Source organism: Porphyromonas sp. COT-290 OH3588 (genome assembly GCF_000769075.1).
Lineage (GTDB): Bacteria > Bacteroidota > Bacteroidia > Bacteroidales > Porphyromonadaceae > Porphyromonas.
Genome location: NZ_JRFC01000014.1, coordinates 634387 through 735367, shown reverse-complemented (window position 1 = coordinate 735367; position 100981 = coordinate 634387). Strand labels below are relative to the sequence as shown.

Annotated in this window: 87 protein-coding genes, 1 pseudogene and 1 riboswitch (1 of these 89 cut by a window edge); of the genes and pseudogenes, 61 read left to right on the top strand and 27 right to left on the bottom strand. The window is 50.5% G+C overall.

The features are described 5' to 3' along the window. Positions 1–406: 406 nt before the first annotated feature. A complete protein-coding gene (locus HQ48_RS04910; RefSeq protein ID WP_052408966.1) occupies positions 407–1876 on the bottom strand; it encodes a RagB/SusD family nutrient uptake outer membrane protein in 1470 nt (489 codons plus the stop codon). 79 nt (positions 1877–1955) lie between these two features. Continuing rightward, positions 1956–5123 carry a TonB-dependent receptor gene (locus HQ48_RS04905; RefSeq protein WP_044231937.1) on the bottom strand — a complete coding sequence of 1056 codons (3168 nt, stop codon included), beginning with the start codon at positions 5121–5123 and terminating at the stop codon, positions 1956–1958. A gap of 609 nt (positions 5124–5732) precedes the next feature. On the opposite strand from HQ48_RS04905, the gene HQ48_RS04900 reads away from it, so the two are divergent. After that, positions 5733–6185 carry a hypothetical protein gene (locus tag HQ48_RS04900; protein ID WP_044231935.1) on the top strand — a complete coding sequence of 151 codons (453 nt, stop codon included), beginning with the start codon at positions 5733–5735 and terminating at the stop codon, positions 6183–6185. Positions 6186–6273: 88 nt separating this feature from the next. Here HQ48_RS04900 and HQ48_RS04895 read toward each other — a convergent pair whose 3' ends face one another. From HQ48_RS04895 to HQ48_RS04880, 4 genes are read right to left on the bottom strand one after another with little or no spacing between them, the layout of a single operon-like run. Then, positions 6274–7467 (bottom strand): saccharopine dehydrogenase family protein, encoded by a 1194-nt coding sequence (locus HQ48_RS04895; protein WP_044188349.1) that lies wholly within the window; start codon positions 7465–7467, stop codon positions 6274–6276. Between the two features lie 40 nt (positions 7468–7507). Then, a complete protein-coding gene (locus HQ48_RS04890; protein ID WP_044231933.1) occupies positions 7508–7972 on the bottom strand; it encodes a DUF4293 domain-containing protein in 465 nt (154 codons plus the stop codon). 13 nt (positions 7973–7985) lie between these two features. Then, positions 7986–8315 (bottom strand): DNA-directed RNA polymerase subunit omega, encoded by a 330-nt coding sequence (locus tag HQ48_RS04885; protein WP_044188345.1) that lies wholly within the window; start codon positions 8313–8315, stop codon positions 7986–7988. A gap of 18 nt (positions 8316–8333) precedes the next feature. Next, on the bottom strand, positions 8334–9137 hold the full coding sequence (locus HQ48_RS04880; protein WP_044231931.1) for an outer membrane protein assembly factor BamD: 804 nt from the start codon (positions 9135–9137) through the stop codon (positions 8334–8336). 132 nt (positions 9138–9269) lie between these two features. Between HQ48_RS04880 and hemN the strand changes: the two genes are divergently transcribed. After that, positions 9270–10652, top strand: a complete 1383-nt coding sequence (gene hemN, locus HQ48_RS04875) for an oxygen-independent coproporphyrinogen III oxidase (RefSeq protein ID WP_235300194.1) — start codon at positions 9270–9272, stop codon at positions 10650–10652. A 552-nt stretch (positions 10653–11204) separates the two neighbouring features. On the opposite strand, the gene HQ48_RS09295 is transcribed toward hemN, so the two are convergent. Further along, positions 11205–11420 carry a hypothetical protein gene (locus tag HQ48_RS09295; protein ID WP_152568311.1) on the bottom strand — a complete coding sequence of 72 codons (216 nt, stop codon included), beginning with the start codon at positions 11418–11420 and terminating at the stop codon, positions 11205–11207. Positions 11421–11562: 142 nt separating this feature from the next. Here HQ48_RS09295 and HQ48_RS04870 point away from each other — a divergent pair, with 142 nt between their 5' ends. The 7 genes from HQ48_RS04870 (at position 11563) to HQ48_RS04840 (ending at position 21975) form a co-directional block, all read left to right on the top strand. Further along, on the top strand, positions 11563–13557 hold the full coding sequence (locus HQ48_RS04870) for a urocanate hydratase (protein WP_044231929.1): 1995 nt from the start codon (positions 11563–11565) through the stop codon (positions 13555–13557). Positions 13558–13606: 49 nt separating this feature from the next. Next, a complete protein-coding gene (gene ftcD / locus HQ48_RS04865; RefSeq protein ID WP_044231927.1) occupies positions 13607–14512 on the top strand; it encodes a glutamate formimidoyltransferase in 906 nt (301 codons plus the stop codon). Positions 14513–14516: 4 nt separating this feature from the next. Beyond that, on the top strand, positions 14517–15776 hold the full coding sequence (gene hutI / locus HQ48_RS04860; RefSeq protein ID WP_044231925.1) for an imidazolonepropionase: 1260 nt from the start codon (positions 14517–14519) through the stop codon (positions 15774–15776). Between the two features lie 40 nt (positions 15777–15816). Continuing rightward, positions 15817–16443 carry a cyclodeaminase/cyclohydrolase family protein gene (locus HQ48_RS04855; RefSeq protein ID WP_044188330.1) on the top strand — a complete coding sequence of 209 codons (627 nt, stop codon included), beginning with the start codon at positions 15817–15819 and terminating at the stop codon, positions 16441–16443. Between the two features lie 22 nt (positions 16444–16465). After that, entirely contained in the window at positions 16466–17965 is a 1500-nt protein-coding gene (gene hutH / locus HQ48_RS04850; protein ID WP_044231923.1) for a histidine ammonia-lyase, read from the top strand. Between the two features lie 157 nt (positions 17966–18122). Next, complete coding sequence (locus HQ48_RS04845; RefSeq protein WP_044231920.1) at positions 18123–18665, top strand: 30S ribosomal protein S16; 543 nt, start codon at positions 18123–18125, stop codon at positions 18663–18665. A 139-nt stretch (positions 18666–18804) separates the two neighbouring features. Next, the gene (locus tag HQ48_RS04840) at positions 18805–21975 is read left to right on the top strand and encodes a TonB-dependent receptor (protein WP_044231917.1); all 3171 of its coding nucleotides are present in this window, start codon (positions 18805–18807) and stop codon (positions 21973–21975) included. A 96-nt stretch (positions 21976–22071) separates the two neighbouring features. On the opposite strand, the gene HQ48_RS04835 is transcribed toward HQ48_RS04840, so the two are convergent. Next, complete coding sequence (locus tag HQ48_RS04835; protein WP_152568310.1) at positions 22072–22722, bottom strand: hypothetical protein; 651 nt, start codon at positions 22720–22722, stop codon at positions 22072–22074. Between the two features lie 69 nt (positions 22723–22791). Next, positions 22792–24126 (bottom strand): dGTP triphosphohydrolase, encoded by a 1335-nt coding sequence (gene dgt / locus HQ48_RS04830; protein ID WP_044231915.1) that lies wholly within the window; start codon positions 24124–24126, stop codon positions 22792–22794. Positions 24127–24409: 283 nt separating this feature from the next. Here dgt and HQ48_RS04825 point away from each other — a divergent pair, with 283 nt between their 5' ends. Beyond that, the gene (locus tag HQ48_RS04825) at positions 24410–25237 is read left to right on the top strand and encodes a hypothetical protein (protein ID WP_044231913.1); all 828 of its coding nucleotides are present in this window, start codon (positions 24410–24412) and stop codon (positions 25235–25237) included. Positions 25238–25394: 157 nt separating this feature from the next. Here the strand turns inward: HQ48_RS04825 and HQ48_RS04820 are convergent, their stop codons facing one another. After that, positions 25395–26420, bottom strand: a complete 1026-nt coding sequence (locus HQ48_RS04820) for a tetratricopeptide repeat protein (protein ID WP_044231911.1) — start codon at positions 26418–26420, stop codon at positions 25395–25397. A gap of 18 nt (positions 26421–26438) precedes the next feature. Next, positions 26439–27026 carry a hypothetical protein gene (locus tag HQ48_RS04815; protein ID WP_152568309.1) on the bottom strand — a complete coding sequence of 196 codons (588 nt, stop codon included), beginning with the start codon at positions 27024–27026 and terminating at the stop codon, positions 26439–26441. Between the two features lie 986 nt (positions 27027–28012). After that, positions 28013–28213: riboswitch (cobalamin riboswitch) on the top strand. A gap of 249 nt (positions 28214–28462) precedes the next feature. Between HQ48_RS04815 and HQ48_RS04810 the strand changes: the two genes are divergently transcribed. The 8 genes from HQ48_RS04810 (at position 28463) to HQ48_RS04775 (ending at position 37119) form a co-directional block, all read left to right on the top strand. Continuing rightward, positions 28463–29923, top strand: coding sequence for a 4-hydroxyphenylacetate 3-hydroxylase family protein (locus tag HQ48_RS04810; protein WP_044186226.1), 1461 nt, complete (start codon positions 28463–28465; stop codon positions 29921–29923). Between the two features lie 4 nt (positions 29924–29927). Further along, a complete protein-coding gene (locus HQ48_RS04805; RefSeq protein ID WP_044186228.1) occupies positions 29928–30236 on the top strand; it encodes a NifU family protein in 309 nt (102 codons plus the stop codon). 20 nt (positions 30237–30256) lie between these two features. Further along, positions 30257–31552 (top strand): acetyl-CoA hydrolase/transferase family protein, encoded by a 1296-nt coding sequence (locus HQ48_RS04800; RefSeq protein WP_044231906.1) that lies wholly within the window; start codon positions 30257–30259, stop codon positions 31550–31552. A gap of 9 nt (positions 31553–31561) precedes the next feature. Then, positions 31562–32674: a 4-hydroxybutyrate dehydrogenase gene (locus HQ48_RS04795; RefSeq protein WP_044231905.1), complete on the top strand. Its 1113-nt coding sequence runs from the start codon at positions 31562–31564 to the stop codon at positions 32672–32674. A 30-nt stretch (positions 32675–32704) separates the two neighbouring features. Further along, on the top strand, positions 32705–34060 hold the full coding sequence (locus HQ48_RS04790; RefSeq protein ID WP_044231903.1) for an aldehyde dehydrogenase family protein: 1356 nt from the start codon (positions 32705–32707) through the stop codon (positions 34058–34060). A 117-nt stretch (positions 34061–34177) separates the two neighbouring features. After that, positions 34178–35317 (top strand): acyl-CoA dehydrogenase, encoded by a 1140-nt coding sequence (locus tag HQ48_RS04785; RefSeq protein WP_044186240.1) that lies wholly within the window; start codon positions 34178–34180, stop codon positions 35315–35317. 9 nt (positions 35318–35326) lie between these two features. Further along, positions 35327–36112, top strand: a complete 786-nt coding sequence (locus tag HQ48_RS04780) for an electron transfer flavoprotein subunit beta/FixA family protein (RefSeq protein ID WP_044186243.1) — start codon at positions 35327–35329, stop codon at positions 36110–36112. Positions 36113–36126: 14 nt separating this feature from the next. Beyond that, positions 36127–37119 carry an electron transfer flavoprotein subunit alpha/FixB family protein gene (locus tag HQ48_RS04775; protein WP_044231902.1) on the top strand — a complete coding sequence of 331 codons (993 nt, stop codon included), beginning with the start codon at positions 36127–36129 and terminating at the stop codon, positions 37117–37119. A 187-nt stretch (positions 37120–37306) separates the two neighbouring features. On the opposite strand, the gene HQ48_RS04770 is transcribed toward HQ48_RS04775, so the two are convergent. Both HQ48_RS04770 and HQ48_RS04765 read right to left on the bottom strand, forming a co-directional pair. Continuing rightward, positions 37307–38383, bottom strand: coding sequence for an acyltransferase (locus tag HQ48_RS04770; RefSeq protein WP_044231900.1), 1077 nt, complete (start codon positions 38381–38383; stop codon positions 37307–37309). Positions 38384–38443: 60 nt separating this feature from the next. Then, positions 38444–39262 (bottom strand): glycoside hydrolase family 16 protein, encoded by an 819-nt coding sequence (locus HQ48_RS04765; protein WP_044231898.1) that lies wholly within the window; start codon positions 39260–39262, stop codon positions 38444–38446. A gap of 851 nt (positions 39263–40113) precedes the next feature. Here HQ48_RS04765 and HQ48_RS04760 point away from each other — a divergent pair. The 18 genes from HQ48_RS04760 (at position 40114) to rplQ (ending at position 52214) form a co-directional block, all read left to right on the top strand. Beyond that, on the top strand, positions 40114–40689 hold the full coding sequence (locus HQ48_RS04760; RefSeq protein ID WP_044186249.1) for a 50S ribosomal protein L25/general stress protein Ctc: 576 nt from the start codon (positions 40114–40116) through the stop codon (positions 40687–40689). 190 nt (positions 40690–40879) lie between these two features. Then, positions 40880–42175 (top strand): DNA (cytosine-5-)-methyltransferase, encoded by a 1296-nt coding sequence (gene dcm / locus HQ48_RS04755; protein WP_044232015.1) that lies wholly within the window; start codon positions 40880–40882, stop codon positions 42173–42175. Between the two features lie 2 nt (positions 42176–42177). Continuing rightward, positions 42178–43590 carry a Sau3AI family type II restriction endonuclease gene (locus tag HQ48_RS04750; protein ID WP_052408964.1) on the top strand — a complete coding sequence of 471 codons (1413 nt, stop codon included), beginning with the start codon at positions 42178–42180 and terminating at the stop codon, positions 43588–43590. Between the two features lie 457 nt (positions 43591–44047). Next, positions 44048–44443: a 30S ribosomal protein S8 gene (gene rpsH / locus HQ48_RS04745; RefSeq protein ID WP_044186251.1), complete on the top strand. Its 396-nt coding sequence runs from the start codon at positions 44048–44050 to the stop codon at positions 44441–44443. An 18-nt stretch (positions 44444–44461) separates the two neighbouring features. Beyond that, on the top strand, positions 44462–45013 hold the full coding sequence (rplF, locus tag HQ48_RS04740; RefSeq protein ID WP_044186254.1) for a 50S ribosomal protein L6: 552 nt from the start codon (positions 44462–44464) through the stop codon (positions 45011–45013). Between the two features lie 20 nt (positions 45014–45033). Then, positions 45034–45381 carry a 50S ribosomal protein L18 gene (gene rplR / locus HQ48_RS04735; protein ID WP_044186255.1) on the top strand — a complete coding sequence of 116 codons (348 nt, stop codon included), beginning with the start codon at positions 45034–45036 and terminating at the stop codon, positions 45379–45381. 6 nt (positions 45382–45387) lie between these two features. Further along, positions 45388–45906 carry a 30S ribosomal protein S5 gene (gene rpsE / locus HQ48_RS04730; protein WP_044186257.1) on the top strand — a complete coding sequence of 173 codons (519 nt, stop codon included), beginning with the start codon at positions 45388–45390 and terminating at the stop codon, positions 45904–45906. A gap of 28 nt (positions 45907–45934) precedes the next feature. Then, positions 45935–46111 (top strand): 50S ribosomal protein L30, encoded by a 177-nt coding sequence (rpmD, locus tag HQ48_RS04725; protein WP_044186260.1) that lies wholly within the window; start codon positions 45935–45937, stop codon positions 46109–46111. 24 nt (positions 46112–46135) lie between these two features. Continuing rightward, positions 46136–46582, top strand: a complete 447-nt coding sequence (gene rplO, locus HQ48_RS04720; RefSeq protein ID WP_044186262.1) for a 50S ribosomal protein L15 — start codon at positions 46136–46138, stop codon at positions 46580–46582. Between the two features lie 4 nt (positions 46583–46586). Continuing rightward, the gene (secY, locus tag HQ48_RS04715) at positions 46587–47927 is read left to right on the top strand and encodes a preprotein translocase subunit SecY (RefSeq protein WP_044186264.1); all 1341 of its coding nucleotides are present in this window, start codon (positions 46587–46589) and stop codon (positions 47925–47927) included. A gap of 3 nt (positions 47928–47930) precedes the next feature. Then, positions 47931–48716, top strand: coding sequence for a type I methionyl aminopeptidase (gene map / locus HQ48_RS04710; protein WP_044186266.1), 786 nt, complete (start codon positions 47931–47933; stop codon positions 48714–48716). Between the two features lie 5 nt (positions 48717–48721). Then, positions 48722–48940: a translation initiation factor IF-1 gene (infA, locus tag HQ48_RS04705; RefSeq protein ID WP_044186268.1), complete on the top strand. Its 219-nt coding sequence runs from the start codon at positions 48722–48724 to the stop codon at positions 48938–48940. Between the two features lie 16 nt (positions 48941–48956). After that, positions 48957–49073, top strand: coding sequence for a type B 50S ribosomal protein L36 (gene ykgO / locus HQ48_RS04700; RefSeq protein ID WP_044186271.1), 117 nt, complete (start codon positions 48957–48959; stop codon positions 49071–49073). Positions 49074–49105: 32 nt separating this feature from the next. Beyond that, positions 49106–49486, top strand: a complete 381-nt coding sequence (gene rpsM / locus HQ48_RS04695) for a 30S ribosomal protein S13 (RefSeq protein ID WP_044186274.1) — start codon at positions 49106–49108, stop codon at positions 49484–49486. Positions 49487–49497: 11 nt separating this feature from the next. Next, positions 49498–49884, top strand: a complete 387-nt coding sequence (gene rpsK / locus HQ48_RS04690; protein WP_044186277.1) for a 30S ribosomal protein S11 — start codon at positions 49498–49500, stop codon at positions 49882–49884. Positions 49885–50121: 237 nt separating this feature from the next. Then, positions 50122–50727, top strand: a complete 606-nt coding sequence (gene rpsD, locus HQ48_RS04685; protein ID WP_044231897.1) for a 30S ribosomal protein S4 — start codon at positions 50122–50124, stop codon at positions 50725–50727. A gap of 21 nt (positions 50728–50748) precedes the next feature. After that, positions 50749–51741, top strand: a complete 993-nt coding sequence (locus HQ48_RS04680) for a DNA-directed RNA polymerase subunit alpha (RefSeq protein WP_044186281.1) — start codon at positions 50749–50751, stop codon at positions 51739–51741. An 8-nt stretch (positions 51742–51749) separates the two neighbouring features. Next, a complete protein-coding gene (rplQ, locus tag HQ48_RS04675) occupies positions 51750–52214 on the top strand; it encodes a 50S ribosomal protein L17 (protein WP_044231895.1) in 465 nt (154 codons plus the stop codon). 67 nt (positions 52215–52281) lie between these two features. On the opposite strand, the gene HQ48_RS04670 is transcribed toward rplQ, so the two are convergent. The 7 genes from HQ48_RS04670 to mfd all read right to left on the bottom strand — a co-directional run bounded on the left by HQ48_RS04670 (position 52282) and on the right by mfd (position 62436). Beyond that, positions 52282–52590 (bottom strand): hypothetical protein, encoded by a 309-nt coding sequence (locus HQ48_RS04670; protein WP_044231894.1) that lies wholly within the window; start codon positions 52588–52590, stop codon positions 52282–52284. A gap of 808 nt (positions 52591–53398) precedes the next feature. After that, complete coding sequence (locus HQ48_RS04665) at positions 53399–56149, bottom strand: leucine-rich repeat domain-containing protein (protein ID WP_044231893.1); 2751 nt, start codon at positions 56147–56149, stop codon at positions 53399–53401. Positions 56150–56476: 327 nt separating this feature from the next. Continuing rightward, positions 56477–57160 (bottom strand): tRNA (5-methylaminomethyl-2-thiouridine)(34)-methyltransferase MnmD, encoded by a 684-nt coding sequence (gene mnmD / locus HQ48_RS04660; RefSeq protein ID WP_044231891.1) that lies wholly within the window; start codon positions 57158–57160, stop codon positions 56477–56479. Beyond that, positions 57153–57707, bottom strand: a complete 555-nt coding sequence (locus tag HQ48_RS04655; protein ID WP_044186294.1) for an RNA methyltransferase — start codon at positions 57705–57707, stop codon at positions 57153–57155. The genes mnmD and HQ48_RS04655 overlap by 8 nt, the downstream gene beginning before the upstream one ends. 14 nt (positions 57708–57721) lie before the next feature. After that, a complete protein-coding gene (locus HQ48_RS04650) occupies positions 57722–58339 on the bottom strand; it encodes a hypothetical protein (protein WP_044231889.1) in 618 nt (205 codons plus the stop codon). A gap of 47 nt (positions 58340–58386) precedes the next feature. Beyond that, entirely contained in the window at positions 58387–59088 is a 702-nt protein-coding gene (locus tag HQ48_RS04645) for a Sir2 family NAD-dependent protein deacetylase (protein ID WP_044231888.1), read from the bottom strand. Positions 59089–59109: 21 nt separating this feature from the next. After that, positions 59110–62436, bottom strand: coding sequence for a transcription-repair coupling factor (gene mfd / locus HQ48_RS04640; RefSeq protein ID WP_044231886.1), 3327 nt, complete (start codon positions 62434–62436; stop codon positions 59110–59112). A gap of 183 nt (positions 62437–62619) precedes the next feature. On the opposite strand from mfd, the gene HQ48_RS04635 reads away from it, so the two are divergent. Further along, entirely contained in the window at positions 62620–63105 is a 486-nt protein-coding gene (locus HQ48_RS04635; protein WP_044231885.1) for a GAF domain-containing protein, read from the top strand. A 291-nt stretch (positions 63106–63396) separates the two neighbouring features. Here the strand turns inward: HQ48_RS04635 and HQ48_RS04630 are convergent, their stop codons facing one another. Beyond that, positions 63397–64677, bottom strand: coding sequence for a hypothetical protein (locus tag HQ48_RS04630; protein ID WP_160225920.1), 1281 nt, complete (start codon positions 64675–64677; stop codon positions 63397–63399). 1037 nt (positions 64678–65714) lie between these two features. On the opposite strand from HQ48_RS04630, the gene HQ48_RS04625 reads away from it, so the two are divergent. The 9 genes from HQ48_RS04625 to HQ48_RS04585 all read left to right on the top strand — a co-directional run bounded on the left by HQ48_RS04625 (position 65715) and on the right by HQ48_RS04585 (position 78460). Then, complete coding sequence (locus HQ48_RS04625) at positions 65715–66146, top strand: dCMP deaminase family protein (RefSeq protein ID WP_044186309.1); 432 nt, start codon at positions 65715–65717, stop codon at positions 66144–66146. A gap of 20 nt (positions 66147–66166) precedes the next feature. Next, the gene (locus tag HQ48_RS04620; protein WP_044186312.1) at positions 66167–67762 is read left to right on the top strand and encodes a S41 family peptidase; all 1596 of its coding nucleotides are present in this window, start codon (positions 66167–66169) and stop codon (positions 67760–67762) included. 1 nt (position 67763) lies between these two features. Continuing rightward, a complete protein-coding gene (locus HQ48_RS04615; protein WP_044231881.1) occupies positions 67764–68306 on the top strand; it encodes a 5-formyltetrahydrofolate cyclo-ligase in 543 nt (180 codons plus the stop codon). 54 nt (positions 68307–68360) lie between these two features. Continuing rightward, positions 68361–68900 (top strand): DUF4199 domain-containing protein, encoded by a 540-nt coding sequence (locus HQ48_RS04610; protein WP_044231879.1) that lies wholly within the window; start codon positions 68361–68363, stop codon positions 68898–68900. A 3-nt stretch (positions 68901–68903) separates the two neighbouring features. Next, positions 68904–69857, top strand: coding sequence for a glycosyltransferase family 2 protein (locus HQ48_RS04605; RefSeq protein ID WP_044231878.1), 954 nt, complete (start codon positions 68904–68906; stop codon positions 69855–69857). A 4-nt stretch (positions 69858–69861) separates the two neighbouring features. Continuing rightward, the gene (locus HQ48_RS04600) at positions 69862–70908 is read left to right on the top strand and encodes an FAD:protein FMN transferase (protein WP_052405185.1); all 1047 of its coding nucleotides are present in this window, start codon (positions 69862–69864) and stop codon (positions 70906–70908) included. 1214 nt (positions 70909–72122) lie between these two features. Next, positions 72123–75152, top strand: coding sequence for a TonB-dependent receptor (locus HQ48_RS04595; protein ID WP_044231877.1), 3030 nt, complete (start codon positions 72123–72125; stop codon positions 75150–75152). 7 nt (positions 75153–75159) lie between these two features. Then, positions 75160–76908, top strand: coding sequence for a RagB/SusD family nutrient uptake outer membrane protein (locus tag HQ48_RS04590; protein ID WP_044186325.1), 1749 nt, complete (start codon positions 75160–75162; stop codon positions 76906–76908). 244 nt (positions 76909–77152) lie between these two features. Continuing rightward, the gene (locus HQ48_RS04585) at positions 77153–78460 is read left to right on the top strand and encodes an acetyl-CoA hydrolase/transferase family protein (RefSeq protein WP_044231875.1); all 1308 of its coding nucleotides are present in this window, start codon (positions 77153–77155) and stop codon (positions 78458–78460) included. A gap of 116 nt (positions 78461–78576) precedes the next feature. Here the strand turns inward: HQ48_RS04585 and HQ48_RS04580 are convergent, their stop codons facing one another. The 5 genes from HQ48_RS04580 to HQ48_RS04560 form a co-directional block, all read right to left on the bottom strand. Next, on the bottom strand, positions 78577–80316 hold the full coding sequence (locus tag HQ48_RS04580) for a phosphoethanolamine transferase (RefSeq protein ID WP_052408963.1): 1740 nt from the start codon (positions 80314–80316) through the stop codon (positions 78577–78579). Positions 80317–80330: 14 nt separating this feature from the next. Beyond that, positions 80331–80804, bottom strand: a complete 474-nt coding sequence (gene rlmH, locus HQ48_RS04575; RefSeq protein ID WP_044231871.1) for a 23S rRNA (pseudouridine(1915)-N(3))-methyltransferase RlmH — start codon at positions 80802–80804, stop codon at positions 80331–80333. A gap of 115 nt (positions 80805–80919) precedes the next feature. Beyond that, complete coding sequence (locus tag HQ48_RS04570) at positions 80920–81354, bottom strand: DUF3127 domain-containing protein (RefSeq protein WP_044231870.1); 435 nt, start codon at positions 81352–81354, stop codon at positions 80920–80922. A gap of 57 nt (positions 81355–81411) precedes the next feature. Then, on the bottom strand, positions 81412–82404 hold the full coding sequence (gene trpS, locus HQ48_RS04565; RefSeq protein ID WP_044231869.1) for a tryptophan--tRNA ligase: 993 nt from the start codon (positions 82402–82404) through the stop codon (positions 81412–81414). Between the two features lie 257 nt (positions 82405–82661). Beyond that, positions 82662–84020, bottom strand: coding sequence for a leucine-rich repeat domain-containing protein (locus tag HQ48_RS04560; protein ID WP_081969722.1), 1359 nt, complete (start codon positions 84018–84020; stop codon positions 82662–82664). Between the two features lie 1440 nt (positions 84021–85460). Here HQ48_RS04560 and HQ48_RS04550 point away from each other — a divergent pair. Beyond that, on the top strand, positions 85461–86618 hold the full coding sequence (locus HQ48_RS04550) for a T9SS type A sorting domain-containing protein (RefSeq protein WP_160225918.1): 1158 nt from the start codon (positions 85461–85463) through the stop codon (positions 86616–86618). A gap of 49 nt (positions 86619–86667) precedes the next feature. Here the strand turns inward: HQ48_RS04550 and HQ48_RS04545 are convergent. After that, positions 86668–87134, bottom strand: a pseudogene (locus HQ48_RS04545) (IS982 family transposase); the annotation flags it as partial. A gap of 311 nt (positions 87135–87445) precedes the next feature. Here HQ48_RS04545 and ychF point away from each other — a divergent pair. The 14 genes from ychF to HQ48_RS04475 all read left to right on the top strand — a co-directional run. Next, positions 87446–88549: a redox-regulated ATPase YchF gene (gene ychF / locus HQ48_RS04540; RefSeq protein WP_044231863.1), complete on the top strand. Its 1104-nt coding sequence runs from the start codon at positions 87446–87448 to the stop codon at positions 88547–88549. Positions 88550–88750: 201 nt separating this feature from the next. Next, complete coding sequence (locus HQ48_RS04535; protein WP_044186349.1) at positions 88751–89290, top strand: phosphoribosyltransferase; 540 nt, start codon at positions 88751–88753, stop codon at positions 89288–89290. Positions 89291–89314: 24 nt separating this feature from the next. After that, complete coding sequence (locus HQ48_RS04530) at positions 89315–89887, top strand: adenylate kinase (RefSeq protein WP_044186350.1); 573 nt, start codon at positions 89315–89317, stop codon at positions 89885–89887. Positions 89888–89903: 16 nt separating this feature from the next. Next, entirely contained in the window at positions 89904–91064 is a 1161-nt protein-coding gene (gene obgE, locus HQ48_RS04525; protein ID WP_044231861.1) for a GTPase ObgE, read from the top strand. Positions 91065–91182: 118 nt separating this feature from the next. Continuing rightward, the gene (locus tag HQ48_RS04520; protein ID WP_044231860.1) at positions 91183–92448 is read left to right on the top strand and encodes a DUF5723 family protein; all 1266 of its coding nucleotides are present in this window, start codon (positions 91183–91185) and stop codon (positions 92446–92448) included. 36 nt (positions 92449–92484) lie between these two features. After that, a complete protein-coding gene (locus HQ48_RS04515; protein ID WP_044231859.1) occupies positions 92485–93813 on the top strand; it encodes a DUF5723 family protein in 1329 nt (442 codons plus the stop codon). 19 nt (positions 93814–93832) lie between these two features. After that, the gene (locus tag HQ48_RS04510; protein ID WP_235300193.1) at positions 93833–95290 is read left to right on the top strand and encodes a polysaccharide deacetylase family protein; all 1458 of its coding nucleotides are present in this window, start codon (positions 93833–93835) and stop codon (positions 95288–95290) included. A 6-nt stretch (positions 95291–95296) separates the two neighbouring features. Further along, positions 95297–96526: a glycosyltransferase gene (locus tag HQ48_RS04505; RefSeq protein ID WP_044231857.1), complete on the top strand. Its 1230-nt coding sequence runs from the start codon at positions 95297–95299 to the stop codon at positions 96524–96526. Beyond that, positions 96523–97593 (top strand): bifunctional 3-deoxy-7-phosphoheptulonate synthase/chorismate mutase type II, encoded by a 1071-nt coding sequence (locus HQ48_RS04500; protein ID WP_081964693.1) that lies wholly within the window; start codon positions 96523–96525, stop codon positions 97591–97593. The genes HQ48_RS04505 and HQ48_RS04500 overlap by 4 nt, the downstream gene beginning before the upstream one ends. Then, entirely contained in the window at positions 97590–98009 is a 420-nt protein-coding gene (locus HQ48_RS04495) for a 2-amino-4-hydroxy-6-hydroxymethyldihydropteridine diphosphokinase (RefSeq protein WP_044231856.1), read from the top strand. The genes HQ48_RS04500 and HQ48_RS04495 overlap by 4 nt, the downstream gene beginning before the upstream one ends. Before the next feature lie 3 nt (positions 98010–98012). Beyond that, a complete protein-coding gene (porQ, locus tag HQ48_RS04490; RefSeq protein WP_052408961.1) occupies positions 98013–99032 on the top strand; it encodes a type IX secretion system protein PorQ in 1020 nt (339 codons plus the stop codon). A gap of 34 nt (positions 99033–99066) precedes the next feature. Then, complete coding sequence (locus HQ48_RS04485; RefSeq protein ID WP_044231854.1) at positions 99067–99645, top strand: acyltransferase; 579 nt, start codon at positions 99067–99069, stop codon at positions 99643–99645. 13 nt (positions 99646–99658) lie between these two features. After that, complete coding sequence (locus HQ48_RS04480) at positions 99659–100279, top strand: YigZ family protein (RefSeq protein WP_044231853.1); 621 nt, start codon at positions 99659–99661, stop codon at positions 100277–100279. Positions 100280–100456: 177 nt separating this feature from the next. Then, positions 100457–100981, top strand: the start of a protein-coding gene (locus HQ48_RS04475; protein WP_044231852.1) for a leucine-rich repeat domain-containing protein. The gene runs 2079 nt beyond the window's last position; the window shows 525 of its 2604 coding nt (coding positions 1–525); the start codon lies at positions 100457–100459; its stop codon lies off the right edge, out of view.

Here is a 100981-nt window from a genome sequence, read left to right as displayed (position 1 = left end):
GCAGATCATCGACAGGTACCCGGATAGCCCCAAGGCACAAGCTCTACAACAGGCCATCACAGAAGGCCTGAGAAGTGCTGAGCAGGTCTAGCGAGTCTATCGGGAAGCCTTTATGCTAGAAAGCGTTTTGTGTGTCCTCATATACCTTAAACTTAAAAGGGTCTGCGCCAAAATCGAATTTTGACACAGACCCTTGCCTCCAGAGCCTAGGCTCCCACTTGTAGCCTATATATACGTTGCAGTAAAACAAAGAACACGGCAATGTGTCATAATGCACAAACTGCTGTGTCGCTTGCCTCATTCGGCTTGTATTTTACACATCCTTAAAGACCTAAAAGGGGCTGTGGCAAACAAATTTTGCCACAGCCCCGTGTCCTACTTTAGGCTAAACTGGTGTTGCGTTTAGCTATACAATGGTATTCTGCTCAAGTAGTGGATTAGCATCAAGCTCACTCTGTGGCAGTGCATGGAAGAAGCCGGGGGCATCGGTAGCAATATCTACCTTAACCGTATGATTCGTTCCCTCTACGTTGCGATTGATCATGAGCTTCCAGCGCTTCATGTCGAACCAGTTCGTCCCTTCCCCCCAAAGCTCAATGCGGCGTTGAAAGCGAATTTCTTCACGTAGAGCACTCTGCTCTGTAGGCGCCGCAAAGTTTGGATTTCTTTTCGCCACAAACTCGTTAAGTAGGGTGGCTGCCTTGGCGGTTTCACCAGTCTCATTCAGGGCTTCTATCTCCAGTAGGATTGGGTCCTGCACTCTGAGATAGACATAGTCCCCAGTCATGCCAGCGGGTGTACCTGAGTACTTAACTTGGTCGTAGTTTGCCAGTTTAGGACGCAGAGCCGTATATTTCTCGAAGATTTCCTTATTATCCTTATCGTGCAAGAACAGCTTGCGACGGCTATCTGTAGCAGGGATCTTCTGGTAGAGCTTATTGTGAATCGACTTGAAAGCTCCATCCTTCCCCGCATAGCCCAGCTGTAGAGGGTCCATATGAGAGGGATATGAGGCCCATAGGCTTGTATTCACACCCGTGATCTGGTGCCCCCATAGGATGTCAGCTGCCCCAATCTCCCAAGAGCGGCCGGGCTCGGAAACCATATCGGCAGCTCCCTCCTTGGCTACAGCAGCATATTTAGCGACATTGGGCCAATCCTCCATCTGAGCATAGACCTTGGCTAGGTAGGCAGCAGCTACAAACTTGTCAATATCTACTCTATCGCTAGGCGTCTTTGCTCCGTTGTCGGCAGCATAGGTTAGGTCTGCTATGATCTGCTTGTAGACCTCGGATACTTTGGCGCGTGGATATTTCTTCTCCGAGGGCTCAAGCTGTAGAGGCACCCCGAGAAGATCTTCGTGTCCCTTGTAAGTATGCTGATAGAAGTTTACTAAGTGGAAAAAAGAGATGCCTCTTATGGCAAGCGGTACAGACTTGAGAGCCTTGTAGTCTGGATCGTCTTTCTCCTCGCTGTAGTAGTCGTGTAGAATGATATTGGCATCTGAGATTGCCTTATAAAACATCTTCCAAGTCGAGTTCGTACGACGATATTGAGCCTGATTGTTGCCATGTTCGTAGTCGAAAATAAACCAGTTACGCTGCGTCATGAGCATATCCTCGCACATGATATCAGTAGCAAGGTGAAAAGCCTTGAGTCCAAAGTCGTCGTGGCGAGTTCTCTCGGAGCCACCAAAAACGTTGTATGTGGCCACAAGTGCAGCGCTGGAAAACTTCTCTAGGATTTTAGTGTCCTTAGTTTTCTTGTCTCTATCGCTTTTGGTGAGGTACTCTGTCGAATCTGTGGAGAGGAAGTCATTCGCACAAGAAGACAGCAGTAGTGCCCCCAAGGCTAGTGGCAATAATATCTTATTCATATTAGTCTTCAACCTAAATATTTATATTACTTCGTTTTATCCCCAATATGGGTGCTGCAAGTATTTCTTCAATGCACATCTACAGACCCACATTAAGACCAAGTGACAGCGTGCGGATGGCACTATTCACCGAGTAGCTCTGATCTCCCGAAATCATTAGACGGGGGTCAAATCCTTTGAGCTTGCTCCAGAGGGCTACGTTGTCTGCAGCGAAATAGACACGAGCAGACTTGAGGCGCACTTTCTCCAATGCAGACTTAGGTAGGTTGTACCCAAGCGATACACTTCTGAGTGAGAGGTACGAGCCATCTTGCAAGAATCTATCGGACGATACCCCTTGCAGCGTTACATCTAGACGAGGGATCTTACTATTGGTATTCTCTGGAGTCCAGCGATCACGGATATCCACATGCCAATTGGTACCAGCATCCCCAGAGGACATGAGAGAGGAGTAGGCCGAGTTGTAGACATATCCGCCTAGACGATATGCAAACTGGATGGAGAAGTCGAAGTCGTAGACACGTGTATTGGCGTAGAAACCACCAGTGAGCTTAGGGATCGCGGAGCCAGCAAACTTACGGCTCTTTAGGTCGCTTGTATAGCCTTTCTGGTTCTTCTGGACATACTTCTTGGTATCCTTGTCGTAGACGGTGTAGAGCGCATCCCCATTCTTGGGGTCTACGCCTGCGAAGGGCACGAGATAGTAGTCGTAGATGCTGCCGTTCTCCTTGATGATGCGGTTACCCTGTGTAATACCATTTTCCTTGAAGTCCTCGGGTAGGTCAAGCACTGTATTGACGTAGGTCGTACCATTGACACCAAGGGTAACACTAACCTTCTGACTGCGATAGACGTTAGAGTTTAGACTAAACTCCCAACCTGTATTAGTCATGCTACCCACATTGACTGGTTTGGTAGAGAAACCTGTGGTCGAGGGCGTAGGCAGATTGAAGAGCATATCAGAGGTCGTGCGGTTGAAGAAATCAATTTCCCCTGAGAGATAGCCATTGAATAGGGAAAACTCAAGCCCCACGTTTAGGTTGGCATTCTTTTCCCATGTAATATCCCTATTACCCTTGTAAACTCCCTTGAGCGAAGCACTATTGCCATCAGAGGTAAACTCGTAAAGATCTTCGTAGGGCGTGTAGGCACGTACAGGGGGATTCTTGCCTGGTAGGAAGAGGAAGTCGTTACCTTGGAGACCATAGCTAGCACGGAGCTTCAGGTTATTGATTGCTTTAACGCCTTTGAGGAAACTCTCCTCCTTGAGGCGCCACGAACCGCCGACAGACCAGAATGTCCCCCAACGCTTATCAGGAGCGAAGATAGAAGATCCGTCACGGCGTAGACTTGCAGATAGATAGTACTTGTCTGCGTAGTCGGCTGTTACCTGACCGAAGTAACCCTCTAGGCGGTACTTGCGATCCCAGCTAACGAGATCTCTAAATTTATTGGCAGACTTGAAGTGCATGGAGTTAGGGTCGATCAAGTCGGTTTTCTCTGCATGATCGAAGGTGAGCGTCTGCATAAAAGACTCGTGACCGAGGAGCACTTGTAGGCTAAGGTCGTCGAATTTCCTATTCCACGAGAGCACTTGGTTCCAGTTGAGCGACTCGTCACGCTCATGGTAGCGTCCTAGCAATCCGTTGTAGGTAAGGCCGTCGCCAACCTCTGGGTTGTAGTATGCAATTGTCTTATCCCAGATAGAGGAGTAGGTAGCCGTTGTATTGAATGCTAGATCCCATGGCAGATTGACGTCCGCTCTCATGTTTTGGATCAAGGCGGTCTTCTCCACAAGCGTTCTATTACGCTGCTGTTGCTCTACGATGTTTAAGGTAGAGTAGGCACGCTTCCCATTGATTCCAGCACGTACTTCACCACCATCGTACTCAGGCTTGCCATTCTTGTACATGATGCGTCCATCGGCATCGTGCTTGTAGACGGGATAGATGGGTGCGATCATACGAGTCCATGCGAAGGTGTTTGAGAAGTTGTTTTGCTCAGTCATCTGATTTTTCAGCTTCGTGTGAGAGAACTGTGTAGATGCTGCCATCTTGAGCCAAGGATAGAGCTGGGAGTCGTAGGAGATACGAGATGAGATACGCTCAAAGCCAGTACTTAGATTGAATCCTTCATCATTGAGGTAACCTGCTGAAAAGAAGATGTTGTTGTTGCTTACCCCTCTCGTGACACTTAGGTTATACTCTTGACGCATCTGAGGCTTGTAGAGGTGCTTAGCCCAATCGGAGAAGTCCGCTGCATCCTCATACTTAATTGCAGTATTAGATGTGAGCTTGCCATTGACGTCTACGACGGCATTGTCTGCCACACCCTTATAGATGTTGTAGCCGAGCTCTGAGATTAGATTCTCCGAAGCATAAGTCGCAGCTTTCTCAGGTGTCATTCCCTTAGTGCCTGAGTAGAGCTGCCCATTGCGCAGAGCTTCCCACATCAAGGTGTAGTACTCGCCTGGATTGGTGAGCACATCGTACTCTGGGACACCTCGCTGGTTAATCCCGACACGAGCATCGAATGTCACAGCAAGACGACCGTCCTTACCTGATTTAGTAGTGATCAAGATCACCCCGTTGGCTCCACGAGCTCCATAGAGAGCGGCGGAGGCGGCATCTTTGAGGATCGTTAGGCTCTCGATATCCTGAGAGTTAATCGCATTGAGGTCGCCTGTATAGGGAGCTCCGTCTAGGATAATCAGAGGTGCTGAGGAAGCATTGATCGAGCCGATACCACGGATACGTAGCGTCGTCGCTGCACCGGGCTGACCAGTGGAGGACGAAACCTGTAGGCCGGGTACCATACCTTCTAGAGCCTTAGATACGTCGGCTACCTGAGCTTTCTCTAGTTGTTTTTTGTCGATGGCCACTGCCGACCCCGTGAATGAACTCTTTTTGGCTGTACCGTAGGCCACAACCATCACAGCGTCGAGCTCTTTGGAGTCGGGGACCAAAACAATCTTCATGTCTGTCGCCCTGATTGGCACCTCTTGAGTGACGAAGCCAATGTAGGAAACGACCAGAGTCTGGGCACCGTCTGGTACTTTGAAAGTAAAACGACCATCTAGATTGGTCGCTCCACCAATCGTTGGGCTACCCTTGACCACCACAGAGGCTCCAATAACAGGCTGTCCGTCAGCCTTGGAAGTCACTACCCCCTTGACGGTACGCTGCTGAGCCAATAGCATTCCTATACTACAGAATAGGAACGCTAAGAATAAAAATCCCTTTTTCATACATTCAACTTGGTAAAAAACTGCATTCGAAAAAACACATAATGATGATACCATTAAGTAATATCTAGCCGAGCCCCTACATCTGTGACGTAAGACTAAACTAAGTTGAGTACCTTATGAGTACATCTATCTCGACGTACTGGGATCAAGTGCAGAGATCTGGCTGAGATCTAGAGCGAACTCGAAACGAAGATGATGGGCACGAAAAATGTCTGTGCTTGTAGCAAACGGAGAAATCTCCTTCAATATGTGTAATACGTTATGGCAAACTTAACGTATTTAATCTAATAAACCAAACTTTTTGACACGCTTTGGAAATCAAATATTGCTGTTTTGTGTTCTTTTTAATGATATTTAGGCAAATGCGATCGCATTGGAAATATCCTAATAAACCATACGCAGAAAAAGAAATTATCTGCAATAAGTCATCCTATATGGTATGTAAAATTATCAAGCTCGATTACTCCTCGGGCCTCCTCTGCTCATGTCTAGCAAGGTAATACCTCCTGTTGGGTAGGGTGCTATGGCTGAGGCTATTGTATTTCTTCTCTAGAATGTCGAGCTTTGCAGAAGCAAAGAAGTCGTATCACTCAAGTGCTTATTATCATTATGAGATATTATTTCAAATATGGGACGAGTGCCAAAGTCGTTACTGCTATTGGTGTCATCGCTTTTGTGTGCTTCCTCTATGGGATATTCACTATGCCCTATACGTTTCGTTGGCTCATCGTGCTCAATGCCGCTCTGGCACTGGTTTTCATCGTACCTATTTTGCTTAGCCCTGTCTACTACGAAGTAACCCCCGACGGCGTACAGCTACGTTTGGTGGCTTGCTCCATATTTTTCCCTGCTAGTCGATACGAAGTAGCTCCCGAGCCGCCAATCTGGGATCAATTGACGGTCTGGTGGCTAGGTACAGGTGGCTACTTTGGGTATTTGGGTTGGTTCGGACTCAAGGGTGGAGGCTCATGCTGGCTACTACTCACGGAACCCAAGAAGCAAGTCTTGGCTATTCGTGACAAGCAGTCCAAGCGAGTCATCTACATCAATCGGGCAAACTAGCCCTATATACTAAGTGTAATAAATACTGTGGGCGTACTAAGCTAAATTGCTAGTACGCCCACAGTATTTTATATTATTCAGTGATTAATCAGAGCTCTAGGTCGATGTCGAACTTCTCTTCCCAAGGCAATCCCTGTACCATCAGCTCGGCCATGAATGGATCTGGGTCGAACTCTTCGACGTTGTACACGCCGGGCTTGCGCCATAGTCCCTTCATAAACATCATAGCACCAATCGTAGCGGGCACACCAGTGGTGTAGCTCACGCCCTGTGCGCCTGTTTCCTGATAGGCTGCTTGGTGGCTACAGTTGTTCCATACGTAGTAGGTGCGCTCCTTGCCGTCCTTGATGCCACGGATGCGACAGCCGATAGAGGTCTCGCCCGTGTAGTTCTCTCCGAGCTCACCGGGGTTGGGCAGTACGGCTTTGAGGAACTGAATGGGCACAATCTCCATACCATTGTACATGATAGGATCGATACGAGTCATGCCGATATTCTGCATCACACGTAGGTGCGTCAAATATTCCTGTCCAAAAGTCATCCAGAAGCGTGCACGCTTGATCGTGGGGAAGTTCTTTACCAGCGACTCTAGCTCCTCGTGATAGAGTAGATAGCTCTCGCGGGCGCCGATGTTGGGGTAGGTGAGTGGCAGATGAATCTCTTGAGGCTCTGTTTCTACCCACTGGCCATTCTCCCAGTACTTACCCTTTTGAGTAATCTCACGAATGTTGATCTCGGGGTTGAAGTTGGTGGCGAAAGCCTTGTGGTGGTCGCCACCATTGCAGTCTACGATGTCGAGGTAGTGTATCTCGTCGAAGTGGTGCTTGGCTGCGTGAGCGGTGAAGACGCCCGTTACTCCGGGGTCGAAGCCACAGCCGAGGATAGCCGTCAGGCCAGCCTCACGAAACTTATCCTGATAAGCCCACTGCCAGCTGTACTCGAATTTAGCTTCGTCTAGAGGTTCGTAGTTGGCTGTATCGAGATAGTGTACACCTGCCTCTAGGCAAGCGTCCATGATATGGAGGTCTTGGTAGGGTAGGGCCACGTTGATACATAGGTCTGGCTTAAACTCCTTCATCAGAGCTACCAGCTCTGGCACATTGTCGGCATCTACTGCCGCCGTCTTGATCTTGACGTTGGTGATCTCAGAGGCGATCTTGTCGCATTTGCTCTTGGTGCGACTAGCGAGCATAATATCGGTGAAGATATCGCTATTCTGCGCTACCTTCTTGGCTACTACAGTGCCGACACCGCCGGCGCCGATAATGAGCACTCTTCCCATAGGCTTGTATATAATGCTTTAGTTGGTTAATATTCTTGTTCTAGCGTAGTCTATTGGACATACGGACGAGCGTTTCGTCTTTGAGCACGGCACGTACGGCCAGTAGTTGTAGTATGATGCTGATCATAGGCAGAGCTAGCCACGCCTTGATGCCTATCTCGGCAGAGGCGCTGTTGCTATAGCTCCAGACGACGAAAGCGATATAGAGGAGCAGGCCAATCATCAAGAGGACATTGAGCGTCCCTAGACGGATCTGGAAGGTGCGGCTCGTGCTGTCCTTATAGAGGAATATGCTGACCAAGGCTATCAGGGCGTTGAGTATGCCCAGCACACCTATTGGCCAAGCCGAGTAGTAGGTCTTCATGCCCGAGAGGTCGGTAATGCCCCATGCCCCGAGCAGATGTGTCTGGTCGGGGAGGGTAAATAGCGCCAACGGTTGGCTAACGAAGAGTGCCATCAAGATGACTACTGCCACGAGCCAAACCGTTTGTATTCTCTGCCACATAGCATTGGGGCTTTTACTTCTTGATGCGTCCAGCTACGTTGTGGTAGAGCTCGCCGTCCTCATACTCCTTGGCTGCGATGAGGGTGGGCTTGGGTAGACGCTCGTAGTAGCGAGACACCTCGGTCTGCTCACGGTTCTCCTGCACCTCTTGCAGTAAATCCTCGGAGATCGTGGCAAACTCTTGTAGCTTAGCCTCTAGCTCCTGCTTGATCTCCTGAGAGATTTGGTTGGCACGCTTGGCCACGATCATCACGGTCTCGTAGACGTTGCCAGTGTCCTCGCTCATACGTACCATATCACGGCTGATCGTATTGTGCGGGATGTTTGATTTCTTGTAGTCCATTATCCTTTTTATATTGTCTTATTCCTTGATCAATAGTTTGTTCATGCGCTCATAGATGCGCGTGGCAGCCTTGGCGTTCTTCCCCTCGGGGAACTCGTTGAGGTACGCATAGTAGTGGTCTATGGCCTCACGCACTCGCTCCTGCTGCTTGGCGAGCACGCTCTGCTCGGCCTCCTCGCCCTTGGCTTGTAGCACCAGATAGAGCAGCTCCTCACGGTGCTTGGTGTAGGGGAAGTCTTTGAGGGCATTGCGTGCCGTCACTACGGCGGACTGATAGTTGTTGCCGAGGTAGTTGCCTAGGTTGTAGTATAGCCGAGCGGCTAGTAGCTCCTTGTAGGCGAGCTTGTCTTGTAGCTCGAAGAGCATGCTCTGTACCTCTTCTTTGTACTTGCCCTCGGGGTAGAAGTCTAGGTAGCTTTGCAGCTCCTTGATCGCCCCATAGCTATCTGTCTGGTCGAGGCGTGCCTCGGGCGATGCCTTGAAGAGGCAGTAGCCAGACTTGTAGCGAGCCTCCTCTTCCATGGGGCTCTTGGGGTAGCTCGTGTAGTAGGTCTGGAAGTAGCGAGAGGCCTCGGCCTCCTGACCCATATTGAAGTAGCTATCTGCCATTAGGTACGTGCACTGAGGCCCCTCGGAGGTTCGGCTCAGTGAGGGGAGCACGTCCTCCAGCAAGGTCACTACACGAGAGTATTTCTTCTCGTTGTAGCTCTTTTTGGCATAGGAGTATCGCTCCGATACATCTAGCGACTTCTGTACACGATAGTATTCGCCACAGGAGCTCAGCAAGATGATTGCCCAGCAAATGCTCAATAATTTTCTCATACTCAAATAAACACTCCGAGCCTAATGTACTACTCAAAGTAGGGACAAAGGTAATATTTTCCGACCAATTAGTCCTTCAATGATTCTCTAGCTCTCTAAACAAAAACGTACGTAGGGCGTGTTTTGGGGTATATGATGATCAATATTACAGAGGCCCTGCTACACAAATATGATGTTCCCGTGCCTCGATACACCAGCTATCCGCCTGCGACGAGCTTCGCGCCCGACTTTGCCAGTGCAGACTACCTAGAGGCCGTAGAGGCGTCCAACACAGCTCAGCCACAGAACATATCCATATATATACATATCCCCTTTTGCCGACAGCGCTGTCACTTCTGTGGCTGCAATACGGTGCAGTATCCGCTAGAGGATAAGATCGCCGAATATGTACAGTGTGTGCTCTCGGAGATCCGAATGATAGCGCCACACATCAGCCCCGACCGATGTGTCACGCAGGTTAGCTGGGGTGGAGGGACGCCCAACTCTATTCGCTACGAATATATAGAGGCGATCATGTCTACCCTGCGGGAGGTCTTCACCTTCGCCGAGGACGCCGAGATCGCCATAGAGTGTAGCCCCGCCTACCTCGACTATCCGCATGTCGATGAGCTACGTCGCCTAGGCTTCAACCGCATTAGTCTGGGCATTCAAGACTTTCATCTAGATGTCCTCAAAGCGATCAACCGTTTGCCCTCTATGCACCCAGTGCAGGAGCTGCTCCCCTATATTAAGGCCTCGGGCTTCTCAGGCGTCAATATAGATTTGGTTTATGGATTGCCCCTACAAACCCTTGCTAGCTTTGGGGAGAATGTGGAGCAGATCATAGCGTTGCGCCCCGACCGACTGGCTACATTCTCCTACGCACACGTCCCTTGGTTCAATGCCAACCAAAAGCTACTCGAGCGCTACCCGCTACCCACAGGGGCAGACAAGATCGAGATGCTCACCCAAACGGTGCGCCAGATGACCGAGGCTGGCTACAACCTTATCGGTATGGATCACTTTGCCCTACCCGATGACGATCTCTCTCGAGCCCTCGAGGCGGGCGACCTGCATCGCAACTTCCAAGGCTATAATACGAGGCGCACAGCTGGGCAGGTCTATGCTTTCGGTGCTTCGGGGATTAGTCAGCTAGATGGTGCATACGCCCAAAACGTCAAGAGCTCTGTGCTCTATGTCGAGCTCGTTAAGTCTGGGCGCCTGCCCATAGAGCGAGGGTACAAGCTGACCGATAACGAGCGTATGATCCGTGAGGCGATCAACGAGATCATGTGCAATGGGCGCCTAGACTTTGCCGAGCTTGCCGAGCGCTATGGCCTAGGTTTGGAGGATTTCTACCGCATCACACAGTTCGACTCGGGTAAGCTTTCGGCGCAAATGGCTGATGGTTTGCTGACACTCTCGCCTAAGGCGATCGAGGTCAATCCTCTTGGTATGTTGGTGGTTCGCCCTATTGCAGCGGCATTTGACCCTGCCTACACACCAGCCTCGGGGCAATACTCTCGGACGCTCTAGGGCAAACGGAGGTTTCTCTAGGAGGGCGGTGCTGCATCGTGCTCAGATTGTGGAGTCGCTAGAGGCTCGCCGATCTATGCACCATGCTGCACCCCTTTTTTTCGTGTCTACGAATCGGCGTAGCCTGACCCTAGGGTTCGTTTACATGCTTTAACTCCCAATTTATATTTTAGGCCACACTGCTTAGTTTTGATGGGGTAGCATGTATAAGTCGTGGATAACTTGTCCAGACCTCGTATTTGGCCTCTAGCAGGCTCTAGATTGCGTTCGGCCTTATTGAGGCAATTCCCCCTTGCCTGAATGAAAATATCAGCTAAAAACGCACCTTTTATAATATGCTAATATCCAGCTTGATAAAATCATTTTAGGGGCGGTTTTCTGTGCTAGTACCATATTTCTCCTCATTTCTTCCCATCAATTCTTTGAGATCGGTGGACACACCGCAGCGGATTAGCCCATCAATCCGCATCAATCTGCCCATCAATCATCTGTAGCCACCGCATAGATCTTTATAAACTCTTGACTTGTTTTGCTAAATATCTTGCTAAATATTTAACACTCCTTAACTAAAAAGTAGACGAACGGACGTATAAGTTTGCCCATTCTCGACTCTACTTGTGGTACCGCTACACGGCAGGGATATGTGCAGGTAAGTATGATGAGCAAGAGAGCTATAGGGAGATGATGTACTGCGTTGCTGATACTGGGGACGGCTGCTGGGCAAGGCCCAAAGTTGCCTATCGGTATGTGTGGTATGTTTTTTAGCATTTCTTTTTGTTTAGACGACTTATTTTCTTACCTTGCGAAGCGTTTTCGGGGTTCTCGTTCCTACCCTTATAATATCGCTAGAGAACTGATCCCGAGCTTGTGAAGACTGGATACAGAATAGTAATCTACTAAATACACAGTAATGGACGCCAAAATTTTCACACTAGAGTCCAGCCTGCCTCAATATCCGACATTTGAGGAGGGGATTCGCCGTGCCCCCGACAGAGGCTTTCGTCTAACGCCAGCCCAAACAAGGGTGGCGCTACAAAACGCCCTAAGGTATATCCCTGTCGAGCTACACGAAAAGCTAGCCCCAGAGTTTCTAGAAGAGCTCCAAACTAGAGGTAAAATCTATGGCTACCGCTACCGCCCCCAAGGCGACCTCAAGGCCAAGCCCGTAGATCAATACAAGGGGAAGTGTCTAGAGGGTAAAGCCTTCCAAGTGATGATCGACAATAATCTATGCTTCGATGTCGCCCTCTACCCATACGAGCTTGTGACCTATGGCGAGACTGGTCAGGTCTGCCAAAACTGGATGCAGTACTGCCTAATCAAGAAATACCTCGAGGAACTCACCCATGAGCAGACCTTAGTCATCGAAAGCGGACACCCGCTAGGCCTCTTCGCCTCCAAGCCCGATGCCCCTCGTGTCATCATTACCAACTCGATGATGATTGGCCTCTTCGACAACATCAAAGACTGGGAAATAGCAGCCCAAATGGGTGTGGCTAACTATGGACAGATGACCGCTGGTGGCTGGATGTACATCGGGCCACAGGGCATCGTACACGGCACATTCAATACGCTACTCAATGCTGGGCGCCAGCGATTGAATATCCCTTCGGGAGGCAATCTGGCGGGTAAGCTCTTTATCTCTTCTGGTCTGGGCGGTATGAGTGGAGCTCAGCCCAAGGCTGCCGATATCGCAGGGGCGGTGTCGATCACGGCAGAGGTCGATTACTCACGCATCATCACCCGCCACTCGCAGGGCTGGGTCAAGCACATCGCTTGCTCGATCCCCGAGGCCTTCGAGGTAGCCAAGAGAGGGCTAGAGAGCGGTGCCCCCACCTCTATCGCCTACCATGGCAACATTGTGGATCTCCTAGAGTATGCTCTAGAGAGAGGCATACATATAGATCTACTCTCCGACCAAACGAGCTGTCATGCTGTCTACGAGGGGGGCTACTGCCCTGTGGAGCTGAGCTTCGAGGAGCGTACCAAGCTCCTCAAAGAAGATCGCTACGCCTTCGCCTCTGCCGTAGACCGTAGTCTAAGGCGGCACTATGAGGTAATCAAGGGCCTTGTGGCTCGAGGGACATACTTCTTCGACTATGGCAATGCCTTCATGAAGGCGATCTACGATAGCGGAGTCCACGAAATCTCCAAGAATGGCATCGACGACAAAGACGGCTTTATCTGGCCAAGCTACGTCGAGGACATCATGGGGCCAGAGCTATTCGACTATGGTTATGGCCCCTTCCGCTGGGTGTGTCTATCGGGTAAGGACGAGGATCTGCACGCCACCGATCAAGCGGCTATGGCGTGCATAGATCCCAATAGGCGAGAGCAAGACAGGGACAACTATATATGGATACGAGATGCCGAGCAGAATGCCCTAGTCGTGGGGACCAAGGCACGTATCCTCTACCAAGATGCCGTAGGTAGACAGCAGATAGCTCTGCGCTTCAACCAAATGGTGAGAGAGGGCAAGGTTGGCCCTATCATGCTCGGTAGAGATCATCACGACACGGCAGGCACGGACTCGCCTTTCCGTGAAACCTCCAACATCAAGGACGGCTCCAACGTCATGGCCGATATGGCGGTGCAGTGCTTCGCAGGCAACGCAGCCCGAGGTATGAGCCTCGTAGCCCTGCACAATGGCGGCGGCGTAGGCATAGGCAAGAGCATCAACGGCGGCTTCGGCATGGTGCTCGACGGCTCGGAGCGTGTAGACGAGATACTACGTACGGCTATGCTCTGGGACGTGATGGGCGGCGTAGCTCGACGCTCGTGGGCGCGCAACCGCAATGCTATGAGTACCTCCAATGAGTTTAACCAAACGCACGCAGATCAAGGCTACCACATCACTCTGCCCTACCTCGTAGATGATGCCTTGCTGGATAGCCTACTTGGATAATGCAAGCAATCAAATACAAACACAGTATTCATATTTTAATCACACCACGATGGCAACTGTAAAAAGATTAATGGAGTGTGTGCCTAACTTCAGTGAAGGCCGTAACAAAGAAACGATCGAGCTAATCGTACAGCCCTTCCGTGCGGCAGAGGGCGTTAGGCTACTAGACTATAGCAGTGACGAAGACCACAACCGCACGGTGGTAACTGTGGTAGGCGAACCCGAGCCGCTCAAGGCCGCAGTGCTAGAGGCCATAGGTATTGCCCAGAAACACATTGACCTAACCAAGCACGAGGGGCAGCACCCTCGTATGGGGGCGGTAGACGTAGTGCCCTTCATACCGATCAAGAATGTGACTGTGGAGGACGCCATTGCCCTGTCCAAAGAGGTCGGCGCAGAGATTGCGAATCGCTACGACATTCCTGTATTCCTCTATGAGAAGTCAGCTTCGGCAGCCCACAGAGAGAACCTCGCCAATATTCGCAAGGGCGAGTTTGAGGGCATGGAGGAGAAGATCAAGCAAGAGGAGTGGCGACCAGACTTCGGCCCAGCACATCGCCACCCCACTAGTGGTACGGTCGCTGTAGGAGCTCGAATGCCCCTCGTTGCATACAACGTCAATCTAAGCACGTCCAATCTCGACATCGCCTCTGCCATCGCCAAGAAGGTTCGCTTCATCGGTGGGGGGCTGCGCTTCTGCAAGGCTATGGGAGTCGAGCTAACCGACCGAGGCATCACGCAGGTGTCTATGAATCTTACAGACTTCACCAAGACAGCCGTCTATCGAGCTCACGAGATGGTGCGTATGGAGGCTCGCCGCTATGGCGTGGAGGTCGTAGGAGCAGAGATCGTAGGGCTAGTGCCTATGGCTGCTCTGATTGATGTAGCAGAGTATTACCTCGGCCTCGAGCAGTTCTCCATAGACCAAGTACTCGAAAACAAGATTATGGAGTAAGGCGATGAAACCTGTCGGCAATATCTTCATCAAAAACATCGCTCAGCTAGTGACCTGCGAGGGGCGAGGAGCTAAACGAGGAGCCGAGCAGATGAATGCAATAAGCGTCTTCGAGGGGCCTATGGCTGTCATCGCTCGTCAGGGCATCATCACTTACGTGGGTCCGATGTCGGGCGTGCCGGAGCAGGATGTGCGAGGCTGCCACGAGGTAGATGCTACGGGCTGCTGTGTGCTACCGGGCTTTGTCGATAGCCACACTCATCTGGTTTTCGGCGGATATAGAGAAGACGAGTTTCAGTGGCGGCTGCGAGGCGATAGCTATATGAGTATCATGGAGCGAGGTGGTGGGATAGCCAGCACAATGCGTGCCACCCGTAAGGCTACCAAGCAGGAGCTCGTCGCCTCGGCTAGAGATCATCTAGACGCCATGCTCCGCCAAGGAGTAACTACGGTAGAGGCTAAGAGTGGCTATGGTATGGATTTGGCTACCGAGCTGCTACAACTGGAGGCGGCAGCCGAGCTAGAGCAGACGCATCCGCTCTCTATCTACTCCACCTTTATGGGGGCGCACGATACTCCTCCCGAGTACAAGGGGCGGGAGATGGAGTTCATACACTTTTTGCTCCAAGAGGTGATGCCAGAGGTTAAGGCTCGAGGTTTGGCCGAGTGCTGCGACATTTTCACCGAGCGAGGAGTCTTCGACCACGAGCAGACACGCACACTCCTGACGGGAGCCAAGGCGATGGGCTTCGAGGTTAAGATGCACGCCGATGAGATCGTCCCCTTCGGCGGAGCGGAGTTAGCCGCGGAGTTGGGTTGCCTCTCGGCAGACCACTTGCTCCAGATCTCGGAGCAGGGTATCGCTGCTCTGGCCAAGAGCCAGACGGTGGCCACGGTATTGCCCTGTACCGCTTTCTCCCTCAAGGCGGACTATGCCCCAGCACGCAAAATGATTGATGCAGGCTGTGCCGTAGCGATGGCCTCTGACCTCAACCCCGGTAGCTGCTTCTCGTCCTCTGTCCCTCTGATGATCGCTCTGACGACTATCTATATGAATATGACGGTCGAGGAGGCTATCTCGGCTCTGACGATCAATGGTGCTGCCGCTATTGGGCGTGCCGATCGTGTCGGAAGCATCGAGGTGGGCAAAGAGGCGGATATGGCGATCATTCGCTTCCCTTCGTATAAATTCCTCTCCTATCACTTCGGTATGAACTTGGTGCGAGATACCATTAAGAGTGGTGTCCGCTATCCCGTGATTTAACCTCATTACACGCAAATCAACGATTAAAATCTTATAAACAATGCTCAAAGATCTAAACCTACAAGACTTTATCCTCGAGACTGCTGGCTCGGAGCCAGTACCCGGAGGGGGGAGTATCTCAGCCCTTAATGGGGCTATTGCTGGGGCGCTAGCACAGATGGTGGCCAACTTGACTATCGGCAAAAAACGCTATGTCGAGGTTGAGGAGGAGATGCGCCAGCTAGCGAGCAAGGCTGAGGCGCTACGCACGGAGCTAGTGGCGGACATTGACAGAGATAGCGATGCCTATCGCTTGGTCTTCGAGGCCTTCAAGCTACCCAAAGAAACTGACGAAGAGAAGGCCTATCGTACCGCACAAATCCAAGAGCGCACTAAGCTCGCAGCCAACATACCGATGGCAGTGGCTCGGCGTGCGCATGAGTTGCTCTCTTTGGCCGAGGTCGTCGTAGCCAAAGGCAATAGCAATGCGATCACCGACGGCTGTGTGGCCATGATGTGTGCACGCACCGCCGTGTTGGGAGCGCTACTCAACGTACGTATCAACTTGACCTCAATCACAGACGAAGCCTTCGTGCGTGCTCTTGCCGAGGAGGCCGATCGCCTAGAGGCCGATGCGATCGCCAGAGAGCGTGCGGTCTTTGAGCAGACGAAAACATCATTACAATGATCTAGAACTATCCCCTGTCATTATGAAAAACAAGATCGTTGTAGGCGATGCGGCTCTCACCATTGAGCAGCTGGAGGCTTTTGTCCTCCAGCCGCTCAGGGTGGAGCTCGCTCCACAAGCTGTGAAAAACATTGAGCGTTGTAGGCAGTATCTCGACGATAAGGTCACTAGATCTGATCGCCCCCTCTACGGTATTACCACGGGCTTCGGCTCCCTATGTAATAGGAGTATCTCCCTAGAGGATCTGACTACACTACAAGAGAACCTCATTAAGAGTCATGCTTGTAGTACTGGTCGAGAAGTCAAGAGAGAGATCGTGCGCCTGATGCTCCTACTCAAGGCTCACGCACTATCCTTGGGTCATAGTGGCGTACAGCTCCAGTCCGTCGAGTGGATCATCGAGATGCTCAATAAGGACGTTACGCCCGTTGTATTCGACCGTGGCTCTCTGGGCGCTTCTGGCGACCTTGCGCCACTGGCCAATCTCTTCCTCCCAATCATTGGCTTGGGCGAAGTGTACTATCAAGACAAGCGAATGCCTGCTAGCGAGGCACTGGCTCAGGCAGGCATTGAGCCAGTCACCCTCAAGAGCAAGGAGGGACTAGCTCTGCTCAATGGCACTCAGTTTATGTCTGCACACGGTGTCTACGCACTCATACACGCTAGGCGACTGATGACCATGAGCAGTAGCATAGCAGCTCTCTCGCTCGAGGGGTTCAATGGGCTCGACGCTCCATTCACCGAGGAGCTACATACCATACGCAATCACCAAGGGCAGATACAGGTGGCACGGCATATAAGGCATATCCTAGAGGGGAGTGCACACATTCGAGAGTCTAAGCCATACGTGCAAGACCCCTATTCGTTTCGTTGTATCCCACAGGTGCACGGAGCGTCCTATGATGCCATCGCTCATGTGCGACGTGTGGTCGAGGACGAGATCAACGGCGTGACGGACAACCCAACCATCTTCCCCGAGCAAGATATGATCCTATCGGGGGGGAACTTCCACGGACAGCCACTTGCCTTGGTCTATGACTTCCTCGCCTTGGCACTGGCTGAGCTGGGTAATATCTCCGAACGCCGTGTAGCACAGCTCATCTTTGGCCTGCGAGGATTGCCAGACTTCCTTGTGGCTAAGCCCGGCCTCAACTCTGGCTTGATGATCCCACAGTATGCAGCAGCCTCAATGGTTAGCCAGAATAAGATGTATTGCTTCAACGCTTCGTCCGACTCTATTGTCAGCTCAAACAATCAAGAGGATCATGTATCTATGGGTGCCAATGCAGCCACTAAGCTGCTGCCTTTGATTGATAACCTCTACCGTATCTTCGGTATTGAGCTGATGAACGCGGCTCAGGCTTTTGAGTTCCGTCGCCCTGCGACGACCTCACCAGTATTGGAGGATCTGCTCAGCGAGTTCCGCAGGGTTGTCCCCAGAATAGAAGATGATGTAGTGATGTACGAGCAGATCGAGCGTGCCTACGGCTTCGTACAGATCTACCCTTTCTTGCAGATGTAGCTTCTCTAGAAGATATGGGCGGCGGACGATCGGTCATATCTCCGCCTATAACCTTGGGGTTAGGCTCCAGCTAGCTCTTGTGTATGAGGATATAAAGCCGTACCTTTGCACTCGCTAAGCAATAATGCAAGCAAGATTTCTAAATTCAACGTTTTTAATGGCAACTAAAATTAGATTGCAAAGACACGGTCGCAAGGGTTATGCCTTCTATAAGATCGTCGTTGCAGACAGTAGAGCGCCACGAGATGGCAAGTTTATTGAGAAGATTGGTACTTACAACCCAAATACCAATCCTGCCACAGTAGATTTGAACTTCGAGCGCGCACTTTATTGGCTTACTAACGGTGCTCAGCCTACCGACACAGCTCGCAACCTACTCTCTCGTGAGGGTGTACTTCTGATGAAGCACCTACAGGGTGGTATCAAGAAGGGCGCTTTCGACGAGCAGGCTGCTCAGGCTAAGTTTGAGGCTTGGACCAAGAGCCGCGAAGCTGCTCTCGGTACGATCAAGGCTAACCTCCAGCAGGAAAAGCTCAATGCTGCCAAGGCTGCTTTCGAAGCAGAGCAGGCTGCAAACAAGGCTAAGGCTGCTCAGGTAGCAGAGAAGAAAGCTCTAGCCGCTAAGGAAGCTGCAGAAGCAGCCGCCGAGGCTACTGAAGAAACAACTGCAGAGAGCACCGAAGAAACATCAGCCGAATAATCATTCAAACGGTTAAGCCGATGTTTTAGTCATAATAGACGGATGCATGGCACTTCCCACGGGGGAGTAGACTTGCATCCGTCGCTTTTTTTGTTCAGGGCTAATAGTCACAATTACTTATTCTCAATTTTCATTCCTTATGAAGAAACATCTACTTCGCCTTTTGGCCTTCGTACTACTCGGTGTCTGCTACACTGGGCTTGATGCTCAGGTGACGACCTCCGGGATCAATGGTACGATTACCGATGCTGCGACCAAGGAAACCTTGATTGGTGCTTCTGTCGTGGCCAAACATATCCCTACTGGTACGGTGTATGGTGTAGCCACCAACGTAAAAGGGAACTTCAACCTACAAGGACTTCGCCCTGGTGGACCTTATACGATCGAGATCTCGTATATCGGATATCAGACCGTAGTGATGAACAACGTGATGCTATCGCTTGGGGATACCGAGACGATCAACGTTAAGCTCAAGGACGACTCCAAGGCTCTAGAGCAGGTTGTCGTGACTGGCTCCAGAAGTCACAGCCTTAATGCCACACGTACCGGTGCCGCCAGCAGCTTCAACCGCACAGCGATTGACCGTACCCCCTCGGTTAGCCGTAGCGTTATGGATATTGCCAAGCTCACACCTCAGGCCAATGTAACGAGCTCTGGGATTTCTTTTGCGGGCAGTAGCAACAAATACAATAGCTTCCAGATTGATGGTACTGTAAATAACGACGTATTCGGGCTCTCTAGTTCTGGGACCAATGGCGGTCAGTCGGGTGCTAACCCTATCTCTCTCGAGGCGATTGATGCTCTACAGGTGGTGATTGCTCCATTCGACGTGCGCCAAGGTGGCTTCACTGGTGGTGGGATCAACGCTATTACAAAGAGTGGATCCAACACTTGGAAGGGTTCTGCCTACGATTACTTCCACAATCAGGACTTCTACGGGACGACTTCTGGTGCCGATGTGGCCAAGCGTAAGAAGCTGGATAAGCAGTTTGAGAATACAGTCGGCTTCACGCTCGGCGGTCCAATCATCAAGGACAAGTTGTTCTTCTTCGTCAATGGCGAATATGTAGATCGCAATACTCAGACTTCGTTTAACGTCGGTGATGGATCTGCTATCGAAGCCAAGGACATTGACCCAATCATCGAGCATATCAAGAAGATCTCTGGCGGATATGACGGCGGAAGCTACGCCAAGAAGGACATTCCTACGACCAACTACAAGGCTCTAGCCCGTATCGACTGGAACATCAATCAAGCACACCGCCTCAATGTGCGCTATAGTTATGTACAAGGTAGCCGCTTCAACTTCGGTCGTTCGCGCAATCAGCTTCGCCTCAACGACAATGGCTATACGATGAACAACAAGACGCACTCGCTTGTCACTGAGCTCAACTCGACTTTCGGTAGCAACATGAACAACGAGTTCCGCTTCGGCTACACTCGTGTACGTGACTTCCGCACACCAGACGGCAAGCCTTTCCCACACGTTCAGGTGAATATCGACGACAATAGAAGCGTACTTTTTGGCACGGAGCGCTTCTCTATGGCTAACCGCCTCGACCAAGATATCTTCACACTGACCAACAACTTCAACTGGAATATCGGCGACCACGCCCTAACCTTCGGTACGCACAACGAGCTATTCCAGATGCAGAACCTCTTTATCCGTGAGAACTATGGCTCCTATCGCTACGATACACTCGATAAGTTCTTCAAGATTGGGACACCACAGGAGGAAGGCCCCGACCAGTACGATTACTCATTTGCCGACGTCAATGTAACGAAAGACCCACGCTATGCACCCGCTTTCAAGGCAGCTCAGCTTGGCTTCTATGTGCAGGACGACTGGAAGGTAAGCTCTAAACTCCGTTTGACTCTTGGTTTGCGTATGGATCTGCCACTCTTCTTCGAGCAGCCTAGAGCAAATGATAAGTTCAACGGTAGCGATATCGCCAAGCAGTACGGCGTGCAGAACCACACGATGCCACAGGCTACACCTCTCTGGTCGCCACGCTTTGGCTTCCGCTATCAGATCGACGAAGAGCGTCGCTTCTTGCTCCGTGGGGGTGCCGGTATCTTCACTGGCCGTATTCCATTCGTATGGGTGTCTAATAGCTTCAGCAATACAGGGCTTGAGTTCACTCGTCTACGCCTAAGTGGTAAGGGTGCCAAGGATCTACGCTTCAATCCTGATGTCAATAGCCAGTTCGCTCAGACACGTACTTCGGAAATCGACCTCATCACTAAGAACTTCAAGTTCCCACAGGTTGCTCGCTTCAACCTTGCCTTCGAGGCTCTATTGCCCGGTGACGTCAAAGCTGTAGTAGAGGGTATGTATACGCACAACCTCAACAACATTGTGGTGAGGAACCTCAACTATCGAGCTACCGACAAGACCCTCAAGCAGGGATCGCTAGAGCGTCCTCTCTACGAGCAGGTAGATGGCAAGAACTTCAGCGACATCATTCTACTCGACAATACGAACAAGGGGTATACCTATAACGTTACGACGACTCTGAGCAAGGACTTTGCCTTCGGTCTAAGCGCATCTATCGCCTACACCTATGGTCGTGCCATGAGCGTTAATGACGGGGCAAGTAGCCAAGCCAAGAGTACTTGGGAGTACAACCAAGGATTCTATGGCGACAAGGAGCACGAGCTCTACCTAAGTAACTTCGATATGCGTCACCGCATCGTGGGTAACCTTAGCTATCGTGTAGAGTATGCTAAACACTTCGCTACGACGATTGGTCTGATCTATAATGGTCAGAGTGGTAACCGTTTCAGCGTAGTAACTAATGGCGACCTCAATGGCGATGGCGCTCGAGGCAATGACCTCCTCTATGTACCTACCGATGCCGAGATCGATGCCATGCCATTTACTAAGCGTACGACGTTCCTCCCAAGCACGAAGAAAACGATTGTTCTGGCAGAAGCAGATGAGCAGAAGCAGCAGTTTAAGGAGTTCATCAACAACAATCCTGAGATTGCCAAGCACAGAGGCACATTCATTGAGCGTAATGGTTTGGTAACTCCTTTTGTCAATCAGATTGATTTCCACTTTGCTCAGGACTTCTTCCTCAATGTGGGTGGTCGTCGCCATACACTCCAGCTCAATGCCGATGTTATCAACCTAGGTAACCTCTTTAATCGTGCATGGGGTCAGAGTTATTATGTACAGTACGATGCTATCAACCCACTTGGCTTCAGAGGTGGCAAGTACACCTTCACTCCTCTCAAGAATCTTTGGGAGCAGGCCAATATCGACTCTCGCTGGAGAGCACAGATTGGGGTGAAGTATATCTTCTAATGAACCCAAGCGCATTAGCGCTCCCAAACGACTACGGGCTGAGTACTATCTCTAGTACTCAGCCCGTAGTCGTTTGGGGAGGGTTGTGCTCAGCCTCTAGAAGGCATACCCGAGCATCAGATATGGCATCCAGCTCTGTGTAGATGAGTAGAAGTAAGTAAATGGCCCTTGGAGCTGGAGGTAGTTAATCCCAATACCAGCCATCAGACCGCTGCCGTGCGTGTATCTATAACCTGCGCGCAGATAAGCATGAGACGCCCACTTAGAGGGTTTAGCTTGCTCTAAAGTCTTGAGTTTGGGGTGAGTTCCTAGATCCTTGTGTTTGGAGTAATAGTTCATCGCATGGCTGAAGTGATCTACTGCTATACCAGCACCTATCTCGGCGGCGTGCCTACGCCCCCCGAGTAGGATATTGACTTCACCCCCGAATGAAACTTCATTGTGGTCTGGAGCTGAAATAAGAGATCTCTTCTCGAAGCTTTCTTTGTGGTTGATGTAATGCGTCGTGAATGTCCAAGTGCCGCCGGTCGTTTTCTGTATGCCGTAGCCTACAAACCCCTTGAAACCAAGGAGCCTATTGGCAAAGTCGGGGCGATACTCATACGACAGCTCAAATCCTTTGCTCTGAGCTGCTACACTTACTTGCACGGCTCGCTGTGGACGAACTTGTGCCTTAGCTTCGATTGAAGATAATCCCCAAGTCTGTGCTAGAACCACGAGGGCTAGCAAACTGCTTTTTTTTGTCATTTTCTTAAGTGGTATTTTTTCTGTTTGGGTAAATAAATTACTTGTCTATTCATGATCATAGTCGTCTAGCTAGATCCCCGGCAAGTTCATGCCCGTGATCCTGCGATAGAGGTCTAGGGCGTAGATATCGGTCATACCCGAGATATAGTCTAGAGCACACTGGATACGTCCGTAGGTCGTAGTCTGTGCCGTGTCGTACTGAGAGCTGACTCGCCCCAAGAGAGCCTTGCTATACGTATAGTCTGGGTGGTGGAGCGCCTCGAGCAACTTATCCAGCAGAGAGCCGAAGATCTGATGTCCTGCCAACTCGACATCTAGTACCTCCTTGGCGCAGTATATCCGTGCCCAAGCGACCTCGCTACAAGCTCTGTATGCCTCTTTGAGGCGAGGGGAGAGGCGGCCAATCAGGGCGCCGTCGAACTGACCTCTTAGGATCTCCCCTTCGTACTCGAGGAAGATAGCTGCGGCCTCTTCGACCAAGAGGTTAATGACCTTACTACGCAGGTAGCCAATTTGCTCGTTGGGGTCCCCGATTTGGCTGAGGCGTTGGGCAAGTATCTCCAAATCTTCGTCAGAAAAAAAGTCTTGCAGTAGTGTAGAAGCCTCCTCGCGTGATAGGATATGTAGCTTGTATGCGTCCTCAATATCCATCACCTGATAGCAAATATCGTCGGCAGCCTCGACTAGATATACAAGTGGATATCTGGCGTAGGAGAGCGGCTGATCGGAGAGCTTGATGAGTCCTAGCTCGTCAGCGAGCTGACGCATCGTGCCTTCCTCTGTCTGGAAGAACCCAAACTTGCCCTTGGGAGCACTCTGCTCACTGCTGTATGGATATTTGATGATGCTGGCGAGAGTACTGTAGGTTAGAGCAAAGCCGCCGGGCCTTCTTCCCTTGAACTGATGTGTCAGCAGGCGAAAAGCATTGGCATTCCCCTCAAACTGTAAGAAGTCCGTCCAGCGGCCTCCCTCCTTCTCTATCTCCTCACGCCACCGCCTCCCTCGCCCCTCTCGGAAGTATGCGCCGATAGCACGCTCGCCACTATGACCGAAGGGGGGATTGCCCATGTCGTGCGCCAGACAAGCAGCGCTGACGATCGAGCTAATGGCTCGGAAAGGAGTGTCCCTTGCATCAGGATACTTGGCTTCTAGCCCCTCAGCGACAATGTTGCCCAGCGAACGGCCAAGGCAGCTCACTTCGAGGCTGTGCGTTAGTCTATTGTGCACGAATATATTGCCGGGTAGAGGGAAGACTTGTGTTTTGTTTTGTAGACGGCGAAAGGGCGGCGAGAAGACGAGGCGATCGTAGTCACGCTCGAAGTCGCTACGTGTAGAGTCTGGTGCCGCACCTTGTCTGGTTTCGGAGCCAAGCCTACGAGGCGATAGCAACCGACGCCAGCACATACTTTGATCCATATACTGCTATTCTATATATTTCTGCCAAAGGTACAAAAATTTCCATACAGTCATGTCCCGATTCCCTCCGCTCCATGGGCAATATGTCGCTTTAAGGAGGCAGGATATTGCTTCTGTGAATTATATTTTTCCCCTCGATCCACAATTTGTCGGTTTTACAAGCCGTTAAGTGTCTAGTAACAGACGCTCCACGATCCACAAGTGGAGCGATCTCTAGGAGCCAAGGCTGAGGATTATTGATATTTAAGTATAACATAAACCACTAGACAGTATGAAAAGGGTATTAACTATTCTGACGCTCGTCCTCATTGGTATAGGACTGGTTGGTTGCGGAGATTCGAAGCCTAAGTATCCGCGTATCGAAACATCGCTGAAAGGGCAGCATTGGTCGGCAGAGGGAACTCCTCTGACCATCAAGTTTACCTCCGATAAAGAGTTTGAGGTATACTACGATGCTGTTCACACTGGCTTTGCACCTTTTACCGGCTCCAAGGGAACCTACCAGCTTGAGCGCAATACGCTCATCCTACGAGGTCAGTTGGGGCAGAAAGTCGATGATGCAGGTAGGCCAATAGGCCCGCAGCCCATAGCGAGTTACACTGAGCGAGCCAAAATCGATGCGACGAAGTGGACGCTAACCTTTGAAAATAAGAACTTCCTCTTCGGATGGGGTGATGGTAAGCAAGGGGATATCTTCTACCTAACGCCGGGACTGAGAGGTACAGCTTGGCAGACGTTGCCAAGTCCCTCGGGTATTCGTGGCTTTAAGCTCTTCGCCGATCCCAAGAAGAAAGATGATAAGCCGACCGATATCTATAGCGGTAAGTTCAAGATGTACGACAACGACCCCGCTGTTTGGTATGCTCCCTATCGTCAAGCCGAGGGCTCGTACAATACACGTGGCAATAAAATCATCTTTAGCCGTGTACTCACCGACGAGAGCGAGATCAAGGCAAATGGTGGCAATAAGTATTGGACGGAGGAGGCTACATTCTATCCAGAAAATAAGATGATTAAGTTCAAGACTAAGGGCTTCCCTCGTGTAGATGAGCGAGGCGATGGGTCCGAGTCTTTCTATCTACCTCGCCGTATACGCTAGCTAGATTATCTGTTCGATCGCATCAATATGGATAGCCCAAAGGGTCTGTGTCAAAATTCGATTTTGGCGCAGACCCTTTTAAGGTATATGAGGACACACAAAACGCCTTCTAGTATCAAGGCTTGCCGACAGACTCGCTAGACCTGCTCAGCACTTCTCAGGCCTTCTGTGATGGCCTGTTGTAGAGCTTGTGCCTTGGGGCTATCCGGGTACCTGTCGATGATCTGCGGTAGAGTAGGGCTAGGTTGATCAAGAGCATCGCTATGGCGGGGCGATAGGACTCGGGGCGCTGTGTCACGAGCTCTCGGTAGATTCCTATGGCCTCTTCATAGTGAGCTTGGGCGGCAGCAAGTTCATCGGTCTTCATCAGCAAGGCGCCTAGGTTATTGAGCGTGATAGCGATGCTTGGCAGGTACACCAGTGGCTTCTGTAGAGCCAGCTTACGCTTGATTTGTAGCGACTGCTCGTAGTACCCCCTCGCCTGCTGTAGCTGCCCCATCTTCTTGAGTAGTATAGCCAAGTTATTTAGCGTCAGAGCTATGCTCGGCAGATAGGCTTGTGGGTTCTCCTGCGAGAGGTTGCGCTTGATTTCTAGTGCTTCCTCGTAGTAGCGCTTGGCTTCCTCCAGACGGTCCTCTTTCTTGAGCTGTATGGCTACATTGTTGAGTGCACTGGCCAGATGTGGCTGATAGACATGAGGAGCCTGCCTGGCGAGCTGTCGGTACAGTCGCAGCGCCTCAGAATAGTACTGCTTGGTTCGCTTATGATCGTTGACGTCGTTGTATAGATTGCCTAGGTTATTGAGCACCATAGCCACATTGGGCTGATACTCTCTGGGCAAGTATTTGGCCAGCTGTCTGTAAATTTTGAGAGCTCCGCTATAGTATCTCTGAGCTGAATCTATCTTGCCATTTTTCTGAAATATCAGCCCTAGTTGGTTAAGCGTGGCAGCGATATATGGCTTGTAGACTCTCGGGTTGCGTTTGCTGAGTTTGCGGTACAGCTCTAGAGCCTCTTGGTAGTGTCCCATAGCTCTCCCCTCCTCGCCCAAGGAGTGTAGTAGATCTGCGAACTCGTAGTGGTGCATGGCGCTTGGGGCGAGCTTAAGTAGACGCTCATAGAAGGTACATGCCTCATCGAAGGCGAGCTTGACCAGCGCAGACTCGATGAATACCTTGAGCACATCAACCTCCTCCTCTCCTTATCTGACCTTGTACTCCTCGTAGACCTCGGTAAGGCTCGCCGAGCTCTCCTCGGTGATAACCCTCTGTATGGCTTGTAGTGTCCCAGCCAGTAGCCGATTGCCTTGGCTATGCAGTAGGTCAATCTCTTTCTGCATATCCTTGGAGTAGGAGAATAGGTACTTGGTGAAGGACATGAGGAGCTTCTCCACGACGGGTGATATAGCGCCCTGATGCCCGAGTTCTCTGATCGCCTGATTGGTTGCCTCTACACCCGAGCGGAAGGGTAGCGTTTCGAGGCATGAGTCTACCTTGCGTGGGTCTATACCTAGCCCCTCGGTGATGTTGAGCAGCTCGCTGATGCCCATCTGTATCTGCTCTAGCTGCTGTTGGTTCTCCTTGCGGCTGATGTAGTTAAATGCAACTTGCTCTTGGGCAAGGTTCTGATTAAACTGATCCATGAGCTTGCCTTGCTCAGACATTGCTGCGGTGGTACTGTCGGGCGACTGGAGGTACTCGTCGAGCCTCTGGCGCAGCTTGAGCTCCTCTGGCGAATCGGCATCTAGATTGGCCAAAGTCTTGTCTATCGCTTGCCCTAACTGCTTCATGGGGCGATTGGTAAAACCTCTGTGTATCTCACAGCCCACCCAAACGATCATGCTGGAGATAATACTGAGTATGATATTGGTGCAATAGCTTTTGCACTTGGAGAGGGTTACAGTCCTTTTGAGTAAATCCGTGTACTTAGATAAGTTTCTGTGATTAAACCGCTTATTGGTAAATGCTTTCAGGCTTCTAATACAGCGGTATTTGTGTAGACTAGGCATAAATACAACTCTAATGTAAGTGAAAGTATAAGGAAAATCAGATTGCAAATTTAAGCAAAAAAGTCAGATTTTTTGCCATTTAGCCTATTAGCCACAAGATATATAGCTCGCAGATAGGGGATAAACGGGTGTTATTGATCTAAGTTTCTGTTAAGGTATGTAAAGGATTTATGCTCGGATTTTGGGGAATGGGGTAGTAGTTTGTAAAGGGNCAGATAGGGGATAAACGGGTGTTATTGATCTAAGTTTCTGTTAAGGTATGTAAAGGATTTATGCTCGGATTTTGGGGAATGGGGTAGTAGTTTGTAAAGGGCGGCAGAGGGGTTGGGAAAAATTGATGGGAAGATTTATGCGGATTGATGGGTCAATCTGTTGTGATGTGTCCATCAATCTGAAGAAATCAATGGGAAGAAATACTCGGAAATGTGCCACAAGGGAGCAGAACACCGCCAGAAATGCATCTATAACCCTAGTTGATAACAAGTTAAAAGCATCTTCTGTAAGCGACGATCTCCACTTCTCTGGAGCCAAGGAGCCTAAACGCCACTGCGCTCAATCTAGAGCCTCCTAGAGCCCAAATACAAGACCTCCACTCTCGGAGCCTAACCTCCAGCAGATTGCATTCAATACACTATAAATGTAATCAGCAAATGTAAATTTTTGTTGTCCGTATATTTCAGAGTCGTGGAGGTGGGTTAAGGAGAGAATTTATTACAGAAAAATGCTGATTGTGTATTTTATTCCATAATTGTTTCTATCTTTGCCTCTGTCATAGGTGATCAGTCGGTAGTCAATCGATTGGCTTAAAAGGGAACTACGGTGCAAGACCGGGACTGTCCCCCCAGCTGTAACTCCATTAGACACAATAGTTTTACATTCCGATGCCACTGCTTAGGCTTATTACAGACAAGCGGGAAGGCGTAAAACTAGGAGAAGTCAGAAGACCTGCCCATGACAAGCGATGTTTCCCACCTTGGGGTAGAGAGGTGACGAAGCGACCGAAATAAATTCAGACAAGACTAAAACTATTTTAGGCTCGTGCTCCGCTGTGCGTTGAGGGATATTGTACCTCGATGCAATATGCTGTTGTGGATACTTGTGCGTAGACTTTGAGTGCTATGCGAGATGCTGCGTCGGCAGACCTCGGGGCTCGTGCGTGCCAAACTTAACTATCGGAATTATTACTTAAACGTTTCACTGATAATCGTTAGACCGATATGATGACCAGAAAAGAGTACGAAGACAGCCTCAGGAAGATGAACCTGAATGTTTGGTTCATGGGTGAGAAAATCGACAATCCCGTAGACCACCCTATCATTCGCCCCTCTATGAACTCTGTGGGTATGACCTACGAACTGGCGCAGATGCCCGAGTATCAAGAGGTCATGACCGCAGTGTCGAACCTTACAGGCAAGCGTATCAACCGATTTTGTCACCTACACCAGAGCACCGAGGACCTCAAAAACAAGGTTAAGATGCAGCGCCTGCTGGGCCAGAAGACCGCATCGTGCTTCCAGCGCTGTGTAGGTATGGACGCCTTCAACGCCATTTACTCTACTACCTATGAGATGGACGAGGAGCTGGGCACTGAGTACCATAAGCGCTTTGTCGAGTATCTAAAGTATGTGCAGGACAATGACCTCGTGGTCGATGGAGCTATGACCGACCCCAAGGGGGATCGTGGACTCTCACCCTCGCAGCAAGAAGACCCCGATCTCTATCTACATATCGACGAGATACGTGAGGACGGGATTATCGTTTCGGGAGCGAAGGCGCATCAGACGGGTGCCGTCAATTCGCACGAACATCTCATCATGCCCACAATCGCCATGCGTGAGGAGGATGCCGACTATGCCGTGTCGTTTGCTTGCCCTAGCGACGCCGAGGGGATCCTCATGATCTACGGTCGACAGAGCTGCGACACACGCAAGAGTGAGGAGTATCATGACATCGACCCCGGTAATACTGAGTTTGGTGGCCACGAAGCACTTGTTGTTTTCGACCGAGTGTTTATTCCCAATGACCGTGTATTCATGTGCCGTGAGTATCAGTTCGCAGGCCTTATGGTAGAGCGATTCGCTGGTTACCACCGCCAGAGCTACGGAGGCTGTAAGGTCGGTGTGGGTGACGTGCTGATCGGTGCAGCTGCACTTGCTGCCGATTACAATGGCGTACCTAAGGCTACCCACATCAAGGACAAGATCATCGAGATGACGCACCTGAACGAAACCCTATACGCCTGTGGTATCGCCTGCTCGAGCGAGGGTAAGCCCATGAAGGCTGGCAACTACATGGTAGACCTGCTACTGGCTAACGTATGTAAGCAAAACATTACTCGCTTCCCTTACGAGATCGCACGCCTGGCCGAGGATATAGCAGGCGGTATCATGGTGACGATGCCTAGCGAGGCAGACCTACGCCACCCCGAGCTTGGCAAGGTAGTACGTAAGTATATGGTAGGAGCTAAGGGCAAAAACGTAGAGAACCGTATGCGCATACTACGCCTAATAGAGAATATCACGCTGGGTACGGCAGCCGTGGGATACCGTACCGAGAGTATGCACGGAGCTGGCTCGCCTCAAGCACAGCGCATCATGATCGCTCGCCAGAGCGACCTAGAAGGCAAGAAGGAGCTAGCACGCAAGATCGCCAAGATAGACGTATCGCTAGATCAATAGAGATATGAATGCTTTGTCATTCAATACTGAGAACGTGAGTGAAGTGCTTAGCAAGAGGGTTCGCCCCCTCTTGCTTCAGCACGGAGGCGATCTAGAGCTCGTAGAAGTCAAGGGTAAGCTCATTCGGGTACGCTTCCTCGGTTCGTGTAGCTCTTGTCCTTCGCTCAACGACACTATGGAGCGTGTCGTCCAGAGCATCGTCCGTGAGGCTTTCGGCGACGATACCCTGCAAGTAGCCCTGCGGCAGGGCGTCAGCGAAGATTTGCTCCAGCAAGCTAAAGCAATCCTACGTCAGCGCAAACTCCAACCTTAGAACCAACCAAAACCTACGCTATGAACTGGACCGAAACCTACAAAGAGCGGCAGACAACAGCATCCGAGGCCGTTCGGCACATCCGCAGTGGCGAGCGCATCGCTCTAGGTCATGCCGCAGCCGTACCACAGACGCTAGTCAAGGCACTCACGGAGCAGAAAGAAGCCTTCGAGGGTGTTGATATCTATCACATGCTTTGTCTCGGCCCGGGGGAGTATATGCTCCCTGAGATGGCCGGACACTTCCGCCATCGTACAAACTTCGTCGGAGCTAACTCTCGTACCGCAGTCGATGAGGCTCGTGCCGACTATTGCCCGATCTACTTCCACGAAGTGCCCAAGATGATGCGTGAGGGACTGCTACACATCGACGTCTCGATGATTCAGGTCTCCGAGCCCAATGCCGAGGGCTACTGTAGCTTCGGGATTTCCTGCGACTATACTAAGCCTGCCACAGAGCGTGCTCGTCTAGTCATTGCCGAGGTCAATAAGCAGATGCCTTTCGTCGGTGGTGATAACCTCATTCACGTCTCCAGACTAGACCATATCGTCCTCTGCGACTATCCACTCTACACCATTCCCAAGGCTAAGGCAGGCGAGGTGGAGCAAGCCATTGGGCGGCACTGTGCTAGTCTGATCCCCGACGGAGCGACGCTACAGCTGGGGATAGGAGCTATTCCTGATGCTGTATTGCTCTTCTTGGGCGACAAGAAAGATCTAGGCATCCACACCGAGATGTTCTCCGACGGGGTCGTGGAGCTCGTTCGCTCGGGCGTGATTACGGGTAAGAGCAAGAGCTTGCATCCGGGCAAGATGGTCTCTACCTTCCTCATGGGGAGCGAGGAGCTCTATCGCTTCGTGGACAAGAACCCAGACGTTTGGCTCTACCCCGTAGACTACGTCAATAGCCCTGCAGTCATTGCCCAGAACGATCGTATGATCAGTATTAACAGCTGTATCGAAGTCGATCTGATGGGGCAGGTCGTAGCCGAGTCGATGGGAGATAAGCAGTTTAGCGGAGTGGGCGGACAGGTCGATTACGTCCGTGGAGCGTCAATGTCTCGTGGTGGCAAGAGCATCATCGCCATTCCCTCGACGGCTCGTGGGGGTAAGGCCTCGCGCATCGTGCCTCACCTAGCGACGGGTGCAGCCGTCACGACCTCGCGCAACGAAGTGGACTACATCGTCACCGAATATGGTCTAGCGCACCTCAAGGGGCGTAGCCTGCGTGAGCGAGCCGAGGCACTAATTGCCATAGCACATCCCGACTTCAGGGCAGAGCTCCAAGAGTTTTATGATCAGAAGTTCAATAAATAGAGTAAAGTGATGCAACTATTCAAACTGAAAACTACAGTTCACGAGTTTGCCGACTTTAAGGCTTTCGCTGAAGCCTTCGCCCTCGGCGAGCGAGATCTTGTGATTACCAATGAGTTCCTCTACGAGCCTTTCATGAAGGCTTGCGGCCTGCCTTGCCACTTCGTCATGCAGGAGCACTACGGTATGGGAGAGCCTTCGGACGAAATGATGGATAAAATCCTCGGCGACCTCAAGGGCATTAGCTACGACAGAGTCATCGCGATTGGGGGTGGTACGGTCATCGATATTTCTAAGCTATTCGTCTTGGACGGACTGACCTCGGCGCTTGATGCTTTCGAACGCAAGATAGAGCTGAAGAAGGCGAAGAAACTGGTCATCGTACCTACCACTTGTGGTACTGGTAGCGAAGTAACGAATATCTCAATCGCCGAAATCAAGAGCAGACATACCAAAATGGGCTTGGCCGATGATGCAATCGTGGCTGATGATGCGGTCATAATACCCGAATTGCTTCGCGGCCTACCATTTCGCTTCTATGCAGCCGCTTCGATCGACGCACTTATCCACGCTGTCGAGGCCTACGTGTCGCCCCGAGCCAATGCCTATTCGCACATCTTTAGCCTAGAGGCTATGCGCATCATCATAGGTGTCTTCCGCAAGATTGCGGGCAACCCTGAGGCTAGACATGAGTACGCTAGTGAGATGCTCACGGCTGCGAATATGGCAGGTATCGCCTTCGGTAATGTCGGTGTAGGGGCTGTACATGCGCTATCGTACCCTCTAGGAGGGAACTATCACGTGCCACACGGGGAGGCGAACTATCAGTTCTTCACGGCTGTGTTCAAGCTCTATCATCAGAAGAACCCTACTGGCTCCATCGTTGCCCTAGAGCAGAAGCTCGCCGAGCATCTAGAGTGTCAGCCTAGCGAGGTCTACGAGGCACTCGATGCGCTACTCGGTCAGCTCATCGCACGCCGTCCGCTCCGTGAGTATGGTATGCAGGAGGAGGAATGCCGAGGCTTCGCCAAGGCTGTACTTGCCACTCAGCAACGTCTTTTGGCGAATAACTACGTTCCCTTCTCGGAGGACGAAATCGCTCAGATCTATACACAACTCTATTAGGAACCTAAACAACCAAACCAATAACTAGCAATGGAAATCAAGGAAATGATCCGTCTAGCTCGTGAGGCTCAACGTGAGTTTCAAGCCAGACACAACCAAGAGTCGGTCGATCGTATCTGTCACGCAGCGGCCAAAGTGATCTATGACAACGCCGAGGTGCTGGCTCGTGAGTCGGTAGATGAAACTGGTATGGGCGTGTATGAAGACAAAGTAGCCAAGTGTAAGGGTAAGTCTAAGGGCGTTTGGTACAACCTCAAGGGCAAGAAGTCGGTCGGAATCATCAACATCGACGACCGCACGGGTATGATCGAGGTAGCCAAACCTATCGGCGTGGTGGGGAGTATCACCCCAACGACCAACCCAGTCGTAACGCCCATGAGCAATATCATCTTCGCTCTGAAGACCTGCAATGCTATCATCGTGGCTCCTCACCCTCGCAGTAAGCACTGTTCGGCTCACGCCGTACGCCTAATCAAGGAGGCGATCGCCCCATTCGGGGTGCCAGAGGCGATGATTCAGATCATTGAGGAGCCAAGCATCGAGAAGACTCAAGAGCTGATGAAGGCCGTCGATGTGGTGGTTGCTACGGGCGGTATGGATATGGTGCGCTCGGCATACTCCTCGGGTAAGCCTTCGTTCGGGGTTGGTGCAGGCAATGTGCAGGTGATCGTAGACCGTAATATCGACTACCATGAGGCAGCTAAGAAGATCATCGCAGGCAGAACTTTCGACAACGGCATCATTTGCTCGGGCGAACAGAGTGTGATCTACCACCAAGCCGATAAGGACATCGTCTTCGATGCTTTCCGTGCTCATGGTGCTTATTTCTGCTCTGAGGAAGAGGGTGATCGCATCCGTCAGGCAATTTTCTCGGATGGGCACCTCGCCAAGGATATCGTTGGTCAGAGCGTTCATTTCATCGCCAATAAGGCTGGCATCAGTATCCCCGAGGGCACTCGAGTAATCATGGTAGAGGCTCGTGGTGTGGGTGCCGAGGACGTCATCTGCAAGGAGAAGATGTGTCCCGTGATGTGTACACTCGCCTACGAACATTTCGAGCAAGCTGTAGAGATCGCACGCACAAATCTAGCGAACGAAGGCAACGGACACACCGCAGCGATCCACTCAAACAATCAGGCGCATATCATTTTGGCAGGCTCGGAGCTAACGGTTTCGCGTATCGTAGTCAATGCTCCTAGTGCCACGACTGCTGGCGGACATATCCGCAATGGCCTAGCCGTAACCAACACCTTGGGCTGTGGCACTTGGGGGAATAACTCTATCTCAGAGAACTTCACCTACAAACACCTGCTCAATATCTCTCGCATCGCTCCACTCTCCGACAAGATTGTAGAGCCAACGGAGGAGGAAATGTGGCGCGTGTAGGGCTTGCCCTAGGGGAGTCATGCGAGAGTTAGGAGCAGAGAGCCTTAGAGCCTCTCGACTTCCCTAGACCAATAGCCTAAAAGTAGCTTTGAATTAACTATTCAACAACGATAATATATGGACTTTAGCAAGACCAAACAGGAAGAACTTTTCCTGCAAATGATCCGTGCCTTTGCTGAAAAGGAGGTAAAGCCCTTAGCTGCTGAGATCGATGCAGAGGAGCGCTTCCCCATCGAGACTGTACGTAAGATGGCTTCGCTCGGGATGATGGGGATTCCTTTCCCTACCAAGTACGGCGGAGCAGGCGCCAACAACCAGATCTACTCCATGGCGATCGAGGAGCTCGCTCGGGTCTGCGCCACTACGGGCGTGGTGCTCTCGGCACACACATCGCTATGCTGTGCGCCAATCTATCAGTTCGGGACTGAGGAGCAGAAGATGAAGTATCTGCCCAAGCTCTGCTCGGGCGAATGGATCGGCGCCTTCGGATTGACCGAGCCCAACGCAGGAACGGATGCTGCTGCTCAGCAGACTACGGCCGTTCCCGACGGAGATAACTACATCCTAAACGGGAATAAGATCTTCATTACCAATGCCGAATACGCCCATGTGTACATCATCTTTGCCATGACTGACAAGAGCCGTGGCACGAAGGGCATCACCGCTTTCATCGTTGAGAAGGATATGCCGGGCTTCACGGTCGGCAAGAAGGAGCTGAAGATGGGGATTCGTGGCTCGGCTACCTGCGAGCTCATCATGGAGGATTGCATTGTACCCAAGGAGAATATGCTCGGCCTTGAGGGCGGAGGCTTCAAGGTAGCGATGCAGACGCTCGACGGCGGACGTATCGGTATCGCAGCTCAAGCTCTAGGCATTGCTCAGGGAGCACTAGACGAGACGGTCAAGTACACCAAGGAGCGCAAGCAGTTTGGCAAGTCGATCGCTCAGTTCCAGAACACACAGTTCCATCTAGCAGACCTCAAAACCGAGATCGAGGCAGCACGCCTCTTAGTACGTTCGGCTGCTTGGAAGAAAGATAATGGTGTGCCCTACTCGATGGATTCGGCTATGGCTAAGCTCTACGCCGCCGACGTGGCGGTCAAGATGACCAACAAGGCTGTCCAATTCCATGGTGGCTATGGCTACACCCGAGAGTATCCCATCGAGCGCATGATGCGCGATGCCAAGATTACGGAGATTTACGAAGGCACAAGCGAAGTGCAGCGCATCGTGATCGCTTCGCACTTACTTAAATAATGTACCGATATGAAGATAGTAGTTTGCATTAAGCAAGTCCCCGATACGACAGAGATTAAGATCGATCCCGTGAAGGGAACACTGATCCGCGACGGCGTGCCCAGCATCATGAACCCCGACGACAAGGGCGGCTTGGAGCAAGCCCTGCGCTTCAAGGATGAGTTCGGTGCGCACGTTACGGTCATCACGATGGGTCCTCCACAAGCTGAAGCCATACTGCGCGAAGCCTTCGCCATGGGTGTCGACGAAGCCATTCTCCTGAGCGACCGCAAGTTTGGCGGTTCGGATTCGCTCGCCACGTCCTACACGCTCGCCGCTGCGCTACGCAACCTAGAGTTTGACCTCCTGATCACTGGCAGACAAGCAATCGACGGAGATACCGCACAGGTAGGCCCCCAGATCGCCGAGCACCTAGGTCTACCACAAGTAACCTACGTAGCAGATGCTAAGAAGATCGGTGAGCGAACCCTCGAGGTGCGCAAGGAAACGGAGACGGGCTACGAGATTCTTGAGGTTGATATGCCTTGCGTGCTGACGATCCTTGCCTCTGGTTACGAGCCTCGCTACATGAATGTGCGTGGGATTATGGAGACCTTCGACCGCCCCATCACACTCTGGAGCAGCGAAGACATCACCGTCGATGAGCAGTTCATCGGGCTCAAAGGATCGCCCACTCGCGTCGGCAAGTCCTTCACCAAGGGTGCTAAGGCCAAGGGCGTGCTCTACGAAGATCTCACTGCCGAGGAGGCTGCGGACGTGATCCTAGAGAAACTCAAAGAAAAATTCATTATCTAATTCTTAGCTAGCTTATGAATATCCAAGATTATCAAGGCATATTGGTCTTTGCTGAGCAGCGTGAGGGCGTGATCAGCTCCGTCGCTTTCGAGCTACTCTCCAAGGCTCGTGAGCTGGCCGAGCAGAAGCCAATGACTGTAACTGCCCTCCTCATGGGTGAGGGCATCACACCACTGGCGAGCGAACTGCACGCAGCTGGTGCAGATCACGTCATCCTTGTGGACGACCCAGCCCTAAGGCACTACCTAACTGAACCCTATACTCATGCCTTTCATCAGGTAATTATGGCCAAGAAGCCCGAAATCGTGATGCTAGGGGCTACGACAATCGGCCGAGATCTAGGCCCACGCCTCTCGGCTAGGCTGATGACGGGCTTGACTGCCGACTGCACGCAGCTCGATATGTCGCCCGATGGCCATCTGATGATGACTCGCCCTGCTTTCGGTGGTAACCTCTGTGCGACTATCCTGTGTAAGGAGCATCGCCCACAGATCTCTACCGTTCGCCCCGGGGTCATGCGTCGTGCAGCAGCTGATCCTAGCCGCACTGGCACGACAGAGAGCTTCGCCGTAGCATTCTCTACAGAGGCCCCCAAGGTGCGCGTTAAGCAAGTGGTCAAGGCCGAAAAGCATCTTGTGGACATCACCGAGGCGAATATCCTCGTCTCTGGTGGTCGTGGTGTCGGCAGTCACGATGGCTTCGACAAGCTAAGGGCACTAGCGGACTGCATCAAGGCTGAGGTTTCGTCCTCTCGTGCGATGGTCGACGCTGGGCTGATTGGTCACGAACGCCAAGTAGGGCAGACGGGTAAGACGGTTCGCCCTGATGTGTACATCGCTTGTGGTATCTCGGGCGCGATCCAGCACCTAGCAGGTATGGAGGAGTCGGAGTATATCATAGCAATCAATAAGGATAAGTTCGCCCCAATCTTCGGAGTGGCTGATCTCGGCCTTGTGGGCGACCTGCACCAAATCCTACCCGCCCTAACGAAAAAGCTCAGCCGCTAACCCCCGGTCTTTAGGTGTCTCAGAATGCGCAAAATGCAAGGCGCTAAGGCTGAGGCTGAAGGGAGCATACTAAGGTATGTGACCGAAGCCGAATGCCGCAAGCAACACAGCAATTTGTGCATTCTGACACACTGCCTCTTTGTTGAGCTATCGCAGAGGATCTCTATGGCGAGATCGTGCGATGGCTCTATTTGTTTTTCGACGCAGGTAGCCGCCCAAAGCATAGCTTGTATGCGATAGGGAAACGTTTGATCAGCCGAATAACAAGTAGGGAAATGCCTAGGACTACAGCTGTGATAGGAATGGCTATTAGAGAATAGATCTCACTAGGTAGTCTGTAATCTCTAACCCAGTCAGGGATGGTTAGATAATGGTTGGTAAGGAAGAAGTAGTGTAAGAAATATACGGGCAAGCTAATTTTTCCTAATTCGGCGAGCCATGAGCCTATCTTGGGGGCGATGTCGTTCAGTTTAATCGCTCCATACCACAATGCGCATAGTATCGACATCACTGCAGGGTAATACGTCAGGAGGGAGTAAGCGTCCATGTTATACCTATGGGCCATAGGGATTAAATCTGAGAACATATAGAAAATGTAGAATATAGCACAAAACAGCACAGCAGTAGTTGGACGAGGGATGTATTTCTTGGTCAATAAATTGTAATGTCCCAAGAGGTAGCCAGTGACCAAGTATGGGTATAGCCATGTCAAAAGCTCCCACCCGATTGCAGAGTATAACTCCCCCGAAAAGTTGCGCAAGGGCATATTGAGAGCTTTGAGTAAGATAAAAGGAGCAAGAATCCATAGGACTTTTTGCCATTGATGTTTTTGGGGGGTTACTAGCGAGTCTATGTATATTCCCAAAGAGAAAAGAACAAAAAGTAAAAATAGGCTCCATGTAAACCAGAAACCACCATGATACAGCCCAAATAGCATCGTCCAAGGATTAACTGAGAAAATAATTGCATATAGCACAGGAAGGCATAGCAAAGGGAGTAATAGTTGAGAGGCCTTAGTTTGCAAGTATTTCAAGACATCGTCCCAAGAGGAGAATGATAATCTTTGAGATAAGAACCCAGAAACCAAGACAAATAGAGGCATATGAAAACTCGAAATCAAGCGTAAGGTATGGTTTTCATGGTAGTCTAATCCTAGTCCATCGTAGATGTCACGTAGGATGACGTGTCCCATGATGACACAGATGATTGCAAATCCTTTGAGGATGTCTAAATGAGGGTAATGTTTTTTAGGAGTAAAGCTCATGTCTTTTATACTGAAATATCGCTACTTATTGGTGTGCAAAGATATAAAATGTTTTATTTCCTATTTCCGTTGGTAATATCGGACCCAGTCGATGTGCATCTCTACGGGTTTGTCGAGGCCTCTCACTTCGCCGACCCATTGTCCGCCGAGCTGCATATCAATCAGCAGGAAGAAATCTTTGCCGAAAGGGAATTGCCCCTTATTCTCTAGTCCCTTAATTCGAGGATAGCTGAGCGTTAGCTGTCCATTGACGAAGAAGCGTAGCTTGTCGGTGTGGATCTCCACCGCATAGACATTGTAGTCGTCGGGCTTGATAGGAGCCGTCGTCGTAGGTACTGGATCTTTGATTTTGAGATGCCATGTGTAGCTGGTGTGTAGCGTCTGATGCACAAAGCTGTCGAAGTTGAGACGCTCCATGATGTCGATCTCTCCACCCTTGGGCCATTCTCCCTTGTGTGGCATCATCCAGATTGCAGGCCAAGCCCCTTGTGCTGCTTGTAGCTTGCAGCGCACCTCAATGCGCCCTAGGTCGAAGCGTCTTTTGCCTCGTGTGTAGACCCCTCCCGTGAGGTACTGCGAAGGGTCTTCTGGGAGCACATCATTGCGCCGACCCCTCAGGATCATCACGCCGTCTTTGATGCCGAAAAGGCTCTCGTGGTCGCTCATTGTATTGCACCAATCGGGTTTGCCTCGTGGGATTTTCGCCCAGTCGCCGGTTGCGAAAATATCCGAGCGATCAAATTCGTCTGCCCACACCAGTTGCCACCCTTGGGGCTTGGGCACTTCGGGCTCCCTTTTGTGCTTGGACGAACAAGATGCGATGCCGAGTGATACTAGGAGTGTGGCGATGCCTAGCTTGACGCTTTGGTAGAGGTTCATAGGTCTAAGTATGATATTTGGATTGAACTATCTATCACAAAAATAATACAATTGCTGGCTCGGAGTGCCTTTGCGCCTCGTAGCGTAGACAGATCCTTGGGTAAAGCGGTCGAGATTGCCCTCTAGACCGAATATGTATGCTCCCATTAGCCTAGAAAATTGATGTCTGTTTGTCTTCTTTTTAGTTAAGTAATGTTAATGATTTTTGGAGGAATTTGAGAGAATGGCCTAGTAGTTCATAAAGGTCAATGGAGTAGTTGGTGAAAATTGGAGGGCAGATTGATTCGGATTGATGGGCTAATCCGCAGAGGTGTGTCCACTAATCTTAAGAGATCGATGGGAAGAAAATCTCAGAAGTGTGCCACGGATGTATAGAATATCCTAGGGGTTGGTTTTTATATGTTTGTATATTAGTGTTTTATGGTTTGTTTGTTTGAGCGGGTTGTTTTTACTCGGCTGGGTAGAAGTGCCAAAACGAGGCCCAGCTCAATCTAGAGCCCGCTAAGGGCTAAATACGCAGTCTGCTGTTTTGCTTCCCTCTAACCTTGGGAGAACCTCGTTAGGGGCTCAAATGTCTACTGGAGTGTAAATGTTTGATAAAACAATATGAGGGGTTGTTTGTAGAGCTGCCACTACTTTGTCTAGACCTCAAAATCAGACCCGATGCAGCTCATATCCCTGCCTCGTGCAGGTGAGGCTGATTGGAGGCAGATGTTATTAGAGAATAAATCCTTATCTTTGTGGCGTTTTTCGATTGACTCGAAGCATCGGCAGGGCGTGAGCTCTGTGTCGTGTGATGGGAAATTAGGAAAGCTAATTTTGAGTAACACTAATTAAAGTAAAAGACAAGAATGAAGACATTCAAGCTCGAGGGTGCGCTACGCAGCGACCTCGGTAAGAAGGCCTCTAAGGCTCTTCGTGGTAGTGAGAGTATCCCTGCGGTGCTCTATGGTGGTAAGGAAGTAACTCACTTCACTGTAACTCAGGAAGCCGTGCGTAACCTGATCTACTCTCCAGAGATTTTCGCAATAGATCTAGTGATCGATGGTAAGGAAGTTAAGGCCGTCCTCAAGGATATCCAGTTCCACCCAGTTACAGATGCTATTCTTCACCTAGACTTCCTCGAAGTTGATAATGTGAAGCCAGTAGTCATCGAAGTGCCTGTTGTCCTCACTGGTCACGCCGAGGGTGTGAAGGCAGGGGGTAAGCTCAGCCTTGAGATGCGTAAGCTAAAGGTTAAAGCTATCTACACAGAGATCCCAGAGAAGCTATTTATCGATGTAACTAACCTTGGTCTGGGTAAGACTATTCAGGTGGGTGCGCTTAGCTTCGACGGTCTTGAGCTCATGAACGCCAAGAACGCTGTAGTATGTGCTGTGAAGCTGACTCGTGCGGCTCGTGGTGCTATGGCCAAGAGTGGCAAGTAATCGCCTCAGAGGTTAGCATAAACCAAGAAATAAGCTGGGCTATGTCGGAGCAAGTGCTTCGATGTAGCTCAGTTTCGTTCGCTAGTAGTATCTCGTTAAAGGGGGGGGCCTTGTCCTCTCTCGATTGCTTCTAGCCTTTGTGTTTGTATTGCTTTATTACAATGATAAAGAAATTAGATGTATGGTAGCTATGGCTAAAAGCCTATTTAAAGAAGAAGCGGTAGTTTTAAATGGTGGTGATATCCGCATAATTGAACTTTTTGCAGGAGTTGGGGGCTTTCGCATAGGATTTGAAAAAGCCTCTAGTCGATTTAAAACGGTCTGGAATAACCAATGGGAGCCTAGTACAAAGAGGCAGGATGCATCTATTATTTATTGTAATCGTTTTGGTTCCCTAGGACATGTCAATGAAGATATAACGAGTATTCCGAGCGGCGAGATTCCTGAGGCGGATTTGCTTTGTGGAGGCTTCCCTTGCCAAGACTACTCTGTAGCTACTACTCTCTCTAACTCAAAAGGGATAGAGGGTAAGAAGGGTGTGCTTTGGTGGCAAATACAGCGCATTCTTGAAGAAAAGGGAGCGGGCGCACCTAATTATCTCGTTTTGGAAAATGTTGATAGATTGTTGAGCTCTCCTGCACAACAGAGAGGTCGAGATTTTGCTATTATATTAGCCTCTCTTTCAGATTTAGGTTATATAGTGGAATGGAGAGTAGTCAATGCCGCTGAGTATGGTATGCCTCAAAGGCGTAAACGTACCTATATAATTGCTTATCGTGAGGTTAGTCCTACTGCTCAATCATGGGGGCAAGAAGGTGATTCTCCTTATCAATGGATTCTTAATCGTGGAATACTGGCTAGGGCTCTTCCATGTGTTCATCATACGAGGAGGACTAAGCAATCTACCTTTAAAGTGCTTGGTTCTCTTATAAACATCACCCAAGAGTTTAATAAAACTAAAGAGCTGGGAAAGAAAAATTCTACGCCCTTTGGAAATGCTGGGGTAATGAGTAGGCGTCAAGTTTGGACTCTCGATGTAGAGTCATCATACGATGGTAGTTTTACAACCCTAGGAGAATTGCTGGTTGATGAGGTTGAGGTGCCTGAGCCTTTTTTTATTTCGGAAGAAGATTTACCCAAATGGATTTACCTCAAAGGAGGTAAAAATCAAAAACGTGTTACGAAAGATGGTTACGAGTATAATTATTCAGAAGGGAGTATGGTATTCCCTGATGCTTTAGATAAGCCATCTAGAACAATTATAACGGGAGAGGGAGGAGCTTCCCCCTCTCGAGTAAAGCATATTGTAAAGACTCCAAGCGGGCGATATCGGCGTCTGCTTCCTGTAGAGCTGGAAAGGCTTAATATGTTCCCCGATTATCATACGCAAGGGGTTTCAGATATCAGGCGAGCCTTTCTGATGGGTAATGCTTTGGTGACAGGTGTTGTAGAGCGTATCGGACGGGTATTAATTGAAGAGCTGTAATCATGTCTTACAATTCTACATCGCGAAAGGAAATCCTTGAACACGCTCGATTATTGCTTGGAAATAGCCTGCGAGGGCTTTACCAAGAGGTGTTGCAAACGTATAAAGGCAAAGGGGGATTGGGGGTCTGTGTAGAGGAGTTGCACTTCAAATACACCCCCAACTCTAAGTCTAATCCAGATTTTCCAGAAGCTGGAGTTGAGCTTAAATGTACCCCTCTGAAAAAAAATAAAGATGGTAGTTTAGTTTCTAAAGAACGCTTGGTCTTAAACATAATAGACTATACTAAAGAGGCAGATGCGGATTTTGAAACTAGTAGCTTTTGGAAGAAGAATCAGCTCTTATTGTTGCTATTTTATTTGCATGAGTCTGATAAGGATTTTGTGGAATTCGTTTTCAAAATTGTACGTTACTGGAAGTTTCCAGAGGAGGATTTGAAAATTATTAAGGATGACTGGGCGGTAATACATAAAAAAATTGTTTCTGGCGAAGCCCATACATTATCAGAGGGCGATACGTTTTACTTGGGAGCTTGTGTCAAAGGACTAAGAGGAGGTGGAAATAAGCGAAAACAGTATAGGACTGAGATATTGGCAGATCAGCGGGCGTACTCGTTGAAGTCAAAATATTTGAATACAATTATTCTTGATGCTTTATCTCATCCAGAAATGGTTAGTGAAGCTGTTGGTTTAAGTCCTAGGCAGAAGGAGAAGATTAAACAAGAAAAAGCCAAAATTGAGAGTATAGTTCAATCCGTAAAAGACTATATTGATGGTGAGACTTTCGAGCAACTTATAGAGCGTAAGTTTTCCCCTTACTATGGGAGTACAATTTATGAAATAGAGAAAAGCTTAGACCGACAGATAACTTCGAGCCCCAAGGCTATTTCTAATGCTGTAGTTCATGCAATTCTTGGTGTGGAATCTCCTAAAATTAGTGAATTTGAGAAGGCTAATATTCAACAAAAGTCTATTCGCTTGGAGTCCAATGGTCGGTTGAGAGAGGCTATGAGCTTTTCTCGGATTCAGTATGACGACTTAATGTTAGAGGAAGTCTGGGAAGAGTCTGTTTGGTATAGCATTTTAACCATGAGATTTTTGTTTGTTATTTTTCGTAAGAGTGAAGATGGGGATGATAAGGCTGCAGTTCTTGAAAAAGTATTCTTTTGGACTATGCCATATCAAGATTTGGAGAAGGCAAAGCTATTTTGGTTGGACACGCGAAATAAGGTCAGAAAAGGAATTTTTGACCAATTCATGTCTTCCAAATCCAATAACATTTGTCACGTGCGTCCTAAGGCGAGGAATGCTCAAGATTTAATGCAAACAGCCTCATTCGGGTCTCAAAAGAAGAATGCATATTGGTTGAATAGAGGCTATATTTGGAAGATTATTTCCAAGTATCTCGGTGTTTAGGAGAAAGAATATCTGTTTCTCCCTTAGCCCAAACAGGTTTGGGCTAAGGGGTGATTCTACTAAAGGTGATGTGCTGGGGTTTAAGTTTCGGCATATCACCTTTAGTTATCTAATAGTTTTTTTTTCTTTTGGGGAGGCTAGGAGTTGGTGTGTTGGTGTAGGCGTGAAGTTTTTTGAAGAGGGGGGATTTCTCGAGCAGGAGAATAAGGCTTCGTCGCAACTGCTAGTTTTGCTTCGCTTATTGGGGGGGGGCTGTGAGTGCTTCGTAAGGTGTTGGAAACAAAGTTTTTGATGCCAACTCTTGTTAGTCCAGATTTTATTCGTAAATTTGTACGCTTTTTATGCTCCGAGTTGTGCGTTTCACTGTCGCACAGAGCGGGTTATGGGAGGCAAGAGATCATAAATCCAATTTTAAATATTGTACGGGCGTTCCGTATCAATTTAATTTTTTATTCAAATGACAGATCCTATAGCGGATTATCTGACGCGCCTGCGTAACGCAGTGAAGGCTGGCCACAGAGTGGTTGAGATCCCAGCGTCTAATCTAAAGAAAGAGATCACTAAGATCCTTTTCGACAAGGGCTACATTCTGAACTACAAGTTCATCGAAGAAGGTCCACAGGGTAGCATCAAGGTGGCACTCAAGTACGACCGTACTGGCCGCGTGAATGCATTGAAGGCTCTCAAGCGTGTGTCACGTCCGGGTCTTCGTAAGTATGTTGGGTATCGTGATATGCCACGAGTGCTCAATGGTTTGGGTATCGCTATTCTCTCTACTAGCCGTGGAGTGATGACCGACAAGGAGGCTCGTGTGCTCAAGGTTGGTGGCGAAGTACTATGTTACATCTATTAATAGTAGGAGGTACAAGCAATGTCAAGAATTGGTAAGTTGCCTATCAGCATCCCTGCTGGCGTTACTGTGTCTCAGAATGAAGGTGTAGTAACAGTAAAGGGACCAAAGGGTGAGCTCAAGCAGAGCGTAGACCCACGCATCGTAGTAAAGATCGAGGGAGATACAGTAGTGGTAGAGCGTCAGAGCGAGGAGCGTCAGGATCGCTCTATGCATGGTCTGTACCGCGCCCTCATCAATAATATGGTTACTGGTGTATCTCAGGGCTTCACGAAGACTCTTGAGCTAGTAGGTGTGGGTTACCGTGCCTCCAATCAGGGTCAGATCCTCGAGCTATCACTCGGTTTCACGCACAACGTATATCTACAGCTCCCTGCTGAGATCAAGGTAGAAACGAAGAGTGAGCGTAACAAGAACCCTCTTATCATCCTAGAGAGCGCAGACAAGCAGCTTCTCGGTCAGGTTTGCACGAAGATCCGTTCTTTCCGTATGCCTGAGCCATATAAGGGTAAGGGTATCAAGTTCGAGGGTGAGGTTATCCGTCGTAAGTCTGGTAAGTCAGCTGGTAAGTAAGCTCAAAAACTCAAGTAATCATGGTTAAGAAAGAAAATAGAAGACTAAAGATTAAGGCCCGTATCCGCGGTAAGATCAGTGGGACGGCAGAGCGTCCACGCCTAACAGTTTTCCGTAGCAATAAGCAGATCTATGCACAGGTGATCGATGATATCTCTGGTCGCACGCTTGCTAGCGCATCTTCACTCAAGCTGGATGTCGCTGAGAAGACAAAGAAGGAGGTCGCTGCTCTAGTTGGGGCAGAGGTAGCTAAGGCTGCTCTGGCTGCTAACATAGAGTCTGTAGTGTTTGACCGTAACGGATACCTCTACCACGGTCGTGTAAAAGAACTGGCTGAAGCCGCTCGTGCCGCAGGTCTTAAATTTTAATCTCAAATGGCAAGAATGGAAAATCGCGTTAAGTCGACTAACGACTTAGAACTAAAAGATAGATTGGTTGCCATCAACCGTGTAACCAAGGTAACCAAGGGTGGACGTACGTTCACATTCTCGGCTATCGTAGTAGTAGGTAACGAAGATGGTATCGTAGGTTGGGGGCTCGGTAAGGCAGGCGAAGTAACTGCTGCTATTGCCAAGGGCGTAGAGGCTGCCAAGAAGAACCTAGTGCGTGTGCCTGTACACAAGGGTACTATCCCTCACGAGCAGAGTGCTGCCTTCGGTGGAGCTCGTGTGTTCCTCAAGCCAGCTAGTGCGGGTACTGGGGTTAAGGCCGGTGGTGCTATGCGTGCCGTGCTCGAGAGTGTAGGTGTGCATGACGTGCTTGCCAAGAGTAAGGGTTCGTCTAACCCACACAACCTAGTGAAGGCTACGATCGAGGCTCTAAGCGAAATGCGTGATCCTCTGACGGTGGCTCGTCATCGTGGAGTGTCGGTAGAGAAGGTGTTCAAGGGTTAGTAATTAAATTAGGAAAGGAGATCAAACAATGGCAAAGATTAAGATCCAACAGGTTCGCAGCCGCATCAAGTGTCCTAAGGTACAGAAGCTAACGCTAGATGCACTAGGCCTCAAGAAAATGAATCAGGTTGTAGAGCACGAAGCTACTCCTCAGATTCTGGGAATGGTAAGTGCTGTCAAGCACCTCGTTCGCATCGTAGAATAATAAACGCTAAAGAGCTTACAAGATATGAATCTATCAAGTTTGAAGCCTGCAGAAGGCTCTATCAAGACGCGTAAAAGAATTGGCCGTGGACCCGGTAGCGGTCTAGGTGGCACTTCTACCCGTGGTCACAAGGGTGCTAAGAGCCGCTCAGGTTATTCAAAGAAGGTTGGTTTCGAGGGTGGTCAGATGCCTATTCAGCGTCGTCTACCTAAGTTCGGTTTCAAGAACATCAACCGTGTAGAGTACTCACCAATCAACCTATCTACCCTTCAGGCTCTGGCCGAGAGCAAGGGTCTACAGACGATCTGCAAAGAGGAGCTAGCCAAGGCTGGTCTTATCTCTGGCAAGGAGCTCGTCAAGATCTTGGGTAATGGTGAGCTCAAGGCAAAGCTAGAAGTTAAGGCAGATGCTTTCTCCAAGAGCGCCGAGGCTGCTATCATCGCAGCAGGTGGCTCTGTTGTAAAACTCTAGGCTTATGCGGTTCATCGAGACATTAAAAAACATCTGGGCGGTCGAGGAGCTACGTCAGCGTATCCTCGCCACAGTGTTTTTTGTGATCATATATCGTTTGGGTTCATTTATTGTGATCCCCGGTATAGACCCAGCTCAGCTTAGCTCGTTGAAGGAACAGACTTCGACGGGTCTGCTGGCTCTGATGGACATGTTCTCTGGAGGTGCATTCTCCAACGCCTCGATCTTCGCCATGGGTATCATGCCCTACATCTCGGCGTCGATCGTGATGCAACTTGCTGCCATCGTGGTGCCTTCTATGCAGAAGCTCCAGCGCGAGGGAGAGAGTGGTCGTCGTAAGATTGATCAGTGGACACGCTATCTAACCGTGCTGTTGCTTATGGTGCAGGGACCTATGTTCCTGATGAACCTAGACGCTCAGCTACGTGAGGTAGGTAGTGCTGTGCCCGAGGGCTGGTGGTTTACTATATCATCGGTACTCATCATGGCTGCAGGTAGTATGTTTGTGCTTTGGCTCGGTGAGCGTATCACGGATAAGGGGCTTGGCAATGGCGTGTCGATCATCATCATGATCGGTATCATTGCTCGTCTGCCACACGCTTTCTTCGGCGAGTTTATGGCTCGTCTAGGTGCAGCTGCTGGTGGTATGGTTATGTTCCTCTTTGAGATCGTTTTCCTATTGCTCGTGATCGCAGGTGCTATCATGCTTGTACAGGGTGCACGCCGTGTGCCAGTGCAGTATGCCAAGCGTATCGTGGGCAACAAGCAGTATGGTGGCGCACGTCAGTATATCCCTCTCAAGGTAAATGCTGCCAATGTGATGCCTATCATCTTTGCACAGGCTATTATGTTTATCCCTGTGTCTGTCCTCACCTTCATGGGAGTAGGGGAGAATAGTGCGTTTGTTCGCTCGATGTCGGATATGACAGGTGTTTGGTACAACGTAGTCTTCGGGCTACTAATCCTCGTATTTACCTATTTCTATACGGCTATCACGATCAACCCTGCACAGATTGCTGACGACCTAAAACGCAATGGGGGCTTCATTCCCGGCATTAAGCCCGGTAAGCCTACGAAGGAATATCTAGATGCTATTATGGACCGCATCACATTACCCGGTGCGATCTTCTTGGCTGTCGTAGCTATTCTTCCTGCCTTTGCTCAACTTTTGGGCATCAAACAAGATTTTGCTCAGTTCTTCGGCGGCACTTCGCTGCTCATTCTCGTGGGTGTAGTGCTGGATACCCTCCAGCAGATCGAGAGTCATCTCTTGATGCGTCACTACGATGGGCTGCTCAAGAGTGGTCGCATTAAGGGAAGAACAGGTTCGGTAGCGGCTTACTAAAGTATGATTTACTTAAAGACAGACGAAGAAATAGAGCTGATGCGTCGGGCTAACCTACTGGTGGGGCGTACCCTCGCCGAGGTAGCTAAGCTTATCGCTCCCGGTGTAACGACCAAAGATCTAGACAAACGTGCCGAGGAGTTTATTCGTGATAACGGAGCGACTCCTGCCTTTCTTGGCTATCACGGCTTCCCCGGTAGCCTCTGTACCTCGGTTAATGATCATGTGGTACACGGCATTCCCTCCGACAAGGTGGTGCTCCAAGAGGGCGACATCGTTTCGGTGGACTGTGGAACTAAGCTAGACGGATACACGGGTGACTCCGCCTACACCTTCGCAGTGGGTGAGATCTCCGACGAAGTGCGAGCATTGCTCCGCACGACCAAGGAATCACTCTATGTAGGGATTGAACAGGCGGTAGCTGGCAAGCGTGTTGGAGATATTGGCCACGCCGTACAGCAGTACTGCGAGGCCAGAGGTTACCACGTAGTGCGTGAGCTGGTGGGGCATGGCATCGGCCAGAGTATGCACGAGGCTCCCGAGGTGCCCAACTATGGGCGTCGCGGGACAGGACCAGAGCTCCGCTCGGGTATGTGCATCTGCATCGAGCCAATGATCAACATTGGCAGCAAGAATGTGACTTTCGAGCGTGACGGATGGACGGTTCGCACCAAGACCCGTAAGCCATCGGCGCACTTCGAGCACTGTGTCGCCATTCGAGAAGGAAAGGCTGATATACTCTCTTCGTTCGAGTTTATAAGTGAAGTATTAGGAGATCGAGAATTTTAGAAATTATGTCGAAACAAGCTGCAATCGAACAGGATGGAGTCATCCTAGAAGCTTTGTCCAACGCCATGTTTAAGGTGGAGCTAGAGAACGGACATATCATCACAGCCCATATCTCGGGTAAGATGCGTATGCACTACATCAAGATCCTCCCCGGCGATAAGGTAAAAGTAGAGATGTCTCCGTATGACCTAAGCAAGGGCAGAATATCCTTTAGATACAAATAAGTTATATATAGAAGATATGAAAGTAAGAGCATCTTTGAAGAAGCGTACCCCAGACTGCAAGATCGTACGTCGCAAGGGACGCCTGTACGTGATCAACAAGAAAAACCCTAAGTTCAAACAGCGTCAGGGTTAGTAAATCGTCATTACACAAACTAATAAATAAGTATGGCTATAAGAATTGTCGGCGTTGACCTGCCGCAAAACAAACGAGGAGAAATTGCCTTGACCTACATCTTCGGCCTCGGCCGTAGTAGCGCAGCCAAGATTCTTGATGCTGCTGGTGTAGATCGCAACATCAAGGTAAAAGACTGGACTGATGATCAGGCTGCTGCTATCCGTGAGGCTATCGCTGCTGGATATAAGGTAGAGGGTGATCTTCGCAGTGAGATCTCTCTAAACATCAAGCGTCTTATGGACATCGGTTGCTACCGTGGTGTCCGCCACCGTATCGGCTTGCCACTACGTGGTCAGAGCACTAAGAACAACGCTCGCACACGCAAGGGTAAGAAGAAGACAGTTGCAAACAAGAAGAAAGCTACTAAATAATAAAGGTTGATATGGCAAAGAAAACAGTCGCAAAGAAGAAGGTAGTACGCGTAGATGCGGTGGGCCAAGCTCACATCCACTCTTCTTTTAATAACATTATCATATCCCTTGCCAACAGCGATGGTCAAGTGATCAGCTGGTCTAGCGCAGGTAAGATGGGTTTCCGTAGCTCGAAGAAGAACACGCCTTATGCAGCTCAGATGGCAGCTCAGGATTGTGCCAAGGTTGCTTACGACCTAGGTCTTCGCAAGGTTAAGGTTTACGTTAAGGGTCCCGGTAATGGCCGTGAGTCTGCTATCCGTACGATCCACGGAGCAGGTATCGAGGTGCTTGAGATCATCGACGTGACGCCAATGCCTCACAACGGTTGTCGCCCTCCAAAGAGAAGAAAAGTGTAATACACGCTTAGTCGCGAGAAGTAAGTATTATATAATTCAACGATGCCGATGAGATAGATTGAGCTCAAGGTCAAAAGACGGAGGATACATCAGGCTGGAGATTTGGTGAATAGATTGGCTATACTTTCATATTTCTATCCTCTCCTCATAACCGGTCGCGGCTGCACCGCTCTGGCTCTCTCCGCACAAATACTGAGCTCGTCCTCTCTCTCGAGGCGCTAAACAAGAAAGAATAAAATGGCAAGATATACAGGCCCAAAATCAAAAATCGCACGTAAGCTGGGCGCGCCCATCTTCGGTGCTGACAAGGTGCTGACGAAGAAGAACTATCCTCCCGGACAGCACGGAAACAACCGCCGTCGTAAGACGAGCGAATATGGCATTCAGCTCAAGGAGAAGCAGAAGGCTAAGTATACTTACGGTGTACTTGAGAAGCAGTTCCGCAACCTCTTCGACAAGGCTCAGCGCACTAAGGGCGTAACAGGTGAGATCCTACTACAGCTCCTTGAGAGCCGTCTAGACAACGTAGTGTTCCGCCTTGGTATCGCTCGCACTCGTGCAGCTGCTCGTCAGCTTGTTTCACACTGCCACATCGTAGTAGATGGTCAGGTTGTGAACATCCCTTCGTACACCCTCAAGCCCGGTCAGGTAGTAGGTGTGCGTGAGCGCAGCAAGAGCTTGGAGGTAATCGAGAACTCTCTTACAGGCTTCAACCACAGCAAGTATCCTTGGCTCGAATGGGACAACAGCAGCAAGAGCGGTAAGTTCCTTCACACTCCCGAGCGTGCTGATATTCCAGAAGAAATCAAGGAGCAGTTGATCGTAGAATTGTATTCTAAGTAATCATAATCCTATATAGTTCACATGGCAATATTAGCATTTCAGAAGCCCGAAAACGTAATCATGATGGAGGCGACCGGCTCATTCGCTAAGTTTGAGTTCCGCCCTCTCGAGCCGGGCTATGGTATTACGATCGGTAATGCCCTGCGTCGTATACTCCTTTCCTCACTCGAAGGCTACGCCATCTCGTCCATTCGGATCGAGGGCGTAAATCATGAATTTGCTACTATTCCGGGTGTCTTGGAGGATGTTACTAATATCATTCTTAACCTAAAGCAAGTTCGCTTCAAACCCCTAGTTAAGGACGCTACAGAGGAAACGATCTCTCTAGTGATCTCTGGCAAGGATAAGTTTGAGGCTGGCGATATGAACGCTAAGCTCTCTTCGTTTGAGGTGCTGAACCCCGAGCTTGTGATCTGCCAGATCGATCCAGAGTATTCGCTCTCTATCGAGCTGACGATCAATAAGGGTCGTGGCTACGTGCCAGCAGACGAGAAGCATATGCAGGTAGATGAGCTCCAGAGCATCGCTATTGACTCTATCTACACTCCTATCCGCAACGTTAAGTACTTCACCGAAAACTATCGTGTGGAGCAGAAGACTGACTACGAGAAGCTAATCCTAGAGATTACTACCGATGGTAGCATTCATCCACAGGACGCTCTCAAGGAGTCTGCCCGCATCCTGATAGAACACTTCTGCCTATTCTCAGATGAGAAGATCGAGGTAGAGGAGGTTGTTTTCGAGCCAAGTGAAGAGTTCGACTCAGATGCACTACACATGCGTCAGCTCCTCAAGAGCACTCTCGATGAGCTAGACCTATCTGTACGTGCCAAGAACTGTCTGCAGGCTGCTAACGTACTTACCCTTGGCGAACTTGTAGGGTATCAGAGAAATGATCTGATGAAGTTCCGCAATTTCGGTAAGAAGTCCCTCACAGAGCTTGATGAGCTCCTAGAGCGTCTTCACCTAACTTTCGGAATGGATGTTAGTAAGTATAAACTAGATAAAGACTAAGTAAACAGATGAGACATAATAAGAAATTCAATCACTTGGGTCGTAAGAAGGCTCACCGTGAAGCGCTCCTTTCCAACATGGCTACATCGCTGATCCTGCACAAGCGCATCTTCACGACGCTAGCTAAGGCTAAGGCCCTACGTGTTTATGTAGAGCCTATGCTTACTCGTGCCAAGGAGGACAGCACACACGCTCGCCGTGTTGTATTCGCTGAGCTACAGAATAAGTATGCTATCCAAGAGCTTTTCGGTCCAGTAGCTGCTAAGATCGCTGACCGTCCCGGTGGATACACTCGTATCCTCAAGACTGGCAACCGTCTTGGTGACAACGCTGCGATGTGCTTCATCGAGCTTGTAGACTTCAACGAGAACATGCTCAAGAGCGAAGAGAAGAAGGCTGCTAAGACACGTCGCTCACGTCGTGGTTCTGGCAAGGCTAAGGAAGAGGTAGTAGAAGCAACTTCTGCCGAATAACTCTCCGACCTATATAAAGAAATCGGGAGCATCGCCCTAGTGGTGATGCTCCCGATTTCTTTTTGTTCTAGCCTAGGTTCTTGTATCTGTTACTGCATGGCTCTTGTACTGAAGGGGCTGTGGCAAAATTTGTTTTTGCTGCAGCCCCTTCTAAGAGCGTGTCGGCTCTGTCTGTCTCTAGGCTATATCTACCATGAGTATCGCTCAGAGTATGCCGACCTCGATTGGTCCGCACTGTAGCTCCCGATAGCACCTCCCCAGTTTCTCGATCTATGATGCGCCCCTTGAGTTGTTTATTTTGGGCACACAACTCTCCGCTAGACCACGCTAGGGCAGAGGCAAAAAGCCCAGTCAAAATTAGGTAGTTCTTTTTCATCTTTATATTAAACTGAATACATATTTACGCTGCAAATATCCTGCTAAAACCTTTGTGCGACAATCCCTATAAGTAGTGAAAGAAACAATTCCCAAGGCAATAGCCATACCTAAAACCAATTAGGCTTCTGCCCGATACTATTGTGAGGAGAGTGCTTAGTTTCTAGTTGTGCTACTTTTGGGTTAAGGAGTGTTAATGGGTTGGTCAAGAAGTTTGGGGAATAGGACGACAGTTCGTAAGGGAGTGAGAGGTGTCCTCGAGAGATTGATGGGAAGATTTCTGGGGATTGGTGGACTAATTCCTTGCGATGTGTCCTCCCATCTCCCAAAATTGATGGGAAGAAATACCCTAAAATGTGGTATCGGAGCAGGATTTTGGCGTGGAGTTTGTTTTATATATTTGGATATTAGTGTTTTGTGTGTATGCGTTTTGAGCGAGGATATCCATGGCCCCAAGGGGTAGGAGCCCAAATGAGGTTGAGCGCTGTGTAGAGCCTGCTAGGTGGCAAATACGCAGTCCATACCCAATGTCCGAGTCCCTCGAGGATCTACCCATTAATATATCTAGAAGTGGTCTAAAATATAAATTTCGGCCTCTTTTCTTTTGCACAAATATACATAGCCGTTGGTGGGCTAACGTGTAGGTTGAGCCACACCAACGGCTGCGTATCGTATGTTGATCGCCTATGGTGGCGAGTCACTGGGCGCAAAGTGTCGGGTTGTGGAGGCTGTGGCAAAATTCATTTTTGCCACAGCCCCCTGTTTCGCACCCCCTCTTGAGTGGAGGGACGATCGGAAGATTTCGAACGTTAGTCTACCAGCACCTTATTGGTCTGATGGCAGACTTCGAGCAGGTATGCCCCTCTCTGCAGAGCCAGATGATGCTCTAGCTTGCCTGAGCCTCGGTAGATCAGCTTGCCCGATAGGCTGTACAGTTTGATCTCTTCGCCTTGTAGCTCTGCTGCTAGTAGTACGGATAGCCTCTGGTTCTCTACATAGTAATTGTAGCCCTGCCCTCTAGCTATCTCATCAAGTGCTGTGTCCTTGCAGCCCGTACCATCACCGATTGCCGCTACGTTCCAGCCTTTGTCCGTCACGATTGAAGTCGTGCTCGTCGAGGCTTCGTTCTGCTTGTCGCCCTGCCCTCTGTTGTAGAGCGTTACGGGGTCTTGGATGCCGATAGAGCTCTCCGACCAAATAGGCATGGCCTTGTAGATCTTGTCTAGCTGGCAAGCATCTAGACCGCAGTCGGAGATGTCTAGGTAGTTGAGCCCTGTGATGCTGCTGGGGAACTTGAGCCCTTGGAGCTGGCTGTTGCTGCTGAGGTATAGTCGCTCAATGGCAGGCATATTATCCAGTTTAATCTCCTTGACAGGGCTATTGGTCAGCACGAGTAGCTTCAGGTGCTCTAGGGGTGCGCTGGGAGCGAATGCCTCGATTGGGTTGTAGGCGAGTCTTAGATTGACTAGAGCCTTAGTCTTGCCGAGGTCTAGCTGTTTGATGTTATTGCCTTGGGCATTTAGCTCTTCGAGCAGAGGCAGATCTAGAGCGAGCTCCGAGAGTGATAGATTTTTTATATCAACCTCTACGAGAGCTTTGTTGGCACTCAAATCAAGTGCCGTGATATCGCTATTGCCGTAGAGGGTCAGCGATTGCAACGCTGTGTTTTTGCTTACATCAATCTTTTTGAGCTCGTTGATTGCCAAATTTAGGACGCGGAGCTTGCCGAGTAGACCTAGGTCAATCTCTTTGAGCTCGTTGCCGTATAGATCCATCTCCTCTATGTCGGGCGTTCCAGAGAACTTAATGTCTGCAACCCTCTGCTCTGGTGCAGACAGTTTATTCACAGCTCCAGAGATGTGTATTGTGGGGCCGAGTATTTTGCCAGTGATGACGGAGGCGGTGGTTTGGTTGCGGGTTACTTGTACGTCTTCCCACTCGCCATTACCCCAGTCTATCTGTACATAGTCGCTCGTAGCATCGGCACTCTGGCGCAGGGTGAGGGCAACCTCACTGCCGGAGGAGATCCTGCTCTTTAGGCTGATTAGCTTGGTTTCTTTGCGTCGGAAGCTGATGATGAGCTTCGTATCGGCCTCTAGTGTTGTCCCCTCGGGGGATATGAGGTATCCTTCTTCTGCCTCGGCAAGCACGGCTCTCACGCTTGCGAGCTCGTAGCCTTCGTCTGCTTGGGTGGAGATATTGACCGTTGCTCCTTTGGTTACTTGTAGGGGGAATTGCTTAACCTCTTGTCCCGAAATATCAATCGTTGCTTTGCCTCCAGTGCTTACCTCTAGGGCGAGCGTTACCTCGCTACAGGGCTCAGGAGTGCCCAGATCTGTGCTTGCATCTATGTCGTGCTTCCAGCGTTTCTCTTGTAGGATGGAGAAGTCTGCCCCCCTCCAGCTCGTGAAGGAGAGTAGGATATTGGCATAGCCCGTGGGGCGATCTAGTGGAGGGAGTGTGTTGAATAGGTAGGTGAACGCACAAGGTGATAGTCTAGTGCCTCTCAGGTGTACTTGGTCTATGCCTGTACAGTTGGAGAGGTCTAGCCCAGAGAGGTTTGTCGTGTCGGCTTTGAAGGAGCGCAGGTAGCGGTTAGCCGAGAGGTTGATGTGGCTGATTTGTTCATTCTTGTTGATATTTAGGACTTTGAGTCTAGGCTGTTTGCTCACATCTAGTCGTCTGAGGTTGTTGCCTCCGACTTCTATGCTCGTCAGAGCTGTGTTCTGCCCTACATCGAGCTTGGTTAGTCGGTTAGCTCCTAGGTCTATAGCCAGTAGTTCTGGGTTATTCTTTAGGTCGATTTTAGTCAGGTAGTTGCTCTGGGCATAGAGCTTCTCTAGCTTCTTGAGTGTGCCAATGTTGAGCGTTGTAAACCCATTGTGGCTGATGTTCAACTGGCGTAGATCTGGGAGTTTGTTCAGTTCTACTTCGAGGATAGCGTTCTGCTCAATGTCTAGTATGCGTAGGCTTGGCAGCTCGTTGGGTATTCGTAGTGCGGAGAGTTGATTATGGCTGACTTTGATCTCTCGGAGTTTAGGGTGCTGTCCAAGTGTTAGAGAAACTAATTCATTGTCCGTGGCTAAGAAATACACTAGGTCTGGCTGCTGGGAAATGTCTAGGCGCTGGATTTTGTTTTTGCTTACATCTAGATGGGTTAGTTTGGTTAGCGCACTGATGTCTAGTGTCTGTATGCTCCCGCCTTTAGCCTCGATCTTCTCGATAAGTTCTTGGTTGTGAAACTCTAGTGCCGTTAGTAAGTTGGAATCTTTGTAGCCCCCATTGAAGTCGATAGCTTTGGCTTGCCCGTAGATCGTTATCACTTCGCCTTGGGCTTCGGCATTGAAGATGTAGCGTCCCGACCAGTTGGGTGTGACGCTTACCTTGTTGCCGTCGCCCCAGTCGATCATGATTTTCTGATCCTGTACGGGTGTTACATCTAGGTAGAGCTTGCCCTGTTTGCTAGAGCGTAGCTTGATAGTTGCCACTTCGTCGGTCTGCGCCGCCCCCCATGTAATACTGACGAGGGCAAGGAGCCATAAGATGAGTTGTCTTTTCATAGATTACTTGCTTTTTACGTGAGAAAAAATTCTAGATAGTGACAAATTTAACTAATTGATCCAGATGCGTCAAGTTCGGTGGCGGATAAACTTGCAGTCCTAAAGCCAAAATGGCGGTGTGTCCTAATGCACAAACTGCAGTGTTGCTTGCGACATTTGCTCCGCACGGACTCCGTCGTCGGCTTCGGTCACATACCGTAGTATGCTCCCGTTAGCCTCATTCTTAGCGCCTTGCATTTTGTACATTATGAAACATATAAAAAGGGGCTGTGGCAAAATTCTTTTTTGCCACAGCCCCTTTTTATCGTGATGGAGAACCCTTTTGCCCTAGAGGGGGACGACGGCACGCAGGACCTCTCGCTTGCCCGGAGGACCCGCTAGGCGAGAAACGACGAAGCCAGCCCTCTGTAGTCGGCGGCGTACCTCGCCCTTGGCGCAGTAAGTTACCAGTACCGCCCCTGCTGCTGAGTGCTTGCGTAGACGGCAGAAGACTTCTTCCGACCATAGTTCGCTCTGAGCCTCGGGGGAGAAAGCATCAAAATAGATTAAGTCTATCTTGCCCTCGGGGGTATAGGCGAGTAGATCGACGGCCTCTTTGCGCAGGGTGAAGTATTCGCTTAGCACACAGTCCTCACCCCACGCCGCTTCGTGTAGGGCGAGCAGGCTATTATGAGGCATATTGTGTGGCGTTTGGTAGCTCAGTTGGCGGTAAATTTGCTCGGGGACAGGGTAGAGCTCTAGAGTGGTGTAGAGTAGTGGACGCTTGATGCGCTCGGCTTGCTCTAGGCTTAGCAGAGCATTTAGACCCGTACCGAAGCCAATCTCAAGTACCCTAAGCGGCCTACGCTCATCAACCGAAGTGCGAAAGAGAAGCCCTAGATTGATGAAGATGTGCATGCTCTCCTGCATCGCTCCATGTGTGGAGTGATAGTGTTCGCCTAGCTCGGCATTGTAGAGCGTTAGGCTACCGTCCTCGGTCAGGTGGCAAGTGGGAGGGATTGGGTTATTCATCGGACGAGTCTTGTAGTAGAGAGAGTAGAGGGCGGGCGAATTGCCAAATCGCAATCCCTGCTGCCACACTCACATTGAGGGAATGCTTCGTGCCGAACTGTGGGATTTCGATACAGCCCGTACATATATCTACGACACTCTGGCGCACGCCTTTGACCTCGTTGCCCAGTACCAAGGCATACCGATCGCCTGCGATTGGAGCGAATTGCTCAAGCGAGATGCTTCCATGTGCCTGCTCTAGCGCATAAACCTTGTAGCCTTCTCGGAGTAACTCGGCGACAGCATCATCTGCCGATGCGGCATAGCGCCAAGAAACAGAGTCCTCTGCCCCTAAGGCTGTCTTGTGAATATCTGGGTGTGGTGGTCGAGCTGTGATGCCGCAGAGGTACAAGCCCTCTAGACGAAAGGCGTCCGCCGAGCGAAAGACCGAGCCGATGTTGTTCATGCTGCGCACATCATCGAGTACGATGACCAGAGGTAGCTTGCGACTAGCCTTGTAACCCTCGTGATCGAGGCGGGCCATTTCTGTTACTTTGAGCTTCTTCATCGATGTGCATTGCATTAAAGGATATAGCCGATGCCAACTGATATGGCTGGGGCGTAGTACCATTGCGACTGGTAGTAGCGATTGGGGTAGATGTAGCCAGCAGAGAGCCCGATTTGGTAGTGGTACATCAACGAAGAGCCTAGCCTACGGCGTGCTCCCCAAGCCACTAGCGCACTGCTGTAAGCATGGCGATTGTAGCCAGAGGTAGCCACCAGATTGGCCATCGTAATGGGCGAAACCCTTAGGGTGATGTAGTTGGCGGTATTGCCTGCTACGTTGTATCCTGCGGCTTGTCGCCTCAGTAGGTTGTAGTACCATGTGGCGTCCAGCTCGAGGGCAGGAGCGAGGGAGAGGCCGAAGTCGCTACGAGTTGTCCTCCGCTCCGATACTCCATCTCTGATGGTCTGCTGGTCGTAGTTGAAGTGGAAGGAGCTATTTACCCCGATGCTGAAGCCCACGGAGAGGTCTGGAGCAATGTTTTTCTCTAGCGTGTAGCCGATGCGGCCAAGCCCAAGCTCTAGTGCATGATAGGTTGGCAATCTATCGGTTACTTCTTGCCCTCTGAGGCTAGCAGGCCATAGCAGACTGGCGAGCACTAGTAGGCTAAGTATCCTGCAGATATATCGTTTCATTGTCGTATTCTCTTAAGATGATTTGTAGCATATCGTCTTGGGATTGCTTATTTCTCTGCTTCGGCAAGCAAATCTCGTAGCTGACTAAGGCCTTGACTTGCCCCAGCCTCGATCCAATGGATCTGACTGCGGTAGGCAGAAGACACGGGCTTAGGATCAATCAGGTAGACAGGCGTGGAGTGAGGGACGTAGCCAAGCAATCCGGCCGCAGGGTAGACGTTGAGCGAAGTGCCCACGACGACGAAAATATCAGCCTGCTCGGCCAGCTCAATGGCAGGCACCATCATCGGGACGTCCTCGCCAAACCAGACGATGAATGGGCGTAGCTGACTGCCGTCTGGGGCAAGATCTCCGACCTTGAGGGCAAGAGTCTTTGGCGTGACGGGATAAGTCTGTTGGCGGTTCTTGACCGAGCAGTTCTTCGTCAGCTCTCCGTGCAGATGAATGACCTGTGTACTGCCAGCTCGCTCGTGCAGATCGTCCACATTCTGTGTGATTACATACACCTCATAGTCCTGCTCTAGAGCTGTGATAGCCAGATGACCAGCATTGGGGGTAGCTTGCTCTGCCTCACGTCTGCGCATGGCATAGAAGTCAAGTACGAGCTGAGGATTTCGGTAGAAGCCTTCGATCGAGGCGACATCTTCCACACGATGATTCATCCACAGCCCGTCGCTATCTCGGAAGGTCGCCAGACCGCTCTCGGCACTCATACCTGCGCCCGAGAGTATGACCAGTTTCTTTTTCATATTTCGGTTGTTGTTGGGTGATTACTTCGTCATATCCTCGCAGAGTGCTATGGCATCTGCGATGCTTGTGACCTGCTTGATGCGCAGGATGTGTCGGCCGTTGCGCTCTCTAAACTCGCATCGCTTGCTGTGCTGTACCACATAGTTGATCAGCTTGTCGAAAGCAGGCGACTGATAGTAGGGGCTAGCCTCGTTCGCCACGAGGTGCAGGCTCATCATCTCCGAGCGCAGGATTAGCTTCTCGATGCCGAGCGACTTGCCGATGCGCCTGAGTCGAGGCACGAGGACTAGTTCCTCGGCCTGCTGGGGTAGTGCGCCGAAGCGGTCGAGCAGGCGCTCACGGAAGGCTTTGAGCTCCTCATCGCTCGAGAGATTGTCCAGCTCTCGGTAGAGTAGTATGCGCTCGGCATCGCTCGGGACATAGCTCTCGGGGAGCGAGAGTTCTAGGTCGCTCTCGACCGACGTTTCTACAACGAAGTGATCTGCACGCTCCTGTACTTCACTGCGGTAGAGCTCACTGAACTCATCGACTTTGAGTTCGTTTACAGCCTCCTCAAACACTTTCTGATAGGTCTCGTAGCCCATATTGGCGATGAAGCCACTCTGCTCCGTGCCGAGGGCATTACCCGCCCCACGTATGTCTAGGTCTTGTAGAGCTATGCGCACGCCACTACCTAGCTCGCTGAAGTTCTCTAGCGCCCTAAGTCTACGCCTAGACTCCTCGGGTAGAGTAGCCAGAGGCGGACTAAGCAGATAGCAAAAGGCTTTGCGGTCGCTACGCCCCACACGCCCCCGCAGCTGATGTAGCTCGCCTAGGCCATAGCGGTGAGCATCGTTGATGATAATGGTATTGGCGTTCGGTACATCAATCCCGTTCTCAATGATGGTCGTGGCCACGAGGACGTCATACTCGTGGTTGCCGAAGTCGAGTAGTAGCTGCTCTAGCTCGGCCGGCGACATTTGTCCGTGCCCTACGGCGACACGAGCATCGGGAACTTCACGTCTGATCACACCTGCCACCTCGTTGATATTCTGAATGCGGTTGTGTACCAGATAGACCTGTCCATTGCGGCTAAGCTCGAAGTTCACCGCCTCGGCTAGGGTTTCCGCTCCGAAGCGTGTGAGGATTGTATCTACGGGGCGACGGTTCGCAGGCGGCGTGTTGATGTTGGAGAGATCTCTTGCGCCCATCAGAGAGAACTGCAAGGTACGGGGGATTGGCGTTGCACTCATGGTGAGCGTATCGACATTGACTTGTAGCTTGCGCAAGCGTTCCTTGACCGCTACGCCGAACTTCTGCTCTTCGTCTATGATGAGTAGCCCTAGATCCTTGAAGTGTACATCTTTGCTCGTTAGGCGATGCGTCCCGATGACGATGTCTACCTGACCCTCTGCCAGATCTTTGAGTATGTCCTTGGTAGCCTTGGCCGATCGTGCTCGGGATAGATACTCGATGCACACGGGGAAGCCTGCTAGACGCTTGCAGAAAGTGCGGTAGTGCTGATATGCCAGTACGGTCGTGGGGACTAGTACAGCCACTTGTTTGCCGTCGGTGGCGGCTTTGAAGGCTGCTTGTATTGCTACCTCCGTCTTGCCGAAGCCTACATCTCCGCACAGTAGCCTGTCCATCGGGAACGAACGCTCCATATCCGCCTTCACAGCCTCGATCGCCTTAGCTTGGTCGGGCGTGTACTCGTACATAAATGATGCCTCCAGCTCGTGCTGGAGGTAGGAGTCTGGGCTGAAAGCGAAGCCCGGAGTATCTCGCCGTTTGGCATATAGGCGAATGAGGTCACGGGCGATGTCCTTGATTTGCTTCTTCGTTTTCTCTTTGATGCGCTGCCAAGCTCCTGTACCGAGGGTGGAGAGTTGTGTCGCCTCGGCGGCATCTCTCGATCGATAGTGCGAGAGCTTGTGCAGGCTGTGTAGATTGACATAGATGCTGTCGCCCTTGCGGTACTCGATCTTGACGACCTCTTGCGGACGTCCACCTAGATCCATCGTCAGTAGCCCCCCGAAGCGGCCAATGCCGTGCTCGGAGTGCACGACCAAATCTCCGGGACTGAAGGTCATGAGCTCTTTGAGGGATAGATTAACCTTACCCGCTCGTGCCTTGTCGCTGCGCAGGTTGTAGCGGTGATAGCGGCCGAATATCTCATGCTCGGTGAGTAGGACGATGCCCTTGGCTGTATCTACGAATCCTTCGTGTAGCACGCCCTGCTGCCATAGAGGTAGGGCGAGTTTGGGGCGGCGCTCTACGATGATCTCGCTCACACGCTTGTACTGCTCCTCGGTGGCAGCGCTCAGATATACCTCATAGCCCCGCTCTGTCCACTCGGCTAGCCTTAGAGTAAGGGTGTCGTAGTCTTTGCCTAGTGCTGGGTGTGCCTCTATCCCTAGGTCGATGCAGCTCTCTCGGGCTTGGTTGCGCCAGTAGCAGTGGCACATGCGGCTGTCTGCCTCTCGTATCTGCTCGGGGGCAATGAGCAGGCGCTGGAGCTGCTCGAGCGTATCGAAGCCCTCACCGTCGTTGAGCTTGGGGCTGTCCTGCCAGACGTGCCCAACTCGGTCGGCTAGGTAATGGCGATCCGAGGCAAAGACCAGAGTACTAGCCCCGAGTAGAGCTTGTAGAGGGACTAAATCGCCAGTCGCTGAGGCGAGGTCTGGTACTAGGCTGATGTGCTCATGTCTAGTGATGGAGAGCTGACTCTCTACATCGAAGCTGCGCAAACTGTCTATCTCGTCGCCGAAAAAGTCAAGCCTGAGAGGGTGTTCGGAGGCAAAGGCGTAGACGTCGAAGATGCTGCCACGTATGGCGAACTGTCCCGGTTCGTAGACATAGTCCACACGTTCGAAGCCCCACTCGTGTAGTTTATCCGCTACGGCTTGCTGAGAGATCTCCTGCCCTACGCTTATGGCTAGATGCTCTTGGCTGATCTCGCTCTCCTGCATCACCCCCTCGGCCAGTGCCTCTGGGTAGGTGACGATGATCGGTAGGGCACTTCCTAGCTTGCCTCGCTCGGCAGTGGTGGAGAGTACCATAGAGCGCAGAATGGCACTAGCCTCGTCCCGATGACCGTATTTAATAGCACGGCGGTAGGCAGAGGGGAAGAGCAGCACAGCCTCCTGACCAAGTAGCTGCACCAGATCGCTATACAGATAGCCAGCCTCGTCGGCATCGTCCATGATGCATAGCACCGACCTCTCGTCCGAGAGCATAGAGATGAGTAGGGCGATGCTGGAGCCACCTAGCCCACGTAGAGATAGGTCTTGCTTTGTGCTTTTGAGCTTCTGCCCTAGGGAGGTATAGCGCAGGGCAAAAGCCGAGCGTAGTCGTGATAAGTCCATTCAGCTGTAAGTGATTAGTAGCTCCAAAGTTCGTCAATTATCCGCATCTAGACAATTGTGCCGAGGGTGTAGAGATCAGTGGTGGAGAGGCTAAAGTGCGCCGTATGAGGCTCCTTCGTTTGGTGGCTCTGGGAGAAATGCCTAGTTTCGTGAATTATTTAATTAAAGATTATCTCGACGAAAATGGCAGAACATCTCATTTTATCACACACTACTAAGGCAGAGCGGTATGCTGAGCTGCTCCCTCAACTCAAGGCTCTCGTCAGCTACGAACGCAACGCCGTGGCGAATATGGCGAATATCGCCTCTGCTCTGCGCATGGCCTTTGGGTTCTTTTGGGTAGGCTTCTATCTTGTCGAGGGGCAGGAGCTTGTTTTGGGCCCTTTCCAAGGGGACATCGCCTGCACACGTATCCCATGTGGGCGTGGCGTGTGTGGGACGGCATGGGCCAAGGCTGCGACACAGCTTGTCCCCGATGTAGAAGCCTTCCCCGGACATATAGCTTGTAGCTCAAGCAGCCGAAGCGAAATCGTAGTGCCAATCAAAGATGCTCAAGGGCAGGTGCTAGGGGTAATTGATGTAGATAGCGACCAGCTTGATGATTTTGATGAGGTCGATGCCCTGCACCTAGAGGCGATAGCCGAGCTCGTTGCCCAATGCCTACGATAATGCACGAGGGCTAAATCTCTACATCTATTCACAGAAAAGGATGCGGCAACTTGGTCGCATCCTTTTTATCTATACCTCTTTTTGATGATTCGTTCCGCCCAATGGGCGGCGACGCAGCACGCGGCGTCGCTACAAGTTCAGGTTAATTGCCTTTCGATTGGCTCGTCCCATCCCGTAGCAACGCTGTGCGTAGCGTTGAAATCCTCTGCTTTGTAAGGGCTGGAAGCCCGTAGGTAACACAGCCGTTTGCGTACTATGAGGCGCCGCCATCCTTCCCCTGTAGAGCATCTGCTATTGGTTGATGACTTTGTAGGTCTTTCCGTTGATGGATACGACGAAGGCACTACCAGAGGGTAGAGGAATCTCTAGGGTCGAAGAGCTTGCTTGTACTCTAGCTGCCATTACTCCGTCTAACGTAAACACAGTAACTTCTGCTCCATGCGGTAGCTGAGATAGACGCAGGACATTGCCCAAGCAGATGTAATGGATAGGGCTGGCGTCGATAGGTGCCATTCCTGTGCCAACGTTTACACCTACACTCGTTTCCCCTGCAAGTACCCCGTCGGCAACCGCCTTGATGCTCCTCCTTGGGATAACGATCGAGTAACCTTTCCTTGGTGCTAACTCAATGCCTCCAAAATTGGCAAAGAGTAACCAGTTATTACCTTCCTTGCGGACGGCTGCTCTCGGAGAGGCGATGAGCTTGTCTGGCAATTCGTAGAGCTGTAGTGTGGCATTGGGTGCAGCGATAATCTCCTCGTTGTAAACGAAGTAGATCTCGTTGAGCCTGCTGAAGTCTCTCATGTCAAAGAGATTGCACCAAACGAACCTTAGCTCTCTGGCTGGTTCTTTGTAGGCGCCTACGAAGTCCATACGTAGCTCCTCGTTGATGATGTCATCTCTCTGTAGAGCAGAAACACTCCCCTTGGGGAGCACGATGCTGTAGCGTACTCCGTCTTGGAAGTCTGTATCCTCACCGAAATATACCTGTGCCTGCCCCAAATCCCAGTCGTAGACAGCCTTTACGGGTAAGCGACGTGCGGCCTTACCCTCCTTGTAGAGGGTGGCTTCTGGGGTGCCGAGAGCCTTGATTTCCGTTGTGAAAAAGAACGTAATCATACTCTCAGTCGCAATGCTACCATTGGGATATGTCTCTGTGAATTTCAATGTTTCGGGGACGGTAAAACTCTCGCGTAGCTCTAGATTACGCCTCTGAGGATTAGCTTGGGAGTGTATTACCCCTTGAGGAACAACTAGAGTGTACTTGCGTCCTTTGGGTAGCTTGACGTTGTCGAAAGAGATGATGGCCAATCCTTGAGGTCTAAGATTGTAGTTTTCGCTTGAAACTTTTGAGCTTGTAGCGACGATTCGGTCGCCATCGTACACAAAAGCAGTAGCGGCAGGGGCTACTTCAATCTCTTCTCCAAAAGAGAACTGGACTAAATTAAGTGGCTTATAGAGTTCGGAGCTGCCACTTGTGAGGGTACAGTGCTGGGGTTCTAGGGGTAAGCTACCTTGTGCCCAGCATAGCGTTGCCACACTAGCAAGGAGGCAACACAACAAAAATTTCATCGTTTTCATAATCATAGTCATTGTTATGAGTTTTTACTCTGCACAGAGGGCGTCCATTGCTTGCTGTAGTCTTTAGTCCCTCTCTGTGCATTTGTTCATCATGAGTAAGAAGTTGGGCTCAGCCTCAGATCTTGTGCGAGCATACACATCATAGCCTTCTCTTACTCAAGGGGGAGGTTATATCTCAATCTTTTTCTCTTTTCTCCAAAGTTACACATAAAATCTCGGAAAATATTTGTAATCAGTAAAATATTATTGGCCTGTTTATCTCCACACTAGCCTGTAGCATCGCAGCGCGCAACGTTGAAATCAACAGCCTTGTGTTTTCATTCCGGCCGTGAGTCGGCGACGCAGCACGCGGCGTCGCTACAAGCTGAAGACAATCGAAGCAAAACTCGAAGACTGAAGAATCGGTTTTTTTGCTATTTTTTTGTTAAAGTGCGTAAATGGATTACTATCAAATTGGACTTATTTGGTCAATCATTTTGGGGAGCAAGTCCAACTTCGCGGAAAAAACTCTCATAGATTTTTTCGGATTGTAGGACTAATCCGATACGATGTGTCCACTAATCCGAGCAGATTGATGGGAAGAAAATCCGAAAAGCCTACTTCACTTAGGCTAAATTATTCTTGTATTGTTTCTATCTAATTGTTTTATAGATATTTGTGATTGGGCCGTTTTGGGCGGTTATTTTCATTCGGCTGGGGTCAAGTGCCAAAACGAGGTCGGACGCAGCCTAGGGCCTGCTAGAGGCCAAATACGAGGTTTGCCCTTTTGCTCCATGCGCTAGGTTATAAGCCACCTTTATTGCTTCAGAAGTGTGTTAAAATGTAAATGCCGTCGTCCGCCAAGGATAGTGCACACGATGGCTGTTTGGGTTGCTAAATATCTCGACAGTTCGTGCCCTCTCCTCCCTCATTTTTAGCACCTTGGCATAGGACTAGGCAGGGATCATAGAATTGATATAACGATAGATTGACGATTGGGAGAGATTATTTACCTTTGTAATTGATTTATAAGCTCAAGAGTACAAACTATGTCAGAAAATAAACAGCTCATACTCGACAAGCGTTATCTGCGCATGGCTGAGATATGGGCAGAGAACTCGTACTGTGAGCGCCGCAAGGTTGGAGCTCTGATAGTCAAAGACAAAAGAATTATTTCGGACGGGTACAATGGCACCCCTGCTGGGTTTGAGAATATCTGCGAAGATGACGAGGGGCTAACCAAGCAGTATGTGCTTCATGCCGAGGCCAATGCCTTGACCAAAGTTGCCAGTAGTACCAACGATTGCTCTGGCGCTACCATATACATCACCGCATCTCCATGCATCGAGTGTGCCAAGCTCATCATTCAGAGTAAAATACGTAGAGTGGTCTACAGCGAGGAGTATCGCCTCAGAGATGGTGTCAATTTGCTCGAGCGTGCAGGTGTGCAGGTCGATTTTGTCCCCCTTCGTGAGCTTTAGTCTTCTCTAAGAAATCGTATATGTCACGCAAATTGCTATATTTCATAGCTCTAGTAGCCATTTTTGCCTTGGGGATCTTCGCAGGCAGACTTCTAGAGGAGAGGCGATTTATCCAAACCAATAGACTTGGCCACGTGCTGCGACTCATTGAGGAGCAGTATGTCGACTCGGTCAATATGGATAGTATCCAAGAGGGAGCTATCCCACTTATCCTAGGGGAGCTGGATCCTCACTCGACTTACCTCTCGGCAGAGATGAGCCGCAAGGAAAACGAGGGACTCAATGGCTCGTTTGAGGGTATCGGTGTGCTTTTCTATCGCCACACCGATACGATTGTCGTTACCCGTGTTATCGACGGAGGAGCGAGTCAGCGTGCTGGGCTACAAGCTGGCGACCGTATTCTTAGAGCCGATACCACGAGCCTCATCGGGGCTGATCTTACCGACCATGAGGTCATGAGCCACCTCAAGGGGCCGTCCAATAGCGTAGTGAAGCTGCTTATTCGTCGAGATGGGCAGGAGCAGACCATTGCCGTGGTGCGTGGCCCCGTGCCAGTCAGCACGCTCGATGCGGCCTACATGGTTCGTCCCGGCATTCTCTATATCCGAATTAACAAATGGGGGGGACGTACACATCAGGAGGTTCTTACGGCGTATGCCCGTCATCTCAAGCAGGAGGTTAAGGGACTGATCATTGACCTTAGAGATAACTCTGGGGGATATCTGGAGGCTTCACTGTCTTTGGCAGGGGAATTCCTAAAGAAGGGGCAACTAATCCTCTATGCCGAGGGACGTGCATTCCCGAGGGAGAACTACATCAATCCTAAGACAGGGCTACTTGTGGATATGCCTCTAGTCGTACTGGTCAATGAATTTAGTGCTAGTGCTAGTGAGATATTCGCAGGAGTGATGCAGGATCACGATAGGGCTACTATTGTTGGTAGACGTACTTTCGGCAAGGGGCTCGTGCAGCAGCCATTCATTCTCTCGGATAGCTCCGTGGTGCGCCTGACTGTGGCACGCTATTACACCCCCTCTGGCAGGAGCGTGCAGAAGAGCTATGCCGAGGGCAACTTAGACTATGCCCAAGATCTACTCAGACGCCTTGAGCATGGCGAGCTACATAGTGCAGACAGCATCAGCGATGCAGACTCGGCACGCTACTACACCACCTCTGGTCGTGTGGTGCATGCGGCGGGGGGCATTACACCAGATATATTCGTCCCCAGAGATACTACCGGTATCAACCCTTACTACACCCGTCTACTCGACCATGGTATGCTGGCTCGTTTCTCTTTTGACTATGCCGATAAGCATCGCAAGCTACTCTCTAGCTTTGAGAGTACGCAGGCACTGAACGATTACCTCAAATCCCTCGGCAATGGCTTCCTCTTTGAGTTTGCCTACTATGCTCAAGCCAGAGGTGTGGCGATACGAACCACCTACCTCTATCAGTCTGCTAACCTAATCCTCACACGCCTTAGGGCCAATATCGCTGATCAAGTGGCACGAGATACCAATGCGCTCTATGAGATAGCTATGGAGGACTCGCCCGAGCTACTCAGAGGAGTAGACCTCATAGAGGCAGGGGAGTGGAACCCGATCGCAAGCAAGTAGCATGACCAAACAAGACTATCGCCGCACCTACAAATCTCTCGTGCGCTCCGAGCTCTCTGCCCAGCATCGCTCTCGTGTGTCGCTGCTAGTGGCCGAGGCGGTGCAGGCGCTCATTCGTCCAGAGCATAGGCATATAGGGCTATACATGGCCATGCACGATGAGCCCGATCTAGAGCCTCTGCTACTGGATTTGGCTACTAAACACAGGGTTTATCTGCCAAGGGTAGAGGGAGAGCGTGATATGAATTTCTATGCTTTTGAGCAGCTCGACACCCTAGAGCGAGCAGGTAAGTATCAGATTTTGGAGCCAACCACGCTCGATGCTCCCATAGAGCCGAGCCTGCTTGATCTAATTATTGTCCCAGCTATGGCTTTCGATAGCTTGGGGTTTCGCCTTGGGCGTGGTAAGGGATACTACGATCGTTACCTCGCCCAAACTCAGGCCAAGACCATAGGCGTGAGCCTCGGTCTGATGCATATTGATCAACTGCCTCGTGACCCATGGGACTTGCCCATGGACGAGGTCGTGCGGGTCAGACTATAAACCACTTATTATTATACTTACTATATGACACCTATTCAGTTTCCACGTCAATTAATGCCTACTATAGATGCTGCTCGTGCAGGCGTAGTGCTTGGGTTATATTTCGCCGTCAAGTATCTGTGTCTGATGTATGGGCTGTACTTTCCTTTGCTTTACTTGATCTTTTTTATTGCTACGCTAGCAGTGCCTTTCGTTGCCTATCGCATGACTAAGGGCTATGGTGCTCGCCTTGCTCAAGTGGGATATACGATTAACTTCCGTATGGCTTGGGCGCATGGGACGATGCTCTACTTCTTCGCCTCGATCATACTGCTTCTGCCTCAGTATATGTTCTTCACACGTATGTATCCCGAGCAGATACAGATGCTCCAAGAGCTTCTGCAAGCTCGCTATGCCGAGATGCCCGGGCTAGAGGATACACTGCATAGCCTCTATGGCGTTGATCCGATTGAGGTGCTCAGAGAGAGCTTGCAGATCCCAATCTTCAATCGACTCCTTAGCTCTCTAAGCAACAACGTTGTCGTCGGAGCGCTTCTCAGTCTTATCAATGCGGCGATTATCAGTCGCAAGGCCAAACCACAAGATCACGCATAAGGTATGGATATATCATTGGTTATCCCTCTATACAATGAGGTGGAGTCGCTCCCAGAGTTGGAGGCTTGGATCCGCCGTGTGATGCAGGCGCATGGCTTTAGCTACGAGATTATCTTCGTCAATGATGGTAGTACCGACGGATCTTGGGAGGTGATCGAAGAGCTGAGCAAGCACAATCCAGCGGTGCGTGGCGTTAAGTTTAGGCGCAACTATGGCAAGTCGCCCGGGCTCCAGTGTGGCTTCGAGCGTGCTCAGGGCGATGTAGTTATCACGATGGACGCCGATTTGCAAGATTCGCCCGACGAGATTCCAGAGCTCTACCGCATGATCAAGGAAGATGGCTACGATCTCGTTAGTGGCTGGAAGCAGAAGCGATACGACCCAGTCCTATCCAAAAACTTACCTTCTAAGCTGTTTAATGCCACTGCACGCAAGCTCTCGGGGATTAAGAACCTGCATGACTTCAACTGTGGGCTCAAGGCTTACCGCTGTGAGGTCGTCAAGAATATAGAGATCTACAATGATATGCACCGCTACATACCTTACATGGCCAAGAATGCGGGCTTTCATCGTATTGGGGAGAAGGCCGTGCAGCATCAGGCTCGTAAGTATGGCTCGACCAAGTTTGGGCTCAATCGCTTCGTCAATGGCTATCTCGACTTGATGACGCTCTGGTTTACCTCCACTTTTGGGCGCAAGCCAATGCATTTCTTTGGCCTAGGCGGGAGCTTGATGTTTCTCTTGGGCTTCATCGCTCTGGGTTTTATTTTACTCAATAAATTCGTTCATATCTACAATGGTACCCCAGCACCACTCGTGACCGATCGTCCGTATTTCTTTATTGCCCTTACGGCGATGATCATCGGTGTACAGCTCTTTTTGGCTGGTTTCATTGGAGAATTGCTTAGTCGTCAAGACCCAGAACGCAATACATACAAAATAGAAAAAGAAATCTAAGATTATGGACAAGAAAACACGGAACACCATCTCCTATGTACTCCTCGCTTTGGTCGTGTTAGCCATAGGAGCTAAGTATTATTGGGATCATCGTACCGCCACGCAAGAGGATAAATATTCGATGCTCAAGGGGGAGGTCTTTCACACTTTCTACCAGATCAAGTACGACCAATCTGCCGATCATAGTGCTTTGGTCGACTCGGTATTCAGAGCCTTTAGCCATTCGCTCAATCCATTCGACTCCACAAGTCTAATCGCTGCAATCAATTGCAATCAATCTGTCATCGCCGATACGATGCTCAAGCACGTCTGGAGAGCCTCGGAGCAGATCTCTAGGGCTAGTGCAGGGAGCTATGACGTCACTTGTTCGCCCCTGATCAATGCTTGGGGCTTTGGTTTCGATTCCTCTCTCCCCATCACGGAGGCTGTGATTGATAGCTTACGCCAATTCGTTGGCTACACGGGTGTCCGCCTCTCTGGGGATAGCCTTATCAAGAGTGACCCAAGGACTATTTTCGACTTCTCGTCAATCTCCAAGGGTTACTGTGCCGATTTGCTGGGGCAGATGCTCAGCGAGCAAGGATCCGCCAACTATATGGTTGAGCTGGGTGGTGAGATTGCTTTTTGTGGTCTTAACCCTAGTGGCAAGCCATGGCGTGTAGGCATAAACAAACCTATCGAGGACGCTATGGGTATGATGCAAGACTTACAGCTGGTTGTTTCGCTCAATCGACCAGCTGGTGGGCTCGCTACCTCTGGCAACTACCGCAACTTTAGGATCCTCAACGGACGCAAGGTGGCGCATACCATTAATCCTCATACGGGCTATCCCATACAGACCGATGTGCTGAGCGCAACGATCATCGCTCCTTCTTGTATGATGGCCGACGGATTGGCTACGGCTTGTATGACTATGACGTCGGATCAGATCCCCGAGTTCATCGCACAGTTCCCCGGTGTGGACTATTTGCTTATCCTCTCGGGGCAAGACGAAAACTTCCGTACCATCATGAGCGACGGATTTCGTGATCTCGTCGTCGAGGAGCCCTAAGTCTTAGGGCTGATAGCCCTAGGATACAAGGCATCCTACCATAGGCGGTAAACGAAATATTCTGATGCACCTAAAAGGGGCTGTGACAAATCAAATTTTGTCACAGCCCCTTGTCGTATCTCTGCGTATGTAGCCGCTAGATTGATCTAGTCGGGTAATTCTACTCTATCGGCAGCCTCTCTTCAGACGTACTGTATAGCCGTAGTAAGGTAGGCTATTGTCAATGTGGCCCACTTGTATGAAGACGCTCTCGTCTGAGCCATAGTAGCCTGCGTTTGCCGTCCTCTACAGGAGTCTTAGATGCCATATATCGATTAGTACCTTTACAAAATTATCAACTACACAATGTATTTCTACTAACTTGGTCTTATCGATAGGGGGAATACGTTTGTTTATCTGTTTGATTTACAGATGTGATGATGCTAAATGCCTCCCATTCTTGCAATAGATAAACCACTGGAAATTAGAAAATACTGGATCCTTACTCCATTTCTTATACTGAACCCACATTATTTTGTGGTACGATTGTAATAATATGTCGTTAAGAGATGTAAACGATTTGTCCTCCTACTAGGGTAGCTGTGTGGGTAGATGAGGCTACGCATCCTAGTGTGCTGGGAGAAATTGAAGGACTGATTGTGAAGAATTGGAGGACTAATACTTGGCGATGTGTCCACCAATCTTGAGAGATTGATGGGAAGAAAACCAGAAAAGAAGGCGATAGATCTATGAGATTGCTTAGTAAATGTATTTATATATCTGTTTAATAGGGGTTTGTGTTTGGGCTGTTTTAAGGGGGCGTTTCGACCTTTTGGGGTTAAGGTGCCAAAATGAGGTCGGACGCAATCTGGAGCCTCCTAGGGGGCAAATACAGGGGGCTGTTATTTTGAACCCATACTTGCCCTATCTTCTCATCAACATTCTGAAACTTGGTCTAAAATCTAAATCTGGGCTCCTCCGAGGAACTGTTCCTAAGTTCTATGGAGTTAGCTAGAAACTTTTATTGATCAGCCCATGAATTGAGGTTGATTTTTTAATTTATTTTATTTGTGTTGAAATAATATTTGCATGAAAAAATGCTATATTTTTGGACTGGTTAATGGGGTTTATTCGCATAATCCAAAGCGGATATTTGTCAAAAACCTATCGCAAGCACGGTAATACCGAAAATAATTTAAGTAACACGTTCATTTATGTTAAGAAATCTCTACAAAATGAGTGCAGTCCTACTCCTATCGGCTACACCTTGGCTACAAGGCCATGCTCGAGGGAGTGTCGCCACGCATGAGGCTATTGTACTGCAGCAATCTACAGGCTTAGCCAAAGGGATCGTCAAGGACACCACGGGAGAGAGCATCATCGGCGCATCGGTTCGCGTCAAGGGGACCAATCTCGGGGCCTCTACCGATCTTAATGGTAGCTTCACGATCGCCAATGTCAAGGTTGGTAGCACACTGGTTATCTCCTTCGTTGGTTATAAGACGATCGAGGTGGTCTATCAAGGTGCCCCTCTGAGCGTTACCCTCTCGGAGGATAGCATGGGGTTGAGCGAGCTACTCGTCGTGGGCTATACGGCACAGAAAAAAGAGAGCTTAACGGGAGCTCTACAAACCATCAAGAGCGACAAGCTCAAGGATATCACTACCCCCTCGGTCGAGAACATGCTCAATGGTAAGATGCCCGGGGTATATGTCGCTCCCGGCTCTGGTAGGCCCGGCACGAGAGGTGCAGTGGTGATCCGTGGACAAGCCACCCTCAGCGGTACTACCGCTCCGCTCTGGGTAATTGATGGCGTGATCGTGGGGAATGATCCGGGGCAGATTAACCCCGATGATGTCGAGAGCCTCACAGTGCTCAAGGACGCTGCCTCGACGGCCATTTACGGTTCGCAGGGAGCCAATGGCGTCATCGTGATGACGACTAAGACGGGGCGCTCTGGGAAGTTTAGCGTCCATGTATCAGCCAAGATGGGAGGTAGCAAACTCAACAACGGCAATCTAAGGGTGATGAATGGGGCGGAGCTGTACGACTACTACAAGTCGTTCCAGAATGCCAATGAGATCAAGTTCAAACGCTGGACGCCAGAGCTACGTGACTCCAACTACGACTGGTGGAACTCGTCTACACAGACCGGACTCAACCAAGAGTACAACGTATCTATACAAGGCGGTAGCGAAACCCTCCAATCCTTCCTCTCGCTGGGTTACTACCAAGAAACTGGGGCCGTCAAGGGCTACGACTACGATCGCTACAACTTCCGCCTGAAGACGACGTATAAGCCAACCAAGTGGCTAACGATCAAGTCCAATATCAGTGGTTCGCTCAAGGGGGTGGAGAATCGTCAGCACTCTGTGACGGATATGTATGCCAAGCTCCCATGGGACAATCCATATCTGGAGGACGGCAAGCCAGTGCCACACAAATACTCTGGCTGGGTCAATAGTGTGACGACCAATACGCTCTATGACCTGCAGTGGAACTATGCACAGGGGCGTGACTACGAGTTCAACGGAGGGTTGGACTTCGATATACGCATCATGCCTTGGCTCACTTTCGCCTCAGTCAATAACTTCCGCCACATTCAGCTCAGCTCGCATAGCTACACCGATCCCCGTAGCAATGGTGGCCTGAACGTCAAGGGTCGTGTGGACGAATGGCGTGCCGAGCATACTCGTCGCTACACGAGCCAGATGCTTCGCTTCAATCAGAGCTGGGGCGAGCACTCACTCAATGGTGTGGCAGGCTATGAATACAACGACTACGTAGGCCGTACGCTAGATGTCGCTGGTACGGGCCTTGTGCCGGGTTTTGATCAGCTCAATACCACATCCAAGCCCGACAAGGCCAAGGGAGGCATGAGCGAGTGGGCGGTACAGTCCTTCTTGATGAATGCCAATTACTCCTACGACGATCGCTATCTGGCACAAATATCTCTGCGCCGAGATGGGGCGTCCAACTTCGGTGATGCCAATAAATACGGTAACTTCTACTCTGTGAGTGCAGGGTGGAATCTGCACCGTGAGCAGTGGTTTAGAGCAGACTTCGTCGATCAGCTCAAGCTCCGTCTAGCATACGGTACGGTGGGGAATCGCCCTACTTCTCTCTACCCTCAGTACGATCTGTATAGCGTGTCGTCTAGCTACAACGGCGAGCCGGGATCTCTGATCGCACAGATCGGCAATAATGAGCTTACATGGGAGAAGACCCAGACCCTAGGGGCGGGCCTCGATCTGGCGGTACTAGACAATCGCCTTCGCCTCAACCTAGACTACTACATCAAGAATACCGACAATATCCTCTACCAAGTGCCTATCTCTGGCCTCACGGGTGTGACTAGTATCTGGCGCAACATCGGTGTGATGCGCAATACTGGTATTGAGCTCGGCATAGGGGCAGACATCATCTCGACAAAGGACTTCGGCTGGACGATCGAGGCTAACCTAGGGCATAATAAGAACGAGCTGATGGATCTGTTTAAGCAACTAGACGCCAAGGGCAACTACATCATCAAGCCCGTGATCGTGGGCGATGGTAGCAACATCGCAGGTTCGGCTAATCGCTTGCTCGAGGTAGGCTCGCCAGTAGATACCTACTACCTCAAAGAGTGGGCAGGGGTTAATACCAAGAATGGTGCACCTATGTGGTACATCGTGGAGCGTGATGAGGCAGGCAACGAGGTCAAGCGTACCACGACTTCCAACTACGCCGAGGCTACATACGAGAAGGTCGGCTCCGCTGCCCCTTGGCTCTTCGGCGGATTCTCTACCAGTCTGCGCTGGCGTGACCTCGATCTAAGCGCCAACTTTGGCTATGCCATAGGCGGACAGATCTACAACTATTCTCGCCAAGAGTACGACTCCGACGGTACCTACACAGACCGCAACCAGATGGCTCTGCACAAGGGCTGGAAAAGATGGGAAAAGGAGGGAGATGTCGCCACGCACCCAATCGCCAAGTACAACAATCAGGACAAGGGTAATGCATCGTCCTCTCGCTATCTAGAGAAGAGCGACTACTTCAAGCTCCGCTCCCTTACCTTGGGCTATACCTTCCGTCTACCTCAGTATGGCGTCAAGGGAGTACGCCTCTTCCTCACGGGTGAGAACCTACTGACCCTAACCGACTACTCCGGTGTAGACCCCGAGATCCCAACTCTAGACAACGGATCGATCATCGGGACATCAACTCCAAGTGTCTATCCCTCGACACGCAAGCTCGTATTCGGTATTAACTTAACTCTCTAGCCGCCTTATGAAAAAGATATTATCATACGCTGTGCTGGCAGCTGCGCTCTTCTCTTGCAACATCGACCGCACACCTCCAGAGTATATGTCGTCTAAGCAGATTACAGACGACCCCCAAGCCTCGCTCAATGCCCTCATCAATGGTATGTACTCCCAGCTCAAGGATTGGTCCGACCCCATGCATCGCTGTGGTGAGTATGCTGGTGACAATATGATGATCCGAGGTTCGTCTACCGACTCCTTCTATGAGTTCATCTCTTTTTCCCGTACGCCCGTCAATGGCCGTCTAACTCAGTTCTGGGACAGAGGCTACAAAGCGATTGCTCAGGCCTCCAACATCATCAATATGATCGGAGAGGGCAAGAGCAAGGAGATTGACGCCCAGATCGGGCAGTGCTACTATGTGCGAGGTATGATGTACTTCTATTTGTGTCGTGCATACGGCCGCCCATATTATCAGGACCCCGAGAAGAACCTCGGTGTGCCTATCGTCAATGGTACGCCCAAAAATGTGCTGACCGACCTGCACTTGCCCGATAGATCCACGGTTGCTCAGACCTATGAGCAAGCCATCAAGGATCTAGAGAAGGCTATCGAGCTCCTGCCCGAGGGCACTAACCCTATTAGGGCTACTCGAGGTGCTGCCGAGGCTATGCTCTCTCGCATCTACCTCTACATGAGTGGTACCTACGAGGTCCCCAATGTAGAGTATGCTCGCAAGGCTGTCGAGTACGCAACACGTGTCATTGACTCAGGCAAGTATAAGCTCCTAGATCGTGGGGACTTCATGAAGTACAATAGGCTCGCACCAGAGGCCAATAAGGAGTCTATCTTCGTCGTTAAGCGTGTGGCAAGCGAGTTTACTGGCTATGACCACTATTACGGTGTAGGGGGTATGTATGCCAATATCGGAGGTATGGGCTGGGGTGAGATGTATGCGAGCGCCAAGTATATTGACCTGCTTAACGAAACGGGTCGTAACGACTGGCGCCCCGATAGCTACAAGATTGTCGATGCTCGTGCAGCCTTCATCGAGCCTACCTACGCCAAGAATAGCGAAGGTGGCTACACAGAGGTCTTCCGCTTCATCGACCAAGACGGCAAGGGTAGCAATGCTCTACACTACTTCCAACTAGAGGTCAAGAGGCGTGACGGTAAGATCTTCGCCGAGGAGAAGATCAAAAAGGCTGATAAAACCGAGGAAACGAAGACCTATGAGCTGACCGTAGTCAATGAGCAAGACCAAACGTATAGCATTGAGTACCGCCCCGGAGTCAAGCGTACGGGTATGCTCGACTACTACATCACGCTTAATAGGGCTTATCCTCAGTTCTATATTACTAAGTGTTCGCGTGAGGGCGAGGACTCTCACCTGCACTCTCCGGTGATTAGCCGCCTAGGGGAGATTTACCTCAATAGAGCGGAGGCTCAGGCCAAGCTCGGCAACTATGCCGAGGCACTGGCTGACCTGAATAGGATTCGTACTCGCTCGATCCCCGGCAAGGGCTATGCGGCTCTAGATGCTACGACTGCCCCTAAGCTCATCGACAAGGAGCGTCAGCTAGAGCTAGCCTATCAGGCTGAGCGTAGCTACGACGTCTTCCGCAACGGTATGGCTCTTCAGCGCCATTATCCCGGGCCTCACAAACAGATGGAGGATATCCCAGCGACAGACTACCGAGTAGTGTACTACATTCCTCAGAGTGCGATCAACTCCTATGCAGGCACGCTGACTCAGAACCCAACAAAGAACTAGCCCCATAGATTAGGACTTCGCCCAGAGCTTAGCTAGGCTTTGGGCGAAGTTTTTTTTGTAACCTATCAGCCCTCGAGAGGCGATGCTTAGAGGTAGCCCCAGAGATGGGGCTAGATACTTGTGAGTGCTAGAGCTTTGGCCTATATTTGCGTTTGGGTAAGTGCCTGTCTTGACGGGGTTAGCCCTATGGGCGGTGCGCCCATTACCTTCTATAATTATTCTTAATCAAACATCAGGTAATACTATGACTACCGAATGGAAAGATAGCTACGCCAGCAAGTGTGTAACAGCTGTAGAGGCCGTACGCCGTGGTGTCAAACATGGTGATCATATTGTGCTCGGTCACGCAGCGGCAGCCCCAGACAGCATTGTCAAGGCTCTGTACGATCTGCGTGAGGAATTCAAGGACCTCAAGACTTTTCATCTACTCTATCTAGGAGAGCCTTGGCACTTGATGCCGGAGATGAGCTCAACGGTCAAGCCCTACATTAACTTCCTCGACAAGAACTCTCGCATTGCCTACCGAGAGCACCGAGCAGACTTTATCCCTTGTCACTTCCACGAGGTGCCTACGCTCTTCACCTCGGGAGCTTTCCCCGTAGATGTAGCGATGATCCAGATCTCTCGCCCCAATGCCGAGGGCTACTGTTCGTTCGGTATTTCCAATGACTATACCAAGGCGGCTGCCAATCAGGCACGTGTGGTCATCGCAGAGGTCAATCGACAGATGCCTTTCATCGGAGGAGATAACCTGATACATATTGATGAATTGAGCTACATTGTCGAGGTCGATCGTCCGCTCATTGCTCTACCGCCCGCGACAATCGGAGAGGTAGAGCTCAAGATAGCTAGCTACTGCGCCGAGCTCGTCCAAGACGGCGATACCCTACAGCTTGGCATTGGTGCCATACCAGATGCCGTACTTCAGTGCCTCAAAGATCGCAAAGACCTCGGGATACATACCGAGATGTTTACCGATGGTGTGATGCATCTAGCTCGTTCGGGCCAAATCAATGGTGCACGCAAAACGCTTCATCCCGGCAAGATTGTTACGACGTTTGTGATGGGCTCTCAGGAGCTCTACGAGTTTCTCGACAACAATGATACGATCGAGATTTATCCCGTTAACTATACCAACGATCCATACGTCGTTGGGCAGAATGATAGGCTCATCTCGATCAACTCTTGTCTAGAGGTCGATCTGACGGGGCAGGTAGCCTCCGAGGCTATTGGCATCAATCAGTTTAGCGGTACGGGCGGCCAAGTAGATTTCTTGAGAGGTGCTAAGCGAAGTAAGGGCGGTTGCTCGATCCTTGCCTTCCGCTCCACTGCACAGAATGACACGATCTCTCGTATCGTCCCCATGTTTGGCGAAGGCTCTAACGTGACGGCTGGGCGCAACGAAGTAGACTACATCATCACGGAGTACGGTCGTGTTCGTCTGCGTGGTCTATCAATCCGGGAGCGAGCCGAGGCACTGGTGTCTGTTGCACACCCCAAGTTCCGTCCAATGCTAGAGGCTGCCATTCGCCAGAGGCTCTACGGCGAATAGATTTGCTTGGTTACGCACGCTCAGTCGTGCCCGCATAAAGTATTCCCCGACGAGGAGCAGGCCCTGCTCCTCGTCGGGGAATACTTTATGTCCGTGTGTCGAAGCTCGCAGCTTGTCTACTCTCGCCAGAAGGGAGCGAGCCTCATACGCCTCCACATCGTACGATCCTCCTCTTGCAGACCTAGCTCATCGAGCTTGACGCACTCGTAGCGGTCGTTTAGGTAGACACGAGGCCCTACGCTGAGCTCTGGGCGAAGTAGAGAGAGGCTATCGGAGCGATATGATGTGCGCACGCCTGCCATATCTAGCAGAGTATGGAAGGTTACGTTGGAAGACACGGGCTTAAACGCATTACCCCTTGCGCTCTCTACCCGCTCAGGAAAGTGCTGCTTGTACGCCGGGGAAGCCCAGAAGAGCGCAGGGATATGCAGCTGATAGTAGGAGAGGGACGGAGAGGAGTGCAAGATGCGCTCTCGCTCATCGTCGTAGACGTCCTCGCCGTGGTCGCTGATGTAGAAGAGTGCCGTAGAGGCATTAGTCTTAGCCTCTAGCTTTGTCATCAGACTATCGAGCAGCAGATCCGTCAGACGGATTGCGTTGTCGTAGCCATTGATCAGCCGCTTCCGCTCGCCGACTGAGGCTCGCTCGGCTTGGTCATCGAGGAAGTGAGCTTGCATACGTGGGTAGCGATCCTTGTAGCTGAAGTGTGCGCCGTAGCTATGCAGTACGATGAATAGCTTGCGATGCCCTGCCGCAAGGGCCCGATCGACATACGGAAGCATATCTGTATCATAGATCGGCTGACGATCTAGGAGCGAAACACCCTCGTACAGCTCCTGCTTGATGCGGTGGTGCTGATTGGCTTGCATGGCGAAGAAATCCACAAAACTCCTATTCTCTGGCTGATTACTCAGATAGATCGTATAGAACCCAGCCTCTCGCATCGCTGTGAGTAGTCCTTTGACCTTGGGTAGATCCTCTGCGTGGAGGGCGTCGGCAGGCGAGAGTAATATAGGGACACTCTTGTAAGTGGTGTTGGACTGTGTGATGACGTCCGTGAAAACACTCATTTGCTCTCGACGTCGCATGAGTCTTGGGTTCGTAGCCCTTGGGTAGCCGTAGAGCTCCCAACTGTATGCTCTGGAGGTTTCTCCCAGTACGAAGATGTAGATCTCCTCTAGGTCGCCAGAGCGTTCGCTCGTAGCGTTGTAGCTAAAGTCTGCCGATGTTTGCTCGTAGCTAGCCACTTCTTGTAGCTTGCCTAGGGCAATGCGCATATTGTTGAAGACGCTCAGTGGATAAACCTCGTTGCGGAGCTTGTAGCCCTCCAGCTCTGGCGAGCGGCGAAAGGCAAGTATAATCATCACTGTGGCAATGATGAGCCCCGAGGCCGTCAGTACACGCCTAGTTTTGAGCGATAGCTCACTGCGCATCTTGATCGACCTAATGGCCAAAGCAGTGGCAAGACCATAGACCGAGAGCACCCCTGCGATTGGGAGGATAATGCCCGAGAGGAGTTCGCCAGCTTCGTCACTATTGGAAGTAAAGAGGTTGAGGATCATATCCACGGCGATGACACTCCCCGAGAATATGGTCAGTAGGACAAGTTGAAAGGCATTGATCAAGATAAGCGGAATAGTCCACATTAACCCTCGCCCTGGCTTTTTGAAGATAGCGAAGAAGACCATATAGATACCTAGAGGCAGGAAGAGATTGATGATCGACTGTGGATAAGGACTAGAGGAGGTCCAGTAAAGTACTACATTGGGCAGAAGTAGTGCCCAAACGAAGCACACATAGTAGAAACGCTGATCGAGCGTGCGTAAGCGGCGCTTGAGTATTTGGAGCAAGTTCACAGAATATACTTGAGTTAGTCGTGGTGATAGGGCTCACCACGAAGAATAGTCATGGCACGATAGATCTGCTCTACGGCGAAGAGGCGTACCATTTGGTGCGAGAAGGTCATACGGCTTAGGGTAATCTGTTCGTTGGCCCGTGCATAAACGTCGGGGGAGAACCCATAGGGTCCTCCTATGACGAAGACCATACGCCGCTCTACCGAAACCATTCGCTCCTCAAGATGCTGTGCAAAGTCCACACTAGTGTAGGCTTTGCCTCGCTCATCGAGCAGGACAAGGCGGTCGGTTGGCTCAATCTGCTTGAGTAGCTCCCGGCCCTCCTGCTCTTTTTGTAGCTGAGGTGTAGTCTTGGCCGAGCGCTTGACGTCGGGCAAGACCTTTAGGTCGAATGGGAGGTAATGCCCAATCCGACCAACGTAGACTTGGATCAGCTCGTCTAGAGCTCTACTGTCTGTCTTGCCGATGACCAGCAATGTGATGCGCATGAAATGCTATCGTTGAAACAAAAAATAGCTAGGCGGCGTGTCTTAGCATAGCACTTGACGTATGCCGACACACCGCCTAGCCTTTGATCTATCTCGTATCTAAGACGAGCCCAAACTAAAATGGCAGATCGTCTGCGGCGGCTGGTGCTGCTCCGAGGCCAGAGGCTGGCATCGTGGGAGCAGATCCGAGCGGATCGAAGCCCTGTGGCTGTGGTGCTGCGTAGCCGGCAGGTGTGGGGGCTGGTGCTACCTGCTGCTGTGGTGCAGATAGAGATACTAGCCCACGATCTACACGCCAAGCACGCACCTCTGTGTACCAGCGACCGTTAAATTCACGGCTCTCGATGTCGATCTGTACCGTTACGTCCTCGCCGACTTGTAGGCCGATGCGGTCAATGTTGTCGCCCCATAGATTGAAACAAATCTTCTTGGGGTACTGACCATCGAGTGTCTCGAGTACATAGTCCTGCTTCTTCCACTCCTTGCCAGAGGCCTTGCCTACTCCACTCTGCAGAGGCAGTACGTGGATGATCTTACCTTGTATTTCCATAATTTTTTATCCCCTTTGCGTTGGGTTATCTATCGTTATATATTGTATTAAGTCTGATTATTTGCCCGAGCGGAACCCAATGATGCGGCGAACTTCCTCGATCGTCTTGGCGGCATGCTCACGAGCTCGCTCTGCTCCTTGACGAGCGATGCGGCGCAGCTGATCTTGGTCTGCGCTAAACTCAGCGATGCGCTCACGGATAGGCGCAGCGTAGGCGTTAATATCGGCCGCAAGCTGCTTCTTCATATCGCCGTAGCGAATGGAGCAGTTGTTGTATAGCTCATCGAAGTGCTGGTAAACCTCTGGCGTAGACACAATCTCCATGAAAGTAAATAGATTTTGTATCACGTCTGGCTTCTCGCTATTGGGCTCGGTGGGGCCCGAGTCCGTTACGGCTTTCATCACCTTCTTACTGATGGTTTTCTCGTCGTCCATCAAGTAGATGCAGTTGCCGTCGCTCTTGCCCATCTTACCAGAGCCATCTAGCCCCGGTACTTTGACGGCCTTGCCTGCTAGAGAGTAGCTCTGTGGCTCTGCGAAGTAGTCTACCCCATAGATCGTATTGAAGCGTCGAGCGAACTTACGTGCCATCTCCATATTCTGCTCTTGGTCCTTGCCTACTGGTACCTTCACTCCTTTGTGTAGTAGGATATCGGCTGCCATAAGTGCAGGGTAGGTCAATAGTCCCGCATTGACGTTGTCGGGCTGCTGACGAGCCTTCTCTTTGAAGCTCGTCGTGCGCTCTAGCTCGCCCAGATAGGCATTCATATTGAGGTATAGATAGAGCTCCAGCACCTCGGGTACATCACTCTGTATATAGATCGTTGCTTGCTCTGGGTCTAGACCACAGGCCAGATACTCTGCTAGGATTGTATAAGCATTGCGCACGATGTTGTCGGGGTGCGGATGCGTCGTCAAGGAGTGCCAGTCTGCGATGAAGAAACGACAGTCATACTCTCTCTGCATCTGGACGAATGCGCGTACAGCCCCGAAGTAGTTGCCCAAGTGCAAGTTGCCAGTGGGGCGAATACCGCTAACTACTATTTCCATTTAGTCTTGTCTACTCTTGTAATCTCTGTTTATTAGCTTACGAAGATAGTGGTTAATCCTCATTCCTGCAAAATGAAAGTATTGTTTTACAGACGGATAAACGAGGGTGTAACTTCCATCAATCAGCCATATATCAAACTATTGCCCCCTCCCTAGAAGCGGATAGATGTCATAGACAAGGCGGTGCGTCGAGGTTTGTACACCCACGCACCGCCTTGTCTTATATTCATCTTAGGCGTATCTAGCCGAAAGCTAGCTTAGCGGATCGAGAGCTTACTTACGTGCTTGCCTACTTTGAGCAGGTAGATGCCCTTGGCAAGTGTAGATACGTCTACACGAGCATCTGCCGAGAGCTTGCGCTCTAGTACGAGGCGACCAGATAGGTCGAGCAGCTGTACGGTAGCCCCTGCCTCAACACCTGAGAGCTCTACATAGCTCACAGCAGGATTGGGGTGTAGAGTGAAGGCCGTAGCCGCCACATCGCTCACTGAGGTCTTGTGCTTGACTACCACTACGATCTCTGGCTCTTTGGTCACCACGAACTTGTATGGTGCCTTGAGGGCTACGCCATCTACCTTGACCTCAGCCACCTTGTAGTCTGTCGCTGGCTCTACAATCAGCTCTAGCTCTGTGCCGAATAGTACTGCCTTGAGGTTGGGGTTGCCCTTGATCGACAGAGTAGCATGCTCAACCTCTGGGAGCTTGACCTCGAACTTAATCTCTACTCCCTCGTAGGGCTTAGGCTCTGCTCCACCATTCCTGTCGAGCACCTTCCAGCCCTTTGCCTTGGCTTCTGCCACTGTGATAGGGCTGAGGCGTTGGTACTCTCTATTGTTGGTGCCGTCTACAACGACTAGCTTGCCCTCTTTCTCTCTCTGAGCCTCGGAGAGGGTGGGGAGCTGGCTGACCAAATGTGCCATAGCGTGGGGAGATAGTTTGTTCCCAGCGATGTGCAAGCCAAGGAGTTTTTGGTTGTTCGCTATGTCTAGCCAAGTGAGCTTGCTGATGTTCTCGCATACGAGATAGGCTAGCTCGGTGTTTTTGCTCAGATCGAGAGCCGAGAGCGCCGCATTGCCAGATATACGTAGCTCCTTGAGCTTGGTGTTTGCACTTAGGTCAATGCTTGTGAGCTTGTTGAAGTTCAGGTCTAGGCTCTCCAAGTTTTTGAGCTGGCTGACGTCCAGCTTAGTAAACATATTGCCCGGTGCTACAAGAAAGCGTAGGTTGGGGCTCTTGGAGAAGTCGATCGTTTCGAGGGCGTTGTCTTGGCAGCCTAGGTACTCTAAGTTGAGAGTCTGAGTAGAGATCTCGAGTGAGGTTACATCATTCTCCGAGCAGTCTAGCTCGTCTACTCGACCCACAATCTTGATTTCTTTACCTGTAAGCGTGTAAGTCTTGCGGTCGTGCCAGCCTCTACCGCTCTCGAAAGGCTCTTTGACACCCTCGATCTTCACATCGGGCGCCCCTTTGATGCCTAGCGAAATCGTTTCGCCAGATTCTTTATCCACAACTATCTTGATGACAGGCTGGTCTTGTGCTAGGGCAGCAAGGGGGAAAATCAATCCTAATAGGAGGCAAAGCATGGCAGCTCTGCTCATAAATTTTAGATGTTTCATCGTTAAGTTTATTAATGATACACTTTGCGAATAGATGATTCGCACACTACATTCGGCAAAGTTGCGGATTTTATGTATAAAACCCTTGCATTTTGTTGATTTTACCTAGACAATACACTCAAAAACACGGCATAAGCAATGTTTGAATATCTCTATCTAGCCCCCACCTAGCCCCATCTGTGGGAGACAAGCTAAAAGGGGCTAGATTTATATTTTAGCTCAAATTCCAGAATGTTGATGAGAGAAATGCTTTGAAGATGGGCGAAAAACGGCAGATCGCGTATTTGGCCTCTAGGAGGCTCTACACTGCGTTTACCTTCAATTTGGCACTTAGTCCCAGCTGAATGAAAACAACCGCTTAAAACGTCTAATTTGTATTGGTTTAATAATGAGCTGGATAAAATGGAGTTTGCTCCGATTTAATCTAAGTCAAGCTCCGATTTCAGAATTTCTCTGCACTAATCTTTTCGGATGTGTGTACACATCGCATCGGATTAGTCCTACAATCCAAGAAAAACGCTTAGAGTTTTTTCGCGAAGGCGAACCAATCGCCCTAGAAGTAGTTCGCCATTCGTCCCAATTTGACGCCAATTCGTTTACATCATTTAACGAAAAGCGCGAAAAGCTGATTGCCATGTTTTCCGTTTTTCATCGTAGCATGTGGTGTAGCCTATCGGGAGGAATTGAGCATAGGAGGATAGAATTTCCAAGCTATACCCCATTAGGCTAGTATCCCCAATAGAGAGCTCGCTCTAAGTCTAGGTAAAATGCTTACACATAGTATCTAGAGCGTTGATTCGAAGAGAAATATTATGTACATTTGCATCAGATCTATTTGGTTGTACTCGGTTTCATCTTGCCAATCTATTAGAACTACTATGAATAGGCGATGGAGGTGTAGAGAAGCCAGAGTATTCTTGATCCCTTGATTTAAGTTAGATAATTGGATAAGAACGATGAAAGCGAAGTATTTAATGATTGCCATGTTTGCGATCTTTGCTGGCATTATCTATGGAGTTTCTAGAAGCCCCTAGTCAGCAGAAGGTTAAGCTACGCTTCGTGATAACCTTTGACGATGGTACTACCCTCTAGCGTACCGAAGTACTGGAGATACGAGAGAAATCCTAATAGCACCCGAGTAGCTCCCCTTTGAGGCTTTATAGTAGTACCTTAGCTCTTTAAGCGACAACGTCGCGTATGGCGTGGTCGATCAACGGGGTACAGTAATCCCTATGCCGAACTCACATTAAAATGAATATGTTTGCTCGAAGTTGTATGAATAACCCTCCGCTAAACCCAATTAATTAAATGGCTATGAACACTATAAAACAATGCCTTAATACCCATATAAGGAACATAAACAGCAGCTTACTTGTAGGTCTACTACTATTGCTCTCTCTACCACTAGGGGCTCAAGTTGACGAAGATGTAGTCATCACGATGAAGACAAACAAGGCCATCGGGGATACTATTGTTATGGAGTTTGCTGATGATTCCAAAACATTTCGACTAGAAGGAGCAACACTTATTGAGAAGAGGGAAGCCTTTTTTCTCAAAATGTTCTATAAGGTAACCAGCCCTACACTTAAGCTCTTTGGTGATATTGGGCTCTTGATGGTTCCTCGCTGTGGGCTCACCGAGATAGACCTCGGCAAGCATACTCGTTTCGGCTATATCGACTGCTCCAACAATCAACTCAAGCGACTTGACCTCTCTAATGTTACGCTAGGCTCACTATACTGCGAAAACAACCAATTGGAGGAGCTCGATCTTAGCAAAAGCCCCAATCTGCAGATGCTAACATGCCAAAATAACAAACTCAGAGAAATAGATTTAAGTAACAAGCCTAAGCTATCCGAGGTAGATTGTTCGGGTAATGCTCTAGAACGCCTCGAGCTCTCTGGTTCCAACTTAGAGAGACTAAACTGTGAAAACAATAATATTCGAAGTCTTGACCTTCGATCCTGCGATAATCTTACCAGACTATACTGTAGAGGCAATGACCTTGGCGAAATAGACCTGAGTCATTCCCCTGAGTGTAGAACATTAGATTGCTCAATCAATAAGTTGACAGACATACGGGTAAGCGATCGAACTTCGTTTGTGTTCCTATCGCTACACAGCAACCGACTAAAAGACTCTTCCCTAAAAAGGTTAGTAAGCTCCCTGAGGGATGTAACGCCAAACACACCATTCGTCTGTATCGACAAAAAGAACCTCAATGAGGGAAACGAAGTAAGCCAAGAAATCGTTGATCTGGCTACCGAAAAAGGATTCTCTGTCAGAGACTATAACGGAGGTATTGGGGAAGACGGGAAAGTGAGTAATAAAGGCGTTGTCTATATCCATCCGGAGGGAATATCCCAGCCTAGGCTCTCAAGAGATGATCTGCACTTATACCCCAACCCAGCTTACACCTATGTCAATATAGTAGGCGCACACCATGGAGAGCCACTAAGACTCTACACACTAGATGGCAAATTGGTGCGACAACAGATCCTGCAAGGGGAAGACGATTCCCTCGATCTTAGTAAACTCGAGCGAGGCATATACATCCTCCTAGTAGGACCGAGGGCAAAACGAATTACGCTCAAATGAGCTTGATTATTTTTATCCACAAGTAGTCTTACGTGAGTTCGGCGTAAGCCTAAGCTCTTTTTAGATTATTGACTACGTGCTCTAAGTCTAGTGAAGGCTTCTTCTCCAAGGATTGGTAAGCAATGAGTCCTGCAAGTAGATTGGAGCAAAAGTTGTGTATGGTACGATGTCTGGTATGTTCGATTGGGCAATGTTCTTGAGTTGGTCGTTACCCGATTCAATCAAGGCACGTTTACGCAGAAGAACCTTGTCATGCAGATGCATCAAGGGGTTCTTCATATTGCGTTTGCGCTTGGTAATCATATGAATATCATCAACAAACAGTCGTTCAAATAGATCCTGTGAGATGTATCCTCTGTCAGCCACGAGTTTACCAAAGAGCTTGTTTGTAAAGGCATCACTCTTCAAAGGTTCTCTATCATCTGTAGCTCCATGGGTGATTCTAAAAGTGATGATTTCCCCTCTGTCATTAATCACGAGATGTAGCTTAAACCCATAAAACCAGCCCAGCGTAGTCAACTACACAATATATTTCTACTAACTTTGCCTTATCCATAGGATGGGAGTATTTGGTTATCTGTTTGACTTACAACTTAAAGATACTAAATATCTCCCATTCTTACAGTAGATAAACCACTGAGAATCAAGAAAAACTACTGAATCCTTACTCCATTTCTTATACCGAACTCACGTTAAATCGGATTGATGCCCCATATATGCTCCCATTGAGTCATTGCCCTCGAGGGCTCGGCCAGTGGCTATTTGGGGCGAATAGGGTTCTGTGTTTATCTTTGTCGTAGAAATAATTAGATAATAGAAATAGAAAAATGGCATTACAATGCGGCATCGTAGGTCTACCCAATGTGGGTAAATCTACGCTTTTCAACTGCCTATCAAACGCTAAGGCGCAGTCTGCTAACTTCCCCTTCTGTACAATCGAGCCCAACGTAGGGGTAATCACTGTGCCCGATGAGCGTCTCAATAAATTAGCCGAAATCATCAATCCCCAGCGCATCGTCCCTACCACAGTGGAGATTGTAGATATTGCGGGTCTAGTCAAAGGAGCTAGCAAGGGCGAGGGGCTAGGGAATAAGTTCCTCGCCAATATCCGCGAGACTGATGCGATACTGCATGTATTGCGCTGCTTCGATGACGACAACATCACCCACGTAGATGGCTCGGTAGACCCCGTGCGTGATAAGGGGATCATTGATACGGAGCTACAGCTCAAGGATCTGGAAACGGTAGAGGCACGCATACAGAAAGTAGCCAAGCAGGCGCAGACAGGTGGCGACAAGGTGGCCAAGCAGACCTATGAGGTGCTCCTCCGCTACAAGGCTGCCCTCGAGCAGGGGCTCAATGCCCGTACGGTAACTTTCGACACCAAAGACGAGCAGAAGATCGCCAAGGAGTTGTATTTGCTCACGAGCAAGCCTGTGCTCTATGTGTGCAACGTTGATGAGGCGAGTGCCGTGTCGGGCAATAAGTATGTGGAAGCCGTGCGTGAGGCGATCAAGGGTGAGTCTGCCGATATCTTGGTTGTAGCGGCTAAAATCGAGAGCGAGATTGCCGAGCTAGAGACCTACGAGGAGCGTCAGATGTTCCTCGGCGAGATTGGCCTAGAGGAGAGTGGTGTGGCACGTCTTATCAAGGCTGCTTATAGTTTGCTCGGCTTGCAGACCTACTTCACCGCTGGGGTGCAGGAGGTCCGTGCTTGGACGTACACCAAGGGGAGCAAGGCTCCTCAGTGTGCAGGCGTCATTCATACCGACTTTGAGAAGGGCTTCATTCGTGCTGAGGTTATCAAGTTCGACGACTTCATTCACTATGGCGGCGAAACAGCAGTCAAGGAAGCTGGTAAAATGGCTGTCGAGGGCAAGGAATACGTGGTGCAGGACGGCGACATCATGCACTTCCGCTTCAACGTCTAGGCGGTTCTATCGAATTCAATAACGAACAAAAGAGGGGCTGTAGCAAAATCAAACTTGCTACAGCCCCATTTATTATCGCAATGATTATATCCCTTGGATAAACGATTCAATACATTTCAAAGCTGGGCAGTGCATATATCTGACGTTTGGCGGAATAGATGTACCTTTGTGTTTTAATCACAAATGTTGCATCATATCCAAATGAAGGAAGTTACATTGCATGGTCGGCAGTTTGAGCTCTATATCACGGCCGAGGAAATCAATAAAGCGGTTGTGGCTCTAGGGCATAGGCTCAAAGAGGACTTTAAGGGCAAGAACCCGCTGTTTGTCTGCGTTATGAACGGGGCGTTTATGTTTGCCTCCGAGCTGATGTATGCCATCGACGAAGACTTTGAAGTAGCCTTCGCACGCTACTCGAGCTATGAGGGTACGCAGAGCACCATGAAGCTCAAAGAGATTATGCCTGTAGCACCTGAGCGCATTAAGGGGCGTATCGTCGTCATTGTGGAGGACCTGATTGACACAGGCTATACGATGCAGTGCGTGCGCGACCTCTACCTTACCCAAGGTGCTCAAGAGGTGCATATTGCGTCGATGCTCAGCAAGCCTGCTGCGCTCAAGTGTGATGTACATGCCCAGTATGTAGCCATGGAGATTGACCCTAAGTTCATCGTAGGGCACGGCTTAGACTACGACGATTATGGCCGTATGTACAAGGATATCTATCAACTCAAGGACTAAACTGTAAAATATAATACATTAAGTATGCTAAATCTTATCATCTTTGGAGCTCCCGGCTCTGGCAAAGGCACTCAGAGCGAAGTGCTCATCGAGAAGTATGGATTTGACCATGTGTCTACTGGGGATCTGCTGCGTGCGGCTATCAAGGCGCAGACCGAGCTAGGTCAGGCGGCCAAGGGCTATATAGATGCTGGTCAGTTAGTACCAGACGAGCTCATCATCGGTCTAATCGAGCGCGTGCTTGAGGAGCGTAAGCCCAAGATAGGCCTTATCCTCGACGGCTTTCCTCGTACAGTGCCACAGGCAGAGGCTCTCGACGGTCTGCTGGCTAAGTACCAGACTGCTGTGCATGCCGTGCTAGACCTACAGGTAGACGAAGACGAATTGGTGCAGCGTCTGCTTAAGCGTGGGCAGGAGAGTGGCCGTAGTGATGACAATCTAGAAACGATACAGAAGCGTCTATCGGTCTATCATGCCCAGACTGCCCCTCTGGCTGAGTATTACGCCAAGAAGGGAGTTCACTATGCCCTAGAGGGTATGGGCGCTATCTCCGATATCACAGCACGTATCTCGGCTGTGGTAGATAGCCTCAAGTAAACATCAAACCAAAACAATGGCAGAATCAAATTTTGTCGATTATGTCAAGATCTACTGCCGCTCGGGTAAGGGCGGCAGAGGATCTTCGCATTTCCGACGAGAGAAATATATCCCCAAGGGTGGCCCAGACGGTGGCGACGGAGGACGTGGCGGACACGTCTACATCCGTGCCAATGGTAACTACTGGACGCTCCTGCACTTGCGCTACGAGCGACACATCATGGCTACGGCAGGGCAGGGTGGTAGTGGTAAACGATCCACTGGTGCCGACGGCGAGGACCGCACCATCGAGGTGCCCGTAGGGACGGTAGTCTACGATGCCGAGACGGGCGAGTTCATTATGGACCTCAACAGGGACGGTCAGGTGGAGATGCTCCTCAAGGGTGGGCGTGGAGGTAAGGGTAATACCCACTTCAAGACCGCTACGAACCAAGCCCCTCGCTATGCACAGCCGGGCGAGCCTGCTCAGGAGCGTACCGTTATCCTCCAGCTCAAGATGCTCGCCGATGTAGGGCTTGTGGGGCTACCTAATGCTGGTAAGTCTACGTTGCTCTCTGTGCTGACGGCAGCCAAGCCCAAGATTGCCAACTATCCCTTTACTACTCTTGAGCCCAATCTGGGCATGGTGCAGTATCGCGACAATCGCTCTTTCGTGATGGCGGATATACCGGGGATTATCGAGGGGGCGTCCGAAGGCAAGGGTTTGGGACTCCGCTTCCTGCGCCATATCGAGCGCAATGCTCTACTGCTATTTATGATTCCTGCCGATACGGAGCATATCGCTCAGGAGTATCAGCTTCTGCTGAGCGAACTTACCAAATACAATGCCGAGCTTGCCGACAAACGTAAGGTACTCGCCATTACCAAGTGTGACCTCATCGATCAAGAGCTGCAAGAGCTACTACGTGCCGAGCTCCCTGAGGGGCTACCTGTGATTTTCATTTCTGCGGTGGCACACATGGGGCTCGTTGAACTCAAGGACCTACTCTGGAAAGAGCTCAACCGAGAAACCAAACACCAAGTAGAGAGCATAGTCCACAAGGCTATGGACATCAAGAGCCTAGAGTGGGACGATGACTGGGACGATGCCCCAGAGATTGAGGAAGACGAAGAGTATGACGAGGAAGACTGGGGGGAGGACACGGATATTGAGATTGACTGGGACGAAGAACCATAGTAGAGGCAGAGCGGAGTTTATGAGGTTGGTCGTGTGGGGTACTATGGTCGCTGGGGTGACTAGGTTCAGGCTTATAGGTCTGACTGCTCTATTGACTTGTATATGTGCTGGCACGAGTATGGCACAGAGTAGCGACCTGACGATCACACCGCTGAGCGATATTGCCAGACTAGAGCACAACCCAGCCTATTTCCCCAAGCAGAGGCGGATAATCCTCGGGGTAAATCTAGGTCAGGACGTGCGTATGAAGGATAAACCCCTCTCTTCTGTTGGTCGCCTTACTTGGGGGCATAGTGGTCTGCTAGATCTCCCGGACTACGAGCGTAGAGGCGTAGCACTGTCCTTTGGTAGGCCTACACGTTGGGGATTTTTGACTATTCTTGGTGGGTACAGCTCTTTGGGTTATGCGCATCTAGATGCGCCTTTGAGAGATTTTGCCCGTTTGCCGATAGGGTGTCTTGTGGGACGCTCCCTCGTGAGCGAGGGCGTACGGCTACGACAGACGGACTATCTCTATGCCTCGGCGGGTTGGTCATTCGACGAGCTTCTTGAGTATCGTCGCCTTAGACTGGGTCTTAGGCTGCGTGTGATGATGGGGCTACGGCACTTCGAGCGGGATATGGGGCGCTTCAACCTCAAGGCCTCCCCCAAGGGCGACGTAGTTGATGCCAATATCGACTATGAGTTCCTTAGAGCTGGGTTTATTTATTACGGCGAGCGAGAGTACCGCAAGGTAAGTATCGCCGAGTATTATGGTCAGCAAACCTCGGTAGGGCTGGCTTATGGGCTAGCTGCCGAGCTAGGCTTTGAGTATGACCTTAGCAATCAGCTCACGCTATCGGGGACTATCACGGATCTTGGTGGAATTCATTGGGAGCGTGCCTTGCGAGGTCGGACAGGTGCCGACCCCAAAGTAGAGGCCAATGATAAGCAACTTGCCCAGAAGCCCAAGACGAAGGATATGCCAGAGGGACCCAAGAACATCTCCGATATTCTCTATCAGGTAGACGAGGTGGTGGGTAAGAATGTACAGACCCAAGACGCCTATTCGGGCGGTACTAATACATGGTTGGCTCCTCGTGGTCATGTCGCTCTGGAGTATCGTCCTATTAAGGCATTCAAGCTCTCGGGCTTGGTTGGAGCATCTGAGTACGACTACAAGCATTACGCTTGGGAGGCTGCACTAGCGGCTACATGGCAACCTAGCCACTACTTTGGGTGCAACCTCGCCTTTTTTTCGCATCATCACTCACGTGCTAATATTGGCCTTGGGCTCACAGGCGGTCTTGAGCAGTTGCTTCTCTCTGTGTCTATTGCCAAGGGATTTTCATCGGGCCGTTTGGGCGATCGGTATATACAGCTAGGGATGCAATTGAACTTCTGATGCATCATCTTAATGATGCCTAAAAACAATAGCTCTATGAAAACGAAGTGGTCTATTTGGTTTGTTGTGCTGGCGTTGCTTCCCAGCCTCTCGGCCTATGCCCAGAGCAATTCCTTCACAATGCTTGGCTCCCTCAACGACTTTGCAGCCCTAGATCTCAATGCCTCGCACATCCCCGATCGAGGTACGGTACTGGTAGGTTTGGGTTCGAGTATAGACGTCCGCTCTCAGGGTGGTATACTCAGCCCAGAGCTTTCTCCTTTTTGGGGTCGTTCAAACTCTTTGGTGCTAGATCGCCCCGATGTGAAGTCTGGTAAGATAGGCTTGGATCTAGGAGTGAACACCAAGTGGGGTTTCTTCTCGTACCAGCTCTCGTTCAACTGGATTGGAGAATATACGGCAGATCCTGCGATCAGAACCTTGATACAGACCAATCCTACTCAGCTTGCAGGTAAGCACATACAGACTGGAGGATTGGGGGAATATTTCCTTGGCTACCAAGAACATGCTATGGGGTTCTCTACCGATAGACTATTGTCGAGCCGACGGCTCAAGGTCGGGGCTAGATTCAAGCTGCTTCATGGCTTCGACTATCGAGATAGTAAGCCCGAATACCTGACCCTTGGCTTCGATGTCAAGGGAGGACTCTCCGAAGCCTCTCTACGCTACACCGCCGTGCGTACTGGAGCAACGGGAGGGTTTGTTCCCGGTGATCCCAAACAAGGAGAAGCTGCAGACAGATATTATCGCATGGAGGGAATGCCCGGAGGACGCTCTACAGGTTGGGGGATTGACCTCGGTGTGGAGTACGAGCTAACCCGTGATCTTAGTTTTGGCCTTGCTCTCAATGATCTCGGATTCCTCGTTTGGGATAGAGCCGTAGAGGTGGAGGCTAATTGGCCCAAGGAGTCGCCCTACCACTTCGTCAATAACTCTCGTTGGGGAGAGTCAAAGCCTAACGACTCTCACGTAGACAAGGCACTTCTCCGCTTGAAGCAGATAGATGACTTGCTAGACAATGATCTTATCCTCAAACGGCATATCTCATCATTGCGCACATGGCTCTCTGCTCATTTCTACCTCACCTCGACCTACAAGCCTATGCATTGGCTACAGTTCAAAGCACTTGCCGGAGCATCTCTCTATCGTAGTAAGGCAAACTGGGAGGGTGCATTGGGACTCGTCTTACAGCCAACCAAATGGTTAGGGATCACGGTGACTTATTCTTCTGTCCCATTTGCTAGAGGCGAATTCGGGGCAGGGGTAGTGTTTGGGAAATATCTGCAGGTCGCATTTGGGCTCGACGGGCTTGGAAATAGCAAGCACAGTGTACGAAGCTATATCGGAGTACATGTGCGTATCTGATCGTTGTAACTAAATAATCATGCTGAGCGAACAGCTAAAGACATATCTGATAGAGTTTCTTGTGGGCGTCGAGGTCGATGCTCAGACAGTCCGAGCTGGTTGCATCACGGATAGACAGTTGGCACGTGCCAACCTGATTGGCTATACTCGCAATCCTAGGGAGATGACTCGCTACAAGCTAGTCATCTATCCCTCGGATTTTTTCGACTTCGGGGTCTATGGCACAGAGCAAGCTCAGCCTATCTTACCCTTACAGGACTGGAGGGGTATCCCTCTGCTCTTTGGAGAGGCCCGAGAGGAGTGGATCAACGAGGGCAAGACGCTTGTAGTATATGCCGATGTCTTAGCCTCTACCTACTATCTCACTAGCCGATATGAAGAGATGTATCGCCGAGGAGAGCGGGATCAACATGGGCGTTTCCCCGGCAAGTCCTCTCTTCCTTACCGAGCAGGCTTTATCCATCGTCCTATTGTAGACGAATACGGAGAGGTTCTCAGGGCGATACTGCTAGAGCACGATATGCTCTCTAGCCGAGGACTATCGCTTTGCGCTCGTCCGTCCTTCTTCAGTAAGATCAACCTTACGCACGATGTTGATCAGCCCTACCTCTATCGAGGAGTGTGGAGCTACTTGAGGGCTGTGCTCAAAGATGGGCGTAATCCCTTCACCGCTTTCGGACTGTGCTTTGGGCACCCTAAAAACGATGAGTTCAATACCTTCAGTAAGTTCATCGCATGGAATAAGCAGCTTATTCGCAGGACGCCCGAGGGTATGACGGATATGATTTTCTTCCTCAAGACCCCTGCCGACCATAAGCTCGACAAACCGAACTATCGGTTGCGCCGACCCTATATGCGTACCCTGCTTGCACAGATGAGGCGAGCTGGGGCTCGGTTAGGCTTGCACTGTAGCTATGCCTCTGGGCTGATGCCTCAGCTCATCGCTGAGCAGAGGCAGTATCTGCAGAAGCAACTAGGTATGACGATCCATAAGTCTAGGCATCACTTCTTGGCGTTGCGTGAACCGGAAGACATGTTGCTCCTCTATAGTGCTGGCATTAGGCACGACTACACGATGGGTTATGCCGACGTGGCAGGGTTTCGTTTAGGGACGTGTCGCCCAGTTAAGTTTATTAATCCCAATACACGTAGCCTCACAGAGCTTGTGCTACACCCCTTGACGATGATGGACGTAACCCTCTCAAGGCAGGACTATATGGGGCTCAGCCTACAAGAGGCCGAGAGCTACGCCGAGGGATTGATTAGACAAGTGGCTCACTACAACGGCGAGCTCAATCTGCTTTGGCACAATGAGCAGTTTAGCCCTACGGTACATTCGTGGCAGACTTCCCTATATAGATATCTATTAGGTGTCATCGAGGATATAGAGCATGAAGATCTGCAGTGCAGAGATCCCGAGGCTGTAGAGCTGGCCAAGCATCTTAGTTCGTGTGGTGGTACCGAAATACATCTTTAGTTTGGCATGAAGAGAGTCCTAATTCTTTGCGATCTCTACCCCCCTGCCTTCGCTCCCCGTGTGGCTTATCTGACGCAGTACTTGCGCTCCTTCGGTTGGCAACCGGTGGTTTTCACAGAGCAGGTTGGTACCCATCAGCTTTTTGCCGACTTCCCAATTCCTTGCCCTGTCTATCGAGTGTGTTTACGCCCTGAGCGAGGTTGGGAGCGTTCGTTGGCTTTTGCCTTGGAGGTCGTGGCTGAGTACAAGGAGCGGAGCTTTGCCCGTACTATCGCAGCTTACATGCAGGAGCACGGACTCGCTCGCCCCGATGCCATTCTTTGTATGGCCTATCGCAAGTTCCCGCTCCGCACAGCGCAGACGCTGGCTCGGCTCTGGGGGGTGTCTTGGCTAGCCGATTGCAGAGATTTGGTGGAGCAGTATAGCGATGGCGATTTTTTGCCTAGACCTATCCGCTTGGGCTCCCTTCGCCTACGTTGGCTGGAGCGCTTACTAGCTAAGCGATTTATTGAGCTGCGTAACCGAGCGTTTGCATCGGCTAAGGGTGTAATTACAGTTTCTCAGTGGCATCGTAGCCTTCTTAGCCAAGTGCATTCGTCGGTTTCTATTATATATAATGGTTACGACCACAAACTCTTTGCTCCGAGCTATCCGCCTCAGACGACTTTTCGGATTGTTTTTACGGGGCGATTGCTTAGCCTTGCTATGAGGGATCCGTCGCTATTGCTCGAAGCATTGGCCTCCGAAGAGCTACGATCAATCCCCTTGTCAGTAGACTTCTACACCGACGACTACTCGGCCGAGTTGCTTCGCTCACTACCTCTTTTCGTCGCCGATCCTCGTTGTCATATTCATGCTATGGTTCCCTCACGGCAGGTGCCTAGTCTATTGGCTGAAGCCAGTATCATTCTTTTACTCGGCAATGCTGAGAATGGGTCCGATGGCCCCAACGGAATGGTTTCAACTAAGCTCTTCGAGGCCTTGGCGATGCAGAAGCCGACATTGCTTCTCCCCGATAGCTCGGGCGAGGCAGCGCAGATCCTTGTGCGCTCTGGCTGTGGCTTAGCCTCGGGAGAGAGAGGAGAAATCATTAACTTCGTCCTACAGCACTACACTGAGTGGGTGCAGATGGGCTTCACTGCAGCACGTCATGCTGACGACCAGTACATACAGCAGTTTAGCCGCAGGCGTGAGGCTCAGCAGTTTGCTGGGCTACTAGATCAGATCACAGAATGAACGAAACGAATATATTCCGCCCACTTAGATGGGCTAAACCCTCCAACTATCCCTATAGCCTTATTGCTGGCCCATGTAGTGCCGAGAGCGAAGAACAAGTATTGCAGACGGCTCGAGCATTGGCAGGGCAGGGCGTAACGGTTTTTAGGGCTAGTCTATGGAAACCTCGTACTCGCCCCGGCGGATTCGAAGGTGTTAGCGAAGCAGGTATCCCATGGCTCGAGCGTGTGCGTGACGAGTTGGGGCTTCAGGTCGCCACAGAGGTTGCTACACCTCGCCACATAGACTTGATGCAGCGTGCCGGCTTCGATACTTTTTGGATTGGTGCACGCACGACGTCTAGCCCGTTCGCTATTACGGAGCTGGCGGAGGCTCTCAGTGGCCGAGAGGTTACAGTGCTGGTAAAGAATCCAATCAACCCCGATATTGAGCTCTGGGAGGGCGCATTGCTTCGCCTCAAAGGTGCTGGCGTTGACAACGTCGGTGCGATACATCGTGGGTTCAGTACCTATGGTGAGGCCAAGTATCGCAATACGCCTCTGTGGCAAATCCCCATAGAGCTCAAGCGTCGTCACCCCGAGCTGACCCTACTGGCCGACCCTAGCCACATAGGCGGACGCAGAGATCTGATTGAGCCTCTCTCTCGAGAAGCGATAGAGCTACACTACGACGGGCTGATCATCGAGACGCATTGTGCCCCAGATTTGGCACTCAGCGATGTTGCCCAGCAGGTAACGCCCGAGCGACTTAGGGAGATTCTAGGCGAGATCTCTATGCCAGAGGCCGACGAAGCGGGGGCCGAGGGGCTACGTGTCTGGCGAGCGGAGATAGATCGTCTAGACAATGCTCTGCTTGATCTCTTGGCCAAACGTATGAGCCTCGTCAAAGAAATTGGAGCCTACAAGGACAAAAATAATCTCTGTATTCTCCAGCCTAGTCGCTACCGAGAGCTGATGGCTCAGAGAGCAACCCTAGGACAGGAGCTAGGCCTTGATGAGGTTCTAGTACACGATCTCTTCAGCCTGATTCACGAAACTTCTATTCATCTACAGCAACAGAAGCGATGACACTACGGGCGAATGGGATACATTGGATGGTGCTTACCATTGGGAGCAATACGGATGCGCCGCGACACGTTGCATACGTAGAGCGTGCCCTAGGCGAGCACTTCTCTGTTTGTAAGGCTACCCAGCCAGTACAGACAGCGCCGATAGATTTTCCCTATGCCTCGGCAGACTTTACCAACATCGTCCTCTTGGCCAAGACTACACTGAGCCAAAACGAGGTCTACACGATCCTCAAACAGCTCGAAACTGACTGCGGGCGAACCCCACAGAGTAGGCAGACTCACCCAGAGCTCGTTCCGATGGATCTTGATTTGATTGTCTGGGACGGAGAGGTCTGTAAGCCTCGAGATCTGACGCGTCCATACGTACAGAGCGGTCTAGCTGCTCTGGGCGTAGAGATCACTGACGAACATTGAACAATGAAGAATCAACTTAGACAAGGCGTGTACAGGAGCTACTTGCTGCCAATTCTAGCCCTCTGCGTCCTCCTGCCCTTGGAGCTTATGGGGCAGAGCCGTGGCGCAACGCTACACTATATCTCGCTCCCTGCGACCACCAAGACGATGGCATTGGGCGGAGTGACAACGACTATTGTGGCCAACGATGTGGCGTTAGCACTAGAGAGCCCTGCGTTATTCGGCCTCGAACAGAACGGACAGCTCTCCCTCTCCTATATGAACTATCTAGGGAATGCGAACCTAGGTACAGCTTTCTACGGCCGGGCACTCGGGGAGCGTGGAGCTTGGGGGGTTGGAGCTCGGTTTATCGACTATGGTAGCCAAGAGGAGCGCAGCCTGCAAGGGGCTTACTTGGGCACATTCCGCCCCCGTGATGTGATGCTCCAAACCTCCTACAGCTACGAGCTGACCGAGCACCTCAGAGCTGGCATCTCGCTCAAGGGGACTTATAGCTCGATCCTCGAATATACCGCTTGGGGGCTTGGGACTGATCTTGGCCTGAATTACTTCAGCGAAAACAAAGAACGCTCTGTGGGTATATCGCTTGTCAATGTCGGTACGCAGTTTCGTCCCCTTGGTCTTGGCTCTCAAGAGGCGATGCCTTGGGATATTCGTGTGGGCTACTCACAGAAGTTTGCCCACGCGCCCTTTCAGGTCCATCTGACGGCATACAGCCTGCGCCCCAAGCATACGGGCGAGTTTACCCCTACGCTAGGGCGTACTGGTCGTATCCTGCGGCACCTTGCCCTAGGTGTCGAATACATTCCTAGCAATCATTTTTGGCTTGCTCTGGGCTATAATCCTCGCATTGCCCAAGACTATCGTGAGCTGAGAGGCGCTAAGCTCTCTGGGCTCTCGGCTGGCGTTGGGATCAATCGGGCAGGCTATCGTGTCGCTGTGTCTGCAGTAGCTTACGATAGCTCCTTCTGGGGCTTCATGGCGACTTTCAGTACCGACTTCGGTTTGGTCGATCGCCTCTAACTTATCCACCCATTTCTTTTTACTGATTAGGTCTATGATACATCCAAGTGCCGTCGTAGAGCAGGGAGCTGTGGTCGCCGACGATGCGATCATTTGGCACTTCTGCCACATTATGCCACAGACGGAGATTGGCTCGGGTTGTAGCCTCGGGCAGAATGTCGTGATGATGCCGGGTTCTCGGCTCGGGCGAGGTTGCCGTGTGCAGAACAATGTATCGCTCTACACGGGGGTTGTCTGTCAGGACGATGTGTTTCTCGGTCCAAGCTGTGTCTTCACCAATGTGATCAATCCCCGTGCCTTCATTAGTCGAAAGCACGAATACAAATCAACTCTCGTGCAGCAGGGAGCGAGCATCGGGGCGAATGCGACGATCGTCTGTGGTGTGACCATTGGGGCCTATGCTATGGTTGGTGCGGGAGCCGTCGTAACTAGAGATGTGGCAGACTATGCCCTAGTCTATGGTTCGCCCGCTCGACAGCATGGCTGGGTGAGCCGCCTTGGGCATCGCCTTGAGCTAGATCCTGTAACCAAAGAAGGCACTTGCCCCGAGAGTGGCGAGCGCTACCGCCTAGACCCACAGACCTCTAGGCTGATGCCCATGAGAGAAGACTAAGCTACCTATGACAATGTCGCAAGATACCTACTACACCATAGAGGCTGAGGCTGAGGGCCTGTACAGCCAGATGCGCAGCAAGTTTATCGCCTACGTGATACCTATCGAGAGCGAAGAAGAGGCTTTGGCCGAAGTGGCTCGTGTGAGGGCTAAGTACTATGATGCTCGGCACGTCTGCTGGGCATATCGTTTGGGACCCGATGGCGCACGCTATCGCTCCAACGACGACGGAGAACCCTCGGGTACCGCTGGCAAGCCTATTCTCGGTCAGTTGATCTCTGCCGACTTGACCAACATCCTTGCCCTCGTGGTACGCTACTTCGGGGGTATTAAGCTCGGGACTAGTGGGCTGATTGAGGCCTATCGTGAGGCGACTGTAGCCGCTCTAGCTGAGGCGACACGGCGTACCTGCATCATTGAGCGCCCTCTAAGTGCTAGCTTCGGCTACGAACTGATGGGCGAGGTGATGAGAGCCGTCAAGGAGAGTGGAGCGAAGGTGCTGCTGCAAGACTTCCGAGAGAGCTGCCGTCTAGAGCTAAGCCTTAGGGCAGACGATGCGCCAGCACTATTCGATCGTCTAGGCCGGCTCTATGGGGTACAGGTTCAGTGGTTAGATCAAGACGATACAGCATAGATAGAGCCTAGAACAAGGCTGTTTTTTTATTTCATAATACCTCCCCGATGCCCGAGTGATCTGCATGATTTGTTGGGAGTCGAAAGTGCAAAAAGTGACTAAATCTTGAGATTTGGTCACTTTTTGTTTTTACCTTTGGCTTATTGGTTTCGTAAATATTTCATTAATGACTACACTATGAACAGAAAGTTACTCAAGATCTGTGGCACCTTTGTGCTTACAGTCCTATTGGGCCTCTCGGCCCTCGCCCAAGGCCAACCCGAGCATCGTGTGACGCTGAGCGTTGCGCCTGATACCAAGCAGATCAAGTTCATCGTACGCCTTACCGATGGTACTCAGGCCGCCAAGGTTTTCTTTGGAGAAGGAGAAGACAATAGCCCCATTGCCTACAAGCCCGATGGCGACAGTGGTATGACGATTGCCTATACCTTCAAGAAGCCTAGCACCGAGGAGCGCCAGATCGTTCTCGATGCTTCCGAGCTGCTGACCCTACGTATGACCAAGGCCACCAAGCAGATCAACGGAATAGTTGAGGTGATAGCTCCACGGCTGGAGCATCTTTTTGGCGACCATACGTCCCTAGAGGAACATTCCTCGCTCGATCTCTCTAGAGCCCCACGCCTCAAGTCGCTCAGCATGACCTACACGGGGCTGGAGCATGTGGTATTGCCCAAGACCAATACATTGACCTCGGTAGCTATC

Coding starts and splice junctions, on each gene's coding strand:
- HQ48_RS04625 (WP_044186309.1), top strand. CDS start 65,715: ATGTCAGAAAATAAACAGCTCATACTCGACAAGCGTTATCTGCGCATG.
- rpsM (WP_044186274.1), top strand. CDS start 49,106: ATGGCTATAAGAATTGTCGGCGTTGACCTGCCGCAAAACAAACGAGGA.
- HQ48_RS04615 (WP_044231881.1), top strand. CDS start 67,764: ATGACCAAACAAGACTATCGCCGCACCTACAAATCTCTCGTGCGCTCC.
- trpS (WP_044231869.1), bottom strand. CDS start 82,404: ATGGAAATAGTAGTTAGCGGTATTCGCCCCACTGGCAACTTGCACTTG.
- infA (WP_044186268.1), top strand. CDS start 48,722: ATGTCGAAACAAGCTGCAATCGAACAGGATGGAGTCATCCTAGAAGCT.
- HQ48_RS04810 (WP_044186226.1), top strand. CDS start 28,463: ATGATGACCAGAAAAGAGTACGAAGACAGCCTCAGGAAGATGAACCTG.
- ykgO (WP_044186271.1), top strand. CDS start 48,957: ATGAAAGTAAGAGCATCTTTGAAGAAGCGTACCCCAGACTGCAAGATC.
- rpsD (WP_044231897.1), top strand. CDS start 50,122: ATGGCAAGATATACAGGCCCAAAATCAAAAATCGCACGTAAGCTGGGC.
- hemN (WP_235300194.1), top strand. CDS start 9,270: ATGATGATCAATATTACAGAGGCCCTGCTACACAAATATGATGTTCCC.
- HQ48_RS04620 (WP_044186312.1), top strand. CDS start 66,167: ATGTCACGCAAATTGCTATATTTCATAGCTCTAGTAGCCATTTTTGCC.
- rpsH (WP_044186251.1), top strand. CDS start 44,048: ATGACAGATCCTATAGCGGATTATCTGACGCGCCTGCGTAACGCAGTG.
- mnmD (WP_044231891.1), bottom strand. CDS start 57,160: ATGAATAACCCAATCCCTCCCACTTGCCACCTGACCGAGGACGGTAGC.
- ftcD (WP_044231927.1), top strand. CDS start 13,607: ATGGCAACTGTAAAAAGATTAATGGAGTGTGTGCCTAACTTCAGTGAA.
- map (WP_044186266.1), top strand. CDS start 47,931: ATGATTTACTTAAAGACAGACGAAGAAATAGAGCTGATGCGTCGGGCT.
- HQ48_RS04635 (WP_044231885.1), top strand. CDS start 62,620: ATGGCAGAACATCTCATTTTATCACACACTACTAAGGCAGAGCGGTAT.
- HQ48_RS04655 (WP_044186294.1), bottom strand. CDS start 57,707: ATGAAGAAGCTCAAAGTAACAGAAATGGCCCGCCTCGATCACGAGGGT.
- dcm (WP_044232015.1), top strand. CDS start 40,880: ATGGCTAAAAGCCTATTTAAAGAAGAAGCGGTAGTTTTAAATGGTGGT.
- HQ48_RS04550 (WP_160225918.1), top strand. CDS start 85,461: ATGAAGACAAACAAGGCCATCGGGGATACTATTGTTATGGAGTTTGCT.
- secY (WP_044186264.1), top strand. CDS start 46,587: ATGCGGTTCATCGAGACATTAAAAAACATCTGGGCGGTCGAGGAGCTA.
- HQ48_RS04825 (WP_044231913.1), top strand. CDS start 24,410: ATGAAAAGGGTATTAACTATTCTGACGCTCGTCCTCATTGGTATAGGA.
- obgE (WP_044231861.1), top strand. CDS start 89,904: ATGGCAGAATCAAATTTTGTCGATTATGTCAAGATCTACTGCCGCTCG.
- HQ48_RS04670 (WP_044231894.1), bottom strand. CDS start 52,590: ATGAAAAAGAACTACCTAATTTTGACTGGGCTTTTTGCCTCTGCCCTA.
- mfd (WP_044231886.1), bottom strand. CDS start 62,436: ATGGACTTATCACGACTACGCTCGGCTTTTGCCCTGCGCTATACCTCC.
- HQ48_RS04870 (WP_044231929.1), top strand. CDS start 11,563: ATGGACGCCAAAATTTTCACACTAGAGTCCAGCCTGCCTCAATATCCG.
- HQ48_RS04610 (WP_044231879.1), top strand. CDS start 68,361: ATGCCTACTATAGATGCTGCTCGTGCAGGCGTAGTGCTTGGGTTATAT.
- HQ48_RS04840 (WP_044231917.1), top strand. CDS start 18,805: ATGAAGAAACATCTACTTCGCCTTTTGGCCTTCGTACTACTCGGTGTC.
- HQ48_RS04795 (WP_044231905.1), top strand. CDS start 31,562: ATGCAACTATTCAAACTGAAAACTACAGTTCACGAGTTTGCCGACTTT.
- HQ48_RS04665 (WP_044231893.1), bottom strand. CDS start 56,149: ATGAAAAGACAACTCATCTTATGGCTCCTTGCCCTCGTCAGTATTACA.
- HQ48_RS04890 (WP_044231933.1), bottom strand. CDS start 7,972: ATGTGGCAGAGAATACAAACGGTTTGGCTCGTGGCAGTAGTCATCTTG.
- HQ48_RS04855 (WP_044188330.1), top strand. CDS start 15,817: ATGCTCAAAGATCTAAACCTACAAGACTTTATCCTCGAGACTGCTGGC.
- HQ48_RS04775 (WP_044231902.1), top strand. CDS start 36,127: ATGAATATCCAAGATTATCAAGGCATATTGGTCTTTGCTGAGCAGCGT.
- HQ48_RS04500 (WP_081964693.1), top strand. CDS start 96,523: ATGAACGAAACGAATATATTCCGCCCACTTAGATGGGCTAAACCCTCC.
- HQ48_RS04905 (WP_044231937.1), bottom strand. CDS start 5,123: ATGAAAAAGGGATTTTTATTCTTAGCGTTCCTATTCTGTAGTATAGGA.
- hutH (WP_044231923.1), top strand. CDS start 16,466: ATGAAAAACAAGATCGTTGTAGGCGATGCGGCTCTCACCATTGAGCAG.
- rplQ (WP_044231895.1), top strand. CDS start 51,750: ATGAGACATAATAAGAAATTCAATCACTTGGGTCGTAAGAAGGCTCAC.
- hutI (WP_044231925.1), top strand. CDS start 14,517: ATGAAACCTGTCGGCAATATCTTCATCAAAAACATCGCTCAGCTAGTG.
- HQ48_RS04885 (WP_044188345.1), bottom strand. CDS start 8,315: ATGGACTACAAGAAATCAAACATCCCGCACAATACGATCAGCCGTGAT.
- HQ48_RS04515 (WP_044231859.1), top strand. CDS start 92,485: ATGAAAACGAAGTGGTCTATTTGGTTTGTTGTGCTGGCGTTGCTTCCC.
- HQ48_RS04485 (WP_044231854.1), top strand. CDS start 99,067: ATGATACATCCAAGTGCCGTCGTAGAGCAGGGAGCTGTGGTCGCCGAC.
- HQ48_RS04630 (WP_160225920.1), bottom strand. CDS start 64,677: ATGAAATTTTTGTTGTGTTGCCTCCTTGCTAGTGTGGCAACGCTATGC.
- HQ48_RS04510 (WP_235300193.1), top strand. CDS start 93,833: ATGCTGAGCGAACAGCTAAAGACATATCTGATAGAGTTTCTTGTGGGC.
- rpsK (WP_044186277.1), top strand. CDS start 49,498: ATGGCAAAGAAAACAGTCGCAAAGAAGAAGGTAGTACGCGTAGATGCG.
- HQ48_RS04895 (WP_044188349.1), bottom strand. CDS start 7,467: ATGGGAAGAGTGCTCATTATCGGCGCCGGCGGTGTCGGCACTGTAGTA.
- HQ48_RS04570 (WP_044231870.1), bottom strand. CDS start 81,354: ATGGAAATACAAGGTAAGATCATCCACGTACTGCCTCTGCAGAGTGGA.
- rplR (WP_044186255.1), top strand. CDS start 45,034: ATGGTTAAGAAAGAAAATAGAAGACTAAAGATTAAGGCCCGTATCCGC.
- HQ48_RS04650 (WP_044231889.1), bottom strand. CDS start 58,339: ATGAAACGATATATCTGCAGGATACTTAGCCTACTAGTGCTCGCCAGT.
- HQ48_RS04800 (WP_044231906.1), top strand. CDS start 30,257: ATGAACTGGACCGAAACCTACAAAGAGCGGCAGACAACAGCATCCGAG.
- rpsE (WP_044186257.1), top strand. CDS start 45,388: ATGGCAAGAATGGAAAATCGCGTTAAGTCGACTAACGACTTAGAACTA.
- HQ48_RS04585 (WP_044231875.1), top strand. CDS start 77,153: ATGACTACCGAATGGAAAGATAGCTACGCCAGCAAGTGTGTAACAGCT.
- HQ48_RS04765 (WP_044231898.1), bottom strand. CDS start 39,262: ATGAACCTCTACCAAAGCGTCAAGCTAGGCATCGCCACACTCCTAGTA.
- HQ48_RS04560 (WP_081969722.1), bottom strand. CDS start 84,020: ATGAAACATCTAAAATTTATGAGCAGAGCTGCCATGCTTTGCCTCCTA.
- HQ48_RS04760 (WP_044186249.1), top strand. CDS start 40,114: ATGAAGACATTCAAGCTCGAGGGTGCGCTACGCAGCGACCTCGGTAAG.
- HQ48_RS04600 (WP_052405185.1), top strand. CDS start 69,862: ATGGACAAGAAAACACGGAACACCATCTCCTATGTACTCCTCGCTTTG.
- HQ48_RS04480 (WP_044231853.1), top strand. CDS start 99,659: ATGTCGCAAGATACCTACTACACCATAGAGGCTGAGGCTGAGGGCCTG.
- HQ48_RS04595 (WP_044231877.1), top strand. CDS start 72,123: ATGAGTGCAGTCCTACTCCTATCGGCTACACCTTGGCTACAAGGCCAT.
- dgt (WP_044231915.1), bottom strand. CDS start 24,126: ATGTGCTGGCGTCGGTTGCTATCGCCTCGTAGGCTTGGCTCCGAAACC.
- HQ48_RS09295 (WP_152568311.1), bottom strand. CDS start 11,420: ATGCTAAAAAACATACCACACATACCGATAGGCAACTTTGGGCCTTGC.
- HQ48_RS04495 (WP_044231856.1), top strand. CDS start 97,590: ATGACACTACGGGCGAATGGGATACATTGGATGGTGCTTACCATTGGG.
- HQ48_RS04645 (WP_044231888.1), bottom strand. CDS start 59,088: ATGAAAAAGAAACTGGTCATACTCTCGGGCGCAGGTATGAGTGCCGAG.
- HQ48_RS04680 (WP_044186281.1), top strand. CDS start 50,749: ATGGCAATATTAGCATTTCAGAAGCCCGAAAACGTAATCATGATGGAG.
- HQ48_RS04535 (WP_044186349.1), top strand. CDS start 88,751: ATGAAGGAAGTTACATTGCATGGTCGGCAGTTTGAGCTCTATATCACG.
- HQ48_RS04750 (WP_052408964.1), top strand. CDS start 42,178: ATGTCTTACAATTCTACATCGCGAAAGGAAATCCTTGAACACGCTCGA.
- HQ48_RS04505 (WP_044231857.1), top strand. CDS start 95,297: ATGAAGAGAGTCCTAATTCTTTGCGATCTCTACCCCCCTGCCTTCGCT.
- HQ48_RS04770 (WP_044231900.1), bottom strand. CDS start 38,383: ATGAGCTTTACTCCTAAAAAACATTACCCTCATTTAGACATCCTCAAA.
- HQ48_RS04805 (WP_044186228.1), top strand. CDS start 29,928: ATGAATGCTTTGTCATTCAATACTGAGAACGTGAGTGAAGTGCTTAGC.
- rplO (WP_044186262.1), top strand. CDS start 46,136: ATGAATCTATCAAGTTTGAAGCCTGCAGAAGGCTCTATCAAGACGCGT.
- HQ48_RS04520 (WP_044231860.1), top strand. CDS start 91,183: ATGGCACAGAGTAGCGACCTGACGATCACACCGCTGAGCGATATTGCC.
- HQ48_RS04790 (WP_044231903.1), top strand. CDS start 32,705: ATGGAAATCAAGGAAATGATCCGTCTAGCTCGTGAGGCTCAACGTGAG.
- HQ48_RS04845 (WP_044231920.1), top strand. CDS start 18,123: ATGGCAACTAAAATTAGATTGCAAAGACACGGTCGCAAGGGTTATGCC.
- HQ48_RS04900 (WP_044231935.1), top strand. CDS start 5,733: ATGAGATATTATTTCAAATATGGGACGAGTGCCAAAGTCGTTACTGCT.
- HQ48_RS04605 (WP_044231878.1), top strand. CDS start 68,904: ATGGATATATCATTGGTTATCCCTCTATACAATGAGGTGGAGTCGCTC.
- HQ48_RS04590 (WP_044186325.1), top strand. CDS start 75,160: ATGAAAAAGATATTATCATACGCTGTGCTGGCAGCTGCGCTCTTCTCT.
- HQ48_RS04780 (WP_044186243.1), top strand. CDS start 35,327: ATGAAGATAGTAGTTTGCATTAAGCAAGTCCCCGATACGACAGAGATT.
- ychF (WP_044231863.1), top strand. CDS start 87,446: ATGGCATTACAATGCGGCATCGTAGGTCTACCCAATGTGGGTAAATCT.
- rpmD (WP_044186260.1), top strand. CDS start 45,935: ATGGCAAAGATTAAGATCCAACAGGTTCGCAGCCGCATCAAGTGTCCT.
- HQ48_RS04910 (WP_052408966.1), bottom strand. CDS start 1,876: ATGAATAAGATATTATTGCCACTAGCCTTGGGGGCACTACTGCTGTCT.
- porQ (WP_052408961.1), top strand. CDS start 98,013: ATGAAGAATCAACTTAGACAAGGCGTGTACAGGAGCTACTTGCTGCCA.
- HQ48_RS04815 (WP_152568309.1), bottom strand. CDS start 27,026: ATGAAGCAGTTAGGGCAAGCGATAGACAAGACTTTGGCCAATCTAGAT.
- HQ48_RS04835 (WP_152568310.1), bottom strand. CDS start 22,722: ATGACAAAAAAAAGCAGTTTGCTAGCCCTCGTGGTTCTAGCACAGACT.
- HQ48_RS04785 (WP_044186240.1), top strand. CDS start 34,178: ATGGACTTTAGCAAGACCAAACAGGAAGAACTTTTCCTGCAAATGATC.
- HQ48_RS04880 (WP_044231931.1), bottom strand. CDS start 9,137: ATGAGAAAATTATTGAGCATTTGCTGGGCAATCATCTTGCTGAGCTCC.
- rlmH (WP_044231871.1), bottom strand. CDS start 80,804: ATGCGCATCACATTGCTGGTCATCGGCAAGACAGACAGTAGAGCTCTA.
- rplF (WP_044186254.1), top strand. CDS start 44,462: ATGTCAAGAATTGGTAAGTTGCCTATCAGCATCCCTGCTGGCGTTACT.
- HQ48_RS04530 (WP_044186350.1), top strand. CDS start 89,315: ATGCTAAATCTTATCATCTTTGGAGCTCCCGGCTCTGGCAAAGGCACT.